The sequence below is a fragment of the Bacillus sp. FSL W8-0183 genome, from assembly GCF_038006825.1.
Lineage (GTDB): Bacteria > Bacillota > Bacilli > Bacillales > Bacillaceae > Bacillus > Bacillus altitudinis.
The window spans coordinates 3,336,030-3,451,372 of the sequence record NZ_JBBOVY010000001.1 but is presented as its reverse complement, the minus strand read 5'-3'; the positions used below and the strand labels follow the sequence as shown (position 1 = coordinate 3,451,372).

Sequence of the window (115,343 nt, the reverse complement as noted above, 5' to 3'; positions counted from 1 at the left end):
TCTGCATAGTGAGATAAATTTTGTTTGTTTAATTCCATTGTGCCTTTAGAAACACTGACCAATTTATCAAATTTATGATATATGGTGAATAAACCTCTCAAATTTATTTTATGAGGCTTCTTACCATTGATCGTTCTTTCGCTATCAGAGAGAAGATCATTATGCATAAAACATATTTTTGTTTTAGCATCTGCAGAAACGAGATATTTAGCCCAATATAAACTATATCCGCTAAAATCAATGACATGGTCAAAAGTGGATTTTCCGAAAAGGCGACTAAATTCTCTGGAATAAGCGTCTTGTGGATAGAGCTTTTCCCCGAATTTACTGGTTACTCCTCGATTATGAATGAATTTATCTTTATAAACTTCTTGTAAAGTGTAGACAGGTAGGCCTGGCTTGAAAATAAACCTGACATTTTTATTGACTTTTGCAATATTATTTAATACCTCTTTGGAGTTTGGTGTGCTCATATAGCAACTAACATCATATTTATGATAATCAATATTTTGTGTTAAATTAATGAAAGAGGAAGTGATACCATTATTTTTCATTCCCCCAGGGTAAATCAATATCTTTTCTTTCTTTTCATGAAGAGCATTGATGAAACGGATGTCTTCCGTTTCATTGTTGAAAATAGATTTCACAACTCTCTCAGTCACTTTACCATCGTCATGTTTTGTGAAGTCATGTTTAAATTGATCATACGAACGTTTAAATTGTGAATTTATGTCTTCTATATGAGCAATCGAATCTGCCAAATTTTTAATGTTATAAAGGCGGGGACCAGGAAGGTCTTTAAGGTTAAAATACATGCCTCGCTCTTCATTATATTCATCTGCATCCCACATATAAAAAAGAACGGGTTTATTTGTAACTAGAAAATCAAAAAATATACTTGAATAGTCAGTAATCAATAAATCGGTCGCACTTAGCAGCATATTTGTATCGATAAAGTCTGGTATCAGCCGACCTTGTAATTCTGCTGATTGACTGGCTTGTTGATACAGAAATGGATGAAGCTTAAGAAGGATATTATATTCTTGACTAAAGCGTTCATGTAAGTAATTCAGGTCAGAAGTGATCTGAGTTAAATTGTTTTTAACTTTACCTACACTTGTCCCTTTCCAAGTAGGGGCATATACAATGGTTTTTTTGTCTAAAGAAAGGTCTACTCCAAAAGAGTGAAGATCTTTTTTAAATTCAAGGGAATTAGTATTCAACGTTAAATCAATTCTTGGATACCCTTCTTCTATAATTTTTCCCGAGAAAAGATGTTTCAACTTATAGCTATTTATAAACATACTTGTTGTATGTTCATTTGGGCTAATGAGATAATCTGAGCTCAAAAAATTTCTCAATACATTCTGAGAATGTGCAGGGTTTCCTGGAATATCAAAGCCCATATATTTCAATGGTGTGCCATGCCATGTATTGATATAGACTTGTTCCTTTTTACATATAAAAAATGGTTGAAAAGTAGAGTTGTTTATTAAATATTTTGCAGTTGCTAAGTATTTCAAATAATCTTTAGAATTTCGCTTTACAAAAATGATGTTTTTATAATCGGTATACTTATCTAAAATTGGTCTTAATATTTCAAAATCATCAATTGACCAAATATGTGTATAGTCTTTGAAATGAGGCTGATGTAACAAATATTCAAAAATGGCTAATGGGCTATCGGTCATACTCTTTCCGTCTCTAGATTCATATAGTACGGTTTTTTCAACAACATCAAAACGTTGATAATAGTATGCATATAAATTGTTTCTTTGGTGTCTTTTATCCTTTATAAAATTCATTAAAGGGTCTTTTAAAAAATTTATTTTTCGTTTTAATATTTTTTTCTGACGTTTAAAAATTTTCTTGTTCATTATTATGACTCCTTTGGAGATTACTATTGAAAAAGTCAAGAAATTCGTTTTGATATAAAATACAAGTGAATTTGAAAATTCTAATGATGCTATATGATACCATATCTTTTAAAGGAAATTAAGAAATCGCTATATCTTTAAAGTGAATTTAAGATTATGTATTGAGGTGAAAGTCTCCTGAAAATGTCACTTTTCATAGGCGAATTTAAATATATTAAGCTTATTTTGTTAAAAAAGTCTGGTGTTTTTGTCGATAAAGAGATTAGTAGACTATTATGCAAAGTTAAGAGAGGGACAGGGACCGTGAAAAAAACCATCAAGATTATGTTACTCGCAGCTGCCTTTGGTATGACATTACACACGGGCAAAGAAGTGCAAGCAGCCTCCTATGTCGATCAATCCATTTATACGATTAGCACCTCAAAAGTATTTACAACAGAAGCAGAAGTGAAAAAAGCGGTTGACACGTTGAAAAAGGATAAGAAGTGGACAGCCACTTATCAAACCTCAGGAAATACATCGACTTATCAACTGACTGCCTCAGGATATGACTCACAAGCAGCAGCGAGTGCAAGTGCCGCTGCATTAAAAAAAGAGTTAGGCATGAGCGGTACGGTGTCTCCAGTAGGTGACCGCCTTCCTTTACAGAAAATCGTATCTGATCCAATCAACGATGAAAGTCAGGCGAAAAAACTGACGCTCGAGCTGACGAAAACATCAGGACTCAATAGCACGTATGAAGCTATCAATCAAAGTAGACCATCTTATCAGGTCATTTCAGGAGCCATTGATTCTGAAACGAAAGTCAAAAATATTCAAACCGAACTACAAAAACAGGCCGGAGTCACTAGTACATATCAAACCGAAAACAAAGCTGGCACCTTGTATCAGCTGATCTCAGGCAATATTGTCGGACAGAGTAAGGCAAATACCATCCTGCAAGGTTTTCAAAAGGAATCTGGTTTAAAAGCAGCACTCCAAACGGTAGCAGCAGGCAAACCGTATTACATCGTCACATCTGCTGCACAAACGAATCAGTCTAAAGCGCAAACCCTTCTGACCCAGCTGCAAAAAGAAGCGAAAATCAGCGGAAAGATTCAGAAGGCTGGAGCTGTTAAAAATGTATATAGCATGGAATCAGGCTATTTCAAAGACAGTAAGCAAGCAGCCTCAGCGGCGGCTCAGATCAAAAAACAAGCTGGTGTGTCAGGTACTGTGCAGCGAGTAGGAAAAACGAAAAATTATATCGTAAAGCTCAATCAATTAAATGACACAACTTACGCAAAAACAGTTGCCTTTTTCAAGAAAAAGAAATGGCGCTATACGTCTAAAAAGATCTCCTCTACACAGCCATATCAAGTAGTGACTGGGAATCTTTTGGGCGATGATCAAGCAAAAAAAGCAACGGCATTTTTCCAAAAGAAAAAAGTCTCTGCCACAACGAAAAAAACAGGCAAAGCATCTGATAGCACGTATCGACTTGTCGTGAATCAAGCAACGGATCAGACAAAAGTAAATAAAGGTGCTGCATACTTAAAAGCACAAAAGGTGACAAGCAGCATCACAACAGGCAAGGGGCAAGCCGTCAGTAAAGCATACAGCCTAATGACAACTCCTGTATATGATCAAAGCAAAGTGAAGCAGGCACAAGAGATCATAAAAAAAAATGGAGTTGCCAGCAGTACAAAAACATTAACAGAAGCTGTTAAGCAATACCGTATTACGACAGAGGCAACTGTGAATCAGACAAAGCTGAATCAAGCCTTAAGTTATTTAACTAAACAAAAAATGAAAGCAGCCGCTCAAAAAACGGGTGCAACTGATTATGGCCAATATCAGATCAAAACAGGGGTTATTTCGACTGCTGCCTTAAGAGACCAAGGCATGACATTCTTCAAAAAACGAAATGAACCAGCTGCTTATACAACAACGACAAAACCGGCATATAAAATCAACATCACACAGCAGTTTACAGGGTTACCAAATGCGAATGCGGCCATTGCTTTTGTGAAAAGCCAATACGGCTGGACAGCCACAGCTACCAAAATCAAAAACGGTCCAATGGTGATGCAGACGAATTATAACCTCACAGTCAATGAGATGGTAAACAAACAAATGAAGGTGTCGCCGCAGACAGATGGTGCAGCCTACGTCTATGCGACATATGTAGACCCAGCGACGTCCACAGTGAATACAGACGGGCTAAATGTACGTTCTACACCTGATTCGAGCTCTGCAAGCAACATTGTGGCACAGCTGAATAAAGGAGCAAAAGTGAACCAGCTTGGGAAAGAAGGAAACTGGATCAAGATTAACCTAGGTTGGAGAAATGCAAGTTCCGCAGAGGTGCAAAAATATGTAGATCCAGCCAATATTGTTGAGGGCACTCAATCTTATTTTCAATTTCTGAAACTCTCTGAAGCTGCGAATCTCAATCCGGCAGAGGTCAATTCAAAGATTTTAGCAGGCAAAGGGATTCTTGCAGGTAAAGGACAAGCCTTTATTACAGCAGCGAAAACGTATCATATTAACGAAATTTATCTCATTTCTCATGCGCTGCTTGAAACAGGTAACGGAAATTCCATTTTAGCGAATGGTACGATGTTTAATGGGAAAAAAGTATATAACATGTATGGCATTGGTGCATATGACAGTAACCCGAATTACCTCGGTGCAAAGTATGCGTATGAACAGCAATGGTTCACACCAGAGGCAGCTATTATTGGCGGGGCAAAATTCATTGGCAACAGCTACATCAATAATGCCACATACAAACAAGATACCATTTACAAAATGCGCTGGTCTGCGACAGCCACTCACCAATATGCAACAGATATTGGCTGGGCTTCTAAACAGGTCACTCGTATGTATAGTTTGTATAACTTACTTGATAACTATACGCTGTATTATGATATCCCCGTGTATAACAAATAAAAAAACGTCCGTGCTTCTTAATGAGAAGCCGGACGTTTTTTGTGTAAGAGCTGATGTTCAATAAAGGAAAGAAGCTGCTGACTTGATTTCCCTTTTGAATATTGATTCCATTCCTCAGCAAAGGTTTTCAATAAGTCTTGATTGGCTGATTCGTTTAGCTGCTTAAGCTCCGTTAAGAGCATATCTTGAGTGACGCAAGCCTTTCCTGGAATGATGTCTTCATAACGTTCGACTAAGCCGCGTTTTGTGCGATAAGTCTCTAGATCGTAAGTGAAGAACAAAACAGGTTTTCGGAGCAGCGCATATTCAAACACAATGGATGAATAATCTGTAATCAGGACATCGCATACAGAGAGCAATGGAAAGAGCGGCTGATCGGACACATCAAAGATCCACTCGCCATCTGTTTCTGCTTTGGCTAAATGTTTCACCGCAGGATGAAGTTTGACGAGCAGAATATAGTCGCCATTCAGCTCACTCTGCAATTGTTCTTTAGAAAAAGGTAAGACAAGACCGTTCATTGCAAAGTCCCGGTAGGTCGGCGCATACAGCAGCACTTTTTTGCCTTTTGGAAAAATATCCGTTTGAAAGGAAATAGGGCGCTCATCATAGTACGCATCTGTGAAGGGTACACCTGTTGGCAAAAAACGATCGTCGTTGACGCCAAATGAAGTTTTGAAAATCTCGCGCATGTGATCTGAGCCAGTAACGATATAATCGAAAGACGCATAGACCCGCTTGAAACGCTGCAGATCACGAGAACTACGGTGATGATTTGAAGCATCTTCAAGACCGAACTTTTTCAAAGCACCATTGGCGTGCCACACTTGAATACAAGTAGTAGAAGGTCTATTTCTTAGCACACTTGTCATCAGAAAATAATTATCTGTGACGACGACTTTGCTTTTTAGCATCGTATAGATACATTGAATGAGATGGATGGGGTTTTTTTCATGAAAATAGCGAAATGACACATGAGGCACGTCCTTTTCTATCATGGAAGCATGCTTCGTATAGAGGACAGTGAGCTTCATTGTCATATTCGCCTGTTTTTGATAAGTATCAATGAGAGCAGCTGCGTTCTCTTGGAATGAAACAAGCAGCGTCACCTGATTGTCAAGAGGTTTCACGCCGCTCATGAGCCATCCAGCAAAAGAAACAAAAGCTGCATAGCATGAGATGATCATTGAGCGTATATTCATCATGTATCAGTCTCTCACAGCTGCTTCGTCTGATCTTTTACTTGCTCAGGATAGTAGCGCTTTTTCCCTTTGTTTTCTTTTAATACGGCAAAAGCGTACTTTGGGATATTCAGCATTCGTTTCCATCTCCACGGATTGACAATGAGTCTGTACAGCCATTCCGTATTTGTTTTAATCATCCAGCGTGGTGCACGCTTCACCGTTCTGCTAAATACATCAAAGCTTCCGCCTAAACCGATGCAAACAGCTTGCGGGAACAAATGACGGTATTCATAAATAAAGTTCTCTTGGTTTGGATAACCTAAAGCAACAAACACCATATCTGCTTTTGAACGAGCAATTTGTTTTGCCACAAACCGTTTATCCGCCTGATAACCATCACAGCTGCCTGCAATCACCACATTCGGATATTCCGTATCAATTCGCTGTTTGACAGCCTCAAGCACTTCTTTTTTCGCACCATATAAAAAAATACTTTTAGATTGCTTGTTTGCGAGATCAAGCATAGACATGAACACATCAAAACCTGCAATTCTTGATTTCAACGGATGGTTTATAAGACGTGACATCAAGACAACACCTACACCATCAGGTAAGACATAGTCTGCAGAAGAGATGACTTTATGATATGCATGATCCTTCATAGTTGCATAGCCTATTTCTGGATTCACCGTTGCAATCATTGCGCCTCTTCGCTGAGAAAGGTGGTGTTGGTTCATATAACTAATAAATTCGTCTAAGTCGCCACTTACATAAGAAAGGTTAGAGACCACTTCTGTTTCCACTGTATAAACCCCCTTTTTCTTTTTGTTATCTATTGTACGATCATTGTAAATTCATTCTTAACCTACAGATCATTTTATCACAGTTACTCCATGAAATATTAACAATAACTTTACAATCCTTTTAATTTCATGACATTTTAATAAACAACTAGTCTCTAAAAAGGTTGAAATACTGGATTGACGCAGTTTCACTATTTCATCCATTAAATTGGAAATAGTTTGTCTTTACATTTTCTTAACCTTTCATAGGCATTATGATATAATGAGGTTCCGAAGAGCGAAAAAACATGATCGATGATAATAGGATTACGGATAAACATTACTGCTTGAAGCAGATGAATAAGGATGAAGGAAAGGAGTTTATGTTTGCAATGAAGAAAGTTATTACTTACGGTACATTTGATTTATTACACTGGGGGCACATTAAGCTGCTAGAGCGTGCAAAGCAGCTTGGAGATTACTTAGTGGTAGCCATCTCGACAGATGAATTTAATTTACAAAAATCCAAAAAGGCTTATCATAGCTATGAGCATCGAAAGCTGATTTTAGAAACCATTCGTTATGTAGACGAAGTCATTCCAGAAAACAGCTGGGATCAAAAAGTCCGCGATGTACAGGAGCATGACATTGATGTCTTTGTCATGGGAGATGACTGGGAAGGTAAATTCGATTTCTTGAAAGAGCATTGCGAAGTCGTTTACTTGAAGAGAACAGAAGGTATCTCGACAACTCAAATTAAGGAAGAAATTGCGGGACTATAATAGATTGAAGATAGTACTTCTTGCCAAGGTGAGAAGTACTTTTTTAAGTTTAAATTAATGAACAAAAAGGAGAACAACGTTGATTACTCATTTCTTAAATAAGGTGAAGAAGATTAGCAGCAATTATAAGAATCTATCTGAAATTAAGTTTCCTGATATGGAGTATTACTTTATTAGTGGATCAATTCCTTTTGATTTTGGAGGATTAACAAAATCTCTTTTACTCCGAATGAAGATGTTTGGTGAACTATCGGTTCAATCCACATTTTTAACTTATAAGTTTGATCCGAATTTTAAGTTTAAACTAGATCAAATAATTCATCAAAAAATGATTGATAAGTCACAATCATCTATTTTGAATATGATAGATGATTATATTATTCCGAATAGTGGAATAAAAAGAATTTATGTGGAATTTGCTGTAGGTAAAAAGGTAACAAATATAAATAATGTTGATATCATTGAAAGCAATGAAATTCGTATACAAAAATATGCTAATTTTCCCGCATTAATACAATATGTTGATGTTCTAAACGAAGCGGGAAATATCATCAAGCGTGAAGAATATAGTATGGAGGGCGTTCTGTGTAGGGTTTTGCACTATTTTCCAGGGGGAGAAGCGCCATTCCATGAGGAATATGTGAAGAATTATAATGAAATCTATCTTGAAAAAATGTTTAACACCTTTAGGAAGAATAACCCTACAATTAATATTAATTGGTATAGTCACAATGGAATTAAATCTTTTAATAGAAAAACAAGCTTACGCCAATATTGGATCGAATATCTACAAAAAAGTAATAACCAAAAAAAATTCTTTCTTGTAGATAGCCGCCATCAGGATGCTCATTTATTTAGGGTGAAAAAAGATACAAATTCTTATTATGGAGCTTTTGTTCACAGTAGTCATTATGCGAATACAAAATTTAAGCTTCAAAAAAGATTCGAAGAGTTATGTAAAAATGTTGCATTAGAAAACATGGATTGTGTATTTTTTATTACAGAAGATCAAAAAAAGGATTTTGAAAACTTCTTGGGTAAGCAGAATTGTTTTTATTTCACACCACATACACACAAAAAAGACTTCAACCCCGAATTATTAAGAGATGGGGTTGACCATAATAAAGCAGTGATCATATCTAGGCTGTCTAAAGAAAAGAACATAACTGATGCAATTAAAGCATTTAAAATAGTGGTAAACCAGTTACCTCATGTTCGCCTTGAGATATTTGGGTCTGGAGAAGAAGAAGACAAACTTCGTCATCAGATTAATAGTTTAAATTTAGAAAAACACGTTTTACTTAAAGGTTTTACTAGAGATCCCGATAAAGAATTTCAAACAGCAAAATTTTCCATCTCCACTTCTCACGCGGAGGGATTGTCTTTATCTATCTTAGAATCGATTTACAACTATTGTCCTGTTGTTTCATATGACTTTGATTATGGACCTAATGATTTAGTCCATGATGGCAAAAACGGTTATTTGGTTAAACAATATGATATAGAAGAACTAGCAGAGAGAATGGTTTCCCTTTATCAGGAGAAAAGTAAATACTCGAAGATGGTTAAGAATTGTCGCTCAATTGCTGAAAAGTATTCGCATAATAGCTATTATCTTCACTGGGAAAAAGCTCTTACCGATGTAGTTTATAAGAGAACAGAAGTGGAGAAGATAAACAAGATATTAAAAGAAATTAGATGCAATATAAATGATGCAGTGGTAGATCAAAATAGACTGGTTTTGTTGTTTGATTGGAACCTAAAAGATATAGATTTGAATAAATATACTATTGAAATAGTTGGCTTAGATAGGCGTCATGGTGCTGAGTTAATCACATATAGGCTTACTGATAATCAAGTGAAGTTCAACCTACTAGACGAAGAACTTAAAAGGAAATTGAAGTTATACGATACAGAATATATTGATTTTTACTTGAAGATTAGAAATGATGACCATATTAAATCACTTAAAAGGATTTCAGTAAATAAAGATGTTGATTTAGAAAAGGTTAATCATGCAATGTCTTACGCAACTATAAATGGAAATTATTCTTGGAAAGTAACACATTAATAGAGTGTCATATTTTAGAATAAGGAGAATACTGATTAATGATTGAGGAAACCATTCAACAGCAGTGTAAGGTTGAGAGTTTACAAAAACACCAAGAAGAAATTGAGTTGTTAATTAGTGTAGTGGACCCAGCTCCATTTGAAGGCAGAGAGTTTTTTCTATTGATAATAGAGAGAAAATCCCAATATGGAAAATACCTCCCTCTTGTTTATTTGAGTGAGAATCTATACAAAGTAACATTAAGTGAATTATCTTTGCAAATTCCATTTGAACAAGGACAGACATATAATTTTTATGTTACAGATTTTGATGAACAACAGTTAGTTGAACTGAATTCTTCTCATGGTTGGATGAATGCCACTCAGCCAGAAGAAAATAAATACTTCATGAAACGCTTGGAAATAAACATTGATATGCCTGAAATGTCGCATCTAGTGAATCATCAGAGTATGTTGTTGATGACCCCTTATCGTACTAACAAAGGGAACTTGTCCATAAAAGTAAAACGTGAAATGAAAATTGTACGATTTAAGAATATTAATTTAACAGACAATCGTGAAATTCTTTTATCCGGTTATACAGGTGTTTTAAGTGCAGAAAAACGATATAAGGTAAAAAGGGTTCAATTACTTATCAAACAGAATGAAGAACCTCTTCATGAATATCGCTTTCCTGTTTCAATTCGAAAAGAAGGTTTGGAGTTAGAAGAACAAAAGCATGTGTCTTACCCAGAATTATATCTATATGAATCCAAGTTTTCATTGGATGAGTTAGAATTCTCTTTAAAAGAGCGATTTGTTTATCGTTTTTATTTTGAATTTATTTGTGAAACAAATGGGATTGAAGAAACTTTAACAACGCCAGCTTTAAGGCTTGGAGATCGCTCTAACAAACTCAAAGGACTAGTTCAAATTCATAAAAAGAACGATGTCCCGATTCGGTATGAGGTGTACCGAACGAAAAAGAGACAATTGCTTGGCATCCGAATTAATGATTATACAATGAAAACACGTGCGAAGTACTATCTCAAAAGCAAGTGGAAGAAGTTCAAAAAGAAAATCGGCAAAATAAATAAAGTCCGTAATCGCCTTGTGACAAAAACTTTCCAAACGACCTTTCAGCTGGCGAGTAAGCTGTCTGTCAAAAAGAAAACCGTTGTTTTTGAAAGCTTTAATGGAAAACAATTCAGCTGTAACCCGCGTGGGATCTATGAGTATATGAAAGAAAATCATCCTGAATATACGTTAATCTGGAGCGTGAAAAAAGGGCATGAAGCACCGTTTCAGGAAAAAGGTATCTACTATATCAAACGTCTGTCATTGAAGTGGATTTTTGCGATGGCAAGAGCCGAATATTGGGTCATCAACAGCCGTTTACCGCTGTGGGTTCCAAAACCAGAGCATACAACATACTTGCAGACATGGCACGGTACGCCGTTAAAACGACTGGCGATGGATATGGACGAGGTGCATATGCCTGGAACAAACACGAAGAAGTACAAAAAGAATTTCACGAAAGAAGCATCGAATTGGGACTATCTCATTTCTCCAAATGCTTATTCGACCGAAATCTTTACACGAGCCTTCCAATTTCAAAAGACCATGATTGAGTCAGGATATCCGAGAAATGACTTTCTTCACAATCAAAACAATGAAAAAACGATGAGAGCACTCAAACAAAAAATGAAGTTACCGCTTGATAAAAAAATGATCTTATATGCTCCGACATGGAGAGATGATCAATTTTATAAAAAAGGACAGTACAAATTTGATTTAGATCTTAATTTGCATGAGATGAGAGCTGCACTTGGAGATGAATATGTCATCATTTTGCGTATGCACTATTTAGTTGCTGAAAACTTTGATTTAAGACCATATGAAGGCTTTGCCTATGACTTCTCTCATTATGAAGATATTAGAGACCTTTATATGATTTCTGATCTGCTCATCACAGACTACTCATCTGTGTTCTTTGATTATGCAAACCTCAAGCGTCCAATGCTGTTCTATGTGCCAGACATTGAAACATATCGTGACAAGCTGAGGGGCTTCTACTTCGACTTTGAACAAGAAGCTCCTGGACCTCTTGTGAAAGAGACAGCAAGTGTTATTGAGTGGATAAGAGAAACAGAACAGCCAACCTTTACTTTGCCAGCTTCATTCGCACCGTTTTATGAAAAATTCTGCTACTTAGAGAGCGGTGAGTCTTCGAAGCGCGTGGTAGAGGTAGTTTTTGAAACAATAAGGTAAACATGATAAAGGCTTGCAGCATTGGCTTGTAAGCCTTTTATCTTATAAAGTGAAAAATCCCTCAACATCTGTTACAATTATGAGCGTGCTTTTCAAAATTATTTACAAAAACTTATGTTTAAGGAAGATTAGAATGAACGCAATGTTGACGATATTAAAGGAGCAAATCAGCTCATTTTCGCTGATAATGCGACTTGCTGTTTATGAAACAAAATCAAAATATCAAATGAATTATTTGGGGGTTTTATGGCAGTTTTTAAATCCTTTGATTCAAATGCTGGCTTACTGGTTTGTTTTTGGTATGGGTATTCGCGGAGGAGAGCCGATTGTCATTGGTGGAATAGAGGTGCCATTTATTATCTGGATGCTTGCCGGATTAATCCCTTGGTTCTTCATTAGTCCGACGATCCTTGATGGATCAAACAGTGTGTTTAAACGCATTAATATGGTATCGAAAATGAATTTTCCAATTAGTGCTTTGCCTTCTGTTGTCATTATGTCTAACCTCTTCAGCTATTTTGTCATGATGGCGCTATACTTCATCGCATTGATTTTCAATGGTATTTACCCTGATATGCATTGGCTGCAATATATATACTATTTTATTTGCATGATTGCGTTTATGTTTTCGTTTAGCTTGTTTAATTCCACGATTAGCGTACTCGTGAGGGACTATCAATTTCTTTTACAATCAGTGACACGTTTACTTTTCTTTTTGCTGCCGATTTTTTGGAATATCTCAGAGAAGCTTACTGGAGAAAAAGCGTGGATTGCGGATATATTAAGATTGAATCCCTTTTTCTACATTATTGATGGTTTCAGAAATAGCTTGTTAAAGGGAGAATGGTTCTTCCAGGATGTGAAGTATACACTTTATTTTTGGCTGATCACGCTTCTTTTTTTAACAATCGGTTCATTGCTTCATATGAAATTCAGGGATAAATTTGTCGATTTTCTTTAAAAAGTAAGGAGTTTATACGATGAAACTAAAGGTTTCGTTTCGAAACGTATCCAAGCAATACGTCTTATATAAAAAGCAGTCGGATAAGATCAAGGGACTGTTTTTACCTAATAAAAATGAAAAAGGCTTCTTTGCTGTTCGTGATGTTTCCTTTGATGTATATGAAGGTGAGACAATTGGTTTTGTAGGGATCAATGGATCTGGAAAGTCTACGATGTCAAACCTTCTAGCGAAAATCATTCCACCGACAAGTGGTGAAATTGATATGGATGGCCAACCCTCGTTAATTGCCATCGCGGCGGGGCTGAACAATCAGTTGAGCGGGAAAGACAACATTCGCCTCAAGTGCTTAATGATGGGGCTGACGAACAAAGAAATAGACGAGCTGTATGAGAAAATCGTAGAGTTTGCGGATATTGGCGATTTTATTGATCAGCCTGTCAAGAGCTATTCAAGCGGAATGAAATCACGTCTTGGCTTCGCTATTTCAGCGCATATCGATCCAGATATCCTGATTATTGATGAAGCATTGTCTGTTGGAGACCAAACCTTTTATCAAAAATGTGTGGATCGAATCACAGAATTCAAAAAACAAGGGAAGACGATCTTTTTTGTCAGTCACTCCATCAGTCAAATTCAAAAAATCTGTGACCGGGTGGCTTGGATGCATTATGGTGAGCTTCGTATGTTTGATGAGACGAAGAAGGTTGTGAAAGAGTATAAGGAGTTTGTTGACTGGTTTAACAAGCTTTCCAAAAAACAGAAACAGAAATATCAAATGGAACATAAGGAAGGTAGAAAAGGCGTTCAAAAGCTGGAAAGAGTCACCCGTTATAAAGGAGATGGAAAACGACGTTCATTTTTTGGGCCAGCTTTTCAAGTGACGGTGATTGCTGTTCTCACCACCTTACTTGCCTTATCAATGTTTTCAGATCGTCCGCTTCGTACACTGGCCACGTTTGGTGTAATCCCGTCAAATAAGACAGAAGCATTTCAGTCAAAAAACCTCCAGACGAAGGGATCGCCTGATATGAAAAAGGTGAATCGACAGGCAATTGCCACGTCAGATCCACTTACAGTCTATAAAGATCGTGCCATGAAAAAAAAGGAGGCTGTCACTATACCATTTGGACAGGAAGTACAAGTAGTGGCTGAAAATAAACAAACCGTTCAAATCAAAACAGCATCAGAGACGTACTTTGTCAAACCTAAGGGACTTAAAAATGCAGAGGATTTAAAGTTATTATCCATTGGACCAAGTCAATTCATTTCCTATGTATCGCCTGCATCTGCTGGCTCGTATGAGTATTTACTATCTTTCCTTGGAAAAGAAGAATCTATGCTTAAGGAAAGAATGCAAACACTGTTCTCGACCAAAAGTGAACAAGGTGCTACTATTGAGCGGCTGACTACTGAGAAAACCGATTATGTGATTCAAAATGGACAGGCGAATAAGTTGGTATTCCGTGATGTTATGTCAATCTCTCCTTCAGCACTTGGGCTACCTGAACAGAATGTCTGGATGAATAAGAAACAAACGAAATTCGCAGTGAAGGGCAAAAACAATCTGTTTGTCATTGATAATGAAGAGCATACACTGACTATTTCAGTGATCAAATAAAAAGCTGCCGATACCGGCAGCTTTTTTAGTTTACTTCTTCTTTCTCGAGAAGCTGTTTCATAAAAGGAATGAGTTTCTTTTTCAGTTCCTCATCTTGAAGGGCAAATTCGAGAGTAGTCTCGATGAAGCCTTGCTTCTCACCGACATCATATCGTTTACCTTCAAAATCATAGGCGAATACGCGCTGAATGTCATTCAGCTTCTGGATGGCATCTGTCAGCTGAATTTCCCCGCCTGCACCAATCTCTTGCTGTTCAAGGTACATAAAAATCTCTGGCGTAAAAATGTAGCGTCCTAAGATGGCTAGATTCGATGGTGCTGTTCCTTGTGGCGGCTTTTCAACAAAGTTTTTGACTTGGTAGCGGCGTCCTTCTTGTGTAAGAGGGTCGATGATCCCATAGCGATGCGTATCGTTGTCTGCTACTTGCTGAACACCAATGACAGATGATAGAGTTTTTTCATATTCATCCATCAGCTGGCGGAGTCCAGGTGTTTCGGCTTGTACAATATCATCACCTAATAAAACAGCAAAGGGTTCATCACCAATAAAGTTGCGTGCGCACCAAACAGCATGTCCAAGACCTTTTGGTTCTTTTTGACGAATGTAGTGAATATCAGCAATGTTAGAAGATTTCCTTACTTTTTCTAACAGCTCCTTTTTCCCTTTTTCCTCTAGGTTACGCTCAAGTTCTGGAGCAAAATCAAAATGATCTTCAATTGCTCTTTTTCCTTTTCCAGTGACGATAATAATGTCTTCGATTCCTGATTCAACAGCTTCTTCAATAATATATTGAATGGTTGGTTTATCAACAATTGGGAGCATCTCTTTAGGCATAGCTTTTGTTGCAGGGAGGAAACGTGTTCCAAGACCTGCAGCTGGTATAATGGCTTTACGTACTTTTTTCAATTTATTTTGCACCGTCCTTAACTACTGATGTGAAAATTAATAGAATACCACTAAATTCTACCTTATTTTTAAAAGTAATCAAATAATTTTATGATGTTTAAAGTAATTTTAATAAAAAATTGTAAGTATAAATAATCAGATCTGTGAAAATTTTATTAATTTTAGCAGGGTTAGTTTATCATTCTTAGAGATCTTCTGTATAATAAAAACAATATGTAATGATGGAAAGAGGCATAAACAAGTGAAAAAACTAAATGTAATGACTATTTTCGGTACTAGACCTGAAGCAATCAAAATGGCTCCACTTGTCCTTGAACTTAATAAACATCCACAAATAAATTCAATTGTCACTGTAACAGCTCAGCATAGAGAAATGCTAGATCAAGTTCTTGAGGCATTTTCTATTACGCCAGACCATGATCTAAACATCATGAAGCAGCGCCAAACATTATCTGAAATTACATCAAATGCATTGTTGAAACTAGATCAATTATTCCAAGAAGAAAAACCTGATATTGTGCTTGTTCATGGCGACACAACGACAACCTTTGCAGGAAGTTTGGCTGCGTTCTATCACCAAATTTCTGTCGGCCACGTCGAAGCTGGCTTAAGAACTCACAATAAATACTCACCGTTCCCTGAGGAATTGAACCGCCAAATGACAGGCACTATTGCTGACATTCATTTTGCCCCTACGGCTGAGGCGAAGCAGAATCTTTTAGTAGAAAATAAAAAAGAAGAAACCATCTGTGTGACAGGGAATACGGCCATTGATGCGTTGCAAACAACAGTCACAGAACACTATCAACATCCAATTTTAGAGAAGATCGGTTCAGATAAAATGATCTTATTAACGGCTCATCGCAGAGAAAATCTCGGTCAGCCGATGAAGAACATGTTTAGAGCGATTCGCCGTGTTGTCGAAGAATTTGAAGATGTTCAAGTCGTATACCCTGTCCATTTAAATCCTGCTGTTCGTGATGCGGCTCAGACAGAATTCAGTGATCTTGATCGTGTGCACTTAATTGAGCCGCTTGAAGTAGTTGATTTCCATAACTTCGCTGCTGCGTCGCACTTTATTTTAACGGATTCTGGCGGTGTGCAGGAGGAAGCTCCCTCTTTAGGAAAGCCAGTATTAGTGCTGCGTGATACAACAGAACGTCCTGAAGGCGTGAAAGCTGGTACGCTTAAGCTTGCAGGAACCGATGAAGAAACCATTTATCAGATGGCAAAAGAGCTGTTAGAAGACAAGCAAGAGTATGATAACATGTCGAAGGCTTCTAACCCATATGGTGATGGACAAGCATCGAAACGAATTGTCCAAGAACTCCTTCATCGTTTTGGTTTAAGTGATGAAAAACCAGCCCCATTCCAATCATAAAAAAAGAAGACTACAGGAATGTAGTCTTCTTTTTTACTGCTCCAAACTATCCTTCAATTCCTTCTTCACTTTCGCTAAACTGCTGTCATCAAGCTGATAGTAATAAATATTATTGATTCGTGCGCCTGTACCTTTCAGCTCGTGCTGTTTCACATTTTGTCTTGCATCACGATAATCATTCATCATCGTCCACATGTCGTCAAAGGACATATTCGTTTTCATGTTATTTTCAACGACTTTAAACATATCGCCGAATTTCGTAATAGATGAAATGTTAGCCCCTTTTGCAATGATGCCTTCAATGACTTGTCGCTGTCTTTGCTGACGGCCGAAGTCACCTTTAGGATCTTGCTTTCTCATTCTTGTATAGGCAAGGGCTTGATCACCGTTCAGGTTAATTTCTCCTGTACCAAATGAATGGCCATCATAGCTGAAAGCAAACGTGCTGTTCACCGTAATGCCGCCAAGTGTATCGACAATGTCTTTAAAACTTTCCATATTGACTTTTACAAAGTAATCCACAGGTACATCAAGCAGTTCCTCTACTGTATCTGCCGCCATTTGTGTACCGCCGAAAGCGTAGGAGTGGTTGATTTTATCCATTGTGCCTTTTCCGACAATTTTTGTATACGTATCACGGGGGATACTCACCATCTCAGTTGTTTTCGTTTTCGGATTCACAGTCATGTATATTAATGTATCTGCACGGCCTCGGTCATTCTTTCTTTCATCGACACCCATGACTAAAATGGAGATCGGGTCTTTTTTACTTAAATCGACATCTTTGTCACGCTTATCTGACTTCTTTAAGTTCTCTTGAATGCCTGCGACAGTTGATGCGGCTGTATTCCAAAGATGATACGCGTATCCGCCAGTGGCTAATACGAATAAGCCAATAATCGATAAAACAATCCAAAGAACCTTCTTTTTCTTTCTTTTTCTCTCTGCTCTCATTCTGTCCCTCACCTTTTCTATCATTCTTCCATGATTATAGGTTTACGAATCTTGATAAACAAGTTATTTTTTTACTCTGAACCTAGATATAGACGTTGTAACAAAAAAAAGGTTTCAAAAAACCTTAAATTTACCTTAAAATATTAAGTTATAAGACGATACAAAGACATGAGGTGAAAAAAATGAAAAAAATCGTCGTTTTACCGTTCTTAATACTACTACTAGGTATCGTGCTCACAGCATGTGGAACGGCTGAGCAATCCTCAGGAGAAAACAAGACAAGCAGTTCAACTCCTCAGGTGCTGGAAGAAAAAGCTGAATTTATTGGAATGGCTGATGCACATACAGTCGAAGTAAAAAAAGTGAATACGACCTTAAATTTCGAGTTTACTGATAATTTTAAAGATGTATTAAATGAGTTTGAATCAGGTAATAAAGTAAAGATCACTTACTTTATCAATAATAGTGGTCAAAAAGAAATTCAAAAGATTGAAAAACAGAAGTAAAAAAGATGGGCGGGATGAACAAAATTGAAGAAATTCCTTTTATCAGTAGTTGCGATTCTTATAACTGCAGGTATCTCAACTCCACAAAAAACCTTAGCTGCAAATTCCACCATATCAGTTAAGTTATCAAACTATGTTGGTAATAAAAAAAGTTTGGACATCACATCATCAGGGTCATATAAAGTAAAGGGGAACAATGTTTCTTCTGTCACCCGATATGCTGGAAAGACATTATATGACACCGCCAATTTAATTGCATCAGCTGGTTGGAGTTATCCAGGGACTGTAGTCATTGTAAATAAAAATGCTTTTTCTGATGCGATTACAGCTACTCCTTTGGCTTATAAATTAAAAGCGCCTATTCTTTATACAGAGGCTGGTCAATTAACAAAAACCACAGAGAATCAGATTAAAAAAATGAATCCAGATAATATTTTAATTATTGGAGGCACTTCAGTTGTATCTACAAACACTGAAAAAACTTTAAAGAAGTATGGGAAAATTAAAAGAATAAGTGGAGCAACTCGCTATGAAGTTTCAAAGAATGTTGCGAAAGAAATGGGTAATTATAGTCAAGCTGTTGTCGTAACAGGGCGTGTTTTTGCAGATGGTGCTTCAGCAGCTCCTTATGCGGCACGGAATGGGTACCCAATTTTACTTGCGCCAAAAACAACTCTACCTAACTATCGGATTCCTAAAAAAGTAACCATTATTGGTGGAGAACTTGCAGTTAATAAAAATATTGAAAACCAAATTAAAAAAACGGCTTCAGTGACACGAATAGGTGGAGCTACGCGCTATGATGTATCTGTAAACATAGCGAAAGCCATGAATATGAATGCTGATAAGCTTTATATAGCTAATGGAGCTTCCTTTTTAGATGCAGTGCCACTTTCTGTCTTAGCAGCAAAAAATAATAAGGCAATGGTTCTTGTAAAAAAAGACAGCCTGCCAACACCTGTTAAAAACTTATTAAAAGATAAAGGTACATACTCTTTTCAAATAGCTGGTGGTACTAGTGCGATAACAGAAAACCTTCAAAAGAGCTTAGCAAATGAATTTTACTTAAAGAAAAATACGCCATATCAATTGAATGTGACTAATGGGAAAATTTCAGTCAAAGGAATTAAAACAATTGGTACATCGGTAAGGGTCGTTCCTGAAAAATATTCAACTTCTAATGTTCTCAAAATTGCTGGAAAGCCTTATTTAGGAAATATGAATTTTGTTCTTGAGTCAGGATATATTAGACCAACTAATGAAAACATTCCATTTGAAGACTACCTAAAAGGCGTAGTGCCATATGAAATGCCTGCAAGCTGGCATGTTGAAGCGTTAAAAGCACAGGCAGTTGCCGCTAGAACGTATTCGGTGAACAGTATTGGAAAAGTCGTACCTGATACAACAGCCTTCCAAGTATATGGAGGGTATAACTGGTACACGAATTCGACAAAAGCTGTCGATACCACAAAAGGAAAAGTACTGAAATACAACAACCAGCTCATTTCAGCCACCTATTATTCTAGTAATGGCGGCTATACAGAGGCAAGTGAAGAAGTGTGGGCAAATGCACTGCCGTACCTAGTGGCCAAAAAGGATACAAAAGATCCGGTGAATGCATGGACACTGAAACTTTCTAAAAAGCAGCTAGGCACATCATTGACTGCTAGTACAGTAGCATCTCAGTGGTCTAAGGCAAAAGAGACAAATGCTGCTGATCTTGCTGGTCTCAAATCATGGCTGCTCAAAAACAAAGAAACGGCTGCGTCTGATATGAAAATCGCATCCATCTCAAGTCTGACGTTCTCAGGAACAACAAAAGGCCAGCGTGCAAAGACGGTTTCGATCAAGCTGACATACCACCTGAAAAACAAAACAGGTACGTATACAGTAAACAAAAGCACTACGGCAAGTATGAAGATGACCGAGTTTAGATCAGTCATGGGCGCAACAAAAGTAAAAAGTACATTTGCGTCAGTCAAAAACAATACAAATGACTTCATGATTTCAGGAAAAGGATATGGTCACGGCATTGGCATGAGCCAATACGGATCTAAAGCTAGAGCTGAATCTGGAGAGTCATATTCTTCCATACTTTCGTTCTACTATCCAGGTACAAAATTAACAAACTATTAGAAAGGTGGTATTGATCATGCGTGCATTTATAAAAATGCTATTTATATCAATAGTGGCGTTATTTGTGTTTATACCATCAGCTTTAGCGGATAACTCTGTAACAAGAGTAGATGGAAAAACACGTTATTCAACGGCTGTAAATGCAGCCAAAAAAGGGTGGACTACAGCTAATACAGTTGTATTAGTTGGGAAAACTGCTTATGCAGATGCTCTTAGTTCTGTTCCTTTCGCAAAACAAAAAGACGCACCTGTTTTATATACGAACAAAGACAACTTATCTCCTGAAACAAAAAGCGGATTGAAAAGCTTGAAAACGAAAAAAGTGATTATTATTGGGGGTCAAAGCAATATTTCAAATAAGGTGGCCAATCAATTAAAATCGATGGGGATATCTGTTAGTAGAATTGCTGGAAAAACTCGTTATGACACTGCCACTTTAATTGCCAAACAGATGAAAATTACAAATGTAGCGATTGTTGCAAATGGTTTTGCTTATGCAGATACTGTTGCTATCTCGCCTTATGCTGCAAAAATGGGTTACCCTATTTTATTGACAAATAGCAAGGGTTTACAATCCGTGACTGCTTCCTATCTTAAAAACAGAGGAATCAAGCAGACGATTGTCATTGGTGGAGAATCAAGAGTAAACAAAGCTACTTTCAATAAATTACCTTCGCCAACAAGGGTTGGAGGAGCGACACGTTATGACACAGCTGCAAATGTAGTAAGAAAATATAATATGAGTACGAACAATACGTTTATTAGTAATGGATTTGCATATGCTGATTCCGTAAGTGGAGCAAGTTTAGCAGCAAAACAAGGAAAAGCCTTTATTTTCACTAATGATAAAAGCTTACCTACTCCAACTAGAAAAATTATTGGAGAAAAAAAGATCACACGGTTTAGTGCAATTGGGGGAACAACTGTTATTTCTTCAAATGTACTCTCTCAATTAAAAAATCCAGTAGTAGGAAAGAAAGTATTTATTGATCCTGGTCACGGTGCACATGATGCTGGGGCAATTGGCTACGGTCTTTTGGAGAAAAACGTAAACCTAGATGTATCAAAACGCCTAAATTCAAAATTAATAAATGCTGGGGCTCTAACCTCGTTATCTCGGACGAAAGACACGTATGATACTCTTGAACAGCGTGTAATTAAAGGTGCAAATGCTAAAGCAGATATCTTCATCAGTGTCCATGCGAACTCAAATGATAACAGCAGTGCAAATGGAACTGAAACGTATTATGACAAAACATATGCGGCAACAAACAGCTTGAAGCTTGCGCAAAATATTCAGCCTAAAATGGTCAGTGCACTTGGCACAAGGGACCGTGGTGTGAAAATAGCAGGGTTCTATGTCATCAAAAAATCTAAAATGCCGAGTGTTTTACTTGAAACTGGTTTTGTGTCCAGTCCAGTTGATTCAAACATCTTGAAGTCTGCTACGTATAAAGATCGATTGGCGTCAGGCATTGCCAGTGGTGTGTCAGGTTACTTTAAATAAGAAAATACAAGATGGGGGTGCCTCAGATACTCCTCTTAGGCTGTTCGAGAACGTTTCTCGGCAGCCTTTTTTCAAAGGTCTTGAAGTGATTGTCTAATCAACTGTGTGTCAAGTTAAAAATACATTTCATTTCCGGTTATCTTTGTTATAATTGAAATATAGAAGATGAATAGTTCACACATAATCTTCAAACAGCAAATCGACAAATCATGAAGAGGTGACGATCTTGAAAAAATTAATCACAATGCCGTTTTTAGTTTTACTTCTAGGTGTAATGCTCACAGCATGCGGCACATCAAATCAGTCAAACGATAACAATACGGATAACAGCAAAAAAGAAACAACTGAAGCAGCAGATCAAAAGAAAGAAAATGCAACAGATGAAAAGACGGAAGACAAGTCTGCAAGTGAAAAAGCAGATGATGAAAGCAAAGAAACAGCTGCTCAAACAGAAGACCAAGCAGGTCAATCTGATGAAGATGCAAAAGAAAGCTCAAGTAAGGAAATCACAAAAGAAGAAACGACAAACGATCAGTCAAAAGCTGAATCTAAAACAAAAAAAGAATCTACAACGAAGAAAAATGAAGTCACCAAAGAAGGCACATATGTCGGTTTGGCTGATGGACATACAATTGCTGTCAACATTGATGGAAAAGAAGTAGCCATTCAATTCGGAAATACATTTTCTAAACAAGTGAACAGCCTAAAAGAAGAATCAAAAGTGAAAGTAACTTATACAAAAGATGCAAACGGAACGCTTAGACTGAAGACGATCGAATCCGTAAAGGCAAAATAAAAAAAGACACGTAGACCCGCAGAAATGCGGGTCTTTTTTACGTTTAAAAGGGCATAACTTGATATAAGGGCACATTCTTAACACACTTTTACAAGACTTAACAGCCCATTTACATTTGCTTAATGTTGCTCTGCTAAACTGACTTTCATAGAACATCTCTTTACACAACAACTACTTTGAATGGTGAGGTGCAGGTCAGTGAGCGCAGAGAAAGCGATGAACCTTTACAGAGAATATGAAGTGAGACGAAACCACTCTTTTGCTTTAACAGAACATATGGTTCGATATTTATTTGCAAAACGTTTCATAGATGTTGTGTTCTCGTTCATCGGATTGATGTTGAGTACGCCAATCATTTTACTGTTTGCCCTTTTAATTAAGCTAGAAACACCAGGGCCAGCCTTTTATATGCAGGAAAGGGTCGGAAAAGACGGTGTCTACTTTAAATTATGGAAGCTCAGATCGATGAGAACCAACGCAGAAAGCGGAGGAGCGAAATGGGCGCAAAAAAATGACCCTCGTATCACCAAAGTGGGGGCATTCATCAGAAAAACAAGAATTGATGAACTGCCGCAATTTATCAACGTGTTAAAAGGAGAAATGAGTATTGTAGGTCCACGTCCTGAAAGACCAATGTTTACTGCCGAATTTAATCGGACGATTCCAGGCTTTACAAAAAGACTGACAGTGAAGCCGGGGCTGACAGGTCTTGCTCAAGTAAATGGGGGATATGAAATGAGTCCAAGTGAAAAATTATCACATGACTTACAGTATATTCAAAACTTGACATTTTCTCTCGACACGAAGATTATGGTAAAAACGTTAAAAGTCATCGTGACTGGTGACGGAGCCAGATAAGTAAAGTAGGGAAGAGAAATGGCAAGTATGAAAAATCGCCTGCTGGGCGGAGCAAAATGGACAAGCTTGTCCGCATTGATCATTACCATCATCCAAATTGCACAGTTCGCCTTTTTAGGAAACGTAATGTCACTGAAAGAATTTGGACTCGTTGGCATGATCACAACGGTCACAATATTTACACAGATTTTACTTGATCTAGGCATCGGTGCTGCGATCATTCAAAAGGAACAAACGACGGAACGTCAATTATCTACATTATATTGGATCAACTTGCTGACGGGAATTCTCTTGTTTTGTGTATTGATCCTCGCAAGTCCCTTGATTGCCGCCTTTTATGCCAGACCTGAGCTGGAAGGCTTGCTCAAGTTATTATCAATCATGTTTCTCATTGCACCAATTGGTCAGCAATACCAATACATGATGCAGAAAGATTTAGCCTTTAAAACCTTAAGTACGATTGAGACGATAGCGACGATCATTTCGCTGATTGTTCTACTTATCCTAGCCTTTTTTATCAATCCAATTGTGGCCTATGTGATCTCTCAAGTGCTGCTTCAATCAGGAAAAGGTCTCATGTATGCAGCGGCTTATTGGAAGAAGTGGCGCCCAGCACCCGTTTTCGCATTAGGGGAAGTGAAAGAGTTTTTCTCCTTCGGGGCTTTCCAGCTTGCGTCAAGACTCGTCAATCGGGCAGGCTCAAACATCGACATGATTTTAATAGGACGATTTCTTGGAGCAGAGGCATTAGGGATTTATAGCCTGGCTTATCAAATCGTCACAATCCCGGTGCTGAAAATTAACCCGATTGTGACGAGAGTGGCTTTCCCAGTTTTCGCAAAAAGTCAGCGTGATCACTCTAGGCTGCGTGAGGGCTTCCTCAGCATGACGAATATGCTTGCACTCATTAGTTTTCCACTACTCATCGGTCTTGCTGCCGTATCAGATAGCTTTATAGAAGTGGTGTTTGGAGAGAAATGGCTAGTGGCGGTCCCGGTTTTGAATATTTTGTGCATTGTCGGTCTACTCCGTGTGCTGATGAATCCAAATGGTTCCATCCTTCTTGCAAAAGGGAGAGCTGACTTAGCATTTTATTGGGATACAGGCATGCTCATCGTATATGGATGCGCCTTATATGCAGGAGTCCATACCGGCAGTCTATTGACTGTAGCTTGGGTCTACTCAGGGGTCAGTCTGCTGAACTTCATTGTCGGCAGGTGGCTGATGGCTTATGTCATTCAGCTAGATATGAAGGTGTATGTAAAATCACTCGTAAAGCCTGCTGTCATGACGTTGTTAATGGCCGCCTGCGCAGTGACTATTCATCAAGGGATGAAGCTGACATCAGCGGATATACTGCTTCAATTACTACTGACGATTGTTTTAAGTGCGGCTTTATATAGCTTGCTACTTGTCAAAATGTATCCGCAAATGGCAGGAAAATTATGGAGAAGAGGTCGTTCGTCATGAAGGTGCTATGGCTGACAAGTGTATATCCTAGTGAAAAACATCCAAGTGAAGGCGTCTTCCATGAAACGCAAGTGCAGGAGCTGGTCAAACAGGGCGTAGAAGTGAGCGTGATTTGTCCTACTCCTGTCAATCCGCCCATCTTACGGATGCTTAAAACTTCCTATCGTCAGAGAAAAGATCTTCCCCAGCAGGAAGTGAGGTGCGGCGTGCCGGTTTACAGACCGCCCTATACAGCGCTGCCTGGACAGCTAAAATGGGCTCAGCCGAGTAACCGAATCGCAGCTTCTGTCCTGCGCACAATGGAGCGTTATGAACTGTCACCGGATTTCATCCATGCGCACTTTGCTATGCCGTCTGGCGGCGCAGCAGCTGTGATCAAAAAGGAAGCAAACATCCCTTATCTTCTGACCTTACACGGCAGTGATGTGAACGTCTATCCAACCTATAGCCAAGGGGCGCTTGCCGCCTTTAAAGCAGCAGTAAAACAGGCGTCTGCTGTTCTCACAGTGAGTGAAGAGCTGGCAAAGAAAACACATGACATGACAGAGGTGGATGCACAATGCCTCCCGCTTGGAATTCCGCTCAAGTCATTTTCTAGAACACTGGGGGATCAAACAGCCATCAGAAAGCAGATTGGTTTACCGCTTCACGACAAGCTCGTCGTTTTTGTCGGCCGTTTAGTCAAAGAGAAAGGTTTGCTTGAATTAGCGGAAGCTGTCAGCGGGATGGAGGGTGTAAAAGCCGTCTTTGTCGGAAAAGGGCCCCTCGCAAAGGAGCTGGCCGAACGGGCGGGAGAAACCATTATACTCCCGGGGCAGGTGCCGAATGAACAAGTCAAACATTATTTAATGGCAGCTGACCTGTTTGCCCTTCCATCCTACAGTGAAGGAATGCCGACTGTCGTCCTTGAGGCGCTCGCTTTAAAACTGCCTGTCATCGCAACACGGGTTGGTGGTCTCCCATCACTATTTTCTACCTATCAACATCTGCTCATTGAACCACGTTCAACGAGTCAGCTAAAAGAAGCGATTCACGCTTATCTTTATGAAAACAGATGGAACGAGCAAGTGAAGAACGATCTTCACCACATCGTCCATACAGATTATTCATCATCACATAATGCTAAGCTCCTGATGCAGCAATATGAAAAGGTGCTGAATCAATCAACATCCACCGTTTAAACAGGATGAAATGTGCAAAGACTGATAGATAAACAGTTTGGAACGACCAATATGCTTTTACTGAGAGGATGAAACATGTTGAAGAAAATTGCTGTGATTGGAACAGGATATGTCGGGTTAGTATCGGGTACTTGTTTTGCTGATATCGGAAATCGCGTCATTTGTTGTGACATCGACGAATCAAAAATCAACAGCTTAAAAAGCGGTCTCGTTCCAATTTATGAACCGGGCTTAAAGGAATTGATTGAGAAGAATACAGAAGAGGGAAGATTGTGTTTTACAACCAATATTCCCGCTGCAATTCGAGAATCAGAGATTATTTATATTGCTGTAGGAACACCAATGACACCTCAGGGGGAAGCGGATTTAACATTCGTGAAAGCTGTGGCTCAAACGGTTGGGGAACACCTGAATGGCTACAAAATCATCGTGAATAAGAGCACAGTGCCAGTTGGAACAGGACGTCTTGTTCAAGCCATTGTTCAAAAGGCTTCACGCAGTAAATATCCATTTGACGTCGTCTCCAATCCAGAGTTTCTGCGGGAAGGTTCAGCTATTCAAGATACGATGAATATGGAGAGAGCGGTGATTGGCTCTACAAGCTCACATGCATCCACGATCATTAAAAAATTGCATGATCCGTTTCAAACAGAAGTAGTTGAGACCAATCTAGAAAGTGCAGAAATGATTAAGTATGCGGCAAATGCCATGCTCGCCACAAAAATCTCATTCATCAATGACATTGCGAACATTTGCGAGAGAGTTGGTGCTGATGTGGAAAAAGTCAGCGAAGGCGTTGGGTTAGATAGCCGGATCGGGCATAAATTTTTAAAAGCAGGCATTGGATTTGGCGGTTCCTGTTTCCCAAAAGATACGATGGCTCTTCTCAAAATTGCCGAAACAGCTGGCTACCGGTTCAAGCTGATCGAATCTGTCATTGAAACAAACAACCACCAAAGAGCCCATCTTGTCAGCAAACTGATGAGTGTGTTCGGTGATATTAAAGGAAAAACGATTTCCGTTTTAGGGCTCGCATTTAAACCAAATACAAACGATATGCGTTCAGCCCCAGCACTAGATATTATCCCAATGCTGAGAGAGCTCGGAGCTTTTGTCAAAGCCTATGATCCAATTGCTTATGTAGAAGCAGAAAGAGAGCTTGGCCCGCAGGCGGTCTTCAGCAATGATCTCTATGAAACAGTGAAAGATACAGATGCTTGTCTCATCTTAACGGAATGGGATGACGTACAGAAGATGGATAAGGATCAGATCAAGCAGCTGCTTCGTTCTCCCATTTTAATTGATGGAAGGAATTTGTTTGATCCAGCAGAAATGAAAGAGAGAGGATTTATTTACCAGTCCATCGGCCGCCCAGGCGTATGGGAAACAGAATTGGTATCGAAGGCACAATAATAGGGGGAACTTGGATGAAGAAAGTATTGGTAACTGGGGGAAGTGGATTTATAGGATCTCATACGGTAGAGGCTTTATTAGAGAAAGGTTATGAGCCCATCGTTCTTGATAACTTTTCAACTGGATCGAAGGAAAATATCGCTCATCTTTCCGTACAATGCATTGAAGCAGATGTCACAAAATCAGAAACGGTCGATTTGATCAAACACATTGCACCAGATTATATCATTCATCTTGCAGCGCAAGTGAGTGTAGCCGTTTCGGTTCAACATTTCGTCTATGACGAAGAGGTCAATATTAAAGGTTCGCTGCATGTGATCAAAGCAGCGGCTGAAGCCGGGGTGGAGAAAGTGGTGTTTGCCTCATCGGCAGCAGTCTATGGAGACCCAGTCTATCTGCCGGTCGACACAGCTCATCCACTGCAGCCTGGTTCACCTTATGGCTTGTCGAAACTCACAGTTGAACGATACTTACAGATGGCGAAATCACTCTATGATGTGGACTATTGTATCATGCGGTACAGCAATGTATATGGTCCGCGCCAAGATGCACTTGGTGAAGGTGGTGTTGTCTCTATTTTCTCTGATAAGTTTGCGAAAAATGAGGCACCTTTCATCTTCGGAAACGGGGAACAAACAAGAGATTTCATCTATGTAGGCGATCTAGCCGCAGCGAATGTTGCAGCTTTAACAGCTCAATCAAACGTTTGTTTAAATATCTCAAGTGGTCATTCCATCACGGTGAATGAGCTGTTTCAAACGATGAAGCGAGTCACGAGATCAGATCTTGAACCGATTTATAAGCCTCAGCGTGCAGGAGATATTGTGCATAGTACATTGGAAAATGAGGAAACGAAACAAGTCTTAGCATGGGAGCCTGTTGTGAGTTTACAAGAAGGTTTGGCTCGTACCATTTCCTACTATGAACAGGAAGTAAAGGCTTAATCCCTCAAATCGGATGGGTTGCTTAGGAGGAACATGGGTATGAGTGTGAAACAAACAGCATGGCAAATCATAATCGGATGTATTTTATTAGCAGCAGGTATCTGGCTTGTACAAATGGCATCCACGCAGCCTATCGGGTTAAAGAAGATGGTGGTCATTCCGGTTTTGATTGTGGTGCTCATAGCGGCTGCTATATGTATGAAGCTCTACATGAATGGTGAGCACATATTCATGTCAGCCATTTACCTTTTGATTGCATTAACATTTCTCAATAACGCTTTTTTCTCTATCAGTGCCGGATTCTTTAGTCTCTTTCTCTACCGCATCATGCTCTTGGCTGTCTTTGCTTTATTCATATGGCGGATGAGGGACAAAGGAACGTACATATCCCAGTGGCAGCAAATTCGCGTTAAAGGCATTCTTGGTTTTTTCGCTGCATGGTTTCTTTACGGACTCATCTCACTGCTTTGGGCTCATTCGGTCACAGACGGCCTGAAATATATGTCTCTTCTTGCGATGGGAATGGGTTTTGTCTTTCTTGTGGTCATGTACATTCAGCGAATGGATCAGATCGTGACTTTTTATAGTATTTGGCTAGTCATGACCGTATTTGTGATGGGAATCGGGTTCTATAATCACTTGACCTTGAACCATTTACCGAATACCTCATTGTATCTTGGACCAGCGTACAAACAGCACTATCCTACAGCTGTCTTCTTTAATCAAAATGACTTTGCGACGTTTTTATCTATTAGCTTTTTCTTATATGTGGCGTGTATGCGCCAAATGAAAAATGGTTATATCAAAGCGTTCGGATTACTAGGAGCCATCTTAGCGCTGTATCTCATTTTGTTAACAGAATCGCGCGCCAGCTTGCTTGGCATATTAGCCGGAGCGGCAATCTATGTATGGCTGCTGATGCCTCGCTTTTTAAAAAAGTGGTCTATCATGGCAGCAGGCGGGCTTGTTATCATCTGTATCGCCATTTTTTCAGCCAAAATCTATTCTGTCTTTTATGACTTGTTTCTCGCTTCTCAGGTCGCTCATTCTTTCAGCGAACCACTTCCGTCCAACATTGCCCGGGCGAATTTAATCAAAAACGCCTGGCATTTCTTTGCAAATTCATACGGTTTCGGAGTCGGAGCGGGCAATGTGTCTTATTACTTAGCTCACTTTTCTATCTTTGATACAGATCAGGTCGTGGAAGTTCACAATTGGCTGCTAGAGGTGATGACGAATTTTGGGTTTGCCGTCATGCTAGGTTATATCTCAGTGTATGCCTATCTCATGTTCTCGCTGTACAAACAATACCAATTGGCTGACACGAGATCAGCCAAGATGATCATTGAAGGTCTATTTGCTGCCATGCTGAGCTTTCTCGTCTCAAGTATCAGTCCTAGTTCCGTATCGAATTTATATTTCCACTGGGTGTTTCTAGGTCTAGTGATCGCAGCGGTCAATATCATGAAAAATAAACAGCGCTTCAAGCCGTGGGCAAACGTGTGATGCTGAGTTTGTATGGCTACACTAGTGAAAAAGCAAATACGTCAATGTTGGGAGAATGAGCATGTCTGGTTTTATGTTAAGAATAGGGAAGCGAACGAAAAAATATATCGTATGGCTTGTGCTGCTGCCCGTTGTATTGGCTGCTTTTGGTTTCTTTTTTGCCAAGGGGACAGTAGAACAGTCTAGTTACACAGCTGCTGTGACCTTGACGCTTGGGAAATATGACGACGGTGTGTATAACAATATGGAAGAAGTGACATCTCTATTAAAAAGTGATGCATTTCTGAATCAAGCACTCCGTGATGTAAAGGAAGAAGAAAGGCAGGATGTGAAAAATCGTTTGATTCTCACGAACCAGTCCGATACACAATTGCAGTTGTCGTTTACAGATGCTGATCAAGCTCGAGCTTTGGCGGTAGTGAAACAAGTGTCAGATACATTTTTAAAGCAGGACAAAGCCTTATTTACGAAAAGACAGCAAGTCATTGAAAGGAGACTATCCGCTCTTGAAGATGAATCTGTCAGCAATGACTCCAAGGTCGATAAAGAACGATTTTTATATGAATTGGAATCGACAAAGCTCGGGATGAAGCAGGCAAAGATTGTCGATCCTGCCCAAGTGCTTGATGAAGCAGGCAAAGGCATGTCAGCGAAAAAACGAGCACTGCTTGGACTTGTCATTGGCCTTAGCATCTCGCTTATGTTTGTGGTGTTACCTGAAGTGTTCAAAGAATCTTAATGATGAACTGGAGATGAGTCTTAGGTGAACAATCAACCGTTAGTATCAATTATTACACCGGCGTATAATGCGGAACGTTATTTAACGGATACAGTTCATTCCGTCCTTGCCCAAACCTATTCCAACTGGGAGCTGATCATTGCAGATGATTGCTCAACAGATGGCACAAGGAAGTTGTTAGGGGAATTAAGTCAGACGGACGACAGAATCAACGTCATTTATTTAGAGGAAAACGGGGGAGCCGCTATTGCTAGAAACACCGCCATCAAACAGGCGAAAGGCCGCTTTATCGCTTTTTTAGATAGCGATGATATGTGGAAACAGACAAAGCTCGAAAAGCAGGTCAAGTTTATGTTAGATAATGATCACGCCTTTACTTTCACGGCATATGACATCATTTCAGAAAATGGAGAGCCGTTACAAAAAACCGTCACAGCGCCGGCTCAGTTGAACTACAATGAAGCTTTAAAAAATACGATTATCGGCTGTTTGACGGTGATGCTCGATCTTCAACAAGTAGGACACGTGGAAATGCCAAACATTCGAACAAGGCAGGACTTAGCCACATGGCTCTCTATTTTAAAAAAAGGATTTACTGCCTATGGAATGAGTGAGCCGCTCAGTGAATATCGCATCGTGGGAAACTCGATTTCTAGTAACAAGTGGAAAGCAGCGAAAAAAACATGGTTTGTCTACAGAGAAATTGAGCAGCTTCATTTTGTGAAAGCATCTTGGTGTTTTATGCACTATGCCACAAATGCTGTCAAAAAGCGCTTATAAACAGAAGGGAAAAAAGGTGATAAAGGTGAAAGCAGAGTCGATCATACATGTGATTGTCGCAACGGGAGAATGGGGACACGATGGCCTAAGGTACAGACGGCATCGACTGGCGGAATTTCTTGCATCTGATCCAGAAACGAAAGAGGTCATCTGGGTATGCCCATCTGTCACTCGTCATTCAGCTCCCTTTCAGCCTATAACGGATCGAATGAAGCAAATGACCATTCCTGATGTGCTCAAGAGCAAGTTTTTTCGCTTTGGCCGTTATCAAGATATGTTTTATTTTCATAAATTATCTCCTCTTCTTGAGCATTTGCGTCAAGAAGAAAAGCAGGGCATAGCCGTCTGTTTATGGTATACGTTTCCGGGATTTCCGCTCTTATCTTCTTTATTTGAATGGAAACATATTGTGTATGATTGCAGTGACCTGTGGGGAGAGCCCATCAGCGGAAAAAACAACATTCTCTCTTATATGAGACAGCGAGTCATTGTAAAAGCTGAAAACCGCATTATTAAATATGCACACAGCATTACATGCTCTTCACAATACTTACATGATCAAATCAAAAAAAGGCTCATGGGTGAACCGAAAGATGTCTTTACAGTGGAAAATGGCGTCGAGTATGATGTGTTTGCAAAAAGCAACCTCCCTAGCAGGGAAGACGTGCTAGAGGGAAGAGAGGGAACGGTTCTTGGCTTTATAGGTGGGATCAAGCCGAAGCTCGATTTTGACATGATCGCTCAAGCTGCTCGCATGCAACCAGATTGGACATTTTTATTTGTCGGTCCGGATGGAACGAATGGAGATCCATCTTTTCAGCATGCACTCAAACTGTCCAATGTCCTATGGACAGGAGCAGTCGCACCAGAAGAAGTGCCTGCTTATATGAAATTAATTGATGTAGGGATGATGCCATACAAACAGTCTCCTTACAATCAAGCGGTTTTTCCGCTCAAGCTGTATGAATTTTTAGCTGCCGGAATCCCTGTTGTTGGTTTAAATCTTCCATCAACGGAAAGGCTAAAAGAGAATGATGTGTATGAATATGTAGAGGGCGAAGATCCAGCTCTCTTCGTAGAAGCCTGCCAGAAAGTGATCAGTAAAAAAGATGACATGAAATGCAGACATCTAAGACAAAGCCGGGCAAAGAAAAAAGATTGGCACGCACTGTTCACAAACATGGTGGAATTAACGAATATTAAAGAAAACGCATAATTCATTCAGGATTGTGCGTTTTTATTTGTTTCTTCTTCTTAGGGGGAGCTTGTGATCATCCTATATTCAATTGTATAATGGAAAGAGCGGCCAATATACAAAATACAGATTTCAATTTAGAAGGAGACTGACCTATGGATTACGAACGCGCCTTATTAGCGTTTTTTGTCTCTCTGGCTACAGTTTTAATTGTGACACCAATCGTCAAAAAGTTTGCAATTAAGATTGGTGCAGTGGACCAGCCGAATAAACGAAAAGTTCATGATAGAGTAATGCCTCGAATGGGCGGTTTGGCGATTTTTATTGGGGTAGCGGCTGGAGCACTAGCAGGCGGGCTGTTTCTACATAATAAAATTACAGCTATATCAGTTGGCGCTGTACTCATCGTCATTTTAGGTATATTTGATGATAAATATAATTTAAGTGCAAAATTTAAATTTCTTGTGCAAGTTCTCGTTGCTTGCTTAATCGTGAGCACGGGCTTAAAAATGGACTTTTTCTCTGTTCCTTTCTTAACAGATCGACTGGAGTTAGGATGGATGGCGTATCCCCTGACTGTACTATGGATTGTTGGGATTACAAATGCGATCAATTTAATTGACGGATTAGATGGACTGGCTGCCGGAATTTCGGTTATCGGTTTAACCACGATTGCCGTCATGGCATTTTCTGCGGACAAGATCCTGATTCTTTCGTTATCTCTTGTCGTCATTGGCAGTACCATCGGTTTTCTTTTTTATAACTTCCATCCAGCAAAAATATTTATGGGTGATACAGGTTCGTTATTTTTAGGCTATATGATCTCGGTCCTGTCACTTTTAGGATTGTACAAAAGTGTTACTTTGTTTAGTGTTGTTGTCCCTGTAATTATTTTAGGTGTGCCTATTTTTGATACGACCTTTGCGATCATCAGACGAATATTGAATAAACAGCCTATCTCATCACCTGACAAATCACACATCCATCATCGACTGATGGCCTTTGGCTTATCACATCGAATGGCAGTGATTGTGATTTACATGATTGGCTTAGTCTTCAGCTTAAGCGCGATTTTGCTGACGAGTGCCACCATTTGGCTGTCATTGATCATCATCTTTTTACTGGTCATGTTTATGCAAGTTATCGCTGAAGTCACTGGTTTGGTGAACGAAGAGTTTAAACCATTTACGAAATTCTACAAACGTATGGTCAAAAGACAATAAAAAACAGCCCGCTTCCAAGGAATGAAGTGACCCCCTAAATTTAGACGCGTTTTTTTATGAGACAGCTTTCGAGGCATGAGTTCGATATTGTATCGGACTCATGCCTTTTAGTTTTGTCTTTATACGTGTGTGATTGTAGTAATCAATATATTGTTCAAGTTCTTGCTTGAAGTGTTCGATGTTCTCAAATTTTTTTAGGTATAGAAATTCAGACTTTAAGATACCAAAAAAGTTCTCGATAACTGCGTTATCGTAACAGTTACCTTTTCGGGACATACTCTGTGTAATCCCACGCTTTTTTAAGGCGTGTCTATATTGCTTCATTTGGTAATGCCATCCTTGATCAGAATGTATCATTGGTTTCTCCTCTTCATCTAAACGGTTGAACGCCTGATGAAGCATCGTTGAGACGAGTGAGTAAACAGGTCTTGAACCGACTGTATAGGTAATGATTTCACCATTAAATAGATCTAATATGGGCGAAAGATAGAGCTTCTGACCAAATAACTTGAACTCCGTTATATCTGTGACCCATTTCTCATTTGGTCTATCAGCTTGAAAATGACGAGCCAAAATATTAGGCGCTATTTTGTTCACTGTGCCTCTGTATGAACGATATTTCTTCACTCGGACCATGCATTTTAGCCCTAGAACTTTCATGATGCGCTGGACTTTTTTGTGATTCACCTTTTGTCCTCGGTTGATTAGTTCATCACGAATCCGGCGATATCCATAACGTCCTTGATGTTCCTGATAAATGGTTTGAATCATCTTTTTCAGTTCGACATCCTGATCAGGACGATCTAAATGCTTGATCAAGTAATAGTAGGTACTGCGTGGAATACATGCGAGCTTAAGAAGTGATTTCACCGGATATTGATGCCTTAAATCATAGACTACTTGCGCTTTGTCTTGTTTGGTGATTGTTCCTTGTTTTGAACTAAGGCATTCAACTTTTTTAAATACTCATTTTCCATGCGCAAATGTTCTACTTCTGCCTGTAACGCTTCCATTGATCCTTTCGTTATTTCTTGTTTTCCAGTTTTCTTTTTCATAGACGGACGCCCCTTTTTCTTAGATTGAAGGGCGTCTACTCCTTGTGTTTCCAAGATGCGCTTCCAGTTCCAAAGCGTTGTATCAGAAGGCAGGTTAAAGAGTGCAGCTGTTTCCAAGATAGACGTCCCATGTTCATTCATATAATCAAGTACGTCTAGTTTATATTGGACTGGATAATTTGTATATGACTTTGAAAAAGCTTTTTCGCCATGATATTGATACTTTCTGACCCAATATTGAAGTATGCTTTTGTGCACGCCAATCTGTTTTGCAATTCCAAGCAGGGGTTCGCGGTCAATGAGGTATCGTTTTACCGCTTTGATTTTATCTTCAATTGTAAATTTAGCCAAAAGAAAAGCACCTCCAAATGTTAGACTGTGTCTAATATTTGGGGTGCACTTCAGAACGGGCTGTTTTCCTATTATTGTCCTGATGTGCTGGTCGAAGGGGCCTGTGTATCGGCTGACCCTGTTGTACCAGAAGATGAATCGGTTTGTGTATTTGTTTCAGTTGAGGACGATGACTCAGCAGGAAGCTTTAAATGTGTCCTTAACTCATTTTGCACCTCAGCCAAGTTGGTTTGATCTGGCTCAAAGAAGTATGTTCGATTTGGTCCTAGATAAAGGTCTGATCCTTTAATAGATAGTGTTTCAGTATCGTCTCCTTTAAAACCACTGTAAATTTGCTGTAGAGCAAGTCCTTCTGTGATGCGGAAGTTGGTTGTTATATGATCACTTACTTCTTTTGCAATATTATCCACGTTTGCAATGTTATGAGGTTTCGCCATTTGATCAATCATGGCACGTAAGATTTGTTTCTGACGATCGTTACGCCCGAAATCACCACGTGGATCTTGTTTTCTCATTCGCGCATAAGCAAGTGCCTCTTCCCCGTTTAAATGCATATTCCCTTTTTTAAAGTAAATCTTTTTCGATTTTTTGACGTCACTTTTTTCATTGAAGTCAAATGGGACGTCTATATCGATTCCCCCAACTTCATCAATGACATCCTTAAAACCGTCAAAGTCCACTGTTGCATATTTGTCAATTGGGATATGCAAGAATTGTTCGACAGTTTCAATCGTTTCGTCTTTACCGCCTTTAGCAAATGCCGCATTGATCTTTACTTTATTTCCCGTTGTGTCACTAGCAAGCTGTACTCGTGTGTCACGGGGGATACTGACCATTTTCATCGTTTTATCCTGAGGATTAATCGTTGCGACGATGAGTGAATCTGAACGGCCGTGATCACCATTTGTGGCGTAATCCTCTATACCAACAAATAGGACAGAGAAAGGTTTTTTCTTTATATCAATGACAGCATCACGGAGTTTCGATTTCTCCCCACGCTCTAATTCATCATAAGTTTTGTCAGCAGCCTGGAGTGTATTCACAATCTTATAAACTGCAAATCCGCCCATGCAGATGAAGAGAAGCAAAAATAAGACCAGAATCCGTTTGAAAATCTTTTTCTTCTTACTCTTTTTCTTTCGTACACGCACTTTTACTCGTTGTGCCATTCATCTGTCTCCTTTATCGGACCAACGTCCTTTTCTAAATAAATCAATTCGCCTTCTTTAGTAACACTCTTTCCATTAGTTAACTCAGTCATCCATTCAATGAACTGCTCTGTTTGTGTTTCTTCTACATACGTTTCAAAAATCACATCTTCTGCATAATGGATGTCTTTTAGCTGAAAAGATGAGGCTCTAAGCTCATTCTCTACCTTTCCAAGCCATGTATAATCTATTGTTGTGTGCATCGTACGCATTAAACAGCGTTCTACCATACCAACATGATTGATTGCTTCAGACACAGATTTTCCGTACGCGCGAATTAATCCACCGGCACCTAGCTTAATACCGCCGAAATAACGAGTGACGACAACTACTGTATCTTTCAGCTTGCGTTTTTTTAGCACTTCAAGCATGGGTACACCTGCCGTACCGCTTGGTTCACCATCATCATTTGCTTTTTGAATCAGATCATGTTCACCGATCAAATAGGCGGAACAATTATGAGTGGCGTTCCAATGTTGTTTTTTTATGGATTGTATAAAGGCTTGTGCTTCTTCTTCAGAGACAGCACGTTGTATATGACAAATAAAACGTGATTTTTCAATGACGATCTCATGCTCGCCACGGCTTTTTACTGTGAGATAGCGGTTCAGCAAAAGACATACCCTCCTGACAAGCAAATTGTAAGGCTAGAGAAAATTTGCATTGGTTTTAGAATTTTACAGCGTATTTTGTTATGATGATAGGAGCGGAAAAAGGGTCGTCATAAAAATTTCATGATTTATACGCATTCTTTCATTATAATTCGACATAAAATGCAGATCAATGACATTTATAATAAAAAAAGATGACATCACTGTTACGGGAGGGAAAAGCCATGACAACACCTAAAATGGATCCGAAGTTATTGGATTCAATCATCATGAAAATGCTAAGTACAGTTGATGGCAGTAAGGACGAAGTATTTAGAATCGGCGAACAGTCCCGTCAACAATATGAAAGCCTAGTAGAAGAGCTCAAGCAAATTAAACAGCAAGTCAACGAAGTAATTGATTTTGGGGATAAACTAGAAGTACATACGAGACATGCTAGAAATCGATTATCTGAGGTCAGCAGAAACTTCAACAAATTCAGCGAAGAAGAAATACGAGAAGCCTATGAAAAAGCACATAACCTGCAAGTAGAATTGACCATGATCCAGCAGCGCGAAAAACAGCTGAGGGAAAGAAGAGATGATCTCGAAAGACGATTGTTAAGCTTACAAGATGTCATTGAACGTTCAGAAACGCTTGTGAGCCAGATCACGGTCGTTCTCAACTACTTGAACCAAGATTTACGTCAGGTCGGTGTTTTACTTGAAGATGCTCAGGCAAAACAAGATTTTGGACTAAGAATTATTGAAGCCCAGGAAGAAGAGCGCAAAAGGGTATCACGAGAAATCCATGATGGACCTGCTCAGATGCTGGCAAACGTGATGATGCGTTCAGAACTAATTGAACGAATTTTTAGAGACCGTGGAACAGAAGAAGGCTTTAAAGAAATTAGAAGTCTAAGACAGAATGTGCGAAATGCACTGTACGAAGTGAGAAGAATCATTTATGATTTAAGACCGATGGCTTTAGATGATTTGGGTCTCATTCCGACACTGCGAAAATACTTAAACACAATTGAAGAATATGATGGAAAAACCAAAATTACGTTCCAATGCCTAGGGGATACAGAAAATGAAAGAATTGCTTCTCAATTCGAAGTGGCACTGTTTAGACTAGCCCAAGAAGCTGTCACAAATTCATTGAAGCATTCCGAAGCTGAAGAAATCTCTGTAAAAGTAGAAGTGACAAAAGACTTTGTCACGTTAATTATCAAAGACGATGGAAAAGGCTTTGATATGAAAGATGTGAAAACAAATAAAAACAAATCCTTTGGGTTACTTGGTATGAAAGAGCGCGTAGACTTACTAGAAGGTAAAATGACCATAGACTCAAAAATAGGTCTAGGGACATTCATCATGATTAGAGTACCGTTAACATTACAAAATAAAATTGTAAAATAGAGACAAAAGACATATTGACCATAAAGTTCAGGTGTAGAACAATAAACATGGGGAGGCGTAGCTTGTGACTAAAGTAAATATTGTAATTATCGATGACCACCAATTATTCCGTGAAGGTGTCAAACGGATTTTAGATTTTGAACCTACTTTTGAAGTAGTTGCAGAAGGAGACGACGGTGACGAAGCTGCACGTATCGTAGAACACTATCATCCGGATGTTGTCATTATGGACATTAATATGCCGAATGTAAATGGTGTGGAGGCTACAAAACAGCTAGTAGAGCTTTATCCCGAATCAAAAGTCATTATCCTATCTATTCATGACGATGAAAACTATGTGACACATGCATTAAAAACAGGAGCAAGAGGCTACTTGTTAAAAGAAATGGATGCAGATACCCTCATTGAAGCAGTAAAAGTAGTAGCTGACGGAGGCTCTTATTTACATCCGAAAGTCACTCATAACTTAGTAAATGAATTCCGACGCTTAGCAACAAGCGGCGTTTCAGCACATCCACAGCACGAGGTATATCCTGAAATTCGCAGACCACTTCATATCTTAACAAGACGTGAATGTGAAGTTCTTCAAATGTTAGCTGACGGAAAGAGCAACAGAGGTATTGGTGAGTCGCTCTTTATTAGTGAGAAAACAGTCAAAAACCACGTGAGTAACATCTTGCAAAAAATGAATGTAAACGACCGTACTCAAGCTGTTGTTGTAGCAATTAAAAACGGCTGGGTAGAAATGAGATAATGTCCGGACAAGTACTCCTTTTTCGCCTGTTTTTAATTCTCTCACATTCAAGTTAGAGAGCAATGATAGGCAGGTAAGGAGTCTTTTTCGGATATAGCGGGCTTGCCTATTGATTAGGCAAGCTTTTTTGATTAGTATTATAAATCTAGTGAAAAACAATGATCATTCTTTTTTAAAAAGCAACTTAACGGATAAGGAAGGTATTTAAGAATGAAAATAGCCGTTGTAACAGACAGTACTGCTTATATACCACAAGAACTACGTGATAAACATCATATTCATATGATCCCTCTGAATGTCATCTTTGGTACTGAATCATACCGTGAAGAAGTAGAAATGGATTGGAAGACATATTATGAAGAAGTCAAGAAACATAAAGATCTTCCAACAACCTCTCAGCCTGCTTTCGGTGAGCTTATAGAATTATATGAAAAACTTAGTGAAACATATGATGCTGTGATTAGTATACATCTGTCAAGCGGAATTAGTGGAACATACAATAGTGCGGCCTCAGCGAATGAACTAGTTGACGGAATCGACATTTATCCGTTTGATACAGAGACTAGCTGTATGGCGCAAGGTTTTTATGTGTTAGAAGCTGCTGAAAAAATCCAAGGTGGTGCTTCTCCAGAAGAAGTGATTTCCCATCTCAATTATCTGAAAGAAAATCAAAGAGCTTATTTTATGGTAGACGATTTAACTCATTTACAACGTGGCGGCAGATTAAATGGTGCTCAGGCTTTTATTGGAAGCCTCTTAAAGGTAAAGCCTATCTTGCATTTTGACAACAAGCTAATTGTCCCTTTTGAGAAGATTCGTACACGAAAAAAAGCCATTTCACGTATTTTTGAATTATTTGATGAAGATGCATCACGTGGTGTTCCAATGAGAGCAACTCTGATACATGGTAATAGAGAAGAAGAAGCAGATGAATTAATTGCGCACTTATTAGAAAAGTATCCTCATGTTGAATTTTATAAAAGCTACTTTGGTGCCGTGATTGGCACTCATCTAGGCGAAGGCTCTTTAGCACTTGGCTGGATCATCAGGTAGATATCAAAATCCCCTTTTCTCATGGAAAAGGGGATTTGTTTTTCTATTTTTACAATTAGACGAAAGGCCTTCTCTTTGTACATAATGGGTCAACATGAATGGAAAGGTAGTGCGTGAAATTGAATCTGGAAAAAGCAATGGAACTCAGTCACAAGCTACAATCAAGGCACCTTCTTCCTGTTGAATGTCAATGTACACAGTCCGAATTGGAGTGGCTGGAGAATCAAGGATTTATCCATAGAACACCTGCAGTCGATAGGGTGGCGAGTGGTTTGACCTGCTGCCGGTGCGGTGTATCAAACAAGCGCTACTTTGCCCTCTCTCCGTGTGAAACATGTAAAAAAGACTGTGTATACTGTAGATCCTGCATCATGCTTGGAAAAGTAAGTGAATGTGGCTTTCTCTATGAATGGACGGGTCCACAAAAGAAAGAAACAAGACGAGTTGAATTAACATGGCAGGGAGAGCTTTCTAAAGGGCAAAAGAGAGCGTCCGATAGGCTAGTAGAAGCAATCCAAAACAAATTTGATCTGCTCGTTTGGGCTGTTTGTGGTGCGGGGAAAACGGAGGTGCTTTTTCATGGAATAAAATATGCGCTAAATAACGGAATGAGTGTTTGTATTGCGACGCCTAGAACCGATGTTGTACTGGAGCTTGAACCTCGAATGAGAAAGGCATTTCAAGGACTGAATATAGCTGCACTTTATGGCGGGAGTTCTCAAAGATTTCAAATGGCACCGCTTATGATCGCTACAACCCATCAGCTAATGAGATATAAAAACGCCTTTGATGTCCTCATTGTAGACGAAGTCGATGCATTTCCTTATTCAATGGATGAACGGCTTCAGTTTGCTGTTTTAAAATCAATGAAAAAAACAGGAGTTAGAATTTACTTAAGTGCCACACCATCTAAAAAAATGCAAAAGGATGTTGCTCGTAGACAATTAGAAGCGATCAAAATTCCTCTGCGCTTCCACCAAAAACCGTTGCCTGTCCCAACATTTCAATGGGTTGGAGATTGGAAAAAGAAATTAAAAAGAAATCGGCTTCCAGCATCTACAATGAACTGGCTGCATGAACATATCACAAAGAAAAAAAGAGTGTTACTCTTTGTTCCTTCTATTTCTACTATGAAGAAGGTAACTCATATTCTTCAAGGTCAAGATGTAAATGTACAGGGTGTTTCTGCGGATGATCAAGAAAGGAAGCAAAAAGTCCAGCATTTCAGAGATCATAGATACGATGTATTGGTTACAACAACTATTCTAGAAAGAGGCGTTACCATTCAAGATGTTCAGGTGGGCGTATTAGGTGCGGAATCTCCTATTTTTTCAGAAAGTGCACTTGTCCAAATTTCTGGTAGAGCAGGGAGACATCCAGATTTTTTTAACGGAGACGTGTACTTTTTTCATTTTGGTTTAACGAGAAGTATGAAACAAGCAAAGAAACATATCGTAAAAATGAATAATACAGCTGAAAAAGAGTTTTCTGAAAAATAGTGTGGGTTCAACTAAATCATGGTACATTATATTCACAAAACACAAATGGCAGGAGAGACAAAATATGCTACTCAACGCAAAAGAAATACTACTTAAAGAAATTCTCTATCAATATCTCAACCAATTAAACATGATTTGTCATTGTGAAAAATGTATAGAAGATGTATTAGCCATTTCTCTAAATCAAGTGAAACCGCAATATATAACAGATATCGATAAAATATCCTACAGTAAATCCGAGATGGTGGATAAACAGAAAAATACGGCGATGCTCGTCATTCTGACAGAAGCTGCTTCAACGGTCACTACATATCCAAGGTGCGAAAATCATTTGCCGTTGAACAAAGAAAAGCGTTGATTTGTCCAATTTGTGAGAGCCATTTTGTGGCTGCTTTTACATGGAAATCATTCCTACTATTAAATGAAGATCGTTTATGTGTAGCATGTAAGAACCACCTGATGAAGATTCAAGGTTCTACTTGTCCCAAATGCGGAAGAGCGCAATCAAATGATCAATTGTGTCAGGATTGTTCAAGGTGGAATAAACGACGGGATTTTGCTGAGATTCTTGTAATGAATCGATCTGTTTATGCTTACAACGACTTTATGAAAGATATTCTAGCTCGATTTAAATTTCGAGGTGATACGGCTTTAGCTGATCTATTTAAAAAAGATGTACAGTCAGCGTTTAAACGTTCTTTTTCAATCAAAGAACCGGTGCTTGTCCCAATTCCATTGAGTAAAGAGAGATTAAAGGAAAGAGGATTCAATCAGTCAATGATGCTTGCTTCCATGATTGGCGGACCTATATTGGAGCCACTTATAAAAGTACATCAAAGTAAGCAGTCTAAGAAAAGAAAAAATGAACGTTTACATCAACAGAATTTGTTCCAATTAAGGCAGTCAAACCCGATCGTTCTAAAGGATATCATATTAATCGATGATATTTATACAACTGGGGCGACAGTCTATCATGCAGCAAAAATTTTAAAAGACGCAGGCGCCAAAAGTGTTTCCTCTTTTACGTTGATTCGTAGTTAAAAATCATGACAATCAACCGATATTAAGAAAAGAAAATAACGTAAGGGGTTTTGGTTATGAATCAATTGGCAAACTGTCCACAATGTAATCAGTTATTTTTAAAAACCACCATCCAAACGGTTTGTAACAAATGCTTTGAAGAAGAAGAACGTTCTTTTGATATCGTTTATAAATTCTTGCGTAAGCAAAGTAATAGACAATCAACCATTGCTGAAATAGTAGACGCAACAGAAGTTGATGAAGAATTAATCCTGAAATTTATCCGTTTGAAAAGACTTCAAATTAGTCAATTCCCGAATATCAACTATCCTTGTGAAAGATGCGGCCAACCGATCAGGAAAAACAAGCTGTGTAGCCATTGTGAAAAGGATATAAAGACACAAATCAGCCAAATGGACCAAGAAGAAGAGCGTAAAAGGGAGATTGAATCTAGGAAAAAAGACACCTATTATGCCATTAATCCTAAAAACGACTGATTCCCTAAACTAAGTTGCAGTTTGGTCGATAAAATGGATAGAATCAAGACAGACTGTAACGGAAAGCGAGAGGAATCCCGTGAAAATTAATCGATATGGAACACAACCAGTAAATCCTTACAAGAAAACATATGAGAAACAAACGTTGCAATCGAATCAAGCAAAATCAACTGACAAAGTCGAAATTTCTAAAAAGGCAATCGAAATGCAAAAGGTGCCGAATATCATGAAAGAACGTCAAGATAAAATAGACCAAATTAAAAAAAGCATTGAAGCCGGAACATATCAATTAGATACAAAAGGCATTGCAGATAAAATGTTGAATTTTTATAAACAACAATAACAAAAGGGAGTAGCGTGAATGTCAGTAAAAATAATGATTGAAGAACTGCACCGTCTCTACGGATTACATGAACAGCTTCTAAAGCTGTCTAAGAATAAAACAGAAATGCTGAAAAATAATGAGATCGATGCTCTTTCAGAGGTTCTGAACCTTGAGCAAAAATATATTCAGGCCATTTCACAATTAGAAGAAAAGCGGATTGAAGCAGCAGTTCAATTTTTACAAAGTGATCAATCGCCGACAATCACCGCGTGCATCGAAAAAGCTACAGGAACGGATCAAGAAGAGCTTATTTCGTTATATGAGAAGCTGAATGACATCATGGTGGAACTGAAAGATGTAAACGAACTGAACAAACAGCTTATTCAGCAGTCACTTCAATTTATTTCACTGACATTCGATCTTGTGAATCCTAACAAAGAAAATATGAATTACGGACAAAATGGTCTTGAGAGTTCAAAGCCTAAACAGCATAGGGCTTTGTTTGATTCAAAGGCGTAAACAAGGAGGATATCTATGGGTTCTACATTCATGGGACTAGAAACGGCAAAAAGAGGAATCACAGCCCAGCGTGCAGGGCTTTATGTCACATCAAACAATGTATCCAATGCAAATACTGATGGCTACTCAAGACAGAGAGTTACCTTTAAAGCAGAGAATCCTTACCCAGTGATTTCTGTTTATGATGGCAAGACATACGGCCAAATGGGGACAGGTGTCCAAGTTGGAACTGTTGAAAGAATTCGAGACAGCTTTTTAGATCTTCAGTATAGAGATCATAACAATAACTTGTCTTATTATGCGACGAAGTCTGATGCTCTTTCACAAATGGAAGGAGTGATGAATGATTTGACAGATGAAGGCTTGAATAGAGCCTTTGATAATCTCTGGAAATCATTACAAGTCTTATCGGAATCGAAAAATGCTGATACTGCTTCAGCCCGTACAGTTGTTAAGACAAGTGCTCAAGCTTTAGTAGATCAATTCCGCCTGCTAAATTCTTCTTTAACAACGATACAAAAGAATTTAAAAACTGAACTCGATTCAACGGCAAAAAATGTGAACACCCTATTAACTCAAATTGATGAAGTGAATAAACAGATTGCAACAGTTGAACCAAATGGTTATCTTCCCAATGATCTTTATGATACGCGAGACGCTCTTATAGATCAGCTTTCCTCACTTGTTGATATTAAAGTGAGCTACAACCCTTCTGGAGGAAATGCTCTGGAAATTGCTGAAGGAACCGTTAACATCGATATTATCGGTGCAAATGGACAATCTGCTGGAACAATTTTAAATGGCATTACCAATGAAAAATCTGAATTGCAACTTTCCTATGATAATACGACGGGACTTGTTAACTCACTCCAATTTGGAACGACAACCATCGCAGCTGATCAATTACAAGTGAATGGTAAAGTAAAAGCACTTGTTGAGGCGTATGGCTACATGTCTAATGGAGATGAAAAAGGCATGTACCCGGATATGCTTGCTGAGCTGGATGAAGTAGCAAAAGTATTTATGGATGCTTTTAACGACGTCCATAAGCAAGGATACACGTTAAATGGCACAAGTGGACAAGACTTTTTCGATATTGAGAATAACAATGATTTGAATAAAGGCTTGGCAGCCCGTATCAAAGTGAGTGACGTGATTTTAGCATCGACAGATAACATTGCTGCATCTCTTAATCAAACGCAAGGTGATGGTTCGAATGCTACGAAATTAGCTAATATTCAAAACTTAAAGCTGCCAATCGGCGGAAATACCACAACGATTCAGGATTACTATCAGAATGTCATTGCTGAAATGGGGATACAAGCTAAAAAGAACATGACCCTTGAAAGCAGTTCAGCAGCTCTTGTGAATTCAGCCAATGAACGCAGGATGTCAACTAGTGCTGTATCTATTGATGAAGAAATGACGAACATGATCCAATTCCAGCATGCGTATAATGCAGCTGCAAGAATTATGACGTTGCAAGACGAAGTATTAGATAAAATAATAAACGGCATGGGAGTCGTAGGAAGGTAGGGTAACTGATGCGAGTCACGCAAAGTATGATTTCTCAAAATTCACTTCGAAATATTAGTAAAAGTTATGAAAAACTCTCTAAAATTAATGAGCAGGCACAGTCTGGAAAACGTTTCACAAAAACGTCTGATGATCCTGTGGCAGCAGTGAAAAGTCTTCAGTATAGTACAGCCATGTTTCGAAATGAGCAATACCAAACTAATTTAAATGAGGCACGAAACTGGATTGATACATCTGAAACAAGTGTTACTGAAATAATTGATATCATGTCAAATATACGATATAAAGTACTCGATGCGGCCAATGGAACAAAACAGCCAGAAGATTTAGCTGCTATCGGAGTGGAAATTGGTCAGATGAAGAATCAAATCATTGATGCAATGAACACGCAGATGTTAGGTAAGTTTGTTTTTAATGGGACGAATACAAATGTTAAACCAGTTGTAGAGAATGCAGATGGTACGTTTACATTTAACTTTGAAAACTATACAGATGCAAACGTGGTTCAGTCGAACATTTCTGATGGAATCACATTAAATGTGAATTCAAATCCTCTTTCAGCTTTTGGTGGGCAATCTGCCAGTGGTCAAAATGTCATTGAAATGCTGACTGATTTAGAAAACTCATTAAAAAATGGAACGTTTACAAATTCAGATGATGCATTAGGAAATATCGATCAGTTTAAAGAAGTGATGAGTGCTGAGCGTTCAGATCTTGGGGCTAGATCCAATCGTATCGACTTAGTCGGGAGCCGTTTGACTTCGCAATTTGAAGTGCTGAAAAAGGCTAAATCAGATGCCGAAGATGTAGAAAGTGAAAAAGCCATTCTTGATCTTCTTCAACAAGAGACTGTGAATAGAGCTGCTTTAGCGACGACAGCTAAAGTGATTCAGCCATCCCTTGTCGATTTCTTAAGATAAGAAAAAGCATCCGTTGGGTGCTTTTTTGCATCATGGAGGTGAACCTATGCAAATCCCTAGATTGTTAATGGAGCAAACTTATGCAAAGCTGCAAATGTCGACAACCCCTTCCAAGCAAGAAGTAGAGCAGCCAAGAGCGGATCTTGACATTCAGCAGCCAAGAGCTGTCATGAATATCACAAGGACACCGTCGAAATTAACCATAGATCAAACCGAGGCATTTGCCGATATGGATATTAAGTCGATTTTTAGACGTTCAGAGGAATGGGCGGCTGAGGGGAAACGTGCGATTGGAGAAGGAATGGGGCGTAGAGCGGAAGAAGGAAGTGAACTCATCAAGATCGAGAATGGTGGGAATGCGATTGCTGAGTTTGCGAAAATCAACGGCAGTCCTCCAGCAAAACAATTCAACATCGGTGTGATTCCTTCATTTTTTAGTGTGAAAATTCACTATCAGCCATCTGAACTTAAAATTGATGTGGAGCCGCAAAAAGCTATTATAGAGGCAACACCTCATAAACCAATTGTTAACTACCAGCCAGGTAAAGTTCATATTGATATGTTACAATACCCAGAATTAAAAATAGAAGTTGACGAAACAGGTCAAAATGGTGATAAGGTATAGTTAAGAAAAATGGAAAAGGTCGTGAATTATGATCATTCAAACAAAATACCATGGCGAAGTGACGATTAAAGAGGAGCAAATCATTCACTTCTCTAATGGGATACCAGGATTTCTGGATCAAAAACAATTTGTCATTTTACCTTTATCAGAAGAATCCCCATTTTTAGTTCTTCAATCTTTGAAAAATGCAGAACTAGGCTTTATTGTCAGCAGCCCATTTTTGTTCTTCAATCAATATGAATTTGACTTAGAGGAATCGGTTGTAGACATTCTTGGGGTGGAAGATGCCAATGATGTGGAAGTCATGGTTATTTTAACAATGGGATCTTCTATTGAAAAAACGACAGCCAATTTAAGAGCGCCTATTATTGTAAATCGGAAAAACATGAAAGCCAAGCAGGTCATTTTGCATGATTCAGCCTATCATACAAAACATTTGCTAGAGGTGGCTTCCTCATGTTAGTTCTATCTCGTAAATTAAATCAATCGATTCAAATAGGCGACGATATTGAAGTTAAAATTATTGCGATTGAAGGCGATCAAGTAAAAGTCGGAATTGAGGCTCCTAAGCATATTGATATTCACAGGAAGGAAGTATACCTGTCTATTCAAGAAGAAAACAGCCGTGCTGCTAGCTTGTCCTTTGATCTACTTTCTCAATTATCCTCACAAAAAAAGTGAGGGTTTTTTTATACAATTCGTCTTTAAACCTCCGTGTAAAATCATTTCTATGTAGGGGTATGACACCATCTATATGAAACTTTAACAAATCGGTCCATCTATATTTAATTTAAAAATTCAAAGCCGATATAAAAGATAGATTAAAGCACAGGAGCTGAATAACTATGTCTGTTGGTAAGTTGACTTCGCTAGAGCCACTGATTGATGCATTTCAAACCCGTGTTACGAATCATCAAAATGACAATGCAAACACTGATTTACAAGCAAATGGTAAAGTCGTTTCAAAAGAAGAAATTGAGAAAACGCTTCAAGGAGCAAATAAGCTGATTGAACCTACTCAATTTCATCTTCAATTTGAATTGCATGAAAAACTCAATGAATATTATGTCAAAGTCGTAGATAACCAAACCGAAGAAGTTATTAGAGAGATTCCTTCCAAAGAATGGCTTGATTTCTATGCGGCAATGACAGAGATTGTCGGTTTATTTGTCGATAAAAGAATGTAATTGAAGGGAGAACTTAAACAATGGTTAATCGAATTACTGGATTTTCAAATGTATTTGATATTGATGAAATCGTCTCAAAGCTAATGAAAACTGAGCAAGCACCACTTGATAAAATGACACGCCAGAAACAAACACTTGAATGGCAAAGAGACAGCTACCGCGAGGTCAATTCAAAGGTCAAAGAATTAGATGATCTCATTGCCAAACTAAATTTAACATATCCGAGTACTTATGGCGCAAAAAAGGTCACAAGCTCCAATGAATCTGCTGTCACAGCAACTGGATCAACAAATGCTACCTCTGGCTCGATTAATGTGACCCAACTAGCGACAGCATCCGTATTCAAATCTTCTAGTCCATCTGGATTTACTGCTGCAAACGGTACGTTCACGTTTGAGGTGACGACACCAGATTCTACAACACCTAAAACAGTGACCATTAAAACAACTGATACAGATACCCTTGATACAATCGTGACAAAATTGAACAGCTCTCAACTTGGTGTCACGGCTTATAAAGGCCAGATCTTTGATGGAACCAACTACGTAGATACGATCGCTCTGACTTCGCGTACGACTGGTGAAGGTGTCAGTATTAAGGCAGCGGATGGTAATTCTGCTTCATTTTTAACGCAATTAGGCTTCCAAGTGGATGGAGATAATAAATTAGTTGCGACTACTCAAGGGCAGAAAGCGCAATACGAAATTAATGGTCTCAAAATGGAAAATAACAATAATACTTTCACGCAGGCTGGTATCACATATGAGCTGAAAGGAACAACAGATAAGCCTGTCAGCTTGAACGTTTCAACAGATGTCGATGCCATCTTTGATAAAATTAAACAATTTGTTGATAAATACAACGAACTCGTTGAACTGGTCAATGGTAAAGTGAATGAAAAGCGAAATAGAGACTATCAACCATTAACGGCTGAAGAGAAAAAAGCCATGTCTGAAAAAGAAATTGAGTTATGGGAAACAACAGCTAAATCGGGCTTGCTGAGAAGTGATTCTATTTTACGAGCTGGTGCCTCTAAAATAAGAAGTGATTTTTATGCTGATATTACGACAAGTGATGGGAATAAAATTCACATGACACAAATCGGTATTTCTACTTCATCCTCGTATAAAGATGGCGGGAAGCTTGAATTAATTAATATTAATGGAGTAGAGAAATTAAAAAAAGCCATTGAAGAAGACCCAGACAAGGTAAGGCAAATGTTTATCTCTGGTTCTTTAAATGTTGATTCTAAAGACAAAGACAAAGCACAGCAGCAATATAAAGAACAAGGAATCATCTATCGCGTCAAAAATTCCTTATCAGCCTTCACGAAGAGTATTCAAACAAAAGCTGGTAGTACAACAATGGAGCTAAAAGAATATGGACTTGGTAAGGATTTAGATTCTTTGGCAAAACGAATGGATACATTCCAAGATCGTTTAAAAATGGTGGAAGCTCGTTACTACAAAAAGTTTAACGCCATGGATAGTGCGATTCAAAAGCTAAACAACCAATCTGGCTATCTTTCTCAACTGCTTGGACAATAATTGGAGGTTTATAACATATGGCAATTCAGAACCCTTATGCCGCCTATCAGAAAAATTCTATTGAGACCGCAACACCGGCCGAGTTAACGCTTATGCTTTACGAAGGATGCTTAAAGTTTATTAGACTAGCAAAGCATGGCATTCAAAAAGAAGATGCTGAAATGAGAAACTTGAACCTGAAAAAGGCTCAAAACATCATCCAAGAATTAAATGTCACCTTAAATCGTACGTATGATGTATCAAAGAGCATGGCAAGTATGTATGACTACATCTATCGAAGACTGATTGAAGCCAATCTGCAAAATGACGAAGAGATCCTGAATGAAGTAGAGCAATATGTGACTGATTTCCGAGATGCTTGGAAGGAAGTCATTCAAACCGATCGAAAAGGGCGTCACCACTCTATTGGAGGATCTCTATGAGTATTGTGGACCAACTGCACGACCAAACGTTAAAAATGGCAGCGGAAATAGAGGCCAACCCGCAAAATGAGACACTCGTTGAAGACTTTGATGCTTTTTTAGTTGAGAGAGACGAACTAATGAGAGACATTCAACATGAGCTTTCCGTTCAAGAAAAAGAGAAAATCAAAGAAATCATTCAAACAGATCAACTGATGGCCAAGCAATTAACGGAGATTCAAAATGGGATCAAGGCAGATATTCAAGCCATTCAACGTAAGAAAACAAAACAGCTGAATTATCAAAATCCGTATCAGCCCATGACAAGTGACGGCGTATACTACGATAAACGGAAATAAATAGGTGAGACCTGTGGCGTATCGTTCAGATGACTATATTTTATTAACCACATATTATGACCTTCTATATACGATAGAAGAGAGTCTAAAATATTTAGATGAAATTGAGAAGGATTTCGCTAAAACAGAAGGGGATCGGATCTTTAATGATCTGATCCATGCCTTCTTTCATTTAGAGACAACACACCCGCTTCTGCTTTCAATTATTGAAAATGAGCACTTTGCCAAGACGATTCGATCGTTTGACCAAATTTTTTTAAGTTTCGATATACTAGCTTTCTATACATTCCCTTCAAATCACTTCCAGTCATTCCTTACATCATATTTTATACCTGAATATAGAAAGTGGATGGATGAAATACATGCCTGTATGAGGCCGTATGTCATTCATTAATTTTTGTTCAATTCAGACCATTCGGAGGAATTTATGAGACTAAAAAATCAATTTTTATTTGGGCTTATTGTCATATGTGTATTGTTTGTCAGTATTTTAGGATTTTCTAGCTTTATCTATTACAAAACAGATCAATCGTATAAAGCACTCCTCACCAAAGAAGTAAAGCTGTACCAGACCTCACTGGAATTAGAGGCACTGCTACAAAAGCAGGAAGCACAAATTAAAACGTATGTGGTTGTTCAAGATGCTGAAAATTTACAGAAGATTGAGCAAACATATGAAGAAATCAATAAGAAAACAGCTGAAGCATCAAAAATGAGCACCGTTAAACAAGCAAAAAATCTGTTAGATCAAATTTCCGAAAAAAATTATCTTTACTACACCTCAACAAATCGATTATTTAATTCATTGAATATGCAAAATCAAAAAGAATTCAACACCCGCCTCAGTCAAGAATTACAACCTATCGAACAAGAAATACATACCTTTACAAAAGAATTTGCTCAAACACAATTGAAACAGCGGGATCAAAAAATCAGTCAGCTCAATGAAGAAAGTAACCAATTATTGCTGACGCTCATTCTCGTTAGCGCAGCGATTGTAGTCGGCTTTTTAGTCATTGGCACAAGGTTTGTTCATCGTATGACAAAACCGATTGTCTCTGTCACACATGCAGCAAGAAGAATGGCAGATGGTGACCTCACACTTGAAGAAATTGAAGTAACCTCTAAAAATGAAATTGGCCAGCTCGGTACGGCTTTTAACCAAATGACAGCTCATTTGCGTCAGCTCATCTTACAGGTGCAAAACGGGTCAAGGCAATTAGCTGATTCTGCTGCTCAATTTGAAGAAACCATCAGTCAAACCATTTCGGCTAGTGAACAGACGTCTAGCTCGATTGAACAGGTCAGTGAAGCTTCACGTGAACAATCGGATGCAGTAGGAAAAGTAGCTTCGGCGATTCAAGAAGTCTCGACTGGTATGCATAATGCGGCTGAACATACGTCTGATGTTTCGGGTCACTCAATTTCAGTGACTGAAAAGGCTGAAGAGGGCGCATCCCTCATTCAACAATTTGTGAAACAAATGAGTTCTATTAAGGAATCTGTGAATGAACATCATTCTACAATGGCCAATGTACAAGTACAGTTTACCGGCATTCAAGACCTGCTGGGGAATATTCATGCCATTGCAGATCAAACAAATTTACTTGCTTTAAACGCAGCCATTGAAGCAGCAAGGGCTGGGGAACATGGACGAGGTTTTGCGGTTGTTGCAGATGAAGTCAGAAAGCTGGCGGAAGAATCAAGTCAGCTGACTGATCAAATTAGTCAGCTACTCGCCAACGTGAACAAAGATACTGAAAGATCGTCTCAATCTATGACGAAAGTGGAACGAGATGTAGCAGAAGGTGTGAAAGTATCGCAATTGTCTGAACAGAGTTTTCAAGAAATTCTGGAATCCATCCGTGATATCTCGATGAAAGCAGAGGAGCTTTCTGCCACGACAGAGCAAATCTCAGCTAGCACAGAAGAAATTTCTCAAACAATTGGTGTGATAGAAGAAGGAGCCAAGCGAAATTCTCAGGAAACAGAGTACATGTCGGCGGCTGTTGAAGAATCACTAGCGGCGAATGAGGAAATGAAAGCAGCTGCGGAAGATTTAAAATCTTTGTCTCAATCACTGAAAACATCTATTTCATCTTTCAAGATTTAACAGTGCGATGGTCTTTTTCAAGAATTAATCGAATATATATTCATCACCTATCAAGTAAAAGCTGAAGCACCGCAGGATTCGACAAATTTCAATAAAAATTCACATTTTTTTTACGTTTGAGCAGGAGAAAAGGAGGGAAAAGTAGAAATAAGTTTACATATCCTTAATTTTAAAGGAGGCGTTCTTTACATGAATTACAATGTCCGAGGAGAAAACATCGAAGTAACACCTGCACTAAGAGATCATGTCGAGAAAAAAATTGGAAAGCTGGAGCGTTATTTTGAGTCAGATGTTGATGCTTCAGTCAACGTGAACTTGAAATTTTACAACGATCAAGAATCTAAAGTTGAGGTTACCATTCCAATGACTGATCTAGCACTTCGAGCAGAGGTGCATAATGAGGATATGTACAATGCAGTAGACCTAGCAACCAGTAAATTAGAACGTCAAATTAGAAAACATAAAACGAAAGTGAACCGTAAATTCCGTGAGCAAGGTGCGAAAAAGCATTTATTTGCTGGAGGAAACGGTGCGTCCGAAGTAGCAGTTCAAGATGACGAAGAGATTGATGAAACAGAAATCGTCAGACAAAAACGCTTCAATTTAAAACCAATGGATAGCGAAGAGGCCATTCTCCAAATGAACATGTTAGGTCACAGTTTCTTTGTCTTCACAAATGCTGAGACAAATTTGACCAATGTGGTATACCGCCGAAATGACGGTAAATATGGACTCATTGAGCCGAACGCTTAATCATTCGTTCCTTTTGATCCGAAAATGACCTAAAAAAAGTAAACCCGCTCCCTTCATTAGGGGCGGGTTTTTTGTGCTAAATCATTGCAAATTCTTTGGAAATCAAGGAAGGTATGGTATGATAAATGCAGGTAAATATGGACCTGTCAAACTTTTGGACATGCCGAAAAATTGCATGAAATAGAGGAGCGTTATTATATGCTTGGAATCTTAAACAAAGTGTTTGATCCTACGAAACGTACGATCAGCCGATATGAAAAAAAGGCAAATGAAATCGAAGCTCTCGCTCAAGATTTTGAGAAATTATCTGACGAGGCTTTACGAAATAAAACGATCGAATTTAAAGAAAAACTTGAAAAAGGACAATCTGTAGACGACCTTTTGGTTGAAGCATTTGCAACGGTTCGTGAGGCTTCCCGCCGCGTGACAGGAATGTTCCCATTTAAGGTGCAGCTCATGGGGGGGATTGCCCTACATGAAGGGAATATCTCTGAGATGAAAACAGGTGAAGGTAAAACGTTGACATCAACGATGCCTGTTTATTTGAATGCTCTTTCTGGAAAAGGCGTCCACATTGTGACAGTCAACGAATATTTGGCAAGCCGTGATGCAGAGGAAATGGGCAAGATTTTTGAATTTCTTGGATTAACGGTTGGCTTGAACTTAAACAGTTTAGACAAAGATGAAAAAAGAGAAGCGTACGCTGCTGATATCACGTATTCAACAAACAATGAGCTTGGCTTTGATTATTTACGAGATAACATGGTGCTGTATAAAGAGCAAATGGTTCAAAGACCACTTCATTATGCCGTCATCGATGAAGTTGACTCCATCTTAATTGATGAAGCGAGAACACCTCTTATTATTTCTGGACAAGCTGCAAAATCGACGAAACTTTACGTACAAGCAAATGCCTTTGTTCGTACGTTAAAAATAGAAGACGATTTCACTTATGATATTAAAACAAAAAGTGTACAGCTGACTGAAAGCGGAATGACGAAGGCGGAAAAAGCATTTGGCATCGAGAACTTGTTTGATGTCAAACATGTCGCTCTTAACCACCATATCGCGCAGGCTCTTAAGGCACATGTTGCGATGCAAAAAGACGTTGATTATGTTGTGGAAGATGGTCAAGTCGTCATCGTTGACTCCTTCACAGGACGTTTAATGAAAGGACGTCGCTATAGTGAAGGTCTGCACCAAGCCATTGAAGCAAAAGAAGGTCTTGAAGTGCAGAATGAAAGCATGACACTTGCAACCATTACGTTCCAGAACTACTTCCGTATGTATGAAAAGCTATCTGGTATGACAGGTACAGCGAAAACGGAAGAAGAGGAATTCCGTAACATTTACAATATGCAGGTTGTCACAATCCCAACCAATAAACCGGTTGTGCGTGATGACAGACCTGATTTAATCTACCGTACAATGGATGGCAAATTTAAAGCAGTAGCTGAAGACGTCGCACAGCGTTATATGACAGGACAGCCGGTCCTTGTCGGAACTGTTGCGGTTGAGACATCTGAATTGATTTCAAAACTGCTTAAAAATAAAGGCATCCCTCATCAAGTGTTAAATGCGAAAAACCATGAGCGTGAAGCACAAATTATTGAGGAAGCTGGACAAAAAGGTGCCGTCACAATTGCGACAAACATGGCGGGACGTGGAACAGACATCAAGCTTGGCGAAGGTGTGAAAGAACTAGGCGGTCTTGCTGTTATTGGGACAGAGCGTCATGAATCACGCCGTATCGATAACCAGCTCCGTGGTCGATCTGGTCGTCAAGGAGACCCAGGGATTACTCAATTCTATCTCTCAATGGAAGATGAATTGATGCGCCGATTTGGTGCAGAGCGGACAATGGCGATGCTTGATCGCTTCGGTATGGATGACTCTACTCCAATTCAAAGTAAAATGGTCTCAAAAGCTGTTGAATCTTCTCAAAAACGTGTTGAGGGGAATAACTTTGATTCCCGTAAGCAGCTTCTGCAATATGATGATGTTCTTCGTCAACAGCGTGAAGTCATTTACAAACAGCGTTTTGAAGTCATCGATTCTGATAACTTGAAATCGATTGTGATCAATATGATTCAATCGTCTATTGAGCGGGCTGTTGGATCTTACACGCCGAAAGAAGAGCTTCCAGAAGAATGGAAACTAGATGGTCTTGTTGAATTAATCAACACGAACTATTTAGATGAAGGTGCCATTTCGGTCAAAGATATCTTCGGTAAAGAAGCAGATGAGATCACCGAATTCATCATGGAGCGGATTAAAGAGAAATACGATGCAAAAGAAGAGACATTTGGCGATGAACAAATGCGTGAATTTGAAAAAGTCATCGTTCTTCGTGCAGTAGATTCGAAGTGGATGGATCATATCGATGCAATGGATCAGCTGCGTCAAGGAATCCATTTACGTGCATATGCACAAACCAATCCGCTTCGTGAGTATCAAATGGAAGGATTTGCGATGTTTGAGCATATGGTCGCTTCAATTGAAGATGACGTCGCTAAATATGTGCTAAAATCAGAAATCCAAAACAACCTAGAACGTGAAGAAGTCGTTCAAGGACAAACAACTGCTCATCAGCCTCAAGAAGGCGATGAGGAGAAAACAGTGAAGAAAAAGCCGGTGCGTAAAGTGGTGGATATCGGAAGAAACTCGCCATGTCACTGCGGAAGCGGCAAGAAATATAAAAATTGTCATGGGAAGACAGAATAAGTAATGGAAAGAGGTGAAAACCTCTTTCTATTCATGTCAGCCCCCATACATCTATGAGGTGAAGGATATGGAATTAGTAGAAATTAGACAAGAGCTTGAAAATATGGCTAGCAGGCTAGCTGATTTTAGGGGGTCTCTTTGACCTAGAAACAAAAGAAGTCAAAATCGCAGAGCTTGAAGCGACGATGTCAGAGGCTGATTTTTGGAACGATCAGCAAAAGGCTCAAGGGGTAATCAATGAAGCCAATGCACTAAAGGATTCTGTGAACTCCTATCATGAACTCAGTGAATCGCATGAAGAACTACAAATGACACATGACTTATTAAAGGAAGATTATGACGAGGAGCTTCATGCAGAGCTTGAAAAAGAGCTGAAGAACTTAACGAAGCAGTTTAATGAATTTGAGCTACAGCTTCTTTTAAGCGAACCTTATGACAAAAACAATGCCATTCTTGAGCTTCACCCAGGTGCAGGTGGAACGGAATCACAGGACTGGGGATCGATGCTCCTCAGAATGTATACCCGCTGGGCAGAGCGCAGAGGCTTTAAGGTTGAAACCCTTGATTATCTTCCAGGGGATGAAGCCGGAATTAAGTCTGTGACATTACTGATTAAAGGACATAACGCTTACGGTTACTTAAAAGCAGAAAAAGGTGTTCATCGTTTAGTCCGTATTTCTCCATTTGATTCATCTGGCCGTAGACACACCTCTTTCGTTTCCTGTGATGTCATGCCAGAATTTAATGAAGAAATTGATATCGATATTCGTACAGAGGATATTAAGGTGGATACGTATCGTGCAAGTGGTGCAGGGGGTCAGCACGTCAATACGACGGACTCTGCGGTTCGTATCACACACATCCCAACAAATGTCGTCGTGACGTGCCAAACGGAAAGATCCCAAATCAAAAACAGAGAACGTGCAATGAAAATGCTGAAATCTAAGCTTTATCAAAAACGGATCGAAGAACAGCAGGCGGAATTGGATGAAATCAGAGGAGAACAGAAAGAAATTGGCTGGGGAAGCCAAATTCGCTCGTATGTTTTCCACCCATATTCTCTTGTGAAAGACCATCGTACCAACACGGAGATGGGAAATGTTCAAGCGGTGATGGATGGAGATTTAGATTCCTTTATCGATGCGTATTTACGTTCAAAATTATCATAAAAACTCGGCTTCTTGCCGGGTTTTTTTAATTGTGAGAAAATATAATGAATATAAAGGAATACATATGCCATACTGACTCTATATCCTTTGTATGATGAAATTAGCAATTAAAGGGGGAAATAATTTGGGATTAAAACCATTACAAGAGACGTGGGATTTAGATGCCTTTTTTAAAGGAGGCAGTTCTTCATCAGAATTTATCACATACTTACAGCACATACAGCAGCTATTAGATGAGTTACGACAAAAGGTAGATGCCTTTTCAAAAGAAGATACACAAATTGAAAAAAAGTTAACAGCTGTCCTTGAAACGTATGAAATCACATATAAAAAACTAGCGCAAGCAGGTTCATTTGTATCCTGTCTACAATCTCAAAATACAAAGGATATGAAGGCGGGCAGTCTCCGAGGGTCTATTGCCAAGCTGGAAGCTGAATTAGGAACCATACTAGCAGGGTTTGATCAATCACTTGCTGAGATTCCTACTAGCCAGTGGGAAGAATTAATGGATTCAGTCGCTTTTTCAGATGTTCGTTACATATTAAATGAACGAAGAGAACATGTGAAAGATCAACTGCCTGTTGAACAGGAAACACTCATTCAAAAACTAGCAGTAGATGGGTATCATGCGTGGGATGAACTTTATTCTAGCTTGGTGAACAAAATTACCATTCCATTTGAGCAAAATGGTGAAACACAAATGATTTCTGTAGGCCAAGCAGAAAATGCGATGGATGATTCAGACCGTGAAGTGAGAAAAGCCGTGTATCATAATTTAGAACATGCATGGACACAGGATGAACATTTGTTTGCAAGCACACTCAATCATCTCGCTGGTTTTCGTTTACAAGTATATGAAGCAAGGGGATGGGATCATATATTAAAAGAGCCCCTTGATATTTGCCGGATGAAACAAGAGACGCTCGATACAATGTGGTCTGTCATTGATGAACATAAACAGCCATTCATTGATTATTTACAACGTAAAGCTGACATGCTTGGGGTTGATAAACTAAGCTGGTTTGATGTGGGAGCGCCTATTGGAAGTGGGACAAAAACCTATTCTTATCAAGATGCAGCCGCTTTTATTATCAAGCATTTCGCAGGGTTTGGAAAAGAGCTTGCTGCTTTTACTGAAAAAGCTTTTAATGAACGCTGGGTAGAAGCTGAGAATCGCCCAAACAAACGAGTGGGCGGTTTTTGTACGAATTTCCCTGATAGCGGAGAATCACGTATTTTTATGACCTTCTCAGGGACTCCATCCAATGTAGCGACACTAGCACATGAGCTTGGTCATTCGTTCCATCAGGAAGTCATGCAGGATGTTCGGATGTTGAATCGTAAATATGCGATGAATGTAGCTGAAACTGCGTCGACATTCGCAGAAATGATTGTGGCAGATGCTTCATTAAAAGAGGCGGCCAATGAAGAAGAGCGTCTCAGTTTGCTAGAGGATAAGCTGCAGCGCAGTGTGGCATTCTTTATGAATATTCAATCACGCTTCTTATTTGAACAACGCTTTTATGAAGAGCGCAAACAAGGAGAAGTGCCAGCTGACCGCTTGAATGAGTTGATGGTAGAAGCACAGAAGGAAGCCTTTGGTGACTCTTTAGATGAATACCATCCGCATTTCTGGGCGTCTAAACTGCATTTCCATATTACAGGTGTCCCGTTTTATAACTTCCCTTACACCTTCGGGTACATGTTCTCGCTAGGTATTTACGCGAAAGCATTGCAAGCCGGGGCATCATTTGAAGAGAAATATATTGCGCTATTAAAAGATACAGCGTCAATGACTGTAGAAGATTTGGCATATAAGCACCTAGGTGTCGACCTGACTCAAAAAGCATTTTGGGAAGAGGCCATTTCACTGGCTGTGGCAGATGCTGAAGAGTTTTTAGAAGCGACGAAGGCATAAAAAATGAAAAGCTCCCATTACGGGAGTTTCAGCGTGTAGACAAACCCTCGCATTCTGTGTCAGTCCTGTGCGCTGGTACTCACGAATGTCAAATTCGCTCCGTGCCAGTGCTCGTCCTTCCTAGACTGCAAAGGTTTTCTATCACGCTGAAAAGAAGACAAAGGGCTAAAATCAAGTTCATTTTAGCCCTTTGTCATCAATCTTGCAGCTCCCATTACGGGAGCTTTTTTGCTGGTTTTAACCATTCCAGCATCGTCTGAACGATGTCTTTTTGTTGCGTGAGGACTGGAATGTCTGCAGGCTGATCCCCTTTTTGTTTGCCATACATGCCAAATTGAGCATGATTACCGCCTTTTATCTCATGGTACACCGTTTGAGAAGGTAGCTGCTTTTTCGATTTTTTGATTTTTTCTTGTGTCGCTAGCCCATCTTTTTCTCCTGAAATAGATAATACTTGCAAGGAAGCCTGTTTCAAATCATCTGATGCAGGATAGGAGGCAAGGAAAAAGAGGCCGTCCAGCTTGCTTTGATTTTTCTCTGCATACATAGCGGCAGCTGTCCCGCCTAGCGAATGTCCGCCAATGTACCAATGCTTGATGGCTGGATGACTTTTGAGGATATCCTCTGCCTTCTTCGTATTAAAAATCGCGAAGGAAAATGGCATGTCTGGGATAAAGACCGAATAGCCTTTCTTCATCAGCGCATTCCCTAGATAGGCATAAGCAAGAGGTTCAACTTTTGCCCCAGGATAGAGAATGATGCCAGTATCGCTTTTTGATGCTTCAAATGAATATACCCCATTTTTATGATCGACCTGCTCAATCTTCATCTGCTTTTTTAACGCTTCCGATGGTCCATATGTAAAGCGGCTCCATGTATAGAAAGCACCAAAAGCTAAGATGATGAGTGCAAGTAATGTAATACCGGTGATCTTCAGTATTTTCTTCATCGTATGTCCCTTCTTTCTCATGTACATATTAAATATACCATCATTTACTCTTCTGCCAAACGGCAAGTACGCTGATCCGACTGTGTGATAAAGTATTAACCCATTAGCACTGCATTTGGCTGTTATTTACAATCTGAATGAGAGGGCTTAAAATAGGTGTGCATTCAGAAGTAACGGAGGAAGAAAGACATGAAGCAGGAACATTCTCAACTTTGGATTGAAGTGAAAAATTATGTACTTATTTTAATAGGATCAGCCATCGTGGCGGTTGGCTTTAATACGTTATTATTACCAAATCAGATTGCTGCTGGCGGTGTGAGTGGAATCAGTACCATTATGCAGTCATTCGGTTTTGAAGCTGCATATGTACAATGGGGTCTCAATATTCCGCTCTTTATCGCAGGCTTTTATTTATTAGGTGGAACATTTGGGGTAAAAACGCTCGTTGGTTCTGTCTTTTTACCTTTAATGGTGTTCTTAACAAGACACATTGCTCCTGTCACCCATGAAGCACTGCTCGCCGCAATATTTGGCGGTGTAGTGATTGGGATCGGAATTGGGCTCGTTTTCCTCGGCAATGGTTCAACGGGAGGAACGGCACTTGCGGCCAAAATCATCAATAAATATACAGGGCTGACGTTAGGTACTTGTTTAGCGATGATGGACGGTTTGATTGTTTTGGCGGCCATGACTGTTTTTGGGATTGAAGAAGGACTGTACGCTGTGATCGGAGTGTTCATTTCTAGTAAGACGATTGATGTGGTTCAGGCAGGCTTTAGTCACTCGAAGATGGCCATGATTATTACGAGCCATGAGGATGAGGTCAGACAGGCGGTGTTTGATCAAATTGATCGTGGTGTAACGAAGATTTCAGCAGTAGGTGGGTACACCGACCATGACCGGCCTATTTTAATGTGTGTGGTAGGGCAGTCACAATTCACAAAGTTGAAACAAGTGGTAAAAGCGATCGATGCATCAGCGTTTGTCATTGTCATGGATGCAAAAGAGGTGCTTGGTGAGGGTTTTAAAAGGGCGTAAACAAGGATATAATAACGTTGACCAAATGATTGTAAGGGAGGGAAATACATGAAAAAGAGCGGATTAACGCTTCTTTTTGTCGCTATGCTTTTTGTTCTTGTGGCCTGTGGAGGAAATTCAAGTAGCAGTGACAAAGAAGGCAGTAAAAGTGCTTCAAGTGTGAGCAGTGGTGAAGAGATTTATCAGCAAAACTGTATTGGCTGTCATGGAAAAGACTTATCTGGCGGAGGCGGCCCAAGCCTGAAAGAAGTCGGGAAGAAATATAATGAAAGCCAAATTGCAGATATTGCCCAGAACGGTAAAGGATCTATGCCAAGCGGAATGGTAGATGAAAAACAAGCAAAAGAAGTCGCCAAATGGCTTGCAGAGAAAAAATAAAACCTTTGTCTAATCGACAAGGTTTTTTTATTTTCTATTTGTAGAAAAAGACTTTTGGATAGTATGAAAACGTATTATATTAAATTTTATTTAAAAAATAAGGGTAAAAAGACACGTTTTTCGGTTTTGGTTGTTCTATTTACCTTTTATTTATAAGTTTTGAAATATAAATGTAATACCATTGCGTCGATTCATGACGTATAATTGGAGTTGTTGAAATTTAGACGATTCAATTTTTTCATCTTTTTGGATGAAAAGGACATAAATTGCTTGTGCGTATCGAAGGGTATGTGCGTGACCATACATAACGTTTTTTGACGAGAAGTGTCAGAACATCATGATAAGCTGTTTGACAGCGAATAAGAAAAGATTAGGTGATTACATGATTGAAATGAAGGAAGTCTATAAGATCTATCCTAATGGTGTAAAGGCGATCAATGGAATCAATGTCTCTATCCATCCAGGAGAGTTTGTGTATGTTGTTGGTCCCAGTGGCGCTGGTAAATCCACGTTCATTAAAATGATGTATCGTGAAGAGAAGCCAACAAAAGGGAAAATCTTAATTAATAACAAAGATTTAGGCTCGATGAAGGAAAAAGAAATTCCTTATGTGAGAAGAGAAATTGGCGTAGTATTCCAAGATTTCAAACTGCTTCCAAGTCTTACGGTCTTTGAGAACGTGGCATTTGCTCTTGAAGTTATTGGTGAACAGCCAAGTATTATTAAGAAAAAAGTGCTTGAAGTACTTGATTTGGTGCAATTAAAGCACAAGGCTCGTCAATTTCCAGATCAGCTTTCCGGCGGTGAACAGCAGCGTGTATCGATCGCTCGTTCGATCGTCAATCATCCTGAGGTTGTCATTGCAGACGAACCGACAGGAAACCTTGATCCAGATACTTCATGGGAAATCATGAAGACACTCGAAGAGATTAATAACCGCGGAACAACAGTCGTCATGGCGACACACAACAAAGAGATTGTAAACAGCATGAAGAAACGCGTCATCGCAATCGAAGATGGAATGATTGTGCGTGACGAAGCAAGAGGGGAGTACGGAATTTATGATTAAAACTCTCTCGCGGCATTTACGTGAGAGCTTCCGTTCACTTGGAAGAAACACGTGGATGACATTTGCATCAATTAGTGCGGTCACTGTCACATTGATTTTAGTTGGGGTTTTTCTTGTTATTATGCTCAACTTGAATAACATGGCATCGAACGCTGAGAAAGAAGTAGAAGTAAAAGTTCTCATCGATTTAACTGCGAATCAAAAGCAGCAGGATGAATTAAAAGCAGAAATTGAGAAGATTCCTGAAATCAGTGATGTGAAATATTCATCCAAGGATGATGAACTAAAAGCACTGATTAAAAGTTTTGGTGAAAATGGACAATCTATGGGACTGGTTGATCAAGAAAATCCATTGAATGATGCGTTTATTGTGAAAACAACAGATCCCCACGATACACCAAAAGTAGCGAAGAAATTAGAAAACCTAAAAGGGACGTATAAAGTCACTTATGGAAAAGAAGAGGTCAGCCGACTCTTTAATGTTGTCGGAGTGGCGCGTAATGTCGGCATCGCACTTATTATTGGGCTTTTATTTACAGCGATGTTCTTGATTTCCAATACGATCAAAATTACGATTTTTGCTAGACGTAAAGAAATTGAGATTATGAAACTAGTAGGTGCAACGAACTGGTTTATCCGCTGGCCGTTCTTCATCGAAGGATTACTACTTGGTGTATTTGGCTCGATTATACCAATCGCTGTATTGCTTGGCACATATCATTATGCTGTCGGCTGGGTGGCGCCAAGGGTACAAGGTTCATTTATTTCAATGCTTCCATACAATCCGTTTGTCTATCAAGTATCACTGATCCTTCTATTGATCGGTGCCATTATCGGTGTGTGGGGAAGTTTAACGTCCATCCGTAAATTCTTGAAAGTATAAATCTATTTATATTGATGGCAGCACTCGAAGATTCTATAGAAGATGTGACCGGCTGATCCAATTCATCCGGTCGACTCTTCATGTCGACAGTTGTCATGGGAGGGGAATATCGTTTTGAAAAGAAAGCTGATAATGGCTGGAATGGCAGCGTTTATTGGAACAACGTGGCTATACATTCCAGGGAACGAAAATCGTGCATTCGCATACGAAGACCTAGATCAAAAACGTCAACAAATTGAAGAGAAAACATCGAAGACTGAATCAACCTTGAAGAAAAAGAAATCAGAACTGGCAAAGCTTGAAAAGAAAGAATCAAAGCTCAAGCAAGAAATTGAAAAAATTGACCAAAAAGTAAGTGCCGCAACTGAAAAAGTCGCTGAAAAAGAAAAAGAGGTCAAAAAGACGAAACAAGAGATCAAAAAACTAAAAAAAGAGATTGAAGTCATCAACGAACGAATTGAAAAGAGAAAAGCGATTTTCAAAGATCGAATTCGTTCTATGCAAAAAAGTGGCGGTACAATCAACTATTTAGATGTGCTGCTAGGTGCTCGTAGCTTTAGTGATTTTGTCAGTCGTGTGGGAGCTGTTACAACCATCGTCGAAGCAGATAAAGACATGATTACAGAACACGAAAATGATTTGGAGCTAGTAGAGCAAAAAGAAGCAGAGCTAAATAAACAGCTAAGTGGACTTGAAACATCTTTGAAAGAGCTTGAAACGTTGAAAAAGGACCTATCTAAACAGCAAAAAGAAAAAGGAAAAGTCCTTGGTCATGTAACGGAAGAAAAAGAACATGCACATGATGAACTAGGAAAGCTTGAAAATGAACAAGAAATTTTAGCGAATCAAAAAGCGGCGGTAAAGTCTGAAGAGGCACGTCGTCAAAAAGAAGAAGCGAAGAAAGCAGAACAAGCAGCTGCTGAGAAAAGTGCACCTGCACCAAGTGGAGGATCTGATCAAGTGTCAGATACACCAGCAAGTAGCTCAGGTTTCATTAAACCAGCTGCAGGCCGTTTCTCATCAGGCTTTGGCGGACGTTCTGGCGGACAGCATTACGGATTAGATATCGCTGCAAAAGGCACTGTATCTGTCGTTGCAGCCGCATCTGGAACAGTCACGAACTCAAGCTACTCGTCGAGTTATGGGAACGTGGTGTTCATTACACATAACATCAATGGCCAAACGTATCAAACGGTATACGCTCATCTTTCAACAAGAAGTGTGTCAACAGGTCAAAGAGTCGAGCAAGGTCAATTCCTTGGATATATGGGCAACACAGGTCAGTCTTATGGCCAGCATCTTCATTTTGAAATTCATAAAGGATTATGGAATGGCGCGAAATCAAATGCAGTCAATCCAGCGCAATATATCCGCTGACAAAAAGCCGATAACATGATGTTATCGGCTTTTTTCATGTAGATGAAGTTAAAATAACAGCAGTAATCCGGCAATAATAGGTGTTAAAAGCACAGCGGATTTTAAGAGAGGTTTCGGCGCAAGGCGTGTAAATTTTGCCCCAATAAAAGCTCCTAATACGGTACCGATTAAGATCTGAACGAGCAGGATAAAGTCAACATAGCCTTCTGAAATATAACCAATTCCACCGCCAATAGAGATTGGAATAATCACTAGCATCGTTGTGCCAACAGCTTGTCTAATAGACAGCTTTAGCAAAATCAAAAGCCCCACTTGAATAAATGGTGCTGATCCGATACCGAACATCCCTGAAAGCATCCCTGATACAAGGCCTAATATAATGCCCCTGATCAGCAATTGGCGTGAAGAAAGCGGCTGCTGTTCAGCATCTTCTTTTAGGACAAACAATTTGATCATCATAAAAACAGCAGATAAAAAGAGCATACCAGCTGTTAAATAGTGCAGGCTATCCTCTGGAATAAAAGGAGCCACTTTTGCTCCGGCAAATGAAGCAATACAAGCTAGTGCACCGACAATCAAACCTGATTTGAGCTGGATATTTCCTTCCCGGTAGTGGCTGTATGCACCAGATAAAGTCGTAAATGCCATAGCAGCTAAAGATGTCCCAAGTGCAGTATGGATTGGTACATCAAAGATTAACGTCAGCAATGCGATGACAAAACCAGCCCCGCCAGCTCCTACAAACCCTAGTAAAATTCCTAATAAAAGCATCGTCAATATAATATACATAGCGAAGACTCCTTCTCGATCGTAACAAAATAAAAATTACACCTAATGAAATGATTAGTCAAGCCTCCTTAGGAGAATGTCTTTACATGAAATCCCTTCTTCTGGCATATAATAACTCAGGTCATCAGGAAGAGTTGAAGAAGGAGGCCAAATATGAAAAAACAAATCGCATCCATCATGGCAAGTGTCATTCTCATCATCAGTGCAGGGGTTATGACGCATAAAGAGGCGACTCAAGCGGAGTCACCGAAAGCGGCTGCAGTGGCTGGACAAGCTCAATCAAGTGATCGAGCGAAGGAAAACGGAATGGAGAAAATTGAGAAAGCCTATGACCTCATTTCGAATGAATATGTAGAGGAAGTGGATCGTCAAAAGCTGCTTGAAGGTGCCATACAAGGAATGCTTTCAACCTTAAATGATCCGTATTCAGTATACATGGACAAGCAAACCGCAAAGCAATTTTCGGATTCACTTGATTCCTCATTTGAAGGAATTGGGGCAGAAGTTGGAATGGATGAAGGAAAGATTATCATTGTCTCTGCCTTTAAAAAATCCCCTGCGGCAAAGGCGGGTCTGAAACCGAAAGATGAAATCATCAGCATTGACGGTGAGTCGATGAAAGAAAAAAGCCTAAACGATGCTGTACTGAAAATAAGAGGAAAAAAAGGAACGTCTGTCGCCTTGAAAATCAGACGAAATGGAATTGAAAAAGAGCTAACATTCCATATCAAACGAGAAGAAATCCCGCTTGAAACCGTAACGGCTTCAATGAAAGAGGTCAATGGTCATAAAACAGGCTATATTGCGATCTCTAGCTTCTCTGAAGATACGGCGAAGGATTTCACGGCAAGCTTGAATAAGCTCGAGAAAAAGGGCATGGAAGGCCTTGTGCTGGACGTGAGAGGAAATCCTGGCGGCTATCTACAAAGTGTGGAAGACATTTTGAAACATTTTATCACAAAGGATCAGCCATATATTCAAATTGCAGAACGGAATGGCGATCGAAAACGATATTTTTCAAAACGAAAAGAACAAAAACCATACCCGGTTAATGTCTTAATTGATAAAGGAAGTGCATCCGCTTCTGAAATTCTGGCTGGTGCCATGAAAGAAGCAGGGAAGTATGAAGTGGTAGGTGACGTTTCCTTTGGTAAAGGGACTGTGCAGCAGGCGGTACCAATGGGAGATGGAAGTAACATTAAATTAACGCTGTATAAGTGGCTGACACCGAAAGGGAATTGGATTCACAAAAAAGGCGTTGTGCCGACCATTGCGATTCATCAACCAGATTACTTCACCGTTGGCCCGCTCCAGCTGAAAGAACCGCTTCAGCTTGATATGAACAACGAAGAAGTCAGACAAGCACAGACATTGTTAAAAGGGTTATCATTTGACCCTGGCAGAGTAGATGGATATTTTGACGAAGAAACGAAAAAGGCTGTACTCGCATTTCAAAGCACATACAATCTCGAAAAATCAGGTGTGATTGATTTAAAGACAGCGAAAATGATGAACAAGATGGTAGATGAAGTGAAATCTTATGAAAAGAATGATCTTCAGCTACAAACTGCACTAAAAGCACTATATCTCAAAAAATAAAGAGGCGAATAAATGCCTCTTTTTTTTGGTTCATAAGTGTTACGAACATGTAATAATTTATTCTTAAAAATATATTATATCGAGAAATATATTCATTTATTTTACAAAAAACATAACATTCCTTCGAATTTACCCGATAACATATTTATATAAGAGACTTTCTGTTGATTTAAACATGTCATGAAAATGAAACTTTTGAAAGTTGTATGTTACATAAATAATTCTTACAATAAAAAGTAGCACTCATTTTAAATATTTTATTTTTTGCGGATATTCAGCTTAAGCATTGAGCTGTACCGAGGTTTGCGCTTTTCTTAAAAGAACTAGTAAATGGGGGTACACAATTGAAAAGGGCAAGTATTGTGAGAGAGAAAAAATATTACGAGTTGGTAGAGGAGCTTAAGAGTCGTACGAAAGATGTGACGTTTTCGGCTACAAAGGCATTAAGTCTACTCATGCTGTTAAGCAGGTACTTGGTCAATTACACAACGGTAGAATCAGTCGACGAGATCGATGAAGACTGTGCTGAGATATACTTCAATTATTTAATGGATAATCATAAGAGACTTGGTATAAACTTAACCGACATCAAGAGGTCCATGCAGCTTCTCGGCGGCATACTAGATGTAGATGTAAATCACTATTTAAAAGATTTTTCACTGTCGAATGTCACACTTTGGATGAATCAGGAGAAATAAACCTGATGTCAAGCATCGATTTATTTGATAGAATAAGAGAAAATGCTTGACTTGGGCGGTGAACGATAATGAGCTCGGAGTGGATGGGAGCCGGATTAAAAGCGGTCGGTCTGTTTTTAATCCATCCTCTTTTTTATTTTATGATATTAATCAGCCTATTATATGGCTACATCCGCGTAAAGCGGGAGAGAAAAGCGTTTCAAACAAGAATAGAAGATGTTTACGATGAACTGAAATTTACATATTCAAAAGGATGGGTTCCAGGAATTTGTCTATCGATCATATCTGTAGGCTTAGGGATTTCCCTTCCGCCTGGATTCATCGTGCTGATTGCAGCGATGACCATCGTTTTCTCTTTATTCTTTAAGGCGAGTGCGCTTTCGTCTGCATACACACTCGGTTTCAGTTTTATTGCGGCATTTGGACTGATGTCTGTTCAAGTGAGCCATTCTTGGCTGCCGCAGCTTTCAATGATGAATGCATCAGCCGTTGTGATCCTGTTAGGGCTACTGTTAATGACCGAAGGCATCTTAGCCTATCGAACGGCGCATTTACGTACATCGCCTGCAATGGTGATGAGTGCGAGAGGACTTTTGATCGGCCAGCAGCGAGCAAACCGTCTGTGGCTTCTACCACTTGTTTTGCTGATGCCGGCAGGTGAATGGACTTCTTCTCTGCCATGGTGGCCTGTGCTTCAAGTGCACGATCAAAGCTTTTCATTTATTGTGATCCCGTACATCATCGGCTTTGGCCAGCGTATTCAAGGATCGCTGCCAATTGTGAGTATTCAAATTACGTCACGCCGAATAATGATGCTCGGTCTAGTTGTTGCTGTAGTAGGTGCGGCAAGTATTTGGTTTGAGCCGATTGCGTGGGGAGCTGTTGTTCTAGCGATTGCAGGAAGAGCCTTTTTATCATGGAAGCAGAGGGCGAATGACAACGCTGCACCATTCTTTTTCTCTAAGCGGAATCAAGGGCTTATGGTGCTTGGTATCATTCCGAATACCCCTGCGGCTGATTTAAAGCTTGAGATCGGAGAAATTATTACAAAGGTCAATGGAATCGAGATCAAAACCGTTTCAGAATTTTATGAAGCACTACAAACCAATCGTGCTCTGACAAAGCTTGAGATCATTGGTCTCAATGGTCAGACAAGGTTTGAGAAACGCGCCTCTTACGAAGGGGAGCATCACCAGCTTGGTATCCTGTTTGTGAAGGACGATCCTCAGCAAGAGCCAACGGCGATTTCATCTTAAAAAAGCTGCTAGAGATGGCAGCTTTTTTCTTTTGGGCGCGTTTCTCTTCCATAGGATTCGCCCCATTCACGCATGGCAAAGATAATGGGCTTTAACGTATTTCCAAGAGAAGTCAGTGAATACTCGACACGAGGAGGAACTTCCTCATAGACTTCACGGTGAACAATCCCGTCTTGTTCAAGTTCTCGTAATTGCAACGTCAGGACACGCTGCGAAATTCTTGGCAGAAGCCGGCGTATTTCGTTGTAACGCTTTGGACCGCAAGTCAAATGATAAAGGATGACGCCTTTCCATTTCCCTCCGATGACATTTGTAGTGATAGACACGGGACAGCCATGATTCACAATACTGACTGGATTGGATGGTGCACTCATCTCAACATTCCTTTCTTAAACGAAAATGGTCATAAACGAACATGTTTGTACCTAATGTTATAAAAGCTCGAAATACACTGATATAAAGGGGTTTCAAGGGTGCTAATTCAAAACCTCCCCCAGTTTATAAATTCATTGCATCTTCAAAGGCATCTACTGTTTCAAGCTCTAATTCTTCAAATGAGTGGCTATAAACTTGGTGAATCATTTCAGGAGTATTACCAAGTCGATCCGCAATAGCTCGAGCGGGAATTTTCTTCCCTATTAGAATCGTAGCGTGAGTATGTCTCAATCCATGAACCGTTATTCGCTTTATATCATTTTCATCAAAAATCTTATATAATGCATAATTCAGGAAATTACCCGAAACATGTTTTGCATTAGATTTATTTATGAAAACATAGTCATTATCTTCTAGATAAGAGCCGAAAGATAGCTTTAATTCTTTACACCATTTGCGGTATAATTTTAATTGTTTCATAAGTTCCCCGCCGCCCCTTATAGTCCGGTAACTATTTTTGGTTTTTGGGGAACGCAAATTCGACTTTATCCTCTTTTGTTTTACCTTCATTAGACGGAATACCGAATTTACCTCGCAAAAGCCCAACATACCAAAAACCACCCTTTGTTTTCTGCCGGAACGTGATAGCAACGAAAGGCTGTGATCGCCTTCCTTTATCGTGATGATTATTACGACAAAGAAACAGAGAATAAGAACATTATTGAAATCATTATTGCTAAATAGCGTAATGGTAATATGTTGAAGATAAACAGAAATAAAGTGAAAAACCTCTTCCAATAGGAGGGGGTTTCTTTAACAAAAAAATTTGAAAAATATTATGTTATCAAGGTTTATAGACACTATTTACTTAATTTGTTTACCTATTTCTTCCCAAAGGGATTTGTCCATTTTCATATATATTCCAGCTTTTTCAATATTTCTAAAAGTATCTTCTTCTATAAGAAGATCTTCTTGTTCAATAACACTGCAAATTGTTTCTAATGCTATTCCCCACTCTTCATGTTCTATAAATTCATATATATCTTTTTTATCTTTTAGAGGAAAATCAGTTAGATTTTTGACTATTTCTGTTAGTATGTTTTTTAATTCCATAAATACACTTCCTAGAATATATTATTTGATAGGAAACGCAGTAATTATATCTTTCCCATCCGTGATTACCTTTATTTTTATTCCATCTCTAATTCCTATTACCTCGTATCTTTGTACTCCCTTAACAATTCTTCCTTTTTTCCAATCTAGTTTTGTGTCAGTAGCTATATCTGAAACATTGTACATCACCATTTCCGCATTCCAACTTTTAGGGAATAGTGTTTTGTTAGGATTTCCATTGCCAGGCCATAAATGTCCACCACCCGTTTTATCTCCATAAAGAATATGTTTTGTTCTTTGTTCACTAGCTATACTAATAGTTGCCTTAGTAGTCTTCCCAGTCCTATCTATCTTTGTAACTCTCTTCACAACATGCTTCCCTTGATCAATCTTAAAGACATATTTCCCGCCTTTAATGATTTTCATAAATGGGATGATAGAGACTGCCGATAGGGCTTGGTCTGTGCTGCTGATGTTTTGGTTCGTTTCTGGGTCTTTGCCTGTCACGGCTCGGTATCCGTCGTAAATGCCGCTGTATTCTAGGATGATGTTTTCGGTGGCTGAGATGACTTCGCCGTCTAAGATGCGTTTGACATTTCCATGGCTTCGGCTTGCTGGGATGTGGTCGACTTCTTCGATTCTGACTTTACCATTTGCGATATACGTTCGGATGATTTGTTTATTGGCGTAAACGGTATACCGCCCGCCAATGTAATCAAGGGCTGATGGGTCTGCGACGACTTCATCTGCGATATCGAACTCTTTGAGTTTTTTGATGCCTTTTACATTGTATAGTTTATCATTGATGACCCGGATGTCTCCATAAATCCGTTTTTTTCTGTTTAAGGCCTCTTTTTGCAATGGGGTAAGCGATGGATCGTTTGTTTTTACTTCTCTGTGGATGTTTCGACGTGTATCATTGCGAACAACCGTATCCACATTCGGTCGCTTTTTATCATTCAGCTTCTTAAGCATGACCATCATCGGATTTTCATCAGGATTGTCTATTTTTTTATCCAACCCGCTGATGGTGCTGCTGATCTTTTTGTCTTCCTCATCTTTGAGAATGAAGCCTTTTTGATAGCTGGTGATCTCAATTTTCGGACCAGTGAACATCGTGCCTAGAGTGTCTATGTATTCCTTCATTGTTTGGATGGAGGTTTTGGTTTCATTCAAAGCACTGGCCTGTTCTTGGTCAAAGGCATGGAGCGTACCGATGGTTTTTGAGATGTTCATCCATGCTTTTTGATAGCTTGCTTGAAAAGCAGACTCGTCCACACTTGGTAAATCAATGATATGGCTGACCTTGCCGATGGCGCTGTTTGCATCTGACACGATACCAGATACGGCTCGTTCGGCATTTTTTAAACCTTGATCAAGCTCATGTTCGAGAAACGATTGTGAGATAAAACCATTTTCATTTGATTCAAATGCATGAAGTGCATTCTTTATCTTTTTGAGTGCGGCGCTGTATTCTTCAATCGTGACTTGAAAGAATTGCAAAAAAGGGATATGACACTCTGCATAAAACGCTCGGATCGCTTCTCCAGCTTCACCCTTTAGTGCGCCATCCAGTGAAATGATTCGATTGATTTGATTTTCAAGGGATTTGATATGTTGTGATTGTTGTTTTAACTGTGTCAGAGTTTGATCAATTCCATGATGCAAAGCCTGAACATCTAACGTTTTCATGGCGTTCTCCTTTAATGCTTGGTTACAATCATTAGCGATTTTACCATTATACGGAGATTGATTGGGGAATAAATACTGAACTTCCGTGAAAATGAAACAATTTACATAGGTGATAAAGACTAGATGTTCAAAAAACGAGTGTGGAACAGTATTTATGGACCGAAGACAAAAGCAGCTCTTCAAAAAGCATTGAAATGAGTATAACCCCTGTCCTTTTTAGGATGGGGGATTTTTTTGTATGTTGATTAGTAACATCGAATAAGTAAACTTTCTGAAGTATAGTTAAATATCTAAAGCATTTGCACCTATAAAAAACATACATATTCCCATATATATTTTATGTATTTGTTTAAATCCCTTTTGATTAATTCGATCTAAGTAATATATTGTATTAAATACCATAATATTCTATAATTAACACTTGAAAGATCGTTAAAGTGTTGATTATCAAATTACGAGTCTAGTCGTAATTTTTTAATAATACAATTCAAAGGGGAAACAAAATGAAGAGATTTATAACAAGTTTGAAAATCTTTGTTGCTGTCCTATTATTGTTTGCGATCACACCCATTGTAGCAACCGCAGAAGAAACTAACGATCAGGATTTAACGTTTGAAAAAGCAATGGATATTGTAACAAATGAAGACATAGAAAATTACAAAGCACAAAGCGAAGAAGAGATAATTGATCGGAAGACAGCAATTAGTGAGGGTTATGATGAAGGTGATGTTTTATCAAAAGAAGATACCTTATTTTTATTAACTCAATCAGTTGTTGAACGTCATGAACAAAACGAAGAAATTTCCACTAAAGGGATTAAATCATCAAAAAGTTTCACTGTTTCTAAAAAGAAATATGGAACAAAAGTGACTGTAAAAGGTACAATGTATCAAAATATTGCATTCATTGCAGGTACATCATCGTATCGCGGGAATATAATAGCGACTCGAAACAGTGGAAAACTAAAACAAGTCTCCCTTAAAACGTATCATGATTCATTCGGTATTATAGGGTGGGGTGGAGGCTTTCCATCTATCGGTAAAGTATATGGTGGAAAAGTGAGTCATAAAAAGGTTGCTAATGCCAAAAAATATGCAATGGATAAAACACACCGTTACAATTCTATTATTCCAGCATATACAACTATGTGGACAAAAGCATCTGTTGTTACGAAGTCAAACAATGCGTATGATGTAGCTTCTAAAACATGGTCTAAATGGCATTAAATCTTTATGAAAGGAGATAGTAAATATGCCTTGGAATACGATTATTGGGGCTAGTCTATTTGTGGTTATACCTGTAGTCATAATCGCAGCAGTAATTTATTTTATTAAAAGAAAGAACACGAAAACATCTAATAGCTGATGACTTAAAAAAGAGCCGTTTATTTTAATTGAAGTGCACCCCAAATATTAGACACAGTCTAACATTTGGAGGTGCTTTTCTTTTGGCTAAATTTACAATTGAAGATAAAATCAAAGCGGTAAAACGATACCTCATTGACCGCGAACCCCTGCTTGGAATTGCAAAACAGATTGGCGTGCACAAAAGCATACTTCAATATTGGGTCAGAAAGTATCAATATCATGGCGAAAAAGCTTTTTCAAAGTCATATACAAATTATCCAGTCCAATATAAACTAGACGTACTTGATTATATGAATGAACATGGGACGTCTATCTTGGAAACAGCTGCACTCTTTAACCTGCCTTCTGATACAACGCTTTGGAACTGGAAGCGCATCTTGGAAACACAAGGAGTAGACGCCCTTCAATCTAAGAAAAAGGGGCGTCCGTCTATGAAAAAGAAAACTGGAAAACAAGAAATAACGAAAGGATCAATGGAAGCGTTACAGGCAGAAGTAGAACATTTGCGCATGGAAAATGAGTATTTAAAAAAGTTGAATGCCTTAGTTCAAAACAAGGAACAATCACCAAACAAGACAAAGCGCAAGTAGTCTATGATTTAAGGCATCAATATCCGGTGAAATCACTTCTTAAGCTCGCATGTATTCCACGCAGTACCTACTATTACTTGATCAAGCATTTAGATCGTCCTGATCAGGATGTCGAACTGAAAAAGATGATTCAAACCATTTATCAGGAACATCAAGGACGTTATGGATATCGCCGGATTCGTGATGAACTAATCAACCGAGGACAAAAGGTGAATCACAAAAAAGTCCAGCGCATCATGAAAGTTCTAGGGCTAAAATGCATGGTCCGAGTGAAGAAATATCGTTCATACAGAGGCACAGTGAACAAAATAGCGCCTAATATTTTGGCTCGTCATTTTCAAGCTGATAGACCAAATGAGAAATGGGTCACAGATATAACGGAGTTCAAGTTATTTGGTCAGAAGCTCTATCTTTCGCCCATATTAGATCTATTTAATGGTGAAATCATTACCTATACAGTCGGTTCAAGACCTGTTTACTCACTCGTCTCAACGATGCTTCATCAGGCGTTCAACCGTTTAGATGAAGAGGAGAAACCAATGATACATTCTGATCAAGGATGGCATTACCAAATGAAGCAATATAGACACGCCTTAAAAAAGCGTGGGATTACACAGAGTATGTCCCGAAAAGGTAACTGTTACGATAACGCAGTTATCGAGAACTTTTTTGGTATCTTAAAGTCTGAATTTCTATACCTAAAAAAATTTGAGAACATCGAACACTTCAAGCAAGAACTTGAACAATATATTGATTACTACAATCACACACGTATAAAGACAAAACTAAAAGGCATGAGTCCGATACAATATCGAACTCATGCCTCGAAAGCTGTCTCATAAAAAAACGCGTCTAAATTTAGGGGGTCACTTCAAATTAGGCTCTTTTTTTATATTAGTTAGTCAAAATTGCTCTGAATAAAGCTTTACCATATCAAACACCCTAACTTTTGCGGTTTCTTTTCGGTGTGGAAATATTCCTAAAATGATAATATATGTCATTATAAGGAATAGCAAGAAAGGGGATGTAAGGAGTGGAGAAAATTCTTTCTTCTCAAGTTGGTATCTTGATAAATGAATGGTATAGATTTATAAGGACATTCAGCGTGCCGGATGCAGAGATTTTAAAAGAACAGGTTGAAAGAGAAATAGAGAACATGGAAGAGGATCAAGATTTACTGCTATATTATCAATTAATGGAGTTTAGACACCGACTCATGCTTGAGAGTCTTGAGCCTATTGAAATGAATCAACAACGCCCCACTTTATCCAATTTACTCAAAGAAATAGAGAACAAACAACCCCATGTCAAAGGAACGCTTGACTACTATTCAAACTTCTTTAGAGGTATGCACGAATTCCATCAAAAAAATTATGTTGCTGCTATAAATTTTTACAAGGCTGCTGAAGAACATTTAAAGAATGTTCCCGATGATATAGAAAGAGCCGAATTTCATTATAAACTGGCTGATGCTTATTATCGCATTGATCAACATTTTGTATCATTAAACCATTTGGAAAAAGCAAAAGAAATGTATTCAACAAGCGAGTTTTACAAAGCAAAAGTAGTAGGTTGTAATATCAAATATGGAGCGAATATGTACGACTTATACCGCTTAGATGAGGCAGAATCTTATTATAGGGAAGCCTTGAGCTTGGCTCAAGAGCTTAATGAGGAAACAGCCCAACGGATTATTGGTGTAATACATCATAATTTAGGTTTAGTGAAAAAAAGAGCCGGAGAAATTGAAACCGCAGAAAATGAATTTCTAAATTCAATTCAAATTAAAGAACATACCGAAACGATTTCAGGAATTAGAACACTTTATATGTTGTCCTGGGTATTCTACGAACAAGATAAAAAAGATAGAGGAAATCAATATTTCAACATTGGCTTAAATAGAGCTAACTTTGCAGACGATCAAGAATATATAGCTAAATTAAAAATCATTTATGCGCTTTTTGAAGAATATAATGAATCGGAGGTAAATGAAAGCCTCAGTTATTTAGAAAACAAAAGATTGTGGCAAGATGTAGCGGAGTTATCAGAGAAACTTGCAGATTATCATTATCAAAAAGGGAATTTTGAATTGAATAGAGAATATCTAAAAAAGACCATTAAAGCACAACAACAAATACTAAAAATGGCGGAGGCGTTATGATGAAAAAGTTATTTATCAGTTTAACAATTTTTTCTGTGTTATTCGCTGCCGGTTGGACACTTGATAAAATCATTACTTCTAACACTTATCATGTAACAGAAAAGGCAATTACAATTTAAAAAGCCCTTTTAAGGGGGCTTTTTTTATTTGAATATCTTTTTCATTAGCTTGCCGGATGCTTTACCCGTAGCACGTCGCATGATACGCTTTCCTATAGTGCCCTTTTGAACAGCATTGACGTCACCCAGGTATTTTGATGTTTTATAAAGGAATGATCTTATTTTGTTTATGTTCATTTTGCGCTCCTTTTACGTCTGTCCATTATAAAAAAACTCCCCAAATACTCCCCCAAACTTCCCCCAAATGAATGTTTTCATCTGCATTTGTTTGCAAACGTTTGTTCTATTTTAATGTTTAAGAAGGTTGCTAGAACAACGTTTTTTAAAATGAGAATAAAAGTTTGCATACGAAACATCTATTTGTACCTAACGAACAAAAATGTGCGTACTTGAATCAATGGAAGCTTTTCTTTTACCATAGAGATAGACATCACACATTCGGGTTGTTTGTTTTCCTATCATAACAATTTCTATTAGGGAATGGAAAGAAATTGGATTGTGGGAACACACCTGTTCATTAGAAAGGATGAATAATATGCGAGACAAAGAGCTATTAAAAAAAGAAATCATTGAGGCGTATGAATTCCGTCATGCGACAAAAGAGTTTGACCCAGCGAAAAAGATTCCAGAGGATGATTTTGCATTTATTTTAGAAACAGGAAGACTTTCTCCAAGCTCTGTAGGGTTTGAGCCTTGGAAGTTCCTCGTTATTCAAAATGAAGCATTCAGAGAAAAATTAAAAGAGTATACATGGGGGGCGCAAAAGCAGCTTCCAACTGCCAGCCATTTTGTGATCATCTTGGCAAGAACAGATGCCCGCTATGATTCAGCATATGCAGAATACATCAACAAGCAAATCAAAGGAATGACAGACGAAACGTTTGAAATGGTCAAGGGGCGCTACAGAGAATTCCAAGAGAACGATCTTCATCTACTAGAAAATGACCGTACATTATTTGATTGGGCTTCAAAACAAACGTATATTGCCTTAGGTAACATGATGACAGCTGCGGCACAGATCGGCATTGATTCATGCCCAGTTGAAGGATTTAGCTACGATCACATCCATCGTATCTTAGAAGAAGAAGGGTTACTGGAGGATGGTCAATACGACATCTCTGTCATGGCAGCCTTCGGTTATCGTGTCACTGAGCCAAAACGCGGCAAAACACGTCGCCCGATGGATGAAGTAGCTGTTTGGATTCGTTAATCGCTGTTTGTCTGAAAAAGGCTGTTGACAATTGCGTGGTTAGTCAGTATATTTAAAAAATAAAATCTTTGACGAATATACAAATTTGACTATAAACGCTTTGACTTGAGAATAGTAAATGAACATCCGTTTTTTAAGAGAGCTGCGGGTCGGTGCAACGCAGTAAAACGAATCATTGAACTCGCTCAAAGAGCGGTAAGACTGAATGAATAGTAAGTCTTTACGTGTGACCTCCGTTATCGGGTTTTAAGTTGGATTCAGCCATGGCTGAATCAATAAGAGTGGTAACGCGGTTGCAAGGTCAGTCGTCTCTTCCAGGAGATGGCTGGCCTTTTTATATGCTTTTATCTCATATTTGTCTGAAGATTCAAATTTAAAGGAGCTATAGAAAATGGAAAAGGAACATGTGCAGTTAAAACGAACAATGACATCAAGGCATATTATGATGCTTGCGCTTGGCGGTGCCATCGGTGCTGGTCTGTTTAAAGGAAGCAGTTCTGCCATTGATATTGCGGGTCCTGCTGTCATTTTGGCATACATGATTGGTGGTCTTATTTTATTATTTATTATGCAAGGACTTGCCGAAATGACCGTTGCACGACCTGGAGCAAGAACATTCCGTGACTTGATTGAACCTGTGTTAGGAAAGTATCCGGCCTATTTCTTAGACTGGATCTATTGGAAGATGTGGGTGCTGAACATTGCAGCAGAAGCGATTGTGTCGGCCATCTTTATTCAGTACTGGTTCCCACAAGTGCCAATCTGGATGCTTGTGTTAATCATTTCACTTGTAGTCACAATCATTAATGTTTGCTCAGTCAAAATGTTTGCTGAGACAGAGTATTGGTTGGCTTCTATTAAAATTGCTGTCATCATCTTATTTATTATCATTGGATTTACCATGCTATTTGTCTCATTCGGACAGCATGCAGCACCTGGATTGTCTAACTTAACGGATCACGGTGGATTTTTCCCAAATGGTACTGGCGGATTAATTGCAGCAATGCTGGTTGTCGTGTATTCATATGGTGGGACGGAGATGATTGGGGTCACGTTAGCAGAAACAAAAAACCCTGAAAAAGTCATCCCAAAGGCCATTCAAAGTACGTTTGTACGCATCATCGGTTTTTATGTACTACCGTTCTTTATCATTGTCAGCTTAATCCCTTGGAATCAAGTAAACAATGAGCAAGTAAGTCCATTTGTGACAGTGTTTGCAACAATCGGAGTACCGTATGCTAGTGACATCATGAATGGTATTATCTTACTAGCGATTTTGTCTTCTATGAACTCTGGCTTGTATGCTTCATCACGGGTGCTTTATACTCAGGCAATGGATGGCCGTGTATGGAAAGGATTCTCCAAGCTGTCAAAACAGCAGGTGCCTGTTCGAGCCATCCTTGTATGTACATCTACCTTGTATGCAGCTGTATTGATTTCTCTTTTTGTAGGAAGTCAAACGTTTAATTACTTAATGGGCTCTTTAAGTTACACAGTTCTATTCATCTGGTTTATCATTGCCGTCGGTCATTTGAAATCTCGAAGCGTCGCACAGCCAGGCGGATATCGCGTGAAGCTGTATCCTTTCACAACGTGGTTTTCGGTTATTGCGATCATGGCCATTTTTGTCGGCGTTGTATTCAATACACCAATTGTTCAAACGCTGGTCACCATGGGCATTTATTTAATCATTACACTATCTTTCTTTATTAACAGAAAACGGTTTGAAACAGCCGTCTAATTTATTAAAAAGCGTGCAGGACCTTCTGAAGGGTCTCGCACGCTTTTTTAATGCTGTTTATATTGCTTGAAGTGGACAGGGGATTGAACGGGATGTGGCTTTGCCTGAAGGCCATAGCTATCCCTGACGATATAAAGCGGCCGGTCCTTGGCTTCATCGTAGATTCGGCCGATATACTCCCCGATCATGCCTAACATAAAGAGGATGATCCCGCTAAAGAATAGCTGAATGACAATTAATGAACTCCAGCCGGTGATGGTGCTGTTTGTAAATAGCTTTAAATATAAAACTAGAAACATCGAGATGAAGCCAATAGCTGAAAGGGCAATACCTGCCACGCTGGCTAGCTTTAAAGGTTTGTAAGAAAAAGATGTGATCCCATCCATCGAGAGCTTGAGCATCTTTTTGAGAGGGTACTTTGTTTCTCCTGCCAACCGCTCATCCCGAACATATTCTACCGCAATCTGTTTGAAGCCAACCCAGCTCACTAATCCGCGGACAAATGGGTTTTTCTCGCGTATTTTTCTCATTTCATGACACACTTTACGATCCATCAATCTAAAGTCGCCGGTGTCAATAGGAATATCTACTTCGGTGATTTGACGTAGCACTCGGTAGAAAAGGGAAGCCGTGTACTTTTTGAAAGCTGTTTCGCCTTTTCGTTGCGTGCGGACCGCGTATACGACCTCATAGCCTTCCTTCCATTTTTCAATCATGTCTAAAATCAATTCAGGTGGATCTTGTAAATCCGCATCAATCACTACGACAGCTTCTCCCTTTGCATAATCCATTCCCGCTGTAATGGCAATTTGATGCCCAAAGTTACGAGAAAAATCAATAAGTCTCACATGCGGATCGGTCTGGCAGTACCCTTTAATCAGTTCAGCTGTTCGATCCATACTGCCGTCATTGACGAAGAGAAGCTCATATGCTTCTCCCGTCGAATCCATGACGGTCTTGAGGCGCTGATACGATTCATGGATCACAAGTTCTTCATTATACACTGGGACTACAACAGAGTATTGTATGTTCTTTTCCATCAGTCATCGTTCCTCCCTTTTAATAGATGAATTAATCAACGGATAGTTCATAAAGAGTACCGCTCTCCATTCCGCCCATTCGTCCATTTGACTGATCATTTTGTTTTGATGGTTGGCTGTCTGTTTGCTGATTCGTTTTGGATGTAGAGCTGTTCTGCCATTTAGAAGCAGATACTTCTTTGCCATTTTTTTGAATCCAAGTGAGAATGTCAGAGCTGCCGCCTCTCATACCAGAAAGATAGAAGTATTTGATTTTGCCGTCTTTAACGAGCTGTTTGAATTCATTAAGCGTGAGAATGTTATCAGATCCACTAAATCCACCTAATGCCATAACAGCTTTTCCTGTTTTAATAATGTAAGGCGAAGCAGTGGTTGCATCTGTTGTCCCGAATAGGAATTCTTCTCCCGTATTGTTTTTCTCCAGATAGCTGATCAGCTTTTCATTGACTTGTGAACTCATGCTCCCACTTGAAGTTGCAAGCTGAGGCCCAGCCTCTGGCAGCATACTGTTTCCTCCGTAAAGAAGAGGTGTGCTTGCCCAATATAGGGGTGCGATCAGCATCCCAAGGATGGCAATGAGGGACATGAATCGTTTTAGTTTTTCTTTCCCTTTTATTAAGAGTAGAGAAAGGATGGTTCCAACACCAATGATACCGACTGCAATGCTTAATCCAAGACCGATTGTGCTTGTAAATGTTGATAGGATAAAGATTTCAAATGCGGTTGTGACGAATATCGCAATTGGCAGTAGCCATTTTTTAAAACCAGTTCCCGTTTGAAACAATTGAGTCATAGACACCCATCCGGCTCCTGCTAATACAGCAATTGGCGGTGCCAGCATGATTAAATAATAGTGATGGAAAAATCCTGCTACACTGAAAAATGCAGCAACAGGTATAAGCCAAGCTAACCAAAATAGTGTTTCTTTTTGTTTTGTATTGAGACGTCTTCTTTCAAAGGCTGTCGAGAAGAAGATACCAATCGCACCAAAGAGCGCAAATGGAAGCAACCAGCTGATTTGATCGGACAGTTCAGATTGGAACAGACGTAATGGCCCTTTTGTTCCTGTTCCAAACATGCCAGAACCACTTCCCATTTTTCCGCCCCCACCATTTGGCGGTCCATCACCATTACCGCCTGAAGGCATATCAGGTGGTGTTGTGCCGTTTGCACTGCTTGGTGGTCCTTGCATGGAAGGCTGTTCCTGACTGGATGATTGGTATGAATTGTCTGAGTTGTTTTGAGTCCCATTTGATGGCGGCTGAGGCATGGTGGATGAATTATTGTCATTTTGCTGATCACCCTGCTGTGAAGGTGGCTGTCCCTCACCCTGATTTGTGCCGCCTCCTCCGCCAGACTGTTGACCAGTCAACCGCTGCAGACCATTGTAACCAAAGGCTAATTCTAGTGCTGAGTTCGATTGACTTGATCCCATATAAGGACGATTGTCTTTGGAAGTGAGATCAACCGCTATAGACCATGAAGCAGATACACCTAAAAGAACAATCATTGAAATCATCAGCGATAACAACTTTTTCTTCCATGTCGTTCGATAGGCAATGATGTAAAACAGGACGAGAGCCGGTACAATCATATACGCTTGTAGCATTTTTGTATTAAAGCCGACACCGATCATTGCAAAAGAAGCAATCGCCCAAAGCACTTTCTGCTGTTTCACAGCCTTGAACATCATGGCTGTTGCGAGTAAAAGAATAAAGACGAGTAAGCTGTCAATGTTATTTGTACGAGATACAGCAACTGCGATTGGTGTACACGCCATAATAAGCGCTGACAGTCTTGCAGCAGCCTGGCCAAATGTAGGTTTGACTAGGCGGTAGATTAAATAAACAGATCCAATGCCAGCTAAAGCTTGGGGTAAGATCACACTCCAGCCATGCAGGCCGAAAATTTTGGCACTGATCGTTTGCAGCCAGAAGGCGAGCGGTGGTTTATCCACCGTGACATAACCTGAGGGATCGAACGAAGCAAAGAAGAAATTATGCCAGCTTTGCATCATACTTGTGACCGCCGCTGTATAATAAGCGTTCACCGTATCGTCGTTCCAAATGTTATAAATGTTTAAAATGGCAGATAAAATCAATATGAAAAATAAATAAAGATCAAATTTCTGAAAGCGTCTAATCAAAAGCTTGTCACTCCTTTTTCTTAACTTGAAAAAAGTGTAACAAGCAAATATGAATAAATTGTTAATAAAAAAAGGCCAATTCTTTATTTTTCTGTTGAATAAAAACAGCTCTAGAAAAGAGCTGTCAGATTGTTGACAAAGGGCTAAAATGAACTTTATTTTAGCTCTTTGTCTTCTTTTCAGCGTGATAGAAAACCTTTGCAGTCTAGGAAGGACGAGCATCGGCGCGGAGCGAATTCGACATTCGTGAGCACCAGCGCACAGGACTGACACCGAATGCGTGGTTTTGTCTACACGCTGACAGCTCTAGAAAAGAGCTGTTTTGTTTAAGATGTCATCTTATTTTATGAGGAGACAGGCGGAGTTTCAGTGCTCTCTGCACTTGGTAATTGTATAATAGCGGTCGTACCTAGGCCTTGTTCAGATTGAAGAACGAACGTGCCACGATGTTTTTTTATAATTTGATAAACAATGGCTAGTCCAAGACCAGAGCCGCCATCTTTTCTTGTGCGGGCTTTATTCACTCGATAAAAACGCTCAGAAACATGAGGGAGATCTCCTTTTGGAATTCCGCTGCCTTCATCTGTAATTCTCAATTCAGCAGTTTGTTGGTGAACGAATAATTCAATCGAAATCGATTTTCCTGAAGGAGTGTAATGGATGGCATTGTCCAATAAATTACGAACGACTTGCTCAAGTCGATCGCTATCACCATAAATAATACAATCCTCTTCGAGTTCTCGGTAGAACGAGATTCTCTTTTGACTAGCAATGAATGTCATTTGATCAAGAACATCATGAATAAGCTGCGCAAAGACGATCGGCTCCATCGTTAGTGGGTAAGATTCCCCCTCTAACTGTGCGAGATCAAGAAGGTCATGTACGAGCCGGCTTAATCGTGTGGATTCGTCTTGAATAATCTGCATGCCTTTCTTTTGATCAATAATGCCTTCTTCAATTCCTTCAGCATAGCCTTTCATATAACTTAAAGGCGTTCTCAGTTCGTGGGAGACATTGGCAAGGAACTCTCTGCGATGCTGTTCAACTTTTTCTAAGGTAGAGGACAGTTTATTAAAGGAACGGCTCAGCTGATTTAACTCATCCCCTTTTTTGGTCACAGCCATTCGTTTTGAAAAATCACCAGATTCCATTTCCATTGCAATTTCTTTCATTTGATTGATCGTCCTTACGACTTTATTAGAACTTTTATATCCAATAAAGAAAATCAAAAGCAGGATAATTAAAATAGAGATGCCAAGCGTTAATCGAATTTGAACAAACGGTTCATACACATCAGATAAAGGCATAGAGAGGAAAATGGTTCCTGATAAATCATTTTTGTTTGAGAACACAGGGATGGCAATCCCGAGAATATCTTGACGAAACTGGGGGTGTTCTCTAATTAACACAACTGTTTTCCCCTGAAGAAGCTTTTGGCGTTCTTTAAACGTAATGAGGTTATCGTTTGTATTCGTATCGAAAGGAATACCGCTTGAAAGCTCCATAGGATCATCAGTAAAAATAACACTTGCCTGACTTGAGTCATTTGCCCACTTCATTCTGTCAGTAAAATATGTGTCTTTCCCGTGTTTGTGATAGATTTCTGCCAGTTTCTTTCCTTGTAAACTTAAAGAGTCAATCTGTTTATCTATATATAAGTGCTGGTATAAGTAATAAGTCAGGGCAAGAGCTGAGGCAGCAACGATGCCTATAACGGAAAGGATTAAGAAAAGCACTTTCCTTTTAATAGATAATGGCTTCATTTGTCCTCCTCAAACTTATAGCCGACACCCCAAACGGTCTTAATATACCGTTCCGCTTCCTTTAATTTCAGTCTTAGTGTTTTAATATGTGTATCGACTGTTCTTAAAGAGCCACTAGGTGAGTGTGATTCCCACAATTTTTGATAGAGCTGTTCACGGGAAAAGACTTGGCCTTGATTGAGCAGAAGAAACATAAGTAAATCAAATTCTCTTCTTGTTAAATTGATGGGCTCTTGCTTGAGATAGACTTGTCTGCCATCTTGATCGATCTCCAAGTCACCAATCATGATTCGACTGCGCTTTAAAGAAAGACCTCTAATTCGTCTTAATGTCGTTTCAATTCTAGCTGCAAGCTCACGTAGACTAAAAGGCTTCATGATGTAGTCGTCTGCTCCAATTTCCAGCCCCTTAATGCGATCCTCTTCATAACTTCTAGCTGTTAAAAATAAAATGGGGATTTGAGAGGTTTGCCTGATGCGCTGGCAGACTTCGAATCCATCCATATCTGGCATCATAATATCCAATACAACAAGGTCAATGGCCTCTTTTTCAAGCTGATGTAAGGCGCCCGTGCCATTATTTGCAGTTATCACGTGAAAGCCTTGTCTTTGCAAAAAGGATCCGATTAACTCAAGCATATCTAATTCATCATCTACTATTAAAATATTCATCTGTTCTTTCATTTCTTTTCCTCCAACATGATAGCATAAGGTCCTGCTGGGATGTTCAGTCGGTTCTTCAACATAAATGTATGTTTGTCGATGACGGATACTGAATTGTCATCTAAGTTACTGACATATATAGATGAGGAATCAGCAGTGATATAATTCGGATTTTGACCGGTCTCAACAGAGGAAAGCAGTTTGTTTTTCTCGGTATTTACTTTATATAGTGTATGGTCTCCATGACATAATACATATAAAGTAGAAGAGTTTTTTTCTGAAAAAAATGCGACTGGCATAACACCTAGTTTGATTTCTCGCTGTTTTTTACCTGTTTTAGGGTCGTAAGCAAAAATGCTCTTATTTAATGTGCCCGGTTTACCGTGTCCTCCAACCCAAATAGAATGCCCATCAAAATGAATGCCAGATGGCCGTTCTAGGACGGAAATCGTTCGTATCTTTTTTTTCTTTTCAATATCAATGACTGAAACAGAATGACTTTTTGCATTTAAAACAAACAACGTTCCTGAAGAAGACAACGCCATAGAAGAGGGTAATGTCCCAGTTTTCACAGTTGCTTTTATTTTCTTGTGCACTGTATCGATAAAATAAACGACATTTTTCTCTGAATCGGTCACAAGTAAAGTGTTGGTATCCGCATCATACGCAAGTGAAGTCAGACCTTTATTCACATCCATATAGTCCGCTGCTGTTCCTTTATTTAAATTGATTTCTATAAGAGATTGTCCTTCCTTACTTGATGCAATGATCACGTCTTTGTTGATGTGAACAAGATCAGTGAGAGGATGTTTTAAATCAACGGAAGAGACAATTTCATTTTTTTGTAAATCAACGATTGAAAAGGAGGCTTTTTTTAGTTGAGAAATGACAGCAATTGATTGAGAGCTGCCAGGGGGCGTAAATTGCTGGTCTTTTCCGCAGCCTGCTAGGAAAAATAGTAGAGCTGACAAGCATATTAAAAAATATTTCACTCGTTTCATCCTTCTGCTCCTTTGGTGCTCTATTTTCAAAAAGCATAACACAAAAATTGTGAAAAAAAATCGAAGTTATGAATGCTGGAAGATATGAAAAGAAGTTTTTAGGTGGGGAAGTAGAGGTAAATGAAAGCTGAAATTTCTTTTTCGTCTATTTATATGACATTTTTTCATGAGTAAAAGATCATTTTCACAGTTTGATCATTGTATCCATAATCGGTTACAGTAACAAATAATCGTAGCTCCCCCGCCCTAAATAGAGCGAAGGGAGTCATTAAGCAGAGTGTTCAGATGAATGAGAAGTGGGTTTCGTTTTTAGACGATGAGAGAGGAGGAAACCAAGAATACCTGCGCCCATTAATATGATAAATAAAGATTGAAAACCACTTAATATACCAATTAAAGTAGATGAAATGATACTTCCGAAATATCTAAAGGTAGAAAAAATCCCAGATGCAGAGCCGGATAAACTCTGATCAACAGATGTTAAAGAAGCCATCTGCATGCTAGTCATGCCAATACCTGATGAGATCCCCCCAGCGACTAATGTGATGATAAGGAGTGGTAAATTTGGGTAGCTGCTTAGTGTGATCAGCATAACACCGGATAAAGTAAGACAGAGAAATGAAAATCGAATCATTTTTTTGGCACCTTTTATTGGATGGAGCTTTGCCCCGAGTAATCCACTAATAGACATACAGAGTGAAAAGATTGAAAGGAAAATCCCGCTTTGTGTATGAGAAAGCGCGAGTTTTTGCTCCATAAACAGCGGCATAATGAGAAGAATCGCGTACATCACAAAATTACTAAGCATGATAGAAAGGTTAGCGTTCGTAAAGGTACTGTTTTTAAATAATGTCAAATCAATGATGGGATTTGTAACTTTCCGTACGTGTTTGAAAAATAAAGGGATGGAAATGACCGCTAGAACGCCATAGATCATGTATTCGTTTAATAATTGGCTTTTAGTAAACAAAATGAGTGTGGCGATCCCGATTGTTAAGTATAACGAACCGATGATATCTACATTGGCTTGTAAACGTGTATGTTTCATCTTCGGAATCATAAAAACGCCTGTCACAAGTGTGAGAATCAAAAATGGTATATTCACTAGGAAAATGGAATGCCAGTCAAAGCTCTGAATGAGAATAGAGCCGATAAAAGGTCCAAGTGCGGCACCAATTCCCGCTCCAAAACCGAAAAAACCCATAGTTTTAGAAAGCTTTTCATGTGATACTGTTGCTCGAATTAAAGCAATGCTGTTCGGTGTTAATATAGCTCCGCCTGCCGCTTGAATTGATCGGAAGCTAATAAGAAAAGCAAGATTAGGTGCGAAAGCACATCCAATGGAGCCAATCAAAAAGAGTATCACACCAGCTAAATACATGCTGCGGTGGCCGTATATATCTCCCAGCTTACCCGCAATAGGTTGAGTGACTGCCATGACAATTAGATAAATCGTGACCACCCAAGTAATGTTTGATATGGATTGATCGTAATAAGTTGATATGGATGATAGAGCGACTGCGATCATGGTTGAATTGACTGGAACTAAAATAGCTCCAAGCAGCAAAGAATAAATGATCAAGTTCTCTTTTTTAAGATTCAATGTGTTTACCACCTTTGTAAAAAAGAAGAATTTCACCCAATTAAGTGGGGGAAATTCCTCTCATGAAAATGTGTGTGCATGTCTCAATAAAGTCTTCTTTTTGTGTTAAAACAAGCTGAATGTCTTGCTCTAGCTGTTGAATGAAAAAGCCAAAATACGTGCTAATAAATATATCAGCATAGATGTCTTCTTTTCCTTCTAATACACGATGCTGAGCACTCATTTTTTTGAAATAATGAATTAGCATGTCTCTCAATTCTTGAGGATAAATTTTTTCATGGTCTGTTAAATCTTTAAACATAGCGGGTTCTCTCATGCTGATATAGATAAATTCTTTTTTTGAAGTCAAATCTTCAAGGAAATAGCTACCGAGAAATTTTAAATCGGTGTATAAATCGTCTTTAAATTCAGCTTCAAGGGTTTTGGTCGGTGTTGATTTCATTTTCATAATGGCAGCAATCACGCCGCGTTTGTTTTTAAAGTTACGAAAAATTGTCGCTTCACTTACATTCGCTTTTGTCGCAATTTCTTTTGTCGTTGTTTTTTGATAGCCCTTTTCAGACAATAATTCCATTGTTGCGCGAATGATCCGCTGATTTGTTGATTTTAACAAGCATACTCACCTCAGGTTATGAATGTGTTTGCAACAAAGTAAGTATACCGATAAAATCTGTGACCGCCAATATGATCCAAACAGTGACGACTATGCCCGTGAATGCTGATTTAATAACTGGATACGCCCATTGGCTCCATCTACTGTCACGAGGTCACCAGATTTTAGTTTTTCAGTTGCGATCCGTGTACCTAAGACAGCAGGTATCATATATTCTCTAGCGATAATAGCGGAATGGGACAAAATGCCGCCAGAATCGGTGATGACTGCTTTTGCGTCTCTAAATAAGCTGGTCCATAAAGGTGTCGTTGTTTTACAAACTAAAATGTCATCTTTTTCAAATTGTGAAAATTCATCAGCAGATGTAATGACTCTGACTCTTCCGGAAGTAATGCCGCTAGATGCACCAATTCCATAGATTGCATCGTCTGTGTTGTTTTCATTTTCCCTTAGCGAACCAAGCATTCTTTCTACTTGCTGCAATTCAGCTTCAGAAGGCGTTCCTGTATAAGCTGGTGGTTGGATGGATTCATTTTCCTTCATTTCAATTTTTCTTTGCTGAATGATCGAATCGTATGTGGCCGAAGTTGTGAGCGCATTGAGGACTTCATCATCGTAAAGATACCAAAGGTCTTCTTGATGAGGGATCGCTCCTTTTTGGACAAGAAGTTCACCAATTTTTAAGAGATAGAGTCTCGCTTTTGCATCTAACATGGCATCAATGTAAAAGTGATGATCATCTCGAATATTGGCTGCATGGAGTGCAAAATGATAAAGTTCCTCAAATTTTGTTTTAAACGCTTCATCTGTCACTTGATTGATAAACTCTTCATACGTTTCTTGCCTTTTGATCACGGCTTGTGCAAATTCTTCATCAAAATCAGATTGGTACTGAATGTTGTTTCTAATGATGTCCAAGACAAATTCAGGATTTTCCACCCATGTTTCCTCTGTGAAATCATGGCTTTTAACAGACCGCCAACCATAGACTTGGAGAAAAGCTTCTACGTTGGAAATGAAGTTTTTTCCTTTATCTGTGTGATTGAGAGCATATAATAGTTCAGCATTCGTTGAATGATCTTTAAATGCCTGAAGAAGCTCGGAATCTTGAAGAACGTCTTTTGCCAAGTGAGATAGCTTTTGATCTGTTTCAAGAGACTTGTTCATCACACCTATCATCATTTCATGCAGCAGAACGACTTGTGTTTGATCCCCAGTATATGTGACAAGCATGTCTTCAATGATCGCTGATAGAATGACTTGAGGTATGACAATGTCAAAATGGTCGTCATACGCTCTTAGATAAATCTCTTTTAATTCTTGAAAACCATTAATGGCATCATCAATTGTTAGCGATTGAGTGATTTGCCGATCAAGTTTTTCGTATAATGGGAACAAGTTTTGCTCTAAAATGCGATACATTCTTTCGCTTAAATGAGGAAACATTTCGAATAGGCTCTCGTCAAAAACTGGTTCCGCTGACGCTTCTGGCATAGACGGTGAAGAATACAAATGGCCTCTATAAAGCTTGATATTTTTAATATTAAGGTCTGGTACTTGATACTTCTCTCCGTTTTTCTTCATCCCGTTTTTTAAAGCAGGTATGATCAAACTTGAAAAAAGAGGACTTGTGGGTCCAGGCATATGATCGTCCATTGAGATCCAGAAGTCTTGCAGCTCTTCAGGTTTCATTTGAAAGGCTGCACCTGAGGAGCCATTTGCTGTATTGGAAAAAGATGCAGTAATCGGTCTTGCTTGAAGTAAATAAAAAGTACCATCTGACATGCCGAATTCGATATCTACTCCATGTCCATAAAGTTCTTCTACTTGTTTTGTCATTTTCGTGATTTGGATCAATTGATCATCTTGAAGACAAAATTGGCCAGCCATCTCCTCACCTACGGGTTGTTCAATGACGCCCTCTTGACAGGGGACAATTTGCACTTCTTTTGTTCCTAGTGATTTTTCAATAGAGTACGTTTCTTTGTTTACAATAAAGGTATCTGGCGTCACAAGGCCGGAGACGATGGCTTCTCCTAGTCCATAGCTTGCAGTCATCAAGACTTCGTTTGTTTTTCCTGATACAGGATTCTCACTAAAGATGACACCAGAGATGTCAGAATGGATCAATCCTTGTACAACAACAGCCATGAGCGGCATCTCTTCCTCGTTCTCAATCATTTCTTCCTTATATTCTGTGACTCTTGCTGCGAAGTAAGACGACCAACATTCTTTGACGGCTTGCAAGAATTCTTCATTTGTTTTGATATTTAAATAGGTCTCGTATTGACCTGCAAAGGAGGCGCCTTCAAGATCTTCCGAAACAGAAGAGGATCGCACTGCAACGGACGGATATGTTTTCAACAATGATTGAAAGGATGAAAGTAATTCTGTCTCCATTTGTGAAGGAAACGAAGCTTCTGTGATTTTTCGGGCAAGATTTTGATCAGTTGGATGGAAATTGTGATATGAAAGAAAGCTTGCAAAGCTGTTCGTTTTAATAATAAATCCATCTGGAACTGGCAGTCCGTGATTGTTTAATTTAATTAAATTCACGCCTTTTGCCCCTGCGAGTGATGCGGATTCTTCAGCCGCATGAAATAATACTGAATACATGGGAATGCCCCCTTATCCAAATAGCCAATGGTTTCATTTGTCTCTTTTTGTTTTTTAAAATGATAGTGCGCACTATCATTTTCATCATAGAATTTATTGGATGTAACTGTCAAAGACGTAAAGACCTATCTTTAGAAAGGGGACGTTTTCACTAATTTTCCTCCTCATCTATATCAAAAGTCTTCAACCGAGAAGAAAAAAGCTGAAATTGAAAACTGTGAATTGTTCATTATGCCAATCTTTACTATAATCAAGGGAGTAGACCATGTAGAGGGAGGGTTTTTGTGATTACAAAAGCCATATTTGCACTTGTTTTTCCTTTCTTGCTCGTTATTTTATTTTCAAAGGTTACTTATAATCATTACGTTGGCATTGCATTAACAGCAGCGCTTTTATTTGCTTCGTATATGAAAGGCTATACAGAAACCTACTTTATCGTAGGATTAGATATTATTTCTTTAGTGGCCGGGGCATTGTTTATGGCCAAGAAAGAAGTCGAAAAAAGAGAGAAGGCTGAAAAACATCATTGATGTGATCCCTCTTGATGAAAAGAAAATGTTTTTGATTGCAGGAGCTGTGCTTACGATTCTAGTGAGTGCAGCTTTCTTTTTTGTGGTTTTTCTGCTGATCGAATATCTCGCTCCAAAATGTTCCATACTGAAAGGAAGGTTTCTTTAGAGGGTTATGAGCCACGGCAGAGAGGGTATGGTTGTATTGGAAATAAAAATCAAGTCAGACACGAACTTTAGTTCGTATTTTTGTGTTCTTTTATGATAATATATTCATTAGATAGATTTCGTAACGAAACGGAGGCTTTGATGTGAGTGACCGCTTTGAATTAGTTTCTAACTATCAGCCCCAAGGAGATCAGCCAAAAGCCATTGAAAAGCTTGTGGAGGGCATCCATCAGGGGAAACAGCATCAAACGCTGTTAGGTGCTACAGGTACGGGAAAGACCTTTACTGTATCCAACCTGATCAAAGAAGTGAACAAACCAACACTTGTCATTGCGCATAACAAGACACTTGCCGGACAATTATACAGCGAGTTTAAGGAATTCTTTCCGAATAATGCTGTTGAATATTTTGTGAGTTATTATGATTATTACCAGCCTGAGGCGTACGTGCCTCAAACTGATACATTTATTGAAAAGGATGCCAGCATTAATGATGAGATCGATAAGCTAAGGCACTCCGCCACATCCTCATTATTTGAGCGAAGAGATGTCATCATCATTGCCAGTGTGTCCTGTATTTATGGCTTAGGTTCTCCTGAAGAATACAGAGAGCTTGTGCTGTCTTTACGAACTGAAATGGAAATTGAACGCAATCAACTGCTGCGTAAGCTTGTGGATATTCAGTATTCTCGTAATGATATAGATTTTCAGCGCGGAACCTTCAGAGTTCGAGGAGACGTCGTTGAAATTTTTCCTGCTTCACGAGATGAGCATTGTATCAGAGTGGAGTTTTTCGGTGATGAAATTGAACGTATTCGTGAAGTAGATGCTCTCACTGGAGAAATTCTCGGTGATCGTGACCACGTTGCTATTTTCCCAGCATCTCACTTCGTCACAAGAGAAGAAAAGATGGAAAAAGCGATTATTAATATTGAAAAAGAGCTTGAGGAACAGTTGAAAAAGCTTCGTGAAAACGGAAAACTACTTGAAGCACAGCGTCTTGAGCAGCGGACAAGGTATGACCTTGAGATGATGAGAGAGATGGGCTTTTGTTCAGGGATTGAGAACTACTCAAGACATCTCACCTTACGTCCGCCCGGTTCAACACCTTACACATTGCTTGATTATTTTCCGGATGATTTTATGATTGTTGTCGATGAGTCACACGTGACCATCCCGCAAATTCGCGCCATGTACAATGGGGACCAGGCAAGAAAACAAGTGCTTGTTGATCACGGATTCCGTCTGCCGTCAGCACTTGATAATAGACCACTCACATTTGCTGAGTTTGAAAAACACATTAACCATATTGTGCATGTATCCGCAACACCTGGCCCATACGAGCTTGAGAAAACGCCAGAGGTTGTGGAACAAATTATTCGACCAACCGGTTTGCTTGATCCAATCATTGAAGTCCGTCCGATTGAAGGACAAATCGATGACTTAATTGGGGAAATTCATGCAAGGGTTGAGAAAAATGAGCGTGTGCTTGTGACGACTTTAACGAAGAAAATGTCTGAGGATCTGACAGATTATCTGAAAGAAATCGGAATCAAGGTCAATTATCTGCACTCAGAAATTAAGACACTAGAGCGGATTGAGATTATTCGTGATTTACGTCTCGGAAAATATGATGTGCTTGTTGGGATCAACCTTCTTCGAGAAGGTTTGGATATTCCAGAGGTGTCGCTCGTGGCGATTTTAGATGCGGATAAAGAAGGCTTTTTACGTTCAGAAAGATCCCTCATCCAGACGATTGGCCGTGCTGCAAGAAATGCAGAAGGCCGGGTTATTATGTATGCAGACAATATGACGAAATCAATGGACATTGCCATACAAGAAACAAAGCGGAGACGTGAGCAGCAAGAAGCGTATAATGAGAAATTTGGTATCACTCCGCAAACGATCCATAAGAAGATTCGAGATGTGATCAAGGCAACAAAAGTACATGAGGATTCGGAAGAATACGAAACAAAAGCAGCACCAAAGTTGTCAAAAATGAGCAAAAAAGAACGAGAAAAAGTGATCGAAAACGTCGAGATGGAAATGAAAGATGCAGCAAAAGCGCTTGATTTTGAAAAAGCAGCAGAATTAAGAGATCTATTGCTAGAGCTAAAAGCGGAAGGATGAATGCCAGATGGCTATGGAACGAATAGAGGTGAAAGGGGCAAGAGCCCACAACCTTAAAAATATTGATGTCAATATCCCACGCGATCAGCTAGTGGTCATTACGGGTTTATCTGGTTCGGGAAAATCGTCGCTTGCCTTCGATACCATTTATGCAGAAGGTCAGCGCAGGTATGTTGAATCACTGTCAGCCTATGCACGTCAATTTCTCGGTCAAATGGACAAACCAGATGTAGATGCGATTGAAGGGCTTTCTCCAGCGATTAGTATTGACCAGAAAACGACAAGCAGGAACCCTCGATCAACCGTTGGGACTGTTACAGAAATTTATGATTACTTGCGTCTATTATATGCTCGAGTCGGAAAACCGATTTGTCCTATTCATGGGATCGAAATTACATCACAGACGATTGAGCAAATGACAGACCGTATTTTAGAGTATCCAGAACGAACGAAACTACAAGTGCTTGCGCCGATCGTATCTGGACGTAAGGGAACACACGTGAAAGTACTTGATCAAATTCGAAAGCAGGGCTACGTTCGAGTCAGAGTTGATGGCGAGATGGAGGACCTGTCAGAAGAGATTGAGCTTGAAAAGAATAAAAAGCATTCCATTGAAGTGGTGATTGATCGAATTGTCGTGAAAGAAGGCGTGGCTGCACGGTTGTCTGATTCTCTTGAAACGGCACTCCGACTTGGTGAAGGTCGTGTGATGATTGATGTGATTGGACAAGAGGAGCTGTTATTTAGTGAGCATCATGCTTGTCCGCACTGCGGATTCTCTATTGGGGAACTTGAGCCGAGAATGTTCTCGTTTAATAGCCCTTTCGGTGCCTGCTCAAGCTGTGATGGGCTTGGTTCTAAACTAGAAGTAGATCCAGAGCTTGTGATTCCGAATAAGGATTTGACTTTACGTCAGCATGCCATTGCCCCATGGGAGCCTCAAAGCTCACAATATTACCCGCAGCTTCTTGAGGCGGTATGTAAACACTATGGAATTGACATGGATATTCCAGTAAAAGATATCCCGACGCATTTATTTGATAAAATTTTATATGGTAGCGGCTCTGAGCTGATTTATTTTAAATATGAAAATGATTTTGGCCAGGTCCGTGAAAATGAAATCGAATTTGAAGGTGTGCTTCGTAACATTGAACGGCGCTACAAGGAAACGAGCTCCGATTATATTCGGGAGCAGATGGAAAAATATATGGCCAATCAGCCATGTCCGACCTGTAAAGGATATCGCCTGAAAAAAGAAACACTTGCGGTTCTCATCAATGGCAAACATATCGGAGAAATGACCGATTTGTCTGTATCTGATGCCCTTGATTTCTATGAGAAAATTGAGTTGTCTGAGAAAGATTTGCAGATTGCTCAGCTCATTTTACGTGAAATCAAAGAGCGCTTGTCCTTCTTGAATAATGTGGGGTTAGATTATCTGACATTAAGCCGGTCTGCTGGCACATTATCAGGTGGGGAGGCGCAGCGGATTCGTTTGGCGACACAAATCGGATCAAGACTGACAGGCGTTCTTTATATTTTAGATGAACCATCGATTGGTCTGCATCAACGGGATAATGACCGGTTGATTGGGACATTGAAAAACATGCGAGATATCGGAAACACACTGATTGTCGTAGAACATGATGAAGATACGATGCTTGCCGCTGATTATCTCATTGATATTGGACCAGGTGCAGGGGTTCATGGAGGAGAAGTGATTTCAGCTGGAACGCCAGAAGAAGTCATGAAGGACCCAAAATCGTTGACTGGACAATATTTATCTGGTGAGAAATTCATCCCGCTTCCGATTGAGAGACGAAAGCCTGACGGCCGCTTCATTGAAATTAAAGGGGCAAAAGAAAACAACCTTAAAAACGTGAATGCGAAGTTTCCTTTAGGTGTCTTTACCGCTGTGACGGGTGTGTCAGGATCAGGGAAAAGTACACTTGTGAATGAAATTTTATTGAAATCCCTTGCCCAAAAACTGCACAGAGCAAAAGCGAAGCCAGGACAGCACAAAGAAATCAAAGGAATGGATCACTTAGACAAAGTCATTGATATTGATCAATCTCCAATTGGACGTACACCAAGATCCAATCCTGCTACGTATACAGGTGTATTTGATGACGTGCGGGATGTGTTTGCGCAAACCAATGAAGCGAAGGTACGAGGCTATAAAAAAGGGCGATTCAGCTTTAACGTGAAAGGTGGACGCTGCGAAGCATGTCGTGGAGATGGCATTATTAAAATTGAAATGCACTTTTTACCTGATGTATATGTGCCTTGTGAAGTGTGTCACGGGAAACGTTATAACCGCGAGACGTTAGAGGTCACGTATAAAGGGAAAAATATTTCCGATGTGCTTGAAATGACGGTAGAGGACGCACTTCAATTTTTCGAGAATATCCCGAAAATTAAGCGGAAGCTGCAAACGATCTTTGATGTTGGATTAGGATACATTACACTTGGGCAGCCTGCCACGACATTGTCTGGTGGAGAGGCGCAGCGTGTGAAATTGGCATCTGAGCTTCACCGCCGTTCAAACGGAAGATCCTTGTATATTTTAGACGAACCGACAACGGGTCTTCATGTGGATGATATTGCTAGGTTGTTAAAAGTGCTCCAGCGCTTGGTCGAAAACGGGGATACGGTATTGGTCATTGAGCACAACCTTGATATTATTAAGGCAGCCGATTACCTTGTTGATCTAGGACCAGAAGGCGGTGCTGGTGGAGGAACGATTATTGCTTCAGGAACACCTGAACACATTGCTAAAGAAGAAGCTTCTTACACCGGTCGATACTTAAAACCGATTTTAGAGCGTGATCGTGAGCGAATGAAACAGTTAGTCAAAGAAACAGAAAGTGTGACATCCTCATAAAGAAAAACCCCTCCGAAAGAGGGGTTTCAGCGTGTAGACAAACCCTCGCATTCTTTGTCAGTCCTGCGTGCCGGTGCTCACGAATGTCAAATTCGCTCCGCGCCAGTACTCGTCCTTCCTAGACTGCAAAGGTTTTCTATCACGCTGAAAAGAAGACAAAGGGCTAAAATCAAGTTCATTTTAGCCCTTTGTCAACAATCTGAACCCCTCCGAAAGAGGGGTTTTCCTTTTATTGCACATCTTCCTTTGGCATTAAGTTACTGAGGTGCGTTAAATCCTTTAAAATATGAGTGCTGCTACTATCGAGCAGTACTTTTAAATAACGGATATCACCATACTTCGGATGAGACGGATGAATGGCCTCTAGCTCCTTGATCATATCGCTGTTCATGCTTTTCTGTTTCTGTATAAGGTCTAAAAGCGTTTGTGCCGTGTGGTTAGCATTATGATGATCTGTCAAAATAATTACCCCCTATAATGATAATCACCATCTTTTCAACATATTTTAAAGGGTAATCCATGAAGAATCTACACTTAGGTGCAAAAAGAAATAATTTGTGTCTAAGGTCATATGTAAATCGAATGAGTTTGAAACTTTTTATACGCCATAAACGTATGAGTTAGAAAGGAATTTTCATCATGAAGGAGCGAATATATATGAACAGAGATCAGTCGATCATTGCATCTATTTGTTATTTTAGTGTATTTTTCATGCCGTTTATTGTACCGATCGTGGCATATTTTGTAGTGGATCAAAAGGAAACGAAACGGCATTCGCTGCGTGCATTGTGGTCACATGTTTTGCCAGTCGCAGCGTGTGTGCTGCTGGTTTTTGGAGCTATCCCCTTTTTATTGACGACACAGGCAAGCGACTCACTCGTTCCAGTGTTCACCGTACTTATCTTGTCCTTTTTAGTCGCCATTGGCTTTTTGATCTCTGTCATTTGGAATATCATTCAAGGTATTAAAGTGCTTCAATCCATCAAATCGTAGGAGGGCTTTGTATGAATGAAAAAGAACGCATTTTAAAATTAGTAGAAGACGGGACATTATCTGCAAAAGAAGCGATTACGCTGCTTGAAAAACTAGAAGAAAATCAGTCCATTTCACTAGAAAAATCAACGGCTGATCATACTTTTCATGAAGAAAAAGCTGGCACAGAGAATAAAGGAACTGGTACTGAAAACCTCGGTGCAAAGCTGTTTGGATGGTTAGATTCGGCGGTGAAAAAGGTCAAAGATGTAGATCTTGATTTGAACTTTGGACAGTCCGTCGACGTTGAACACATTTTTCAATTCAAAGACGCTGCACTGTCCCATTTAGATATTCAATTGGCAAACGGCAGTCTCAATTTGATGCCTTGGGAAGATGGGGATGTTCGGGCAGAGTGTCATGCAAAAATTTACCGTGCAGAGGATGGAGAGCAGGCAAGACAGCAATTTCTTCAACATCTGGATTGCGGGCTTGAAGGGGACAAATTTTTTATCCGAACTGAAAAGAAGACCATGAAGGTCAATGTCACCCTGTATGTACCACGTATCCAATACGATAAAATCAAAGTCAAACTGTTTAATGGACCGATTCGCGGGGAAAAGCTAAAGACAAAAGAACTGGCTGCAAAAACAACAAATGGCGTCGTCTCTTTTGCCTCTTTACAAGCAGAAAAGGTCGGAATTGAAACAGCAAATGGACAAATCAAACTGGCTGATCACGAGTGTGGTATGATTGAAGTAGAAACCATTAATGGGCTCATTGACCTGCGCGGGAAAAGTGAATCAATTGATGCACAGAGCTTCAATGGGAACATTGCTGTTCAGCTGTCAGATGAGAAATGCCGTTCGATCTATGCAAAAACGACAACAGGCAGTGTGGACGTTCAGATTCCGCGTGCTTGTGCAGTGACTGCGGAGCTGAAAAGCAATCTCGGATCGATCTCTCATGAGCTGCTTGATGCAAATATGATTAAAGAGAAAAATGAAACGTTGCAAAAAGAGAAAATGATCAAAGCCAATCAACAGGCGGAGCACAATATATCCATTTTTGCAGAAACAAAAACAGGCTCAATCCAAGTAAAGCACCAATCAGACAAGGAGTGATTCTACATGAAGAAGCTTTATCGTTCAGCGACAGATAAAAAAATAGCGGGTGTTGTCGGTGGACTTGCTGAATACTTAAGTGTCGATGCATCCCTGCTTCGTATTTTAACGGTGATCATCGGATTTATGACAGCATTTATGCCGATCTTCTTGATCTACTTCATCTGGTATTTTGTTGTTCCGGAAGAAGGCACTAACTAAATGCTTAGATGGATCGTTAGTATTTTCGTCAATGCATTACTTTTAATCGTCATTGCTGGATATTTTGATTCAGGCATTCTGCCAGGCCTTGGTAGTGTGTATATTGAAGGCTTTGGCGCAGCGATTGTAGCAAGTATTATTTTGTCCTTGCTCAATATTTTAGTGAAGCCGTTTTTGATCATTTTAACGCTGCCAGTGACAGTACTTTCACTAGGATTGTTCCTCTTTGTCATTAATGCCATCACACTGATGATGACCTCAAGCTTTATGGGAGATAGTTTTAACATTGATGGGTTTGGAACGGCCATTTGGATGGCTGTCATTTTATCCATTTTCCATCTGCTCATACAAAAAGGAATCGTGGAACCGTTAGCGAAAAAAAGCTAACGGTTTTTTTGTGTGAATTTATATCGTTTCCCCGTTCCATCTGTCATAAAAATCGTCTTCAGGAGACACAATATCCGAAGGGAGGCGGTGCACGATGGTGAATGTGAGCAGACAAATCATTCTTTTGCTTTTTTTGAGCATTCTTTTTTGTTTCAGTCAGCCTGCTTCAGCAGGATCTTTGACACAAACACAAGTGAACATACGAAATAAGCCCTTTTCACCTTTTATCTTTGATCAATTTCAAGTAGATGTCCGTCCGGTTCAAGGAAAAAAACGTGATCTTCAATTTAGGGCATCTATTAGTCAGTCAGAGCAAATTTTGTCTGCAAACTTGTACTATAAACAGAGTGATGAACTAGGATATCGATTGATCCCAATGGAACGATTGCCGGGGATGAAACCAGAATTCACAGCGAAAATCCCGACAGATCAATTGTGGAATCCAACAGTTCATTACTATACAGAATTCCTGACGCAGAAGTCTGTCATCAAAACAACCGAACAAGCAGTTCACTTAAACGGATTTGAAGAGGATCTCTCACAAATTCCTGAGCTATTGATGACAGAAATCGTCGTGAATTCAAAAAACCGCAAAGGCAAGGATGCTTTTGAATTCATCGAGGTGTATAACACAACTCATGCACCCATTTCACTTCGACATTACCAGCTTCGCTATCGCAATCCAGCGCAAGGCGTGGAGATGGATGATATATATTCATTCCACACAAGTCCTATCACCATTTCTCCTGGAAAACCGTACGTATTTTGGCTTAGAAAAAAAGGGCAGGAGCATTTAACGGTAGCGGACTTTAATGCGATGTACAAAAGTCATTTAAAAGAGGGCGAGCATCTATCGGTCATTGAGAGTAAAGGATTGTCCAATTCTAAATCCCGCCTTGTTTCTATCACAACAAATATAGGAGAAGAGGTATCGTCGGCATCCTATCGTTTAAAGCCTTCATTGTTTAGCGAGCACAGATCGTTACTGTTCAAGTATCCAATGGATGGTACGACACAAATGAAGCTGATCTCGAAAGTGGAGGAAGAGCCAACACCCGGAAAAGTGTTAAAAGCACAAATTCCAACTGAAAAAAAAGAAATATCACAAGATGTTCATAAACCTGTGATCGAAGATATGACAGACAATCAACCGATAAAACCAACTGAAGGCATTGAAATGAGGGCAGATGTGCAGGATGATCAGTCCGTCAAAACGGTCAAATTGCGATATCGGACCAATCGTCATGAAGATTTTAAAGAGGTGTTGCTTCAAAAGGATCATAATGATCGGCTGTTTCACTATATTATTTATTCACCTGAGCTCATTGGTAAAGATCGATTGGAATATCAGATTGAAGCGTCTGACGGCGAAAATCATGCAATGACAATGAAAAAAACAATTGATGTGGAACAAGTAAGCAAAGCTCACGGCCTTCGATTGAATGTAGAAGAAGGAGATACGGTTTCAGGCGTATTTCACTTAAAAGCAACAGCAGATCAGAAAAAAAGCATAAAATTAATGATAGATGGAAAACCAATTCGACAAGTATTCCCTGCACTTGAAGCAGATCCATATCTTGCATTTGATGTCAAAGGGACAAATTTATATTTTAAGAATGGTGTGTCTATAGGTAAGCACTTACTTTCCATTTTTGATGATTCGACAAAAGTGTATCGCACCTATACGATACCAATACCAGAAAAACACTTAGAAAAGGCAGGTCCACAAACGATATCATTCCATGCTGGGACGAAGTCATCGCCGTTTGACCGATTTCCTGGAGAAAATCACGATGATTTTGAATTGAAAAATGTCCAGATGATTTTATCGAATGGAACTCAAATTCTGCCTCTAAATGCGAGCCAGCATGAGGAATGGAAAATGGGCGACGGTGACAGCGCTAAGAAGGTAAGAGCATTTCAGTTTCAAATCCCGAAGCAAGCATATGCTTCAAGCTATATTCAGTGGGATACAAGAAGGCTGAAAGAAGGAGTACATGTTGTTCAGGCTAAAACCGCAGACGAATCTCAATCTGTACGTGTGAAAGTCGATAACACGGGTCCGAAAATCAAGAGTAATATACAGGCAAATGACCAATATAAAGGCGTCTTTACGTTAAAGGCAAAGGTGACGGATCGTTGGAGTGACATAGCGGAGATGAAGGCATATTTAGATGGAAAACCGATCTCTTTGCCTTATCAAACGTCCTCTAGCGAATTAGAACCTGGGGAGCACACATTGAAGATAAAAGCAAAAGATGCCGCTGGAAACAAATCAACTTTGAAAAAGGTTTTTAAGACGGTACATGAACACCCTGAAACGCCAGAGAGAGTGTCAGATAGGACAAAAAAGGAATCATCTAAGCAAACAGTGCTAACCAATGATCCTACTAATGATCAGTTAGATTACTCCTTTTACCGTGCCTATCAATATACATCGCTGCATCCGTCCATGAAGATTTTCAAATATGCAGCGGAAACAGAGCCGCCAAAACATTTAAATGAAACAGGGGAAATGATTTTTTCTAATCGAGAAAGAAATCGCATTGCATTTGCTGATGGTAAATCAGTGGAAACGAAAGATCTACAGCATTTTCCTTATCATCGCTTTCAAATCAAGGTTCATCACGATGTACGTGAAAAGGATGTTATCGAGGCTGTATGGAAAGGAAGCTCATTATCAGGGAGAAAGGTAACGATGTACGCTTGGAATCATCAGCAAGAAAAGTGGGATAAAATCACTCATCACTTTGCCAAGGATGAAAAGGAATTTTACCTGAAAGGGCTGCTGTCAGTCAGACAGTATATGAAAAATCAAACGTTTGATTTGCTTGTACAAGATGAGATCAGTCAGACGTTAAAGCCTTATAAGATGGTGTGGATGTCTGATACTCAATATTATGCCAGAAGTTATCCTCATATTTTCAAAAAAATGGTCGAGTGGATCAGAGATCAAAGGGACCCATTAAATATTCAATATGTGTTCCATACAGGTGATATTGTGGATGATTCAAAGGATAAGCAATGGAATCGTGCCGATACATTTATGCGTGTGTTAGATCAGCATCAGATTCCTTACGGTGTATTAGCTGGTAATCATGATGTCAGACACAAAGACGGCCATTATAGGGAATATGGGAGATACTTTGGAGCGAAACGCTTTGAAGACAAGCCATATTACGGTGAATCTTATCAAAACAATCGAGGTCATTATGATCTTATCTCTGCTGGTGGCAATGATTATATGATGGTGTATATGGGCTGGGGGATCAAGCAAAATGAGATTGACTGGTTAAATCGAGTCATTTCTGAACATCCAGATCGCATTGTCATTTTAAATTTCCATGAGTATTTGTTAGTGAGCGGCAATCGAAGCCCAATTGGAGATTTGATCTTCCATCAAGTGGTAAAGCGTCACCCGAATATTGTCGCAGTATTTAGTGGCCACTACCACGGAGCCAGTCGAAAAGTAGATGAGATTGACGATGATCATGATGGAAAAGTGGACAGAAAAGTATATCAAATCCTTGCAGATTACCAGTCAGGTCCTGAAGGCGGTCAAGGTTTTATGCGGCTGATCACTGCGGATCAAGAAAAAAATAAGCTTCATTTCACCACATACTCACCTTACTTGAATCAAGAACATTTTTATGATCCAAAAACGTATGGAGATCAAGATGAATTTTCAATTGATGTCGATTTAACACCAAAAATGAAATCCGTTAAAACCAATTATTTTGAATTGAATGTCTACACAAACGTTCTTCTTGGAGAAGTCAAAGGTGTGAAAAGTGGTAAAAAAGCAACCTTTGAATGGAAAGGGTTAAAGCCAAATCAAGAATATTATTGGTACACTGTCGCAAAAGACCGTTTCGAAGGGAAAGCGATTTCGCCTATATGGAAAATTCATACAAAAAATGATGATCAATCAACATTTCTTAGGAAATAAAAAACTGTGCTTTCAGGAGCACAGTTTTATCTTTCCATTGTGTGAGTGAGCTTGTATCGATCCCCTCTATAAACGGACATGGCATACTCGAATGGAAGGTCATTTTGAAAATAAGTTGTTCTTGCAATGGAGAGAACAGGGTCCCCTAATGAAATAGACAGCACGTTAGCTTCTTCCTTTGAAGCAACATTGGCTTCAAGCTCCTGCTTGGCATGGGCAATGGTTAGACCTGTGTTCGCTTCTATATATTCATATAAAGATCCAGTTAAATGGTCCTTTGTGAGCTCGCCAGCAAATTTTTCAGGAATATAACTCGTTTCAATAGCCATTGGTTCATCGTTTGCAAGGCGGATTCGTTTTAATTCATAGACATCTTCACTGTTCGACAGCTGTAATGATTGCAGCAAGTGCTCTGGGCATGCGACTTTTTTGAAATCAATCAACTGACTTGAAGCTTTGAGCCCACGTTGACGCATATCTTCTGTAAAGCTTGTTAAGCCTTGAAGCGGTTGTTCAAACTTCTTTCGGCTAACAAATGTTCCTTTTCCTTTTTGCCGGTATAAATATCCTTCGTTCACAAGGTTCGATAAGGCTTGTCTGACAGTCATTCGGCTAATACCAAAGCGTTCGGCATATTCTCTTTCAGAAGGAATGAGTGTATCAGGTGCTAACGTTCCATCCTCAATCTGCTTTTTCAAGTTCTCCATAATCTGATGGTACATGGGGATAGGTGACTGCTTATCAATAAACATGTGAAAATCCTCTCGTGTTTAGCGTAGTGAACCAGCTTCTCGATCAATAAAAATCGTCACATCTTCATGAAGTTTCAGAGCAGATGCAGGGAAGTCTGGGTGAATCTCTGTTCGTTCTAAATATTGTATCACGTCCGCTTTTGATTTTCCTGATGCGAGAAGGAGAATTTTTTTACTTGAAAGAATGCTTGCAATTCCCATTGTAATGGCATGTGTAGGTACCTCATCTATAGAAGAAAAGTACCTTGCATTGGCTTGGCGAGTGTGTTCATCTAATTGGACGACATGCGTCTTTGAGTCAAAGGGAGTACCAGGTTCATTAAACCCGATATGTCCATTTTGTCCGATACCAAGTAGCTGAAGATCAATGCCCCCTAAATCTTCAATGAGCTGATCATACCTTAAGCACTCTTCTTCCAAGTGAGAAGCAGCACCATTGGGGAGGAAATATTGATCTGATGGGAGATCAATATGGTCAAATAAATGACGCTTCATGTAAGTCATATAACTATTTTCATGATTTTGATCAATTCCCACGTACTCATCCAGATTCACTGTTCTTGCTTGTTTGAAAGACAATTGTTCTGTTTGATGCAACTGAATTAACTCTTTATAAGTGTCAATTGGTGTACCGCCAGTTGCCAGACCGAGAACCGCATCTGTTTTTGATTTAATGGTACGTGCAATGAAAGCAGCAGCTGCTTTTCCTAATTGATCTTTATCAGCAAATTCGATGATGTTCATCAGTGTGTGGCCTCCTTTTTTTCATAAACGATTTGTCCATGGCAGATCGTCATCATGAGTTCGCCAGCTTCATCCCAAATGACCAAGTCTGCCAGTTTTCCAACTTCGATCGAACCGAGCTGATGATCGATCCCGAGCTGAGTGGCTGCATTTGTTGAGGTCATTTGAGCAATTTCTGTCCATCCACATTGTGTGATCTGTCTCATACGTTTGACCCCATCTTTCATTTGTAAAATCGATCCTGCAAGTGTTCCATCTGCCAGCAATGCTTTTTCACCGCTGACTGTCACAGTCTGTCCGCCAAATTCGTAGGTTCCCTCTCCAAGTCCTTTTGCACGCATTGAGTCTGTAATCATGATCAAACGTTCACTTCCCTTTGCCAAATACGCAAGCTTTACGGAAAGAGGATGTGAATGAATGCCATCTGTAATCAGCTCAGTCAAAAGCTTTTCGTTTGTAAGCGCAGCCCCTGCAACATTTGGCTCACGATGCTGAAATGAACTCATCGCATTATAAAGATGCGTGACATGACGCGCGCCGTGCTTTGCTGCTAGTTCAATCATGTCATGAGGAGCATTTGTATGTCCAATAGAAGGAATGATATTTTTTTCTTTTAGCAGGGAAAGAAATGCAAAATCAGTATCTTCCTCAGGTGCAAAAGTGACAATTCGAATCAGCTGATCTGATGCACTCAGCCATTTCTCAAAAAGAGGAAGGTTAGCCTGTGTAATCCATTGAGCAGGCTGCGCTCCAGCTTTATCTTTAGAAATAAAAGGACCTTCTAGATGAATGCCTAAACATTGTGCCTGACTTCCAGCCTGCTTTTTATTATAGGGTCTCCACTGTGCGACATTTTTAAGTGCTTGCTCAATCTCTTGATGATTTTGTGTAATGGTTGTTGCTAAAAAGCTTGTCGTTCCTTCTGCGGGTAAGTGATCAGCAAGTGTATTCATGGCTTCTGGTGTCGCATCCATCATATCTGCACCATATCCCCCATGGATGTGAATATCAATCATTCCGGGGAGTAAATAAAAGTTTTCCCGGGAAATATATACTTTTTCATAATTTCCTGTCGGCGGTGATGTTGAAATATAGTCGATCTTGCCATCGCGTAAACCGACAAAACCGTTTTCAATGATTTCTGTCTTTGTCACAATATGAATATTGGAGAGCAATAAAGAACTGCTCATGATTGTGCCCCCTTATTCTCGTCGTTAGATTCAGTTTACCTTTTTTAAGTATAGTTGTCTATACCAGTAAATGTGATGAAACAGGATCAGGATAAAATACTATTTTGGGTTCATCATTGAAAGTGATAAAATAGAGCTGTATTTCTGAAACGCCTGCGATAAAAGGAGGAAGAAGCGTGCCGAAAGTTCGTACGAAGGACATAATGGAACAATTTCATCTTGAACTGGTAAGTGGGGAAGAAGGGATTAATCGTCCCATTACAATCAGTGATCTTTCCAGACCAGGTATTGAAATGGCTGGATATTTTACATATTACCCAAAAGAAAGAGTTCAACTTTTAGGGAAGACAGAGCTTTCTTTTTTTGAACAGCTCCCAGAACGCGAACGAAAGCAGAGAATGATGTCTCTTTGTACAGATATTACCCCTGCCATCATTTTGTCACGAGATCGTGAAGTACCAAAGGAATTGATCGAAGCTTCAAACGAAAATGGAGTGCCGGTTTTACGCTCAAGCTTAAAAACGACAAGACTTTCGAGTCGATTAACGAACTTCTTAGAAAGCAAGCTTGCACCAACGACTGCGATTCATGGCGTACTCGTAGATGTATATGGTGTAGGTGTGCTGTTAATTGGAAAAAGTGGCGTAGGTAAAAGTGAAACGGCTTTAGAATTAGTGAAGAGAGGACACAGGCTGGTTGCAGACGATTGCGTGGAAATCAGGCAAGAGGATCAGGATACGTTAGTTGGAAGCGCACCAGAGCTGATTGAGCACCTTCTAGAAATCCGTGGATTAGGCATTATTAATGTGATGACCTTATTTGGAGCGGGCGCTGTCAGAAGCTATAAGAGAATTACGATTGTTATGAACCTTGAGCTTTGGGAACAAGGCAAACAGTATGACCGTTTAGGACTTGAGGAAGAAAAAATGCGGATCATCGATACAGATGTACCAAAGCTGACCATCCCTGTACGTCCGGGACGAAATTTAGCGGTCATCATCGAGGTAGCTGCAATGAACTTCAGATTGAAACGAATGGGACATAATGCAGCGGAACAATTTACAAGTAAACTTGCCGATGTCATTGAAGACAATGGCCAGGATGAATAGGAGCTGTCTATATGAATGAAGCAATTCAACCAATTGATCCGATTGCTTTTCAGCTCGGACCTATTTCGGTTCATTGGTATGGTGTGATTATTGGGGTCGGAGCGCTGCTTGGACTCTGGCTCGCATTAAGGGAGTGTGAAAAAAGAGGCATCAATAAAGATATGTTTATTGATCTCATCTTATTTGCCATTCCTATCGCTATTATTTGTGCACGAATTTATTATGTATCCTTTGAATGGGATTATTATCAGCAGCACCCAAGTGAAATCATCAAGATTTGGAATGGCGGAATTGCCATACATGGTGGACTGATAGGAGCAGTGCTGACAGCGATTGTCTTTACTAAAGTGAGAAAGGTGTCCTTTTGGAAAATCGCCGATGTCGCAGCGCCTAGTATTTTACTAGGGCAAGCCATCGGGCGCTGGGGGAACTTTATTAATCAGGAAGCGCATGGTGAGGCTGTTTCAAGAGCCTTTTTAGAAAATTTGCACCTGCCTGAGTTTATTATTAATCAGATGTACATTGACGGGACCTACTATCACCCTACGTTCTTATATGAATCATTATGGAATATCGCAGGCGTTTTGATATTAATCTTATTACGTAGAACATCATTGCGTCGAGGCGAAATGTTCTTGTCGTATTTAATCTGGTATTCAATCGGTCGTTTCTTCATTGAAGGAATGAGAACAGACAGCTTAATGCTGACTGAGCACCTTCGAATTGCACAGATGATTTCAATTGCCATATTTGCAGTGGCTGTTTTGCTGATTGTGTTTAGAAGAATCAAGGGATATGCATCTATACCGTATAAAGAGAACAACTCATCAAATTAAGAGCAAGGGGGATAAGAGATGGGGGAGACATGGAAAAACGGCTTGAAAGCAGGGTTATCGACAACTTGGACACTTGGAAAAGTCATTTTTCCGGTTACCATTCTCGTTAGTATCTTGCAGCATACACTTGTGATGGATTGGATTATACAATTCATCCGTCCATTTATGGGTCTGTTTGGTCTTTCAGGGGAAGCGGCCATTCCGCTTGTTTTAGGAAATATGCTGAACTTGTATGCGGGTATTGCAGCCATCTTGACATTAGAGCTGCCTGTGAAGGAAGTGTTCATTTTAGCGGTCATGCTCTCCTTTTGTCACAACTTGATCATCGAATCAACAGTGGCGGCGAAGGTTGGGCTGCGGGTGTCTGTCATTTTGCTAGTCAGAATCAGTCTTGCCGTCGTGTCAGCAATTATCATTCACCTCGTTTGGCAGGGAGGCGAGGAGCCGGCGCAATATGGTTTGCTGACAGCTGCTCAGTCGGCTGATGTGCCTTCTAGCTGGTATATGATCGTACTTCTTGCTTTACAGAAAGCTGTTCTTGGTGTGCTGCAGCTGGCTTGTATTGTCATTCCTCTCATGATCATTATTCAATTCATGAGAGACTTAGGGTGGCTCCATACGCTGTCTAAGTGGCTGTCTCCTTTTACGAGAATGCTTGGAATGAAAGAAAATACGTCTATGACGATGGTGGCTGGTTTGACCATTGGTCTTGCCTACGGGGCAGGCGTCATGATGAAGGCAGTGGAAGAGGACGGTGTCAGCAAAAAGGATTTAACGCTTGCTTTCATTTTCCTTGTGGCGTGTCATGCGGTGGTCGAAGATACACTCATTTTCATTCCTTTAGGTATTCCAGTCTGGCCGCTTCTTCTTATTCGCCTTATTTCTGCTATTTTATTGACAGCTGCCATCAGCTATATTTGGCGGAGGCGGGAACATGCAGCTGTTAGAAAGGAAGCTATATGAACCAATCAACTATTAACACAGTGCTATTTGATTTAGATGGCACATTAATCAATACAAATGAATTAATTATTGCTTCATTTCAGCATACGCTTGATCATTATTACCCTGGTCAATACAGCCGTGAGGATATCCTTCATTTCATTGGTCCATCATTATTTGATACATTCTCTGCAATGGATCCGAATCTGACAGATGACATGATCCAGATGTATCGAACGTTTAATCATGAACAGCATGACCTGCTTGTGACGGAGTATGAGACGGTGTTAGACACGTTGGAAATTCTTCAGGATCAGGGATTTAAGCTCGGAATTGTGACAACAAAAATCCGTGATACGGTCTTAATGGGATTAAAGCTGACTGGATTGGAGCCATTTTTTGAGGTCATTGTCACACTTGATGATGTACAAAATGAAAAGCCGCATCCAGAACCAGTTCAACTGGCATTATCCAAGCTCGGCAGTGATCCGCATGAGGCGATCATGGTTGGTGATAATTATCACGACATTTTATCTGGTCAAGCGGCAGGGACGAAAACAGCAGGTGTTGCTTGGTCTATTAAGGGAGAAGAAGCCCTGTTAAAGCATCGCCCAGATTATATGCTGCAGAAAATGAGTGATCTCTTGGCGATTGTTGGAGCTGATTAAGTTGAGAAAAACAGATCGTTATCCTGTCAAAGGGGTCAATTCGCTTAGACAAGTCTATCGAACGGTCCCCTTTCTCAAGGTTGTGAAAAACTTTATCTTTATTCAAATGGCAAGGTATACGCCTTTTATGGGAATGAAAAATTGGATTTATCGCACCTTCCTTCGGATGAAAGTCGGGGAGGATACGGCGTTTGCTTTAATGGTGATGGTCGATCTCATGTTTCCTGAGAAAATCACTGTCGGTCGAAATAGTGTGATTGGCTATAACACAACCATTCTGTCCCATGAGTATTTGATTAAAGAGTATAGGCTTGGGGAAGTCTATATTGGTGATGAAGTGTTAATTGGGGCAAATTCAACGATTCTACCTGGAGTGACAATTGGTGATGGTGCGATTGTATCGGCAGGAACTCTTGTGAACAAAGATGTTCCGGCAGGCTCCTTTGTTGGAGGAAATCCAATGCGGATGATTTATACGAAAGAGGAAATGGAAGCACGTCAATCTTCGTCTGCTGAGTAGCTCGGCAGACTTTTTTGTTGACATTCTAACATGGTGTAACTATAATGATTACAACAGAGGTGAGAAAACATGAAAATCAGCAGCAGATTTACTGTCGCTGTCCATATTCTGGCCTTGCTATCACTTGAAAAAGGTTCTTTACAGACATCGGAGGATATCGCAGGAAGTGTCAATACAAATCCAGTGGTGATTCGCCGTATCATGAGTAAGCTCAAAAAAGCAGGCCTAATCTCAACGAGTCTTGGCAAAGGCGGTTCTCAATTGAATCGCAGTGAAGATGACATGACACTGCTCGATGTGTATAAAGCGGTTGAAGTTGTGGATGAGGGAGAGTTGTTTCAAATTCATGAAAGCCCAAACCCTGACTGTCCGATCGGTGCAAATATTCAAGCTGTACTAGAATTAATTTTGTGCCGTGCTCAAAGTGCGATGGAACAAGTGCTTGCTGAGATCAAATTAAGTGAACTAACGCAGGTTTTAATCAAAAAAATTGGATGATCTATTCAATTTTTTTTTACCTCTGTTGTAACTATCGTGGTTACATCTTAAGTGATCAAAATAACAATATATTGTAGGAGGAATTTACATGAACATTGGAATCATTGGCGCAACAGGTAAAGCAGGACAACACATTTTAAAAGAAGCTCAATCGAGAGGGCATGAAGTAACGGCAATCGTTCGAGATGCACAAAAAGTGACCAATTCATCAGCAGCTGTTTTAGAAAAGGATGTTTTTCACTTAGAGGCAGGAGACGTCAAAGGTTTTGATGTGATCGTAAACGCATTTGGTGCACCAGCAGGACAAGAGCACCTTCATGTAGAAGCAGGGAAAAAACTCATTCATCTCTTGAAAGAGACACCAGAAACGCGTTTAATCGTTGTGGGAGGTGCTGGAAGTTTATTTGTAGATGAGGCCAAAACAACTAGACTGATGGACACACCGGAGTTTCCAAAGGAATACTTTGCTACTGCTTCACACCAAGGAGAAAACTTAAAAGATCTTCAAAAGACCGAAGGATTAAAATGGACATTTTTAAGTCCAGCAGCCTTCTTTAATCCAGCAGGCAAACGGACAGGTGCTTATGTGAAAGGCAAAGACCATCTTATCGTCAATTCAAAGGGTGACAGCTATGTGAGTTATGCTGACTACGCCGTTGCACTTGTCGATGAGATAGAACAAGCTGCTCATGTTGGAGAACGTTTTACTGTGGTTTCTGAAGCAGAATAAGTAGAATAACATGCGTTTCATTGTCGCTAAAAAACGATGAGTGAGGAGTCTGTCTTATGAATGATCAAGAAAAATCTTTCATCTATGTATGGGATGCGTATTGTGGCTGGTGTTATGGATTTTCCAACAGCATCCGTACTTTACACGAAAATCACCCTGAGATACCACTGACACTTGTATCGGGCGGTTTATTTGTAGGAGAGCGTCGTCTACCGATAAAGAATTATCCACACATTTCAGAAGCAAATGAGCGTATCAGTCAGCTGACAGGTGTCGAATTTGGAGACCGTTACGAAGAGTTGCTAGAAAACGGAACATTCATTTTAGACTCTGAGGCTGCTGCAATTGGATTTTCTGCATTAAGATCCATCGCACCAGAGCGTGCATTGTACTTGGCTTCATCTATGCAAAAGGCCTTTTATCAAGACGGAAAAAGCCTAAGTGATGAAGAAACTTATAGAGATATCGCTATGAAACACCAACTTGACCCTGATGTATTGGTGGAACGAATGAAGGAGACAGAAACGATCAATGATGCGTATGCCGATTTTGCAAAGGTTCAGCAATTGAACGTGAATGGCTATCCTACACTTTTACTAAAAAAAGGGGATGAATACATCAGCCTTGGCGGGGGTGCGATGACGGCTGAAAAGCTTGAAGACCGTCTGAAGGAAATACTAAAAAAATAAATCATTCAAAAACATCCTCCATTCGTATGGAGGATGTTTTTGATGCATGTGTGAATTCTCTTCAATGGGAGAAGTGGTTTATGCTTTAATGATAATCGCCTGGCTGCCCATCTGTTTCCAAGAATCCTCAAACTGTTCACGATCGACTTTTTGATTCTTTTCTCCGTATGGGTTATTTAAGTAGACATGATCTTTGTCATAGCCTGTGATGACCACGCTGTGCATATTAAAGCTGATATCTATTTTCCCATTTGGTGTATTCCATGTTTCAATGTTATCTGTTTTGGCAAAGGTCGAAGTGGTAATGACCCAGACAGGATAACCTTTTTCAAGTGATTGATAGATGGCCTTTTTGACTGGCTTGCCGGTTAAGTCAACGGCTTGATTACCTGCATATTTTTTCGCAAGCTGATAAATGGGTTCATGGTACACACCAAGACCTGGCCCATTCTCCATATCGCCTACAAACCCGTCATGAGGGTCTCCTTTTAAGCCATTCTCATAATTGAGCGGGACACGCTTAATCTCGTTTGCCAATGCGTTTTTCGTTATATGCTCATAGCCGCTGTAATGAAGAAGCATGGCTAAGCTCGTGACTTCGCATCCGTTATAAAGCTTTGGTGCATCCATTTGATTAAAGAGGATGACGTCCATGGCTTTTTTATTTCCTTTTAAACTAGAGTGTGTCGTTTCTGTTTTTTTCGTAGAACGTGTTTCTTCTGCTGCTAGTGCGGTATCATTTTCTTTTTCTTTGGCTTCTTGCGGTGACGTTGTTTTCCTGACTTGGTCGAATTGTGAAATGTAAATAAAGCCGAAATAAACAAGACATGCGCACAACAAAGTTAAGATTAATGTCTGGATGAATTTCACTGTAATCTCCTGTGTTATTCAATATTTTTAAGTATTATAGCATGTTCCTAAAGCAAAGAGATCAAAAAGGATTAGGTGTCATTTTAATGTAATATATGAACAAATGATTAAGGAAAAAAAGGGGAAAATAAAAATGATTGATTTAATCACTTTATTTTGTTAGCATATTATCATATTAGCGAACTAAAGGATTCGGAATTTTTTGTTTTAATGTGTTGGAGGTGCGGAAGAACATGTTCATGTTTGAAAAACCATATGGTATGCGAGATTCATTACCAGGATTGTATGAGACGAAGAAAAGAGTTAGGCATTCTTTAACAGAGGTCATGAATGGTTGGGGTTATCGTTTAATGGAAACGCCAACGCTTGAATTTTACGATACAGTCGGTGTTCAATCGGCGATTACAGATACGCAGCTGTTTAAGCTTCTTGATCAAAATGGTCAAACCCTTGTGCTTAGACCTGATATGACGGGACCAATTGCGAGAGTGGCGGCTTCAAAGCTTCACGAACAGGCGTATCCGCTTCGAGTCGGTTATGCAGCCAACGTGTTTCGGGCACAGGAAAGAGAAGGCGGAAGACCTTCTGAATTTGAGCAGGTCGGTATTGAGTTGATCGGTGATGGTTCGATTAGTGCAGATGCTGAAGTCATAGCGCTTGTCGTGTTTGCATTAAAAAATGCTGGACTTCAATCCTTCAAAATTGCGATCGGGCATGTGGCTTTGGCTGAGACCTTGTTTTTAGATGTACTAGGGAATACAGAGCGGGCGAACGTATTGCGCCGATTTTTATATGAAAAGAATTATGTGGGATACAGGCAGCATGTTAAACAATTGCCGCTCTCATCCATCGATAAAACAAGGCTGCTACAGCTTTTAGAGCTGCGCGGCGGTCAAGAAGTGACCCAGCAGGCTGAAGAAATTGTGGTGTCACAAGAGGGCAAAGAAGTGCTGGCGGAGTTAAAGGCGCTGTGGGAGACACTTGAAGATTACGGCTGTACAGAATATATCCGTTTGGATTTAAGCATGGTCAGTCATATGAGCTACTATACGGGGATTTTGTTTGAAGTATTTGCAGATCATGTTGGGTCTGTGATCGGAAGTGGAGGAAGGTATGATCAATTGCTTGCTCACTTTGATGCACCCGCACCCGCTACAGGCTTCGGACTTCGATTAGACCGTCTTCTTGAGGCGCTCGACGCAAAAGAAATAAATGAGCCCCAAGAGGCTGTGATTTTTAGTAAAGAACAGCGGCTTGAAGCATTTGATTTTGCAGAAAAAGAGCGGACAAAGGGCAAAAGGATTGTTCTCCAAGACTTAGCAGGTATTGAAAATATCGATGCCATGACCAAAGCATTTGAGCAAGTGACTTATTTTATCGGCGCTAGAAAGGAAGAGCAAAATGGGTAAAGTGTTGACAATGGCAATGCCAAAGGGGCGGATATTTGAAGAAGCAGCAGGGCTATTAAGACAGGCTGGATATCAGCTGCCGGAGGAATTCGAAGATTCAAGAAAATTAATCATTGATGTACCGGAAGAAAATCTCCGCTTTATTTTAGCGAAGCCAATGGATGTGACGACATATGTAGAGCACGGTGTAGCAGATGTGGGCATTGCAGGGAAAGACGTCATGCTTGAAGAAGCACGGGATGTGTACGAAGTGCTCGATTTAAACATTAGCAAATGTCATTTAGCTGTAGCGGGCTTGCCGGGAGCCAGCTGGGGCGGTGTCGCGCCGCGTGTGGCCACAAAGTACCCAAATGTCGCTTCTTCTTATTTTAGAGAACAAGGTGAGCAGGTGGAGATCATTAAGCTAAATGGTTCCATTGAATTAGCACCGCTCATCGGACTTGCCGATCGAATTGTTGACATTGTCTCCACCGGTCAAACACTTAAGGAAAATGGGCTTGTCGAAACGGAACATATTTGTGACATTACGTCACGTTTTATTGTCAATCCTGTGAGCTATCGAATGAAGGATGCGGTAATCGATGAAATGGCGCAGCGTCTGGCAAGAATCATCGAAGGAGAAGGGGAGGAAACATCATGAACATCACCTACATACAAGAAGGTGAGACAGACACTCTCTCACTCAAGCGTTCTCTAGATACAGGAACGGAAGAG

104 protein-coding genes, 1 pseudogene and 1 other annotated feature (2 of these 106 cut by a window edge) are annotated in these 115,343 nt (G+C 39.6%); of the genes and pseudogenes, 78 read left to right on the top strand and 27 right to left on the bottom strand.

Annotated elements, in window-relative coordinates:
* On the bottom strand, positions 1–1,877 hold the 5' portion of the coding sequence (locus tag NSQ64_RS18225) for a CDP-glycerol glycerophosphotransferase family protein (protein ID WP_268357998.1). The gene continues 1,738 nt to the left of window position 1, outside the view; the window shows 1,877 of its 3,615 coding nt (coding positions 1–1,877); the start codon lies at positions 1,875–1,877; its stop codon lies off the left edge, out of view.
* Positions 1,878–2,180: 303 nt separating this feature from the next.
* Here NSQ64_RS18225 and NSQ64_RS18220 point away from each other — a divergent pair, with 303 nt between their 5' ends.
* A complete protein-coding gene (locus tag NSQ64_RS18220; protein ID WP_268357996.1) occupies positions 2,181–4,811 on the top strand; it encodes an N-acetylglucosaminidase in 2,631 nt (876 codons plus the stop codon).
* A gap of 17 nt (positions 4,812–4,828) precedes the next feature.
* Here the strand turns inward: NSQ64_RS18220 and NSQ64_RS18215 are convergent, their stop codons facing one another.
* Positions 4,829–6,016, bottom strand: coding sequence for a CDP-glycerol glycerophosphotransferase family protein (locus NSQ64_RS18215; RefSeq protein ID WP_268357995.1), 1,188 nt, complete (start codon positions 6,014–6,016; stop codon positions 4,829–4,831).
* Positions 6,017–6,027: 11 nt separating this feature from the next.
* The gene (locus NSQ64_RS18210; RefSeq protein ID WP_171465837.1) at positions 6,028–6,798 is read right to left on the bottom strand and encodes a WecB/TagA/CpsF family glycosyltransferase; all 771 of its coding nucleotides are present in this window, start codon (positions 6,796–6,798) and stop codon (positions 6,028–6,030) included.
* A gap of 371 nt (positions 6,799–7,169) precedes the next feature.
* On the opposite strand from NSQ64_RS18210, the gene tagD reads away from it, so the two are divergent.
* The 5 genes from tagD (at position 7,170) to tagH (ending at position 14,461) form a co-directional block, all read left to right on the top strand.
* Positions 7,170–7,559, top strand: coding sequence for a glycerol-3-phosphate cytidylyltransferase (gene tagD, locus NSQ64_RS18205; RefSeq protein ID WP_008343212.1), 390 nt, complete (start codon positions 7,170–7,172; stop codon positions 7,557–7,559).
* A 79-nt stretch (positions 7,560–7,638) separates the two neighbouring features.
* Positions 7,639–9,630 carry a glycosyltransferase gene (locus NSQ64_RS18200; protein ID WP_268381897.1) on the top strand — a complete coding sequence of 664 codons (1,992 nt, stop codon included), beginning with the start codon at positions 7,639–7,641 and terminating at the stop codon, positions 9,628–9,630.
* 38 nt (positions 9,631–9,668) lie between these two features.
* Entirely contained in the window at positions 9,669–11,879 is a 2,211-nt protein-coding gene (locus tag NSQ64_RS18195; RefSeq protein ID WP_268381896.1) for a CDP-glycerol glycerophosphotransferase family protein, read from the top strand.
* 133 nt (positions 11,880–12,012) lie between these two features.
* Entirely contained in the window at positions 12,013–12,840 is an 828-nt protein-coding gene (locus tag NSQ64_RS18190; protein ID WP_171465834.1) for an ABC transporter permease, read from the top strand.
* A 19-nt stretch (positions 12,841–12,859) separates the two neighbouring features.
* On the top strand, positions 12,860–14,461 hold the full coding sequence (tagH, locus tag NSQ64_RS18185; RefSeq protein WP_268381895.1) for a teichoic acids export ABC transporter ATP-binding subunit TagH: 1,602 nt from the start codon (positions 12,860–12,862) through the stop codon (positions 14,459–14,461).
* Positions 14,462–14,486: 25 nt separating this feature from the next.
* On the opposite strand, the gene galU is transcribed toward tagH, so the two are convergent.
* Complete coding sequence (gene galU / locus NSQ64_RS18180) at positions 14,487–15,368, bottom strand: UTP--glucose-1-phosphate uridylyltransferase GalU (protein ID WP_265153831.1); 882 nt, start codon at positions 15,366–15,368, stop codon at positions 14,487–14,489.
* 241 nt (positions 15,369–15,609) lie between these two features.
* Here galU and wecB point away from each other — a divergent pair, with 241 nt between their 5' ends.
* A complete protein-coding gene (wecB, locus tag NSQ64_RS18175; protein WP_041507851.1) occupies positions 15,610–16,749 on the top strand; it encodes a non-hydrolyzing UDP-N-acetylglucosamine 2-epimerase in 1,140 nt (379 codons plus the stop codon).
* Positions 16,750–16,782: 33 nt separating this feature from the next.
* Here wecB and tagU read toward each other — a convergent pair whose 3' ends face one another.
* Entirely contained in the window at positions 16,783–17,703 is a 921-nt protein-coding gene (gene tagU, locus NSQ64_RS18170) for a polyisoprenyl-teichoic acid--peptidoglycan teichoic acid transferase TagU (RefSeq protein WP_008348305.1), read from the bottom strand.
* 182 nt (positions 17,704–17,885) lie between these two features.
* On the opposite strand from tagU, the gene NSQ64_RS18165 reads away from it, so the two are divergent.
* The 14 genes from NSQ64_RS18165 to NSQ64_RS18100 all read left to right on the top strand — a co-directional run bounded on the left by NSQ64_RS18165 (position 17,886) and on the right by NSQ64_RS18100 (position 33,957).
* Positions 17,886–18,209 carry a LytA gene (locus tag NSQ64_RS18165; protein WP_171465829.1) on the top strand — a complete coding sequence of 108 codons (324 nt, stop codon included), beginning with the start codon at positions 17,886–17,888 and terminating at the stop codon, positions 18,207–18,209.
* 24 nt (positions 18,210–18,233) lie between these two features.
* Positions 18,234–20,345: a SpoIID/LytB domain-containing protein gene (locus NSQ64_RS18160; RefSeq protein ID WP_268381894.1), complete on the top strand. Its 2,112-nt coding sequence runs from the start codon at positions 18,234–18,236 to the stop codon at positions 20,343–20,345.
* Between the two features lie 16 nt (positions 20,346–20,361).
* Positions 20,362–21,852: a cell wall-binding repeat-containing protein gene (locus NSQ64_RS18155; protein ID WP_319078302.1), complete on the top strand. Its 1,491-nt coding sequence runs from the start codon at positions 20,362–20,364 to the stop codon at positions 21,850–21,852.
* Between the two features lie 226 nt (positions 21,853–22,078).
* A complete protein-coding gene (locus tag NSQ64_RS18150; RefSeq protein WP_019743577.1) occupies positions 22,079–22,648 on the top strand; it encodes a hypothetical protein in 570 nt (189 codons plus the stop codon).
* A 198-nt stretch (positions 22,649–22,846) separates the two neighbouring features.
* Positions 22,847–23,506: a sugar transferase gene (locus NSQ64_RS18145; protein ID WP_008348294.1), complete on the top strand. Its 660-nt coding sequence runs from the start codon at positions 22,847–22,849 to the stop codon at positions 23,504–23,506.
* An 18-nt stretch (positions 23,507–23,524) separates the two neighbouring features.
* On the top strand, positions 23,525–24,976 hold the full coding sequence (gene tuaB, locus NSQ64_RS18140; RefSeq protein WP_341017662.1) for a teichuronic acid biosynthesis protein TuaB: 1,452 nt from the start codon (positions 23,525–23,527) through the stop codon (positions 24,974–24,976).
* A complete protein-coding gene (gene tuaC, locus NSQ64_RS18135) occupies positions 24,973–26,157 on the top strand; it encodes a teichuronic acid biosynthesis protein TuaC (protein ID WP_341017661.1) in 1,185 nt (394 codons plus the stop codon). Before tuaB ends, tuaC begins: the two co-directional genes overlap by 4 nt.
* A gap of 75 nt (positions 26,158–26,232) precedes the next feature.
* Positions 26,233–27,570, top strand: coding sequence for a UDP-glucose 6-dehydrogenase TuaD (gene tuaD / locus NSQ64_RS18130; protein ID WP_008348289.1), 1,338 nt, complete (start codon positions 26,233–26,235; stop codon positions 27,568–27,570).
* Positions 27,571–27,584: 14 nt separating this feature from the next.
* Positions 27,585–28,514 carry an NAD-dependent epimerase/dehydratase family protein gene (locus NSQ64_RS18125; RefSeq protein ID WP_268381891.1) on the top strand — a complete coding sequence of 310 codons (930 nt, stop codon included), beginning with the start codon at positions 27,585–27,587 and terminating at the stop codon, positions 28,512–28,514.
* A gap of 39 nt (positions 28,515–28,553) precedes the next feature.
* Positions 28,554–30,020: a teichuronic acid biosynthesis protein TuaE gene (gene tuaE, locus NSQ64_RS18120; protein WP_335364164.1), complete on the top strand. Its 1,467-nt coding sequence runs from the start codon at positions 28,554–28,556 to the stop codon at positions 30,018–30,020.
* 61 nt (positions 30,021–30,081) lie between these two features.
* Positions 30,082–30,759, top strand: a complete 678-nt coding sequence (gene tuaF / locus NSQ64_RS18115; RefSeq protein WP_282745875.1) for a teichuronic acid biosynthesis protein TuaF — start codon at positions 30,082–30,084, stop codon at positions 30,757–30,759.
* A 24-nt stretch (positions 30,760–30,783) separates the two neighbouring features.
* A complete protein-coding gene (gene tuaG / locus NSQ64_RS18110) occupies positions 30,784–31,539 on the top strand; it encodes a teichuronic acid biosynthesis protein TuaG (RefSeq protein WP_024719247.1) in 756 nt (251 codons plus the stop codon).
* On the top strand, positions 31,508–32,755 hold the full coding sequence (tuaH, locus tag NSQ64_RS18105) for a teichuronic acid biosynthesis protein TuaH (RefSeq protein ID WP_341017655.1): 1,248 nt from the start codon (positions 31,508–31,510) through the stop codon (positions 32,753–32,755). Before tuaG ends, tuaH begins: the two co-directional genes overlap by 32 nt.
* Before the next feature lie 134 nt (positions 32,756–32,889).
* The gene (locus tag NSQ64_RS18100; protein ID WP_024719245.1) at positions 32,890–33,957 is read left to right on the top strand and encodes a glycosyltransferase family 4 protein; all 1,068 of its coding nucleotides are present in this window, start codon (positions 32,890–32,892) and stop codon (positions 33,955–33,957) included.
* 54 nt (positions 33,958–34,011) lie between these two features.
* On the opposite strand, the gene NSQ64_RS18095 is transcribed toward NSQ64_RS18100, so the two are convergent.
* The 3 genes from NSQ64_RS18095 to NSQ64_RS18085 all read right to left on the bottom strand — a co-directional run bounded on the left by NSQ64_RS18095 (position 34,012) and on the right by NSQ64_RS18085 (position 37,185).
* A protein-coding gene (locus NSQ64_RS18095; protein ID WP_268356789.1) for an IS3 family transposase occupies positions 34,012–35,363 on the bottom strand; the annotation gives its coding sequence in 2 pieces (ribosomal slippage) (positions 34,012–34,919 and positions 34,919–35,363; 1,353 coding nt in all).
* Positions 35,364–35,434: 71 nt separating this feature from the next.
* Entirely contained in the window at positions 35,435–36,532 is a 1,098-nt protein-coding gene (locus tag NSQ64_RS18090) for an LCP family protein (RefSeq protein WP_024719244.1), read from the bottom strand.
* Entirely contained in the window at positions 36,517–37,185 is a 669-nt protein-coding gene (locus NSQ64_RS18085; protein ID WP_017357860.1) for a YigZ family protein, read from the bottom strand. The genes NSQ64_RS18090 and NSQ64_RS18085 overlap by 16 nt, the downstream gene beginning before the upstream one ends.
* Positions 37,186–37,406: 221 nt before the next feature.
* Here NSQ64_RS18085 and NSQ64_RS18080 point away from each other — a divergent pair, with 221 nt between their 5' ends.
* From NSQ64_RS18080 to NSQ64_RS17965, 24 genes are all read left to right on the top strand, one after another.
* Positions 37,407–38,582, top strand: a complete 1,176-nt coding sequence (locus tag NSQ64_RS18080) for a sensor histidine kinase (protein WP_024719243.1) — start codon at positions 37,407–37,409, stop codon at positions 38,580–38,582.
* 64 nt (positions 38,583–38,646) lie between these two features.
* Entirely contained in the window at positions 38,647–39,336 is a 690-nt protein-coding gene (gene degU, locus NSQ64_RS18075) for a two-component system response regulator DegU (protein WP_008348273.1), read from the top strand.
* A gap of 210 nt (positions 39,337–39,546) precedes the next feature.
* On the top strand, positions 39,547–40,389 hold the full coding sequence (locus NSQ64_RS18070) for a DegV family protein (protein WP_024719242.1): 843 nt from the start codon (positions 39,547–39,549) through the stop codon (positions 40,387–40,389).
* Between the two features lie 119 nt (positions 40,390–40,508).
* Entirely contained in the window at positions 40,509–41,888 is a 1,380-nt protein-coding gene (locus NSQ64_RS18065) for a DEAD/DEAH box helicase (RefSeq protein ID WP_445684659.1), read from the top strand.
* A 64-nt stretch (positions 41,889–41,952) separates the two neighbouring features.
* The gene (locus NSQ64_RS18060) at positions 41,953–42,246 is read left to right on the top strand and encodes a late competence development ComFB family protein (protein WP_008348267.1); all 294 of its coding nucleotides are present in this window, start codon (positions 41,953–41,955) and stop codon (positions 42,244–42,246) included.
* The gene (locus NSQ64_RS18055; RefSeq protein ID WP_341017650.1) at positions 42,243–42,929 is read left to right on the top strand and encodes a ComF family protein; all 687 of its coding nucleotides are present in this window, start codon (positions 42,243–42,245) and stop codon (positions 42,927–42,929) included. Before NSQ64_RS18060 ends, NSQ64_RS18055 begins: the two co-directional genes overlap by 4 nt.
* Before the next feature lie 56 nt (positions 42,930–42,985).
* Positions 42,986–43,405, top strand: coding sequence for a TIGR03826 family flagellar region protein (locus NSQ64_RS18050; RefSeq protein WP_017357864.1), 420 nt, complete (start codon positions 42,986–42,988; stop codon positions 43,403–43,405).
* Between the two features lie 79 nt (positions 43,406–43,484).
* Positions 43,485–43,748 carry a flagellar biosynthesis anti-sigma factor FlgM gene (gene flgM, locus NSQ64_RS18045; protein WP_268357970.1) on the top strand — a complete coding sequence of 88 codons (264 nt, stop codon included), beginning with the start codon at positions 43,485–43,487 and terminating at the stop codon, positions 43,746–43,748.
* An 18-nt stretch (positions 43,749–43,766) separates the two neighbouring features.
* The gene (locus NSQ64_RS18040; protein ID WP_007499977.1) at positions 43,767–44,249 is read left to right on the top strand and encodes a flagellar protein FlgN; all 483 of its coding nucleotides are present in this window, start codon (positions 43,767–43,769) and stop codon (positions 44,247–44,249) included.
* A 15-nt stretch (positions 44,250–44,264) separates the two neighbouring features.
* Positions 44,265–45,785, top strand: a complete 1,521-nt coding sequence (gene flgK, locus NSQ64_RS18035) for a flagellar hook-associated protein FlgK (RefSeq protein WP_099496871.1) — start codon at positions 44,265–44,267, stop codon at positions 45,783–45,785.
* Positions 45,786–45,793: 8 nt separating this feature from the next.
* Positions 45,794–46,705 (top strand): flagellar hook-associated protein FlgL, encoded by a 912-nt coding sequence (gene flgL / locus NSQ64_RS18030; protein ID WP_171465820.1) that lies wholly within the window; start codon positions 45,794–45,796, stop codon positions 46,703–46,705.
* Positions 46,706–46,751: 46 nt separating this feature from the next.
* Positions 46,752–47,330, top strand: a complete 579-nt coding sequence (locus NSQ64_RS18025) for a DUF6470 family protein (protein WP_041091473.1) — start codon at positions 46,752–46,754, stop codon at positions 47,328–47,330.
* Positions 47,331–47,358: 28 nt separating this feature from the next.
* Positions 47,359–47,793 carry a flagellar assembly protein FliW gene (gene fliW / locus NSQ64_RS18020; protein WP_025208061.1) on the top strand — a complete coding sequence of 145 codons (435 nt, stop codon included), beginning with the start codon at positions 47,359–47,361 and terminating at the stop codon, positions 47,791–47,793.
* Positions 47,787–48,011, top strand: coding sequence for a carbon storage regulator CsrA (gene csrA / locus NSQ64_RS18015; protein ID WP_008348252.1), 225 nt, complete (start codon positions 47,787–47,789; stop codon positions 48,009–48,011). The genes fliW and csrA overlap by 7 nt, the downstream gene beginning before the upstream one ends.
* A 164-nt stretch (positions 48,012–48,175) precedes the next feature.
* Positions 48,176–48,517 (top strand): flagellar protein FlaG, encoded by a 342-nt coding sequence (flaG, locus tag NSQ64_RS18010; protein WP_007499987.1) that lies wholly within the window; start codon positions 48,176–48,178, stop codon positions 48,515–48,517.
* Between the two features lie 20 nt (positions 48,518–48,537).
* Positions 48,538–50,064 (top strand): flagellar hook-associated protein 2, encoded by a 1,527-nt coding sequence (locus tag NSQ64_RS18005; RefSeq protein ID WP_268357961.1) that lies wholly within the window; start codon positions 48,538–48,540, stop codon positions 50,062–50,064.
* Between the two features lie 17 nt (positions 50,065–50,081).
* A complete protein-coding gene (gene fliS / locus NSQ64_RS18000; RefSeq protein ID WP_008348247.1) occupies positions 50,082–50,486 on the top strand; it encodes a flagellar export chaperone FliS in 405 nt (134 codons plus the stop codon).
* On the top strand, positions 50,483–50,824 hold the full coding sequence (locus tag NSQ64_RS17995; protein ID WP_341017639.1) for a flagellar protein FliT: 342 nt from the start codon (positions 50,483–50,485) through the stop codon (positions 50,822–50,824). The genes fliS and NSQ64_RS17995 overlap by 4 nt, the downstream gene beginning before the upstream one ends.
* Before the next feature lie 13 nt (positions 50,825–50,837).
* On the top strand, positions 50,838–51,218 hold the full coding sequence (locus NSQ64_RS17990; RefSeq protein ID WP_008348244.1) for a hypothetical protein: 381 nt from the start codon (positions 50,838–50,840) through the stop codon (positions 51,216–51,218).
* Between the two features lie 33 nt (positions 51,219–51,251).
* Positions 51,252–52,937 carry a methyl-accepting chemotaxis protein gene (locus tag NSQ64_RS17985; protein ID WP_268381886.1) on the top strand — a complete coding sequence of 562 codons (1,686 nt, stop codon included), beginning with the start codon at positions 51,252–51,254 and terminating at the stop codon, positions 52,935–52,937.
* Positions 52,938–53,126: 189 nt separating this feature from the next.
* Positions 53,127–53,690 carry a ribosome hibernation-promoting factor, HPF/YfiA family gene (gene hpf / locus NSQ64_RS17980; RefSeq protein ID WP_007499992.1) on the top strand — a complete coding sequence of 188 codons (564 nt, stop codon included), beginning with the start codon at positions 53,127–53,129 and terminating at the stop codon, positions 53,688–53,690.
* Positions 53,691–53,888: 198 nt separating this feature from the next.
* A complete protein-coding gene (gene secA / locus NSQ64_RS17975; RefSeq protein ID WP_035701569.1) occupies positions 53,889–56,414 on the top strand; it encodes a preprotein translocase subunit SecA in 2,526 nt (841 codons plus the stop codon).
* Positions 56,415–56,481: 67 nt separating this feature from the next.
* Positions 56,482–57,583, top strand: a protein-coding gene (gene prfB, locus NSQ64_RS17970) for a peptide chain release factor 2 (protein WP_096881918.1) whose coding sequence is annotated in 2 segments (ribosomal slippage) — positions 56,482–56,553 and positions 56,555–57,583 — 1,101 coding nt in all. Because the reading frame shifts where the segments join, the coding sequence is not laid out codon by codon here.
* Between the two features lie 124 nt (positions 57,584–57,707).
* On the top strand, positions 57,708–59,501 hold the full coding sequence (locus NSQ64_RS17965; protein ID WP_341017636.1) for a M3 family oligoendopeptidase: 1,794 nt from the start codon (positions 57,708–57,710) through the stop codon (positions 59,499–59,501).
* Positions 59,502–59,715: 214 nt separating this feature from the next.
* Here the strand turns inward: NSQ64_RS17965 and NSQ64_RS17960 are convergent, their stop codons facing one another.
* The gene (locus NSQ64_RS17960; protein WP_039169771.1) at positions 59,716–60,450 is read right to left on the bottom strand and encodes an alpha/beta family hydrolase; all 735 of its coding nucleotides are present in this window, start codon (positions 60,448–60,450) and stop codon (positions 59,716–59,718) included.
* 189 nt (positions 60,451–60,639) lie between these two features.
* On the opposite strand from NSQ64_RS17960, the gene NSQ64_RS17955 reads away from it, so the two are divergent.
* The 5 genes from NSQ64_RS17955 to NSQ64_RS17935 all read left to right on the top strand — a co-directional run bounded on the left by NSQ64_RS17955 (position 60,640) and on the right by NSQ64_RS17935 (position 65,195).
* Positions 60,640–61,488, top strand: coding sequence for a YitT family protein (locus NSQ64_RS17955; protein WP_178897366.1), 849 nt, complete (start codon positions 60,640–60,642; stop codon positions 61,486–61,488).
* A 48-nt stretch (positions 61,489–61,536) separates the two neighbouring features.
* Positions 61,537–61,866 (top strand): cytochrome c551, encoded by a 330-nt coding sequence (cccB, locus tag NSQ64_RS17950; protein WP_178897365.1) that lies wholly within the window; start codon positions 61,537–61,539, stop codon positions 61,864–61,866.
* Between the two features lie 382 nt (positions 61,867–62,248).
* On the top strand, positions 62,249–62,935 hold the full coding sequence (gene ftsE / locus NSQ64_RS17945; protein ID WP_008348229.1) for a cell division ATP-binding protein FtsE: 687 nt from the start codon (positions 62,249–62,251) through the stop codon (positions 62,933–62,935).
* Positions 62,928–63,818, top strand: coding sequence for a permease-like cell division protein FtsX (gene ftsX, locus NSQ64_RS17940; protein ID WP_025208057.1), 891 nt, complete (start codon positions 62,928–62,930; stop codon positions 63,816–63,818). The genes ftsE and ftsX overlap by 8 nt, the downstream gene beginning before the upstream one ends.
* A gap of 114 nt (positions 63,819–63,932) precedes the next feature.
* Positions 63,933–65,195, top strand: coding sequence for a murein hydrolase activator EnvC family protein (locus NSQ64_RS17935; RefSeq protein WP_096881915.1), 1,263 nt, complete (start codon positions 63,933–63,935; stop codon positions 65,193–65,195).
* Positions 65,196–65,243: 48 nt separating this feature from the next.
* On the opposite strand, the gene NSQ64_RS17930 is transcribed toward NSQ64_RS17935, so the two are convergent.
* Positions 65,244–65,984 carry a sulfite exporter TauE/SafE family protein gene (locus tag NSQ64_RS17930; RefSeq protein WP_017368130.1) on the bottom strand — a complete coding sequence of 247 codons (741 nt, stop codon included), beginning with the start codon at positions 65,982–65,984 and terminating at the stop codon, positions 65,244–65,246.
* A 153-nt stretch (positions 65,985–66,137) separates the two neighbouring features.
* Between NSQ64_RS17930 and ctpB the strand changes: the two genes are divergently transcribed.
* From ctpB to NSQ64_RS17915, 3 genes are all read left to right on the top strand, one after another.
* A complete protein-coding gene (ctpB, locus tag NSQ64_RS17925; RefSeq protein WP_041091482.1) occupies positions 66,138–67,583 on the top strand; it encodes a carboxy-terminal processing protease CtpB in 1,446 nt (481 codons plus the stop codon).
* A gap of 344 nt (positions 67,584–67,927) precedes the next feature.
* Complete coding sequence (locus tag NSQ64_RS17920; RefSeq protein ID WP_007500014.1) at positions 67,928–68,281, top strand: swarming motility protein SwrAA; 354 nt, start codon at positions 67,928–67,930, stop codon at positions 68,279–68,281.
* A 68-nt stretch (positions 68,282–68,349) separates the two neighbouring features.
* Complete coding sequence (locus NSQ64_RS17915) at positions 68,350–69,537, top strand: PDZ domain-containing protein (protein WP_024719912.1); 1,188 nt, start codon at positions 68,350–68,352, stop codon at positions 69,535–69,537.
* An 8-nt stretch (positions 69,538–69,545) separates the two neighbouring features.
* Here NSQ64_RS17915 and NSQ64_RS17910 read toward each other — a convergent pair whose 3' ends face one another.
* On the bottom strand, positions 69,546–69,911 hold the full coding sequence (locus tag NSQ64_RS17910; protein WP_017357877.1) for a winged helix-turn-helix transcriptional regulator: 366 nt from the start codon (positions 69,909–69,911) through the stop codon (positions 69,546–69,548).
* 124 nt (positions 69,912–70,035) lie between these two features.
* Entirely contained in the window at positions 70,036–70,392 is a 357-nt protein-coding gene (locus NSQ64_RS17905) for a tyrosine-type recombinase/integrase (protein ID WP_326848852.1), read from the bottom strand.
* 180 nt (positions 70,393–70,572) lie between these two features.
* Between NSQ64_RS17905 and NSQ64_RS21035 the strand changes: the two are divergent.
* Positions 70,573–70,653: pseudogene (locus NSQ64_RS21035) on the top strand (hypothetical protein); the annotation flags it as partial.
* Between the two features lie 123 nt (positions 70,654–70,776).
* Here NSQ64_RS21035 and NSQ64_RS17895 read toward each other — a convergent pair.
* A complete protein-coding gene (locus NSQ64_RS17895) occupies positions 70,777–71,025 on the bottom strand; it encodes a MafI family immunity protein (RefSeq protein ID WP_341017630.1) in 249 nt (82 codons plus the stop codon).
* Positions 71,026–71,046: 21 nt separating this feature from the next.
* Positions 71,047–72,717: a T7SS effector LXG polymorphic toxin gene (locus NSQ64_RS17890; protein WP_319078307.1), complete on the bottom strand. Its 1,671-nt coding sequence runs from the start codon at positions 72,715–72,717 to the stop codon at positions 71,047–71,049.
* A gap of 503 nt (positions 72,718–73,220) precedes the next feature.
* On the opposite strand from NSQ64_RS17890, the gene NSQ64_RS17885 reads away from it, so the two are divergent.
* The 5 genes from NSQ64_RS17885 (at position 73,221) to NSQ64_RS17865 (ending at position 79,905) form a co-directional block, all read left to right on the top strand.
* Positions 73,221–73,943 (top strand): hypothetical protein, encoded by a 723-nt coding sequence (locus tag NSQ64_RS17885; protein ID WP_268381883.1) that lies wholly within the window; start codon positions 73,221–73,223, stop codon positions 73,941–73,943.
* 221 nt (positions 73,944–74,164) lie between these two features.
* A protein-coding gene (locus tag NSQ64_RS17880) for an IS3 family transposase (RefSeq protein WP_268356789.1) occupies positions 74,165–75,516 on the top strand; the annotation gives its coding sequence in 2 pieces (ribosomal slippage) (positions 74,165–74,609 and positions 74,609–75,516; 1,353 coding nt in all).
* A gap of 191 nt (positions 75,517–75,707) precedes the next feature.
* Positions 75,708–76,835 (top strand): response regulator aspartate phosphatase, encoded by a 1,128-nt coding sequence (locus NSQ64_RS17875; RefSeq protein WP_268382147.1) that lies wholly within the window; start codon positions 75,708–75,710, stop codon positions 76,833–76,835.
* Positions 76,836–77,489: 654 nt separating this feature from the next.
* On the top strand, positions 77,490–78,164 hold the full coding sequence (locus tag NSQ64_RS17870) for an NAD(P)H-dependent oxidoreductase (protein ID WP_035701558.1): 675 nt from the start codon (positions 77,490–77,492) through the stop codon (positions 78,162–78,164).
* Between the two features lie 91 nt (positions 78,165–78,255).
* Positions 78,256–78,480 (top strand) — a binding site (T-box leader).
* A gap of 75 nt (positions 78,481–78,555) precedes the next feature.
* Positions 78,556–79,905 carry an amino acid permease gene (locus tag NSQ64_RS17865; RefSeq protein ID WP_008348215.1) on the top strand — a complete coding sequence of 450 codons (1,350 nt, stop codon included), beginning with the start codon at positions 78,556–78,558 and terminating at the stop codon, positions 79,903–79,905.
* Between the two features lie 47 nt (positions 79,906–79,952).
* Here the strand turns inward: NSQ64_RS17865 and NSQ64_RS17860 are convergent, their stop codons facing one another.
* The 8 genes from NSQ64_RS17860 to NSQ64_RS17825 all read right to left on the bottom strand — a co-directional run bounded on the left by NSQ64_RS17860 (position 79,953) and on the right by NSQ64_RS17825 (position 91,349).
* Positions 79,953–80,945, bottom strand: a complete 993-nt coding sequence (locus NSQ64_RS17860; protein WP_203143724.1) for a glycosyltransferase family 2 protein — start codon at positions 80,943–80,945, stop codon at positions 79,953–79,955.
* 31 nt (positions 80,946–80,976) lie between these two features.
* On the bottom strand, positions 80,977–83,091 hold the full coding sequence (locus tag NSQ64_RS17855) for an ArnT family glycosyltransferase (protein WP_268382144.1): 2,115 nt from the start codon (positions 83,089–83,091) through the stop codon (positions 80,977–80,979).
* Between the two features lie 344 nt (positions 83,092–83,435).
* Complete coding sequence (locus NSQ64_RS17850) at positions 83,436–84,854, bottom strand: HAMP domain-containing sensor histidine kinase (RefSeq protein WP_341017623.1); 1,419 nt, start codon at positions 84,852–84,854, stop codon at positions 83,436–83,438.
* Positions 84,851–85,537, bottom strand: a complete 687-nt coding sequence (locus tag NSQ64_RS17845) for a response regulator transcription factor (RefSeq protein ID WP_025208049.1) — start codon at positions 85,535–85,537, stop codon at positions 84,851–84,853. Before NSQ64_RS17845 ends, NSQ64_RS17850 begins: the two co-directional genes overlap by 4 nt.
* On the bottom strand, positions 85,534–86,517 hold the full coding sequence (locus NSQ64_RS17840) for a YncE family protein (RefSeq protein ID WP_341017620.1): 984 nt from the start codon (positions 86,515–86,517) through the stop codon (positions 85,534–85,536). Before NSQ64_RS17840 ends, NSQ64_RS17845 begins: the two co-directional genes overlap by 4 nt.
* A 268-nt stretch (positions 86,518–86,785) precedes the next feature.
* Positions 86,786–88,120, bottom strand: coding sequence for an MFS transporter (locus tag NSQ64_RS17835; RefSeq protein ID WP_017357883.1), 1,335 nt, complete (start codon positions 88,118–88,120; stop codon positions 86,786–86,788).
* Positions 88,121–88,160: 40 nt separating this feature from the next.
* Entirely contained in the window at positions 88,161–88,733 is a 573-nt protein-coding gene (locus NSQ64_RS17830) for a TetR/AcrR family transcriptional regulator (protein ID WP_008348201.1), read from the bottom strand.
* A gap of 90 nt (positions 88,734–88,823) precedes the next feature.
* Complete coding sequence (locus NSQ64_RS17825; protein ID WP_341017617.1) at positions 88,824–91,349, bottom strand: PEP/pyruvate-binding domain-containing protein; 2,526 nt, start codon at positions 91,347–91,349, stop codon at positions 88,824–88,826.
* 284 nt (positions 91,350–91,633) lie between these two features.
* On the opposite strand from NSQ64_RS17825, the gene NSQ64_RS17820 reads away from it, so the two are divergent.
* The 3 genes from NSQ64_RS17820 to uvrA all read left to right on the top strand — a co-directional run bounded on the left by NSQ64_RS17820 (position 91,634) and on the right by uvrA (position 97,039).
* The gene (locus NSQ64_RS17820; protein ID WP_008348197.1) at positions 91,634–91,879 is read left to right on the top strand and encodes a CsbA family protein; all 246 of its coding nucleotides are present in this window, start codon (positions 91,634–91,636) and stop codon (positions 91,877–91,879) included.
* A gap of 290 nt (positions 91,880–92,169) precedes the next feature.
* Positions 92,170–94,155 carry an excinuclease ABC subunit UvrB gene (uvrB, locus tag NSQ64_RS17815; protein ID WP_341017615.1) on the top strand — a complete coding sequence of 662 codons (1,986 nt, stop codon included), beginning with the start codon at positions 92,170–92,172 and terminating at the stop codon, positions 94,153–94,155.
* Between the two features lie 7 nt (positions 94,156–94,162).
* Positions 94,163–97,039 (top strand): excinuclease ABC subunit UvrA, encoded by a 2,877-nt coding sequence (gene uvrA, locus NSQ64_RS17810; protein WP_341017613.1) that lies wholly within the window; start codon positions 94,163–94,165, stop codon positions 97,037–97,039.
* Positions 97,040–97,268: 229 nt separating this feature from the next.
* Here uvrA and NSQ64_RS17805 read toward each other — a convergent pair whose 3' ends face one another.
* Positions 97,269–97,499, bottom strand: a complete 231-nt coding sequence (locus tag NSQ64_RS17805; protein WP_008348188.1) for a hypothetical protein — start codon at positions 97,497–97,499, stop codon at positions 97,269–97,271.
* 197 nt (positions 97,500–97,696) lie between these two features.
* On the opposite strand from NSQ64_RS17805, the gene NSQ64_RS17800 reads away from it, so the two are divergent.
* From NSQ64_RS17800 to NSQ64_RS17780, 5 genes are all read left to right on the top strand, one after another.
* Entirely contained in the window at positions 97,697–98,032 is a 336-nt protein-coding gene (locus NSQ64_RS17800) for a hypothetical protein (protein ID WP_008348186.1), read from the top strand.
* An 11-nt stretch (positions 98,033–98,043) separates the two neighbouring features.
* Positions 98,044–99,135 carry a DUF4097 family beta strand repeat-containing protein gene (locus NSQ64_RS17795; protein WP_341017611.1) on the top strand — a complete coding sequence of 364 codons (1,092 nt, stop codon included), beginning with the start codon at positions 98,044–98,046 and terminating at the stop codon, positions 99,133–99,135.
* A 6-nt stretch (positions 99,136–99,141) separates the two neighbouring features.
* Complete coding sequence (locus NSQ64_RS17790) at positions 99,142–99,336, top strand: PspC domain-containing protein (RefSeq protein WP_008348183.1); 195 nt, start codon at positions 99,142–99,144, stop codon at positions 99,334–99,336.
* Positions 99,337–99,723, top strand: a complete 387-nt coding sequence (locus NSQ64_RS17785) for a phage holin family protein (RefSeq protein WP_007500042.1) — start codon at positions 99,337–99,339, stop codon at positions 99,721–99,723.
* Between the two features lie 94 nt (positions 99,724–99,817).
* Positions 99,818–103,672: a metallophosphoesterase gene (locus NSQ64_RS17780; protein ID WP_341017609.1), complete on the top strand. Its 3,855-nt coding sequence runs from the start codon at positions 99,818–99,820 to the stop codon at positions 103,670–103,672.
* A gap of 26 nt (positions 103,673–103,698) precedes the next feature.
* Here the strand turns inward: NSQ64_RS17780 and NSQ64_RS17775 are convergent, their stop codons facing one another.
* Genes NSQ64_RS17775 through nagA form a run of 3 tightly spaced genes read right to left on the bottom strand, consistent with a single transcriptional unit; the run spans position 103,699 to position 106,358 of the window.
* Entirely contained in the window at positions 103,699–104,424 is a 726-nt protein-coding gene (locus tag NSQ64_RS17775; RefSeq protein WP_268382134.1) for a GntR family transcriptional regulator, read from the bottom strand.
* A gap of 18 nt (positions 104,425–104,442) precedes the next feature.
* On the bottom strand, positions 104,443–105,168 hold the full coding sequence (nagB, locus tag NSQ64_RS17770) for a glucosamine-6-phosphate deaminase (protein ID WP_058336964.1): 726 nt from the start codon (positions 105,166–105,168) through the stop codon (positions 104,443–104,445).
* A complete protein-coding gene (nagA, locus tag NSQ64_RS17765; protein ID WP_144666181.1) occupies positions 105,168–106,358 on the bottom strand; it encodes an N-acetylglucosamine-6-phosphate deacetylase in 1,191 nt (396 codons plus the stop codon). Before nagA ends, nagB begins: the two co-directional genes overlap by 1 nt.
* Positions 106,359–106,534: 176 nt before the next feature.
* Here nagA and hprK point away from each other — a divergent pair, with 176 nt between their 5' ends.
* From hprK to NSQ64_RS17725, 8 genes are all read left to right on the top strand, one after another.
* Entirely contained in the window at positions 106,535–107,467 is a 933-nt protein-coding gene (gene hprK / locus NSQ64_RS17760) for an HPr(Ser) kinase/phosphatase (protein WP_003212943.1), read from the top strand.
* Between the two features lie 11 nt (positions 107,468–107,478).
* Positions 107,479–108,303: a prolipoprotein diacylglyceryl transferase gene (lgt, locus tag NSQ64_RS17755; protein WP_041091637.1), complete on the top strand. Its 825-nt coding sequence runs from the start codon at positions 107,479–107,481 to the stop codon at positions 108,301–108,303.
* 18 nt (positions 108,304–108,321) lie between these two features.
* Positions 108,322–109,266, top strand: a complete 945-nt coding sequence (locus NSQ64_RS17750; protein WP_341017604.1) for a nucleoside recognition domain-containing protein — start codon at positions 108,322–108,324, stop codon at positions 109,264–109,266.
* On the top strand, positions 109,263–109,913 hold the full coding sequence (gene ppaX / locus NSQ64_RS17745; protein WP_341017599.1) for a pyrophosphatase PpaX: 651 nt from the start codon (positions 109,263–109,265) through the stop codon (positions 109,911–109,913). Before NSQ64_RS17750 ends, ppaX begins: the two co-directional genes overlap by 4 nt.
* A 1-nt stretch (position 109,914) precedes the next feature.
* Positions 109,915–110,433 carry an acyltransferase gene (locus tag NSQ64_RS17740; protein ID WP_024719892.1) on the top strand — a complete coding sequence of 173 codons (519 nt, stop codon included), beginning with the start codon at positions 109,915–109,917 and terminating at the stop codon, positions 110,431–110,433.
* Between the two features lie 69 nt (positions 110,434–110,502).
* Complete coding sequence (locus NSQ64_RS17735; protein ID WP_024719891.1) at positions 110,503–110,931, top strand: Rrf2 family transcriptional regulator; 429 nt, start codon at positions 110,503–110,505, stop codon at positions 110,929–110,931.
* A gap of 88 nt (positions 110,932–111,019) precedes the next feature.
* On the top strand, positions 111,020–111,661 hold the full coding sequence (locus NSQ64_RS17730; protein WP_035389623.1) for an NAD(P)-dependent oxidoreductase: 642 nt from the start codon (positions 111,020–111,022) through the stop codon (positions 111,659–111,661).
* Between the two features lie 56 nt (positions 111,662–111,717).
* Entirely contained in the window at positions 111,718–112,350 is a 633-nt protein-coding gene (locus NSQ64_RS17725) for a DsbA family protein (protein ID WP_326242374.1), read from the top strand.
* A gap of 78 nt (positions 112,351–112,428) precedes the next feature.
* Here the strand turns inward: NSQ64_RS17725 and NSQ64_RS17720 are convergent, their stop codons facing one another.
* Positions 112,429–113,220: a C39 family peptidase gene (locus NSQ64_RS17720; RefSeq protein ID WP_341017596.1), complete on the bottom strand. Its 792-nt coding sequence runs from the start codon at positions 113,218–113,220 to the stop codon at positions 112,429–112,431.
* Between the two features lie 233 nt (positions 113,221–113,453).
* Here NSQ64_RS17720 and NSQ64_RS17715 point away from each other — a divergent pair, with 233 nt between their 5' ends.
* The 3 genes in view from NSQ64_RS17715 to hisD are tightly spaced (each overlapping or abutting the next) and all read left to right on the top strand, a layout consistent with a single transcriptional unit that may run on beyond the window.
* Complete coding sequence (locus NSQ64_RS17715) at positions 113,454–114,629, top strand: ATP phosphoribosyltransferase regulatory subunit (RefSeq protein WP_017368113.1); 1,176 nt, start codon at positions 113,454–113,456, stop codon at positions 114,627–114,629.
* Positions 114,622–115,269 carry an ATP phosphoribosyltransferase gene (gene hisG / locus NSQ64_RS17710; protein WP_007500071.1) on the top strand — a complete coding sequence of 216 codons (648 nt, stop codon included), beginning with the start codon at positions 114,622–114,624 and terminating at the stop codon, positions 115,267–115,269. Before NSQ64_RS17715 ends, hisG begins: the two co-directional genes overlap by 8 nt.
* A protein-coding gene (hisD, locus tag NSQ64_RS17705) for a histidinol dehydrogenase (RefSeq protein ID WP_341017591.1) crosses the window boundary here: on the top strand, positions 115,266–115,343 show its beginning. It continues 1,212 nt past the right edge of the window; only the first 78 of its 1,290 coding nucleotides appear in the window; the start codon lies at positions 115,266–115,268; its stop codon lies off the right edge, out of view. The genes hisG and hisD overlap by 4 nt, the downstream gene beginning before the upstream one ends.

Excerpts from the sequence above, each read along its gene's own strand:
- NSQ64_RS17915 (WP_024719912.1), top strand. The coding sequence starts at position 68,350 with ATGAGCTCGGAGTGGATGGGAGCCGGATTAAAAGCGGTCGGTCTGTTT.
- NSQ64_RS18050 (WP_017357864.1), top strand. The coding sequence starts at position 42,986 with ATGAATCAATTGGCAAACTGTCCACAATGTAATCAGTTATTTTTAAAA.
- hpf (WP_007499992.1), top strand. The coding sequence starts at position 53,127 with ATGAATTACAATGTCCGAGGAGAAAACATCGAAGTAACACCTGCACTA.
- ppaX (WP_341017599.1), top strand. The coding sequence starts at position 109,263 with ATGAACCAATCAACTATTAACACAGTGCTATTTGATTTAGATGGCACA.
- NSQ64_RS17845 (WP_025208049.1), bottom strand. The coding sequence starts at position 85,537 with ATGAAAGAACAGATGAATATTTTAATAGTAGATGATGAATTAGATATG.
- NSQ64_RS18165 (WP_171465829.1), top strand. The coding sequence starts at position 17,886 with ATGAAAAAAATCGTCGTTTTACCGTTCTTAATACTACTACTAGGTATC.
- NSQ64_RS17725 (WP_326242374.1), top strand. The coding sequence starts at position 111,718 with ATGAATGATCAAGAAAAATCTTTCATCTATGTATGGGATGCGTATTGT.
- tuaF (WP_282745875.1), top strand. The coding sequence starts at position 30,082 with ATGTCTGGTTTTATGTTAAGAATAGGGAAGCGAACGAAAAAATATATC.
- NSQ64_RS17985 (WP_268381886.1), top strand. The coding sequence starts at position 51,252 with ATGAGACTAAAAAATCAATTTTTATTTGGGCTTATTGTCATATGTGTA.
- NSQ64_RS17860 (WP_203143724.1), bottom strand. The coding sequence starts at position 80,945 with ATGGAAAAGAACATACAATACTCTGTTGTAGTCCCAGTGTATAATGAA.
- NSQ64_RS17790 (WP_008348183.1), top strand. The coding sequence starts at position 99,142 with ATGAAGAAGCTTTATCGTTCAGCGACAGATAAAAAAATAGCGGGTGTT.
- NSQ64_RS17895 (WP_341017630.1), bottom strand. The coding sequence starts at position 71,025 with ATGGAATTAAAAAACATACTAACAGAAATAGTCAAAAATCTAACTGAT.
- NSQ64_RS17795 (WP_341017611.1), top strand. The coding sequence starts at position 98,044 with ATGAATGAAAAAGAACGCATTTTAAAATTAGTAGAAGACGGGACATTA.
- NSQ64_RS18155 (WP_319078302.1), top strand. The coding sequence starts at position 20,362 with ATGCGTGCATTTATAAAAATGCTATTTATATCAATAGTGGCGTTATTT.
- tagD (WP_008343212.1), top strand. The coding sequence starts at position 7,170 with ATGAAGAAAGTTATTACTTACGGTACATTTGATTTATTACACTGGGGG.
- secA (WP_035701569.1), top strand. The coding sequence starts at position 53,889 with ATGCTTGGAATCTTAAACAAAGTGTTTGATCCTACGAAACGTACGATC.
- ftsE (WP_008348229.1), top strand. The coding sequence starts at position 62,249 with ATGATTGAAATGAAGGAAGTCTATAAGATCTATCCTAATGGTGTAAAG.
- nagB (WP_058336964.1), bottom strand. The coding sequence starts at position 105,168 with ATGAACATCATCGAATTTGCTGATAAAGATCAATTAGGAAAAGCAGCT.
- NSQ64_RS18040 (WP_007499977.1), top strand. The coding sequence starts at position 43,767 with ATGTCAGTAAAAATAATGATTGAAGAACTGCACCGTCTCTACGGATTA.
- NSQ64_RS18190 (WP_171465834.1), top strand. The coding sequence starts at position 12,013 with ATGAACGCAATGTTGACGATATTAAAGGAGCAAATCAGCTCATTTTCG.
- NSQ64_RS17960 (WP_039169771.1), bottom strand. The coding sequence starts at position 60,450 with ATGAAGAAAATACTGAAGATCACCGGTATTACATTACTTGCACTCATC.
- NSQ64_RS17995 (WP_341017639.1), top strand. The coding sequence starts at position 50,483 with ATGAGTATTGTGGACCAACTGCACGACCAAACGTTAAAAATGGCAGCG.
- csrA (WP_008348252.1), top strand. The coding sequence starts at position 47,787 with ATGTTAGTTCTATCTCGTAAATTAAATCAATCGATTCAAATAGGCGAC.
- NSQ64_RS18080 (WP_024719243.1), top strand. The coding sequence starts at position 37,407 with ATGACAACACCTAAAATGGATCCGAAGTTATTGGATTCAATCATCATG.
- NSQ64_RS17865 (WP_008348215.1), top strand. The coding sequence starts at position 78,556 with ATGGAAAAGGAACATGTGCAGTTAAAACGAACAATGACATCAAGGCAT.
- tuaH (WP_341017655.1), top strand. The coding sequence starts at position 31,508 with ATGCCACAAATGCTGTCAAAAAGCGCTTATAAACAGAAGGGAAAAAAG.
- tuaD (WP_008348289.1), top strand. The coding sequence starts at position 26,233 with ATGTTGAAGAAAATTGCTGTGATTGGAACAGGATATGTCGGGTTAGTA.
- NSQ64_RS18195 (WP_268381896.1), top strand. The coding sequence starts at position 9,669 with ATGATTGAGGAAACCATTCAACAGCAGTGTAAGGTTGAGAGTTTACAA.
- nagA (WP_144666181.1), bottom strand. The coding sequence starts at position 106,358 with ATGAGCAGTTCTTTATTGCTCTCCAATATTCATATTGTGACAAAGACA.
- fliW (WP_025208061.1), top strand. The coding sequence starts at position 47,359 with ATGATCATTCAAACAAAATACCATGGCGAAGTGACGATTAAAGAGGAG.
- NSQ64_RS17955 (WP_178897366.1), top strand. The coding sequence starts at position 60,640 with ATGAAGCAGGAACATTCTCAACTTTGGATTGAAGTGAAAAATTATGTA.
- NSQ64_RS17775 (WP_268382134.1), bottom strand. The coding sequence starts at position 104,424 with ATGTTTATTGATAAGCAGTCACCTATCCCCATGTACCATCAGATTATG.
- NSQ64_RS17910 (WP_017357877.1), bottom strand. The coding sequence starts at position 69,911 with ATGAGTGCACCATCCAATCCAGTCAGTATTGTGAATCATGGCTGTCCC.
- tuaC (WP_341017661.1), top strand. The coding sequence starts at position 24,973 with ATGAAGGTGCTATGGCTGACAAGTGTATATCCTAGTGAAAAACATCCA.
- NSQ64_RS18100 (WP_024719245.1), top strand. The coding sequence starts at position 32,890 with ATGGATTACGAACGCGCCTTATTAGCGTTTTTTGTCTCTCTGGCTACA.
- cccB (WP_178897365.1), top strand. The coding sequence starts at position 61,537 with ATGAAAAAGAGCGGATTAACGCTTCTTTTTGTCGCTATGCTTTTTGTT.
- NSQ64_RS17890 (WP_319078307.1), bottom strand. The coding sequence starts at position 72,717 with ATGAAAACGTTAGATGTTCAGGCTTTGCATCATGGAATTGATCAAACT.
- flaG (WP_007499987.1), top strand. The coding sequence starts at position 48,176 with ATGTCTGTTGGTAAGTTGACTTCGCTAGAGCCACTGATTGATGCATTT.
- tagH (WP_268381895.1), top strand. The coding sequence starts at position 12,860 with ATGAAACTAAAGGTTTCGTTTCGAAACGTATCCAAGCAATACGTCTTA.
- hisG (WP_007500071.1), top strand. The coding sequence starts at position 114,622 with ATGGGTAAAGTGTTGACAATGGCAATGCCAAAGGGGCGGATATTTGAA.
- NSQ64_RS17930 (WP_017368130.1), bottom strand. The coding sequence starts at position 65,984 with ATGTATATTATATTGACGATGCTTTTATTAGGAATTTTACTAGGGTTT.
- NSQ64_RS17715 (WP_017368113.1), top strand. The coding sequence starts at position 113,454 with ATGTTCATGTTTGAAAAACCATATGGTATGCGAGATTCATTACCAGGA.
- tuaB (WP_341017662.1), top strand. The coding sequence starts at position 23,525 with ATGGCAAGTATGAAAAATCGCCTGCTGGGCGGAGCAAAATGGACAAGC.
- NSQ64_RS17850 (WP_341017623.1), bottom strand. The coding sequence starts at position 84,854 with ATGAAGCCATTATCTATTAAAAGGAAAGTGCTTTTCTTAATCCTTTCC.
- flgK (WP_099496871.1), top strand. The coding sequence starts at position 44,265 with ATGGGTTCTACATTCATGGGACTAGAAACGGCAAAAAGAGGAATCACA.
- NSQ64_RS18025 (WP_041091473.1), top strand. The coding sequence starts at position 46,752 with ATGCAAATCCCTAGATTGTTAATGGAGCAAACTTATGCAAAGCTGCAA.
- tagU (WP_008348305.1), bottom strand. The coding sequence starts at position 17,703 with ATGAGAGCAGAGAGAAAAAGAAAGAAAAAGAAGGTTCTTTGGATTGTT.
- NSQ64_RS17780 (WP_341017609.1), top strand. The coding sequence starts at position 99,818 with ATGGTGAATGTGAGCAGACAAATCATTCTTTTGCTTTTTTTGAGCATT.
- NSQ64_RS17730 (WP_035389623.1), top strand. The coding sequence starts at position 111,020 with ATGAACATTGGAATCATTGGCGCAACAGGTAAAGCAGGACAACACATT.
- NSQ64_RS17905 (WP_326848852.1), bottom strand. The coding sequence starts at position 70,392 with ATGAAACAATTAAAATTATACCGCAAATGGTGTAAAGAATTAAAGCTA.
- NSQ64_RS18215 (WP_268357995.1), bottom strand. The coding sequence starts at position 6,016 with ATGATGAATATACGCTCAATGATCATCTCATGCTATGCAGCTTTTGTT.
- NSQ64_RS17735 (WP_024719891.1), top strand. The coding sequence starts at position 110,503 with ATGAAAATCAGCAGCAGATTTACTGTCGCTGTCCATATTCTGGCCTTG.
- NSQ64_RS18060 (WP_008348267.1), top strand. The coding sequence starts at position 41,953 with ATGCTACTCAACGCAAAAGAAATACTACTTAAAGAAATTCTCTATCAA.
- NSQ64_RS17870 (WP_035701558.1), top strand. The coding sequence starts at position 77,490 with ATGCGAGACAAAGAGCTATTAAAAAAAGAAATCATTGAGGCGTATGAA.
- NSQ64_RS17800 (WP_008348186.1), top strand. The coding sequence starts at position 97,697 with ATGAACAGAGATCAGTCGATCATTGCATCTATTTGTTATTTTAGTGTA.
- fliS (WP_008348247.1), top strand. The coding sequence starts at position 50,082 with ATGGCAATTCAGAACCCTTATGCCGCCTATCAGAAAAATTCTATTGAG.
- NSQ64_RS18070 (WP_024719242.1), top strand. The coding sequence starts at position 39,547 with ATGAAAATAGCCGTTGTAACAGACAGTACTGCTTATATACCACAAGAA.
- NSQ64_RS17825 (WP_341017617.1), bottom strand. The coding sequence starts at position 91,349 with ATGTATTCAGTATTATTTCATGCGGCTGAAGAATCCGCATCACTCGCA.
- NSQ64_RS18090 (WP_024719244.1), bottom strand. The coding sequence starts at position 36,532 with ATGGCACAACGAGTAAAAGTGCGTGTACGAAAGAAAAAGAGTAAGAAG.
- uvrA (WP_341017613.1), top strand. The coding sequence starts at position 94,163 with ATGGCTATGGAACGAATAGAGGTGAAAGGGGCAAGAGCCCACAACCTT.
- NSQ64_RS17840 (WP_341017620.1), bottom strand. The coding sequence starts at position 86,517 with ATGAAACGAGTGAAATATTTTTTAATATGCTTGTCAGCTCTACTATTT.
- ftsX (WP_025208057.1), top strand. The coding sequence starts at position 62,928 with ATGATTAAAACTCTCTCGCGGCATTTACGTGAGAGCTTCCGTTCACTT.
- NSQ64_RS17750 (WP_341017604.1), top strand. The coding sequence starts at position 108,322 with ATGGGGGAGACATGGAAAAACGGCTTGAAAGCAGGGTTATCGACAACT.
- flgL (WP_171465820.1), top strand. The coding sequence starts at position 45,794 with ATGCGAGTCACGCAAAGTATGATTTCTCAAAATTCACTTCGAAATATT.
- lgt (WP_041091637.1), top strand. The coding sequence starts at position 107,479 with ATGAATGAAGCAATTCAACCAATTGATCCGATTGCTTTTCAGCTCGGA.
- NSQ64_RS18125 (WP_268381891.1), top strand. The coding sequence starts at position 27,585 with ATGAAGAAAGTATTGGTAACTGGGGGAAGTGGATTTATAGGATCTCAT.
- NSQ64_RS18005 (WP_268357961.1), top strand. The coding sequence starts at position 48,538 with ATGGTTAATCGAATTACTGGATTTTCAAATGTATTTGATATTGATGAA.
- ctpB (WP_041091482.1), top strand. The coding sequence starts at position 66,138 with ATGAAAAAACAAATCGCATCCATCATGGCAAGTGTCATTCTCATCATC.
- NSQ64_RS17785 (WP_007500042.1), top strand. The coding sequence starts at position 99,337 with ATGCTTAGATGGATCGTTAGTATTTTCGTCAATGCATTACTTTTAATC.
- tuaE (WP_335364164.1), top strand. The coding sequence starts at position 28,554 with ATGAGTGTGAAACAAACAGCATGGCAAATCATAATCGGATGTATTTTA.
- NSQ64_RS17885 (WP_268381883.1), top strand. The coding sequence starts at position 73,221 with ATGAAGAGATTTATAACAAGTTTGAAAATCTTTGTTGCTGTCCTATTA.